At 71.9% G+C, this 92143-nt stretch carries 89 protein-coding genes, 1 pseudogene and 3 riboswitches; of the genes and pseudogenes, 40 read left to right on the forward strand and 50 right to left on the reverse strand.

Annotated features, from left to right (window positions below; genetic code table 11):
* The first annotated feature begins 475 nt into the window (after positions 1 to 475).
* The 4 genes from ABEA93_RS07545 (at position 476) to ABEA93_RS07560 (ending at position 5605) form a co-directional block, all read left to right on the forward strand.
* Complete coding sequence (locus tag ABEA93_RS07545) at positions 476 to 673, forward strand: hypothetical protein (protein WP_345674524.1); 198 nt, start codon at positions 476 to 478, stop codon at positions 671 to 673.
* On the forward strand, positions 670 to 2532 hold the full coding sequence (locus ABEA93_RS07550; protein ID WP_345674525.1) for an LAGLIDADG family homing endonuclease: 1863 nt from the start codon (positions 670 to 672) through the stop codon (positions 2530 to 2532). Before ABEA93_RS07545 ends, ABEA93_RS07550 begins: the two co-directional genes overlap by 4 nt.
* Positions 2533 to 2600: 68 nt before the next feature.
* Entirely contained in the window at positions 2601 to 4049 is a 1449-nt protein-coding gene (locus ABEA93_RS07555) for a M1 family metallopeptidase (protein ID WP_345674526.1), read from the forward strand.
* Positions 4050 to 4150: 101 nt separating this feature from the next.
* Positions 4151 to 5605: a phytoene desaturase family protein gene (locus tag ABEA93_RS07560; RefSeq protein WP_345674527.1), complete on the forward strand. Its 1455-nt coding sequence runs from the start codon at positions 4151 to 4153 to the stop codon at positions 5603 to 5605.
* Between the two features lie 29 nt (positions 5606 to 5634).
* On the opposite strand, the gene ABEA93_RS07565 is transcribed toward ABEA93_RS07560, so the two are convergent.
* Positions 5635 to 6732, reverse strand: a complete 1098-nt coding sequence (locus ABEA93_RS07565; protein WP_345674528.1) for a hypothetical protein — start codon at positions 6730 to 6732, stop codon at positions 5635 to 5637.
* A gap of 162 nt (positions 6733 to 6894) precedes the next feature.
* On the opposite strand from ABEA93_RS07565, the gene ABEA93_RS07570 reads away from it, so the two are divergent.
* On the forward strand, positions 6895 to 7314 hold the full coding sequence (locus ABEA93_RS07570) for a hypothetical protein (protein WP_345674529.1): 420 nt from the start codon (positions 6895 to 6897) through the stop codon (positions 7312 to 7314).
* On the opposite strand, the gene metF is transcribed toward ABEA93_RS07570, so the two are convergent.
* Positions 7241 to 8164, reverse strand: coding sequence for a methylenetetrahydrofolate reductase [NAD(P)H] (metF, locus tag ABEA93_RS07575; RefSeq protein ID WP_345674530.1), 924 nt, complete (start codon positions 8162 to 8164; stop codon positions 7241 to 7243). The genes ABEA93_RS07570 and metF overlap by 74 nt on opposite strands.
* A gap of 261 nt (positions 8165 to 8425) precedes the next feature.
* On the opposite strand from metF, the gene ABEA93_RS07580 reads away from it, so the two are divergent.
* Positions 8426 to 9535: a polyprenyl synthetase family protein gene (locus ABEA93_RS07580; RefSeq protein ID WP_345674531.1), complete on the forward strand. Its 1110-nt coding sequence runs from the start codon at positions 8426 to 8428 to the stop codon at positions 9533 to 9535.
* Here ABEA93_RS07580 and ABEA93_RS07585 read toward each other — a convergent pair.
* From ABEA93_RS07585 to ABEA93_RS07610, 6 genes are all read right to left on the reverse strand, one after another.
* Positions 9471 to 10565, reverse strand: a complete 1095-nt coding sequence (locus ABEA93_RS07585) for a hypothetical protein (protein ID WP_345674532.1) — start codon at positions 10563 to 10565, stop codon at positions 9471 to 9473. The two genes, ABEA93_RS07580 and ABEA93_RS07585, sit on opposite strands and share 65 nt — an antisense overlap.
* A gap of 200 nt (positions 10566 to 10765) precedes the next feature.
* The gene (locus tag ABEA93_RS07590; RefSeq protein WP_345674533.1) at positions 10766 to 11209 is read right to left on the reverse strand and encodes a barstar family protein; all 444 of its coding nucleotides are present in this window, start codon (positions 11207 to 11209) and stop codon (positions 10766 to 10768) included.
* The gene (locus ABEA93_RS07595; protein WP_345674534.1) at positions 11206 to 11709 is read right to left on the reverse strand and encodes a guanyl-specific ribonuclease; all 504 of its coding nucleotides are present in this window, start codon (positions 11707 to 11709) and stop codon (positions 11206 to 11208) included. Before ABEA93_RS07595 ends, ABEA93_RS07590 begins: the two co-directional genes overlap by 4 nt.
* A 132-nt stretch (positions 11710 to 11841) precedes the next feature.
* Positions 11842 to 12489 (reverse strand): thiamine phosphate synthase, encoded by a 648-nt coding sequence (gene thiE, locus ABEA93_RS07600; protein ID WP_345674535.1) that lies wholly within the window; start codon positions 12487 to 12489, stop codon positions 11842 to 11844.
* Positions 12486 to 12851, reverse strand: a complete 366-nt coding sequence (locus ABEA93_RS07605; protein WP_345674536.1) for an Rv2175c family DNA-binding protein — start codon at positions 12849 to 12851, stop codon at positions 12486 to 12488. Before ABEA93_RS07605 ends, thiE begins: the two co-directional genes overlap by 4 nt.
* Positions 12852 to 12924: 73 nt before the next feature.
* Positions 12925 to 14130: an NAD(P)/FAD-dependent oxidoreductase gene (locus ABEA93_RS07610; protein WP_345674537.1), complete on the reverse strand. Its 1206-nt coding sequence runs from the start codon at positions 14128 to 14130 to the stop codon at positions 12925 to 12927.
* Between the two features lie 123 nt (positions 14131 to 14253).
* Positions 14254 to 14366: riboswitch (TPP riboswitch) on the forward strand.
* Between ABEA93_RS07610 and thiO the strand changes: the two genes are divergently transcribed.
* The 4 genes from thiO to pknB all read left to right on the forward strand — a co-directional run bounded on the left by thiO (position 14365) and on the right by pknB (position 18809).
* Positions 14365 to 15552 (forward strand): glycine oxidase ThiO, encoded by a 1188-nt coding sequence (gene thiO, locus ABEA93_RS07615; RefSeq protein WP_345674538.1) that lies wholly within the window; start codon positions 14365 to 14367, stop codon positions 15550 to 15552. (Overlaps the previous riboswitch by 2 nt.)
* The gene (thiS, locus tag ABEA93_RS07620) at positions 15549 to 15767 is read left to right on the forward strand and encodes a sulfur carrier protein ThiS (RefSeq protein ID WP_345674539.1); all 219 of its coding nucleotides are present in this window, start codon (positions 15549 to 15551) and stop codon (positions 15765 to 15767) included. The genes thiO and thiS overlap by 4 nt, the downstream gene beginning before the upstream one ends.
* 50 nt (positions 15768 to 15817) lie before the next feature.
* The gene (locus ABEA93_RS07625) at positions 15818 to 16612 is read left to right on the forward strand and encodes a thiazole synthase (protein ID WP_345674540.1); all 795 of its coding nucleotides are present in this window, start codon (positions 15818 to 15820) and stop codon (positions 16610 to 16612) included.
* A 130-nt stretch (positions 16613 to 16742) separates the two neighbouring features.
* Positions 16743 to 18809 (forward strand): Stk1 family PASTA domain-containing Ser/Thr kinase, encoded by a 2067-nt coding sequence (gene pknB / locus ABEA93_RS07630; RefSeq protein ID WP_345674625.1) that lies wholly within the window; start codon positions 16743 to 16745, stop codon positions 18807 to 18809.
* Between the two features lie 46 nt (positions 18810 to 18855).
* Here the strand turns inward: pknB and ABEA93_RS07635 are convergent, their stop codons facing one another.
* Positions 18856 to 19461 (reverse strand): sulfite oxidase-like oxidoreductase, encoded by a 606-nt coding sequence (locus ABEA93_RS07635; protein WP_345674541.1) that lies wholly within the window; start codon positions 19459 to 19461, stop codon positions 18856 to 18858.
* A gap of 131 nt (positions 19462 to 19592) precedes the next feature.
* Here ABEA93_RS07635 and bfr point away from each other — a divergent pair, with 131 nt between their 5' ends.
* Together bfr and ABEA93_RS07645 are read left to right on the forward strand one after the other, a co-directional pair.
* A complete protein-coding gene (bfr, locus tag ABEA93_RS07640; RefSeq protein WP_345674542.1) occupies positions 19593 to 20072 on the forward strand; it encodes a bacterioferritin in 480 nt (159 codons plus the stop codon).
* A gap of 123 nt (positions 20073 to 20195) precedes the next feature.
* Positions 20196 to 20516, forward strand: a complete 321-nt coding sequence (locus ABEA93_RS07645; RefSeq protein ID WP_345674543.1) for a (2Fe-2S)-binding protein — start codon at positions 20196 to 20198, stop codon at positions 20514 to 20516.
* Here the strand turns inward: ABEA93_RS07645 and ABEA93_RS07650 are convergent.
* The 3 genes from ABEA93_RS07650 to ABEA93_RS07660 form a co-directional block, all read right to left on the reverse strand.
* Positions 20513 to 21502: a polysaccharide deacetylase family protein gene (locus tag ABEA93_RS07650; protein WP_345674544.1), complete on the reverse strand. Its 990-nt coding sequence runs from the start codon at positions 21500 to 21502 to the stop codon at positions 20513 to 20515. The two genes, ABEA93_RS07645 and ABEA93_RS07650, sit on opposite strands and share 4 nt — an antisense overlap.
* On the reverse strand, positions 21499 to 22518 hold the full coding sequence (locus ABEA93_RS07655) for a threonine aldolase family protein (RefSeq protein WP_345674545.1): 1020 nt from the start codon (positions 22516 to 22518) through the stop codon (positions 21499 to 21501). The genes ABEA93_RS07650 and ABEA93_RS07655 overlap by 4 nt, the downstream gene beginning before the upstream one ends.
* A gap of 94 nt (positions 22519 to 22612) precedes the next feature.
* Positions 22613 to 23977, reverse strand: coding sequence for a class II 3-deoxy-7-phosphoheptulonate synthase (locus ABEA93_RS07660; RefSeq protein WP_423531416.1), 1365 nt, complete (start codon positions 23975 to 23977; stop codon positions 22613 to 22615).
* A gap of 415 nt (positions 23978 to 24392) precedes the next feature.
* Between ABEA93_RS07660 and ABEA93_RS07665 the strand changes: the two genes are divergently transcribed.
* Positions 24393 to 26291: an anthranilate synthase family protein gene (locus ABEA93_RS07665; protein WP_345674547.1), complete on the forward strand. Its 1899-nt coding sequence runs from the start codon at positions 24393 to 24395 to the stop codon at positions 26289 to 26291.
* Between the two features lie 76 nt (positions 26292 to 26367).
* Here the strand turns inward: ABEA93_RS07665 and ABEA93_RS07670 are convergent, their stop codons facing one another.
* Entirely contained in the window at positions 26368 to 26931 is a 564-nt protein-coding gene (locus ABEA93_RS07670; RefSeq protein ID WP_345674548.1) for a TIGR03086 family metal-binding protein, read from the reverse strand.
* On the reverse strand, positions 26931 to 27956 hold the full coding sequence (locus ABEA93_RS07675; protein ID WP_345674549.1) for a 6-phosphofructokinase: 1026 nt from the start codon (positions 27954 to 27956) through the stop codon (positions 26931 to 26933). Before ABEA93_RS07675 ends, ABEA93_RS07670 begins: the two co-directional genes overlap by 1 nt.
* Before the next feature lie 198 nt (positions 27957 to 28154).
* On the opposite strand from ABEA93_RS07675, the gene glpK reads away from it, so the two are divergent.
* A complete protein-coding gene (gene glpK, locus ABEA93_RS07680) occupies positions 28155 to 29627 on the forward strand; it encodes a glycerol kinase GlpK (protein WP_345674550.1) in 1473 nt (490 codons plus the stop codon).
* A 9-nt stretch (positions 29628 to 29636) separates the two neighbouring features.
* Here glpK and ABEA93_RS07685 read toward each other — a convergent pair whose 3' ends face one another.
* The 4 genes from ABEA93_RS07685 to ABEA93_RS07700 all read right to left on the reverse strand — a co-directional run bounded on the left by ABEA93_RS07685 (position 29637) and on the right by ABEA93_RS07700 (position 33412).
* Positions 29637 to 30302: a Uma2 family endonuclease gene (locus ABEA93_RS07685; RefSeq protein ID WP_345674551.1), complete on the reverse strand. Its 666-nt coding sequence runs from the start codon at positions 30300 to 30302 to the stop codon at positions 29637 to 29639.
* Between the two features lie 157 nt (positions 30303 to 30459).
* Complete coding sequence (locus ABEA93_RS07690) at positions 30460 to 31140, reverse strand: response regulator (protein ID WP_345674552.1); 681 nt, start codon at positions 31138 to 31140, stop codon at positions 30460 to 30462.
* Positions 31141 to 31266: 126 nt separating this feature from the next.
* Complete coding sequence (gene macS / locus ABEA93_RS07695) at positions 31267 to 32421, reverse strand: MacS family sensor histidine kinase (protein ID WP_345674553.1); 1155 nt, start codon at positions 32419 to 32421, stop codon at positions 31267 to 31269.
* Between the two features lie 118 nt (positions 32422 to 32539).
* On the reverse strand, positions 32540 to 33412 hold the full coding sequence (locus ABEA93_RS07700) for a lysophospholipid acyltransferase family protein (RefSeq protein WP_345674626.1): 873 nt from the start codon (positions 33410 to 33412) through the stop codon (positions 32540 to 32542).
* A 211-nt stretch (positions 33413 to 33623) separates the two neighbouring features.
* Between ABEA93_RS07700 and ABEA93_RS07705 the strand changes: the two genes are divergently transcribed.
* The gene (locus ABEA93_RS07705; RefSeq protein WP_345674554.1) at positions 33624 to 34505 is read left to right on the forward strand and encodes an alpha/beta hydrolase; all 882 of its coding nucleotides are present in this window, start codon (positions 33624 to 33626) and stop codon (positions 34503 to 34505) included.
* A gap of 2 nt (positions 34506 to 34507) precedes the next feature.
* Positions 34508 to 35401 (forward strand): hypothetical protein, encoded by an 894-nt coding sequence (locus ABEA93_RS07710; protein WP_345674555.1) that lies wholly within the window; start codon positions 34508 to 34510, stop codon positions 35399 to 35401.
* A 30-nt stretch (positions 35402 to 35431) separates the two neighbouring features.
* On the opposite strand, the gene ABEA93_RS07715 is transcribed toward ABEA93_RS07710, so the two are convergent.
* From ABEA93_RS07715 to ABEA93_RS07730, 4 genes are all read right to left on the reverse strand, one after another.
* Entirely contained in the window at positions 35432 to 36427 is a 996-nt protein-coding gene (locus tag ABEA93_RS07715; RefSeq protein ID WP_345674556.1) for a 2-hydroxyacid dehydrogenase, read from the reverse strand.
* A gap of 44 nt (positions 36428 to 36471) precedes the next feature.
* Positions 36472 to 37185: an endonuclease/exonuclease/phosphatase family protein gene (locus tag ABEA93_RS07720; RefSeq protein ID WP_345674557.1), complete on the reverse strand. Its 714-nt coding sequence runs from the start codon at positions 37183 to 37185 to the stop codon at positions 36472 to 36474.
* A gap of 190 nt (positions 37186 to 37375) precedes the next feature.
* On the reverse strand, positions 37376 to 37573 hold the full coding sequence (locus ABEA93_RS07725) for a DUF397 domain-containing protein (RefSeq protein ID WP_345674558.1): 198 nt from the start codon (positions 37571 to 37573) through the stop codon (positions 37376 to 37378).
* On the reverse strand, positions 37552 to 38400 hold the full coding sequence (locus ABEA93_RS07730; RefSeq protein WP_345674559.1) for a helix-turn-helix domain-containing protein: 849 nt from the start codon (positions 38398 to 38400) through the stop codon (positions 37552 to 37554). The genes ABEA93_RS07725 and ABEA93_RS07730 overlap by 22 nt, the downstream gene beginning before the upstream one ends.
* Positions 38401 to 38489: 89 nt before the next feature.
* Between ABEA93_RS07730 and ABEA93_RS07735 the strand changes: the two genes are divergently transcribed.
* On the forward strand, positions 38490 to 39002 hold the full coding sequence (locus tag ABEA93_RS07735; RefSeq protein WP_345674560.1) for a hypothetical protein: 513 nt from the start codon (positions 38490 to 38492) through the stop codon (positions 39000 to 39002).
* Between the two features lie 225 nt (positions 39003 to 39227).
* Here the strand turns inward: ABEA93_RS07735 and ABEA93_RS07740 are convergent, their stop codons facing one another.
* The 7 genes from ABEA93_RS07740 to ABEA93_RS07770 form a co-directional block, all read right to left on the reverse strand.
* The gene (locus tag ABEA93_RS07740; RefSeq protein ID WP_345674561.1) at positions 39228 to 39815 is read right to left on the reverse strand and encodes a TetR/AcrR family transcriptional regulator; all 588 of its coding nucleotides are present in this window, start codon (positions 39813 to 39815) and stop codon (positions 39228 to 39230) included.
* A 35-nt stretch (positions 39816 to 39850) separates the two neighbouring features.
* Entirely contained in the window at positions 39851 to 40636 is a 786-nt protein-coding gene (locus tag ABEA93_RS07745; protein ID WP_345674562.1) for a class I SAM-dependent methyltransferase, read from the reverse strand.
* A gap of 101 nt (positions 40637 to 40737) precedes the next feature.
* On the reverse strand, positions 40738 to 41676 hold the full coding sequence (locus ABEA93_RS07750) for an ROK family glucokinase (RefSeq protein ID WP_345674563.1): 939 nt from the start codon (positions 41674 to 41676) through the stop codon (positions 40738 to 40740).
* 89 nt (positions 41677 to 41765) lie between these two features.
* Entirely contained in the window at positions 41766 to 42341 is a 576-nt protein-coding gene (locus ABEA93_RS07755) for a DUF5304 family protein (RefSeq protein ID WP_345674564.1), read from the reverse strand.
* Between the two features lie 102 nt (positions 42342 to 42443).
* Positions 42444 to 43667 carry an ArsA family ATPase gene (locus tag ABEA93_RS07760; RefSeq protein WP_345674565.1) on the reverse strand — a complete coding sequence of 408 codons (1224 nt, stop codon included), beginning with the start codon at positions 43665 to 43667 and terminating at the stop codon, positions 42444 to 42446.
* Positions 43668 to 43692: 25 nt separating this feature from the next.
* Positions 43693 to 44178, reverse strand: a complete 486-nt coding sequence (locus ABEA93_RS07765; RefSeq protein WP_345674566.1) for an SRPBCC family protein — start codon at positions 44176 to 44178, stop codon at positions 43693 to 43695.
* 163 nt (positions 44179 to 44341) lie between these two features.
* Positions 44342 to 45112, reverse strand: coding sequence for a metallophosphoesterase family protein (locus tag ABEA93_RS07770; protein ID WP_345674567.1), 771 nt, complete (start codon positions 45110 to 45112; stop codon positions 44342 to 44344).
* 205 nt (positions 45113 to 45317) lie between these two features.
* On the opposite strand from ABEA93_RS07770, the gene ABEA93_RS07775 reads away from it, so the two are divergent.
* Complete coding sequence (locus ABEA93_RS07775) at positions 45318 to 47120, forward strand: AMP-dependent synthetase/ligase (RefSeq protein WP_345674568.1); 1803 nt, start codon at positions 45318 to 45320, stop codon at positions 47118 to 47120.
* Here ABEA93_RS07775 and ABEA93_RS07780 read toward each other — a convergent pair.
* Positions 47111 to 48307 carry a glycosyltransferase family 4 protein gene (locus ABEA93_RS07780; RefSeq protein ID WP_345674569.1) on the reverse strand — a complete coding sequence of 399 codons (1197 nt, stop codon included), beginning with the start codon at positions 48305 to 48307 and terminating at the stop codon, positions 47111 to 47113. The genes ABEA93_RS07775 and ABEA93_RS07780 overlap by 10 nt on opposite strands.
* Positions 48308 to 48341: 34 nt before the next feature.
* Between ABEA93_RS07780 and ABEA93_RS42095 the strand changes: the two genes are divergently transcribed.
* A complete protein-coding gene (locus ABEA93_RS42095) occupies positions 48342 to 49640 on the forward strand; it encodes a glycosyltransferase 87 family protein (protein WP_425584865.1) in 1299 nt (432 codons plus the stop codon).
* Here ABEA93_RS42095 and ABEA93_RS07790 read toward each other — a convergent pair.
* The 5 genes and pseudogenes from ABEA93_RS07790 to ABEA93_RS07810 form a co-directional block, all read right to left on the reverse strand.
* Positions 49621 to 50805: pseudogene (locus ABEA93_RS07790) on the reverse strand (M48 family metallopeptidase); the annotation flags it as partial. The gene ABEA93_RS42095 and the pseudogene ABEA93_RS07790 overlap by 20 nt on opposite strands.
* A gap of 105 nt (positions 50806 to 50910) precedes the next feature.
* Positions 50911 to 52314: a gluzincin family metallopeptidase gene (locus tag ABEA93_RS07795; RefSeq protein WP_345674571.1), complete on the reverse strand. Its 1404-nt coding sequence runs from the start codon at positions 52312 to 52314 to the stop codon at positions 50911 to 50913.
* 90 nt (positions 52315 to 52404) lie between these two features.
* Complete coding sequence (locus ABEA93_RS07800; protein WP_345674572.1) at positions 52405 to 53484, reverse strand: C40 family peptidase; 1080 nt, start codon at positions 53482 to 53484, stop codon at positions 52405 to 52407.
* An 11-nt stretch (positions 53485 to 53495) separates the two neighbouring features.
* Positions 53496 to 53653: riboswitch (cyclic di-AMP (ydaO/yuaA leader) on the reverse strand.
* 680 nt (positions 53654 to 54333) lie between these two features.
* Positions 54334 to 55785 carry an NYN domain-containing protein gene (locus ABEA93_RS07805; protein WP_425584872.1) on the reverse strand — a complete coding sequence of 484 codons (1452 nt, stop codon included), beginning with the start codon at positions 55783 to 55785 and terminating at the stop codon, positions 54334 to 54336.
* 401 nt (positions 55786 to 56186) lie between these two features.
* On the reverse strand, positions 56187 to 56432 hold the full coding sequence (locus ABEA93_RS07810) for a hypothetical protein (protein ID WP_345674574.1): 246 nt from the start codon (positions 56430 to 56432) through the stop codon (positions 56187 to 56189).
* Between the two features lie 137 nt (positions 56433 to 56569).
* On the opposite strand from ABEA93_RS07810, the gene ABEA93_RS07815 reads away from it, so the two are divergent.
* The 3 genes from ABEA93_RS07815 to ABEA93_RS07825 are packed head-to-tail and all read left to right on the forward strand — an operon-like array spanning position 56570 to position 58568.
* Positions 56570 to 57316 (forward strand): exonuclease domain-containing protein, encoded by a 747-nt coding sequence (locus ABEA93_RS07815; RefSeq protein ID WP_345674575.1) that lies wholly within the window; start codon positions 56570 to 56572, stop codon positions 57314 to 57316.
* A gap of 59 nt (positions 57317 to 57375) precedes the next feature.
* Entirely contained in the window at positions 57376 to 58242 is an 867-nt protein-coding gene (locus ABEA93_RS07820) for a rhomboid family intramembrane serine protease (RefSeq protein WP_345674576.1), read from the forward strand.
* A gap of 38 nt (positions 58243 to 58280) precedes the next feature.
* Positions 58281 to 58568 carry an Lrp/AsnC family transcriptional regulator gene (locus ABEA93_RS07825; protein WP_345674577.1) on the forward strand — a complete coding sequence of 96 codons (288 nt, stop codon included), beginning with the start codon at positions 58281 to 58283 and terminating at the stop codon, positions 58566 to 58568.
* A 53-nt stretch (positions 58569 to 58621) separates the two neighbouring features.
* Here ABEA93_RS07825 and ABEA93_RS07830 read toward each other — a convergent pair whose 3' ends face one another.
* From ABEA93_RS07830 to ABEA93_RS07845, 4 genes are all read right to left on the reverse strand, one after another.
* On the reverse strand, positions 58622 to 60034 hold the full coding sequence (locus ABEA93_RS07830) for an aminotransferase class V-fold PLP-dependent enzyme (RefSeq protein ID WP_345674578.1): 1413 nt from the start codon (positions 60032 to 60034) through the stop codon (positions 58622 to 58624).
* Positions 60035 to 60081: 47 nt separating this feature from the next.
* A riboswitch (SAM riboswitch) is annotated at positions 60082 to 60196 on the reverse strand.
* Between the two features lie 94 nt (positions 60197 to 60290).
* On the reverse strand, positions 60291 to 61373 hold the full coding sequence (gene trpD, locus ABEA93_RS07835) for an anthranilate phosphoribosyltransferase (RefSeq protein WP_345674579.1): 1083 nt from the start codon (positions 61371 to 61373) through the stop codon (positions 60291 to 60293).
* A gap of 126 nt (positions 61374 to 61499) precedes the next feature.
* On the reverse strand, positions 61500 to 61919 hold the full coding sequence (locus ABEA93_RS07840; protein ID WP_345674580.1) for a response regulator: 420 nt from the start codon (positions 61917 to 61919) through the stop codon (positions 61500 to 61502).
* Between the two features lie 195 nt (positions 61920 to 62114).
* A complete protein-coding gene (locus ABEA93_RS07845; RefSeq protein ID WP_345674581.1) occupies positions 62115 to 62522 on the reverse strand; it encodes a hypothetical protein in 408 nt (135 codons plus the stop codon).
* Between the two features lie 427 nt (positions 62523 to 62949).
* Here ABEA93_RS07845 and ctaE point away from each other — a divergent pair, with 427 nt between their 5' ends.
* From ctaE to ABEA93_RS07875, 6 genes are all read left to right on the forward strand, one after another.
* A complete protein-coding gene (gene ctaE / locus ABEA93_RS07850) occupies positions 62950 to 63570 on the forward strand; it encodes an aa3-type cytochrome oxidase subunit III (RefSeq protein ID WP_345674582.1) in 621 nt (206 codons plus the stop codon).
* Positions 63571 to 63634: 64 nt separating this feature from the next.
* Positions 63635 to 64438 carry a cytochrome bc1 complex diheme cytochrome c subunit gene (gene qcrC, locus ABEA93_RS07855; RefSeq protein WP_345674583.1) on the forward strand — a complete coding sequence of 268 codons (804 nt, stop codon included), beginning with the start codon at positions 63635 to 63637 and terminating at the stop codon, positions 64436 to 64438.
* Positions 64439 to 64452: 14 nt separating this feature from the next.
* Complete coding sequence (gene qcrA, locus ABEA93_RS07860) at positions 64453 to 65496, forward strand: cytochrome bc1 complex Rieske iron-sulfur subunit (protein ID WP_345674584.1); 1044 nt, start codon at positions 64453 to 64455, stop codon at positions 65494 to 65496.
* A complete protein-coding gene (gene qcrB, locus ABEA93_RS07865; protein ID WP_345674585.1) occupies positions 65496 to 67130 on the forward strand; it encodes a cytochrome bc1 complex cytochrome b subunit in 1635 nt (544 codons plus the stop codon). The genes qcrA and qcrB overlap by 1 nt, the downstream gene beginning before the upstream one ends.
* 145 nt (positions 67131 to 67275) lie before the next feature.
* Positions 67276 to 67854: an RNA polymerase sigma factor gene (locus tag ABEA93_RS07870; protein ID WP_345674586.1), complete on the forward strand. Its 579-nt coding sequence runs from the start codon at positions 67276 to 67278 to the stop codon at positions 67852 to 67854.
* A gap of 316 nt (positions 67855 to 68170) precedes the next feature.
* Entirely contained in the window at positions 68171 to 69157 is a 987-nt protein-coding gene (locus tag ABEA93_RS07875) for a hypothetical protein (protein WP_345674587.1), read from the forward strand.
* An 85-nt stretch (positions 69158 to 69242) separates the two neighbouring features.
* Here ABEA93_RS07875 and ABEA93_RS07880 read toward each other — a convergent pair whose 3' ends face one another.
* The 5 genes from ABEA93_RS07880 to ctaC form a co-directional block, all read right to left on the reverse strand.
* Positions 69243 to 70475 (reverse strand): L,D-transpeptidase, encoded by a 1233-nt coding sequence (locus tag ABEA93_RS07880; protein ID WP_345674588.1) that lies wholly within the window; start codon positions 70473 to 70475, stop codon positions 69243 to 69245.
* 232 nt (positions 70476 to 70707) lie between these two features.
* Entirely contained in the window at positions 70708 to 71994 is a 1287-nt protein-coding gene (locus ABEA93_RS07885) for a L,D-transpeptidase (RefSeq protein WP_345674589.1), read from the reverse strand.
* A gap of 308 nt (positions 71995 to 72302) precedes the next feature.
* On the reverse strand, positions 72303 to 72701 hold the full coding sequence (locus ABEA93_RS07890; RefSeq protein ID WP_345674590.1) for a cytochrome c oxidase subunit 4: 399 nt from the start codon (positions 72699 to 72701) through the stop codon (positions 72303 to 72305).
* A complete protein-coding gene (ctaD, locus tag ABEA93_RS07895) occupies positions 72698 to 74410 on the reverse strand; it encodes an aa3-type cytochrome oxidase subunit I (protein WP_345674591.1) in 1713 nt (570 codons plus the stop codon). The genes ABEA93_RS07890 and ctaD overlap by 4 nt, the downstream gene beginning before the upstream one ends.
* Entirely contained in the window at positions 74407 to 75294 is an 888-nt protein-coding gene (gene ctaC / locus ABEA93_RS07900) for an aa3-type cytochrome oxidase subunit II (RefSeq protein ID WP_345674592.1), read from the reverse strand. The genes ctaD and ctaC overlap by 4 nt, the downstream gene beginning before the upstream one ends.
* Before the next feature lie 234 nt (positions 75295 to 75528).
* Here ctaC and ABEA93_RS07905 point away from each other — a divergent pair, with 234 nt between their 5' ends.
* Entirely contained in the window at positions 75529 to 76941 is a 1413-nt protein-coding gene (locus ABEA93_RS07905) for a cysteine desulfurase/sulfurtransferase TusA family protein (RefSeq protein ID WP_345674593.1), read from the forward strand.
* 79 nt (positions 76942 to 77020) lie between these two features.
* Here ABEA93_RS07905 and ABEA93_RS07910 read toward each other — a convergent pair whose 3' ends face one another.
* The gene (locus ABEA93_RS07910; RefSeq protein ID WP_345674594.1) at positions 77021 to 78001 is read right to left on the reverse strand and encodes a carbohydrate kinase family protein; all 981 of its coding nucleotides are present in this window, start codon (positions 77999 to 78001) and stop codon (positions 77021 to 77023) included.
* A gap of 241 nt (positions 78002 to 78242) precedes the next feature.
* Here ABEA93_RS07910 and ABEA93_RS07915 point away from each other — a divergent pair, with 241 nt between their 5' ends.
* A complete protein-coding gene (locus ABEA93_RS07915; RefSeq protein WP_345674595.1) occupies positions 78243 to 78461 on the forward strand; it encodes a hypothetical protein in 219 nt (72 codons plus the stop codon).
* Between the two features lie 143 nt (positions 78462 to 78604).
* Here ABEA93_RS07915 and ABEA93_RS07920 read toward each other — a convergent pair whose 3' ends face one another.
* Positions 78605 to 78955, reverse strand: a complete 351-nt coding sequence (locus tag ABEA93_RS07920; protein WP_345674596.1) for a HesB/IscA family protein — start codon at positions 78953 to 78955, stop codon at positions 78605 to 78607.
* A 230-nt stretch (positions 78956 to 79185) separates the two neighbouring features.
* Here ABEA93_RS07920 and nadA point away from each other — a divergent pair, with 230 nt between their 5' ends.
* Positions 79186 to 80379, forward strand: a complete 1194-nt coding sequence (gene nadA, locus ABEA93_RS07925; protein WP_345674597.1) for a quinolinate synthase NadA — start codon at positions 79186 to 79188, stop codon at positions 80377 to 80379.
* Positions 80380 to 80471: 92 nt separating this feature from the next.
* Here the strand turns inward: nadA and pspAA are convergent, their stop codons facing one another.
* Both pspAA and ABEA93_RS07935 read right to left on the reverse strand, forming a co-directional pair.
* Positions 80472 to 80750: a PspA-associated protein PspAA gene (gene pspAA, locus ABEA93_RS07930; RefSeq protein ID WP_345674598.1), complete on the reverse strand. Its 279-nt coding sequence runs from the start codon at positions 80748 to 80750 to the stop codon at positions 80472 to 80474.
* A 2-nt stretch (positions 80751 to 80752) separates the two neighbouring features.
* Entirely contained in the window at positions 80753 to 81604 is an 852-nt protein-coding gene (locus ABEA93_RS07935; protein ID WP_345674599.1) for a PspA/IM30 family protein, read from the reverse strand.
* Between the two features lie 246 nt (positions 81605 to 81850).
* Here ABEA93_RS07935 and ABEA93_RS07940 point away from each other — a divergent pair, with 246 nt between their 5' ends.
* From ABEA93_RS07940 to ABEA93_RS07950, 3 genes are all read left to right on the forward strand, one after another.
* Complete coding sequence (locus tag ABEA93_RS07940; RefSeq protein WP_345674600.1) at positions 81851 to 82441, forward strand: DUF3043 domain-containing protein; 591 nt, start codon at positions 81851 to 81853, stop codon at positions 82439 to 82441.
* A gap of 63 nt (positions 82442 to 82504) precedes the next feature.
* A complete protein-coding gene (locus ABEA93_RS07945) occupies positions 82505 to 83284 on the forward strand; it encodes a class I SAM-dependent methyltransferase (protein WP_345674601.1) in 780 nt (259 codons plus the stop codon).
* Positions 83285 to 83314: 30 nt separating this feature from the next.
* Complete coding sequence (locus ABEA93_RS07950) at positions 83315 to 84313, forward strand: aldo/keto reductase family protein (protein WP_345674602.1); 999 nt, start codon at positions 83315 to 83317, stop codon at positions 84311 to 84313.
* A 125-nt stretch (positions 84314 to 84438) separates the two neighbouring features.
* Here the strand turns inward: ABEA93_RS07950 and ABEA93_RS07955 are convergent, their stop codons facing one another.
* Complete coding sequence (locus ABEA93_RS07955) at positions 84439 to 84642, reverse strand: hypothetical protein (protein WP_345674603.1); 204 nt, start codon at positions 84640 to 84642, stop codon at positions 84439 to 84441.
* Between the two features lie 185 nt (positions 84643 to 84827).
* Between ABEA93_RS07955 and ABEA93_RS07960 the strand changes: the two genes are divergently transcribed.
* The 4 genes from ABEA93_RS07960 to ABEA93_RS07975 all read left to right on the forward strand — a co-directional run bounded on the left by ABEA93_RS07960 (position 84828) and on the right by ABEA93_RS07975 (position 89747).
* Positions 84828 to 86138, forward strand: a complete 1311-nt coding sequence (locus ABEA93_RS07960; protein WP_345674604.1) for a bifunctional adenosylcobinamide kinase/adenosylcobinamide-phosphate guanylyltransferase — start codon at positions 84828 to 84830, stop codon at positions 86136 to 86138.
* Positions 86139 to 86160: 22 nt separating this feature from the next.
* Positions 86161 to 87288: a nicotinate-nucleotide--dimethylbenzimidazole phosphoribosyltransferase gene (gene cobT / locus ABEA93_RS07965; RefSeq protein WP_345674605.1), complete on the forward strand. Its 1128-nt coding sequence runs from the start codon at positions 86161 to 86163 to the stop codon at positions 87286 to 87288.
* The gene (locus tag ABEA93_RS07970) at positions 87285 to 88070 is read left to right on the forward strand and encodes an adenosylcobinamide-GDP ribazoletransferase (protein ID WP_345674606.1); all 786 of its coding nucleotides are present in this window, start codon (positions 87285 to 87287) and stop codon (positions 88068 to 88070) included. Before cobT ends, ABEA93_RS07970 begins: the two co-directional genes overlap by 4 nt.
* A gap of 168 nt (positions 88071 to 88238) precedes the next feature.
* Positions 88239 to 89747, forward strand: a complete 1509-nt coding sequence (locus tag ABEA93_RS07975) for a leucyl aminopeptidase (protein WP_345674607.1) — start codon at positions 88239 to 88241, stop codon at positions 89745 to 89747.
* 112 nt (positions 89748 to 89859) lie between these two features.
* On the opposite strand, the gene ABEA93_RS07980 is transcribed toward ABEA93_RS07975, so the two are convergent.
* Positions 89860 to 90189: a hypothetical protein gene (locus ABEA93_RS07980; RefSeq protein ID WP_345674608.1), complete on the reverse strand. Its 330-nt coding sequence runs from the start codon at positions 90187 to 90189 to the stop codon at positions 89860 to 89862.
* A gap of 204 nt (positions 90190 to 90393) precedes the next feature.
* Here ABEA93_RS07980 and lpdA point away from each other — a divergent pair, with 204 nt between their 5' ends.
* Positions 90394 to 91782 carry a dihydrolipoyl dehydrogenase gene (gene lpdA, locus ABEA93_RS07985; protein ID WP_345674627.1) on the forward strand — a complete coding sequence of 463 codons (1389 nt, stop codon included), beginning with the start codon at positions 90394 to 90396 and terminating at the stop codon, positions 91780 to 91782.
* 51 nt (positions 91783 to 91833) lie between these two features.
* Positions 91834 to 92143: biotin/lipoyl-containing protein (locus tag ABEA93_RS07990; RefSeq protein ID WP_345674609.1), on the forward strand; the 310-nt coding region annotated here is incomplete at its 3' end.

The following is a 92143-nucleotide window of genomic DNA, read 5'->3' on the forward strand; positions in this document are numbered from 1 at the left end:
CCCACTGGGGGGTGGGCCCGTGCAGCCGTGGGGAGCGGGCACGGGAAGGCGGGGCCCGAGCGCGGGGGGCGCGCTCGGGCCCCGAGCCTTTTTCCGCCGGAGTACCGGCGGTGCACCGAACAGGCATCCGGCGCAGGCGGTTTCCCACTGCCCTGGTGCGGCGACCGGAAACCCGGCAAGGCGGCACTCGATGCTCCGGGGATTTCTGTTACCGGCGGGAACATACCCCGAACGCCTGTCCGGTGGTGAATCGTTCGGCCACCGGTTTTCCGCGGCGGATCCGGGAAACCCCGCACGGCGCGGTTGGTCGGCGCCCTAAAATCCCGACAAGGCCGGTTTGGCCGAATAACGGTGCTGGTGACGCGAATTGACCGATCATGTCGGCAACAGGCCGACCATGACCCGAAGTCGCCCACCCGTGTTCGGTTCCGCACCGGCCGTCGTCCCCACACGGCGTCAGGAAGGACCTCCGGCCATGGAACCCGTGGACCACACCCCCGACGACCCGCACAACGGCGACCGCTACGCCGAAAGCGCCGGCAACCCCGGCGCCGCCGCCGAACTCCCGCCCAGCACCGGCCGATTCCCCGAAGCGGGCGAACCCGACGTGATCCTCGACGAGTCCCTGCTCACCGCCTCGACCTCCACCGACCCGGAAGGAGCGCAGCCGTGAGCAACCCGGACGACATCATCAACGTCGCCGAAGCCGAAGTCGGCTACCACGAAGGCCGCGACGCGGACGGCGACTGGAACAACATCCAGAAGTACAGCGAACAAGTCCCCGGCCTCGGCTGGTCCGACGGCCAACCCTGGTGCGCCACCTTCGTCTCCTGGTGCGCCCTCCAGGCCGGCGCCGCCGAGCTCTTCCCCCGCACCGCCTCCTGCGCCACCGGCCTCCAGTGGTTCCGCGACCGCGGCCGCTCCTCCGACTACCCCGCCATCGGCGCCCAGGTGTTCTACGGCCCGGGCGGCGGCTCCCACACCGGAATCGTCTACGCCTACGACAGCAACTACATCTTCAGCGTGGAGGGGAATGCCCAGTCGCTGGACTCGGCCGTCCTGACCCCCCGCGGATTCGTCCGTATGGGCGACATCCGAGTCGGCGACGCGGTGGTCGACCCGGATGGGCAACCGTCGGTCGTCACCGGGGTGTTCCCGAAGGGCGTGCGCCGGGTCTACCGGGTGACGCGCCAGGACGGGTCGACGGTCGAGGCGTGCGACGAGCACCTGTGGAAGGTGAAGGTCGATCAGCGCAAGCCGTGGATCGTCACGACTCTCGAATTGGCACGTCTCGTCGCCAACCCGCGGATGCGAGTGCGAGTGCCGCAGATTCAGCCGGTCGAGTACCTCGTAGACGACCTGCTGCCGATCCCTCCCTACCTGCTCGGCTTGCTCATCGGCGAGGGTGGCATGGCGGGCAGCGGCGGTCTGAGCTTCACCAATATCGATCCCGAGATCCTCGAATCGGTACGTGAGTTGCTCCCGGCCAGTCACGCTCTTGTTCCGCATGTCGCGAATGACACGTCGAAGCCCGGCAGCTGGCGGATCATCACCACGGACAGCAAAGCCGGTAACCAGGTGGTCAGATCCCTACGCGGGCTGGGCCTCTGGGGCAAGACCGCTCACAACAAGTTCATCCCCACCTCCTACAAACTCGCATCGGTGAAGGACCGCTTGGCGCTGCTCCGTGGCCTCATGGATTCCGACGGCCACATCGATGCCGTCGGCCGGGCCGAGTTCACCAGCTGCTCCCGACAACTGGCGCTCGACGTCCAGGAAATCGTGCGTTCGCTGGGCGGCCACGCGGCGCTCAACGTGAAGACGAACGTGTTCTCCACCTCGCCGAGCCAGAAGACGCCCAAGGCGGCGTCCCCTGCCTACCGCGTCCAGAACATCAACATGCCGTTCGACAACCCCTTCCACCTCCCCCGCAAAGCCGACCGGTTCCGGCCCCGCAACGGGGCTTGGCACCGCAGGATCGTCTCGGTCGAGTACCTCCGCGACGACGAGGTGCAGTGCATCGCGGTCTCGGCGCCCTCGCACCTCTACATCACCGACGGGTTCACGCCCACCCACAACACCAACGCCACCGGCTCAGCCGAAGGGGACGGGGTCTACTACAAGAAGCGGTCGCGGCGGGATTCGTACGTGTATGCGTACGGGTATCCGGCGTACTCGGGCGGCATCGTTTCGGCGGATCCCTCGTGGGGTGGGACCGGAAGCTCCGGGGGGCAGCCGCAGGTTGTGGTGGTGTCGTTGGCCCGGGTGCGGGAGGCCGCGCGGAAGGACGCGCCGGCGCCGGGGACGCCGATGGCGTACCGGGACGGGGTGTTGGCCGTGGAGCGCGCGTTGGCGGCCGAAGGGCTGTTGGATTCGCGGTACGTGGACGGGTCGTTCGGGACCAGGACGATCAGTGCGTACGCGGCCTGGCAGCGGCGGCTCGGGTACGGCGGGAGTGCCGCGGACGGGATCCCGGGGCACGACAGCCTCGCCCGGCTGGGCTCGGCGCACGGGTTCCGGGTAGGCGCCTGATCACCGGCGCCTGACGAAACGCCGCGACCCTGCCGTCGGAGGCGGGACGGCTGCGGGATCATCCCTGCATGCCGTCTCGTCTCCGCCGGTCCGCTGCCCGTGTCGCCGCGGGGTTGTTGCTCGTGGTCCCGGCCGCGGGCTGTACGTCGTCGCCCGGGCAGGGGAGCAACAGCGGGGCGATCGACCGGCCGCCGAGTACGGTGCCGGACGCCGGGTCGGCGGGGGTCGGCGACCCGTTGTTCCCGTCGCTGGGCAACGGCGGCTATCACGTCGAGCACTACGGGCTGACGTTCGACTGGGTGCCGGACGGCAACCGCCTCGCCGCGACGGCCGTGCTGACGGCGAAGTCCACGCAGCGGCTGACCGCGTTCAACCTCGACCTGCACGGTCTGGACGTGCGGGCGGTCACCGTCGACGGCGCCCCGGCCCGGTACACCCGCAAGGGTGACGAGCTGACCGTCACTCCCCCGGTGGAGATCGCGGACGGGCGCGCGTTCACCACGACGGTCGTCTACGACGGCGTTCCGGACACCATCGTCGACCCGGACGGTTCGCGCGAAGGCTGGATGACGACGCACGACGGCGCTGTCGCGCTGGGCGAACCGGCGGGTGGGCCGGGCTGGTTCCCGGGGAACCACACGCAGGCCGACAAGGCGGCGTACGACATCACCGTCACCGTCCCGGACGGCCTGGTCGCGGTGTCGAACGGGCGCCTGGTGGAGAAGACCGCCGCGCCCGAGGGCAAGACGGCGTTCCATTGGCGGGCCGACGAGCCGATGGCGAGCTATCTGGCGATGCTCGCGATCGGGCATTTCGACGTGTCGGAGGGGACGATCGCCGGCGTCCCGTCGTACATCGCGGTCGATCCGCAGGCCGCGTCCCCGGAGACCGAGGCGGTGCCGGAGATCCTCGGCACCATGATCCCCTGGGCGAGCGACCGGTTCGGCCCCTACCCGTTCGGGGCGACGGGCGCGGTCGTCGTCGACATGCCGGACCTCGAGTACTCGCTGGAGACGCAGACCCGGCCGTTCTTCGACGGGTCGCCCGGCGGCGAGACGGTGATCCACGAGATGGCGCACGAGTGGTTCGGCGACCTGGTGACGCCCGGGACGTGGCAGGACATGTGGCTCAACGAGGGCTTCGCCACCTACGCCGAGTGGCTGTGGGCGGAGGACCACGGCGGGCCGACGGCCGCCGAGGCCGCGGCGCAGACCTACGCCGAGTCCCCCGCCGAGGGCCAGGGCATGTGGGCGTTCCCGCCCGCCGACCCGGGCTCGCCGGAGAATGTGTCCCGGGCGCCGATGTACCAGCGGGGCGCGCTCGCCTTGCAGAAGGTCCGCGCGGCGGTCGGCGACGAGGTCTTCTTCACGATCCTGCGCACCTGGCTGAGCGAGCACCGCTACGGCACCGTCGCCACCGCCGACTTCACCGCCCTGTGCACCCGGCTGAGCGGGCAGAACCTGGGTCCGACGGTGTTCGAACCGTGGCTGTTCGAGGACGCCAAGCCCGAGTGGTGAGCCGGGCCCGGTCGGGAGCCGCGCCCGGCCGGTGGGCCCACGGGCTCGGCCGGTGAGCCACGGCCCCGGCCGCTCCGCGCGGTGGCGTACGCTCGGGCGACGTGGCTCGAATCGTTGTCGTCGGTGCAGGTATGGGCGGGCTCGCGGTGGCGGCGCGCCTCGCGGTGAAGCGTCACGAGGTGACGTTGTGCGAGCGTTCGGGCGGCCATGGCGGCATGCTCGGGTCGTTCCGCCGCGACGGGTTCACCTTCACGAGTGGCGCGACGGTCCTCACGCTGCCCGCGGTGTACCGGGACTTGTTCCTGAAGACCGGGGCGGCGTTGGAGGAGTGCGTCGACCTGGTCGGCGTGGATCCGACGACGCGGTGCTCGTTCGACCGCGGCGCGACGGTCGTGGATGTGCCGAACGCGACGCGGGCGGGTGCCGCGGCGGCGTTCGACGGCGCGTTCGGCTCGGGTGCGGGTGCGGACTGGAACCGGTTCATGGACCGTGGTGCGGCGATGTGGGGCGTGATGCGCACCGGGTTCTTCGAGGTGCCGTCGGAGCCGGCGAAGCCGCGGCGGGCGACGGGCGGGTTCAAGGACTTCCGGACCACGATGCCGTGGCGGACGCTGCGGCCGCTGGCCCGCTCGTACCTGCGGGACCCGCGGCTGCGGATGCATGCGGAACGGTTCGCGCTGGGTGCCGGGCTGGACCCGCGGCAGGCGCCCGCGACGGTCGCGGTGCTCCCCTATCTCGAACAGACCTTCGGGTTGTGGACGGTACGCGGCGGCCTGCATCTGATCGCGGATGCCCTGTTCGAACGCTGCCTCGAACGCGGCGTGAAGTTCCTGGCGCACACCGAGGTCGCCGAAGTGTCGGCGCCCGGCGGCACGGTCGACGGCGTGGTCCTCGCGGACGGGTCGCGGATCGACGCGGACGCCGTGGTCGCGGACGGCTGCGGTGACGCGCTTGCGGTCGGCGGCGTGGCCGCGCCGCGGGCGAAGAGCGGCACGGAGCGGGCGTCCGGGTACGCCGAGCTACACCTGGCGTTGCGTGGGCGGACGCCGGAACAGCCGTATCGCTCCTACCTGTTCCCGGACGATCCGGCGGCCGAGGCGGAGGCCCTGTTCGGTGCCGACGGCCGCCCGCCCGCGGATCCGACGCTGTGCGTCACCGCCCCGGGCGACGCCGGCAGTGCGCCGGACGGCGACGAGGCGTGGACGGTGCACGTCCGGGTCCCGCCGCACGGCGGCGGCGGCGAGCGCGGCACGGTGGATTGGGACGCGCCGGGCGTGCGGGAGAAGTACACCGCGACGGTCGTCGACGCCCTGGCCCGCCGCGGCCTCCCGGTGGCCGACCGGCTGCGCTGGTCCGAACTCCGCACGCCTGCCGACCTGGAGCGCGCGACGGGCGTGCCGGGCGGGAGGGTGGCGGCGTCCCCGGTGTCCGGCGGGCGGCCCAACCGTTCGAAGACGGCCGGGTTGTACGAGGTCGGCGCGGGCGCGCACCCGGGCGGCGGGCTGATCGGGGTGGGGATGGGTGCGGCGCTGGTGGCGGAGTTGATCGGGCGGTAGCCCGCCTCGCCTCGGCGGAGGATCCGGGGTCAGGCCTGGGGCGCCGTCGGCGGGTGGTGGGGGACCGGGGGGAGTCCCGGGGGCGGCGGATACGCGGGCGGGTACGCCGGGGCGGCCGGGTCGGGGACGGCGTAACCGCCGGTGCCCGGAGCGGCGTAGCCGCCGGTCGCCGGGTCGGCGGGGAAGCCGGGGGCCTGCGCGGGGTAGCCGCCGGTCGCGGGGACGATGTAGGTGCCCTCGGGGGTGCTGTAGCCGCCGGTGTCCTGGAGTGCGTAGCCGCCGGTGTCTTGGACTGCGTAGCCCCCGGTGTCATGGGCCGCGTAGCCGCCGGTGTCCGGAACGGCGTAGCCGCCGGTCGCGGGGACGGCGTAGCCGCCGGTGTCGTGGGCCGGGTAGCCGGGGAGTTGGCCGGTGGCGTAGGCGTTGGTGTCGTAGCCGGGGTTGTAGTCGGGGGCGGCCGGGTCGGTGCCGTAGGCCGGGGCGGCGGCGTAGCCGGGGGTGAACTCGGGGGCTTGGTCGGCATATCCGGGGAAGGCGCCGGCTGTGGTGGGGTCGCCGTAGGCGGGGGCGTAGTCCGTGCCGTAGGCGGCGGGCGGGTTGGCGTAGTCGTCCTGGCCGTAGTTGGGCAGGTAGACGCCTTCGAAGGCGCCCTCGAACTGGGCGTCGAACCCCTTGTCGAAGCCGACTCGGCCGAGCGCGTGTGCGCCGGTGTCGGGCCCGCCGTCCGCGGGGTGCTGGGCGAACGCGTCGACCGGGGCCATGCCGTCGACGAACGTCTCGGCCTCGGTCGCGCCGGCGGCGGCCCCGGTGGCCGCTGCGGGCTGGGTCTCCGGACGGCGGCGGCCGCGGCGCGGCGCCGGCTTGCGCCCGAATCCGACCGTCCAGCCGATCGGCTGACCCTTGCGCACCTGGCGTGTGACCAGGAACTGCCCGGCCAGGAAGCACAATCCGCCGCCTCCGGCGATGATGCCGTTGCCGAGCGCGACACCCGCCACGACCCCGACGAAACCGAGCAGGGCGAGCACGCGGTACCGGAACGGCGCTCCCTGCTGCCACAGCGCCTCGCTGACCAACCACAGGCCGACCGGGACGAAGAGGACGTACAGCACGAGCATGCCCATCTGCACCGGCGCGCCCTTCAGTCGAACGGATGACGGTGCTTCACCCTAATTCGTTGTGCGCGTTTCCGGGAACCGCCCCCGGGGCAAGCAACGCAACGGCCCCCGCGCAGCCTGCTCTGCGGGTATCCCGCGCTGTCGGACGCCGGGCAAGGCCTGCAAGGAGGCACCGTGGCGGAGTCGCTCGACGGATGGGTCATGGCGGACAATCTCCGCCCGTTCCTGGAACTGCTCGCGCGGTATGCCGAGTACGCCTTCGACGACACCGACTGGGACACCGTCGCGCTGGGGCTCGAGCACACCGACGACGACGATCCCGGGGCGTGGTACGCATATCCGCTCGCGGGCGCCCGTGCCCGATTGGACGTCGACGTGGCGGTCGCCGTCGGCGCGGACGTCGTGTCGGTGCGCGTCACGGGGCTTGTCGAGCGCGAACTGCGGCTGCGGGCCGCGACGTTGCTGGACGCCTACGGTCGGAGCCGCCGCGGCGCCCCTGTCCCGCCCCGTCCGGCCGGTGTCAGTCCCGCGGGCGCTCGTGGAGGCCCAGGTTCCGGTAGATCTCCAGCGTCGCGGTCGACCGGTTCAGGGTGATGAAGTGCAGGCCGGGGGCGCCTTCGGCGAGGAGGCGCTCGCTCATCGCCGTGCCGTACTCGATGCCGACCGCCTGGACGGCGGCGGGGTCGTCGGCGACGGCGCGGACGCGGTCGGCCAGCTCCGCCGGGAAGTCGGCGTTGCTGAGCTGGGCGAAGCGTTCGATCTGGCCGACGTTCGTGACCGGCATGATCTCCGGGATGATGGGCACGTCGCAGCCCGCCGCCGCGACGCGGTCGCGCAGCCGCAGGTAGTCGTCGACGTGGAAGAACATCTGGGTGATGGCGTAGTCCGCGCCGGACTGGCACTTGCGGACGAAGTGCCGGATGTCGTCGTCCCAGTTGGTCGACCGCGGGTGCATCTCGGGGAACGCCGCGACGCCCACGCAGAAGTCGCCGGACTCCTTGAGCAGCCGGACCAGTTCCTCCGCGTAGGTGAACCCCTGCGGGTGCGCCACCCACTCGCCCTGCGGATTGCCCGGCGGGTCGCCGCGCAGCGCCAGCACGTTGTGGACGCCCGCGTCGGCGTACTGCCCGATGATGTTGCGCAGCTCGGCGAGGGAGTGTCCGACGGCGGTGAAGTGGCCGACCGGGGTCAGCGTCGTCTCGGTGGCGATGCGCTCGGTGATGTTGACCGTGCGGTCGCGGTTCGACCCGCCCGCGCCGTACGTCACCGACACGAACGACGGGCCGAGCGCCTCGACCCGGCGCAGTGCGTCCCACAGGTGCCGTTCGCCGACGTCGGTCTTCGGCGGGAAGAATTCGAACGAAAACGTCTGCTTGCCGCTCGCGAGCAGATCGCGGATGGCGGGCGCGCGACCGTTGCGGGGCGAGGCGACTTCGACGGACATAAGCCGAGGTTAGCCGCCGGAGGCGCGGCTGAGGAGCCGCTGTCCGGGTCGCGAGACGGTGTCGGGGGCCGGTCGGGGACGGGCCTCGGACCGGGTCCGGGCAGGTCAGGCCTGTGCCGGGGCAGAACGGCCCGCGGGAATGGCCCGCCACCGCCCTCTCCGCGCGCGTATACGCGTGTACCGCCGTCTGTCGCAGCCCCACTGCCCGGTTAGGCTGCTTGGGCCCGACTCTGATCCGGTCTGATCTGGAAGACGACCCCCGTGACTCGCTCGCAGCATCCGATACCCGGCGCAGTGCACCCGCTCGACCGGGACGGCCTGCGTGGCCGGGTCAACGACGCCTTGGCGGCGTTCATGGACCGGCAGTCGGCGGTGCTCGCCGATGTCGGCGAGGGGATGGCGCCGGTCGCGGAGGCACTTCGGGATTTCCTGGTGGACGGCGGCAAGCGGCTGCGCCCCGGCTTCTGCTATTGGGGCTGGCGCGGCGCGGGCGGCGTGGACGCGGGGCCGGCGGGCGACGCCGCGGTCCGGGCGGCGACGTCGCTGGAGTTGCTGCAGGCCAGCGCGCTGATCCACGACGACCTGATGGACAGCAGCGACACGCGGCGCGGCAAGCCCGCCGTGCACCGGCGGTTCGAGGCGCTGCACCGGGCGTCGGGGTGGTGCAGCAACGCGGCGGGCTTCGGCGAGGCGGCCGCGGTGCTGCTGGGCGACCTGTGCCTGTCGTGGTCGGACGAGATGTTCTCCGGCAGCGGGGTGGACCCGGCCGCGCTGGCCGCCGCGAAGCCGCTGTTCGACGTGATGCGGACCGAGGTGATGGCCGGGCAGTACCTGGACGTCCTCGAGCAGGCCATGGGCGGCGGGTCGGTGGAGCGGTCGCGGCGGGTGATCCGGTTCAAGTCGGCGAAGTACACGATCGAGCGGCCGCTGCATGTCGGCGCGGCGCTGGCGGGGGCGGGGCCGGAGCTGCTGGTGGCGTACTCGGCGTACGGGCTGCCGCTCGGCGAGGCGTTCCAGCTGCGCGACGACGTGCTCGGGGTGTTCGGCGACCCGGCCGAGACCGGCAAGCCGGCGGGGGACGACCTGCGCGAAGGCAAGCGCACGGTGCTGCTCGCGCTGGCCGCCGAGCGCGGCACGGCGGCGCAGCGCCGGATCGTCGACGAGCTGCTCGGCGACCCGGCGCTGGACGATGCCGGGGTCAAGGACCTCCAGGGCGTCATCGCCGGCACCGGCGCGCTGGCCGAGGTCGAGGCGATGATCGGCACGCTCACCGAGCGGGCGCTGGCGGCCCTCGACAGCGCGGCGGTCACGGCCGATGCGCGGACGGTGCTGCACGAGTTGGCCGAGGCGGCGACGGTTCGGCGGGTGTGAGCCGACCGGGCGCGACCCGCACGACGGTGGTGGACGAGGCGGCCGTGTTTGCCACGACCAGCCGCGTGCCGTCCGCGGATCCGCGGAGGATCACCGTGTGACCGGCGGTCCGGCTGCGGACGGTCCAGGTGGGGCACCCGTTGCGGTCCTCGGCCTCGGTCGGCCCCGCGGGCCGGGTCGGCGGAACCTGCGGCGCGCTCTGCCCGGGCTTCTCCGCCGCCGTGCCGTGTCCCGGCGTCGACCGGTTCGGGGTGCCCGCGCCGGCCCTGGTCCCCGACGGATCGTTGCTGCCCTTTCGCGACGGCGACCCTGAATCCGGCACCCGTGCCGGGGACGTCGCCGTTCCGGTCCTGCCGGGCGTGTTCGCCCGGCCGTCGCCGCCGGCCCTGTCTCCCGTGCTCCGTCCGCCCGTGGTGCCCGTCGGCTGCCCGGATCCGGTGCGCGGTCCCGCTGCGGCTCCGCCGTCGCGTCCGCGGTCGCCGGCGTCCGGCCCCGTTCCCGGAGTGGTCGTCGGCGCACCGCCGTTCCCCGGCGCCGCCGCGCTCGCCTCGGCGCCGGCCGCCGTCGGCGGCGCCGCCATCCGGACCGGCTCCGCGGGTTCCGTGGCCGCCGTCCGCAGCATCTCCGGCGGGAAGCGGCCGATCAGGAAGATCACTCCGAGGCAGATCCCCAGCGCGAGCAGCGGCGCCATCAGCCCGCCGCGTTCGCCCTCGCCCCGAGCCCCGCCCGCCCCCGCGTCCATACCCGTGCCCCCGCCCGATTCCGGAATCCGCTCCCCTGTCCCCGCACCGGCCCCGCCGCCGTCCCTGGGTGGCGGAACGATCGGTCTCGGCGGTAAGGCACCCGGCGCGTCGTCGGCCGCGCCGTCTTCTTCCGCGGTCGGCCCGGTCGCCGGGGCCTCGCCGAGCGGGACGGCCACCAGGCGCGGGGACGGGACGACGGTGTCGCCGAGGCGGGACGGCGAGGTCGACGCGAGCAGGATGCTGTCGTACGCCGAACCCGCCCGGCGTCGGTCAGTCGAGCTGTTCATGCGCGAAGTCTGGCCACTTCGGAAGCGTGATCACAGGGGTATCGCGCATGCCGCGCGCCCATTCACCCTCGGGTCCACCCGGATGGCGCACGTTTTCTGTCGTTTGCCGCTCGATTGCGGCACGATTCGGGTTCGCTTGGCCGTCGGTTGCGGGTCCGAACGGGATCACCCGCGGCGCCGGAGGAATGCCCCGGGCCCGGTCACCACCGCACCAGCACTACCATCGGCGTGCGCGTCCCGGCCCAGTACTCGGCCGCGTCGCGCAGCAGCTCCCGGATGCGGTCCCAGTCGTCCGTGTTCCGGTCGGCAAAGGTGCGCCACCGGTCGACGACGATCACGCGCCGTGCGGGTTCGGGCAGGAGTGTGTCGTCGGTGAGGCAGTCCCACAGGGCGTCCCAGTTGCGGCCGAAATACGCGGGTAGCGACAGTCCGGCGGCGAACGCGTCCATCGCCCCGGCTTTGTCCCGCGCGTCGCGCAGGTCGACGACGGCGCTCGACCACCCGTGGGTGCGGGCCGACGCGGTGAGGACGTCGACCGGGGCGGCGTCGTGGACGTCGGCGAGGTCCGGGGGCAGGAGTCCGGACGTCCATGCGGTCGCGTTGCGCAGCTCGTGCCACGCGTTGACGTCGCGCCAGGGGGTCACGGCACGATCACCCGGAACGTGGCGTAGTGGTCGGACGTGTAGTAGCGCTCCCCCGCGTTCCCGGCGATGATCCGCCGGGCGCCGCGGTCGTCCGACCCGGGGGTGTCGACGGTGTATTCGCGGTAATAGCCGCTCTTCTCCTTCGGCAGGCGCCCTTCGCGGTTGCCGAAGACCGTGCCGTCCTTGGTGTACGGGAACGGCCCGCCGGCTTCGATCCGCCGCAGCGTGGTCTGGGCTTCGGGGGGCAGTTGGGCCGCCGCCACGGTGGTCATACCCGGCGGCACGGACACCGGGCGCGACGTGCTCGGCCCGAACGGGCTCGGTGAATGCGTCGCGTCCCGCGGCGCGGTACTCGGCGCGGCCGCCGATGCCGGCGTCCCGCTCGTCGCCCCGGGGCTGTTGGCCTCGCTGCCGCCCCGGGTGAGCCCGATGACCAGCGCGATCGCCGCCACCGCCGCGAGCAGCGCGGCGGCGAGGACCATGCGGGGCTTGCCCGACATTCGTGACATCCCGTTCATGACGGGGATGGTGGCACGCACCGGGGCAGCGGGGGTGGATGGGACACGCGGGGAGAAGCGCGGTCTGAGGGCGGGCCGGGCCTCGGTATCGCCCGGCCGCCCTCGCGCCGTCGTCTACTCCCCCGCCAACCGCCGCACGAACTCCCGGGTCGCGGCTCCCGGGTCCTCGGCCTCGGTGATCGCGCGGACCACGACGACCCGGCGGGCCCCCGCGGCGAGGACCTCGTCGAGGTTGCCCAGGTCGATGCCGCCGATGGCGAACCACGGCCGGGCCGGCCGGAGCGACGCCGTGTAGCGGACCAGGTCCAGGCCCGGTGCCGGGCGCCCCGGTTTGGTCGGGGTCGGCCAGACCGGGCCGGTGCAGAAGTAGTCGACACCGGGCTCGGCGAGCGCGGCGTCGACCTCGGCTTCGGCGTGTGTGGACCGCCCGACGACCACCTCGTCGCCGAGGATCGCGCGGGCGTGCGGCACGGGCAGGTCGTCCTGGCCGAGGTGGAGGACGTCGGAGCCCGCCGCGTGCGCGACGTCCGCGCGGTCGTTGACGGCGAGGAGCCGGCCGTGCCGCCGCGCGGCGTCCGCGAAGACTTCCAGGTGGGCCAGTTCCTGCTTGGCCTCCAGGCCGGTCTTCTGCCGCAGCTGGACGATGTCCACGCCCGCGGCCAGCACGGCGTCCAGGAACTCGGGCAGGTCGCCCTGCTTCTCCCGGGCGTCCGTGCACAGGTACAGGCGGGCCGCGTCGAGGCGGCCGCGGATGTCCGTCATACCGCGAGGGCCTGGGCGCGGCGGCGTACCTCGGTCTTGCGGTTGCCGCGGAGCGCGTCGATGGGGGTGCCGGGCAGCGACTCGTCCGGCGTGAAGAGCCATTCGAGGATCTCGCGGTCGGAGAAGCCCGCGTCCTCCAGCACCGTGAAGGTCCCGGTGAGGCCCTTGACGGTGGCGTTGTTCTGGATGAACGCGGCGGGCACCTGGAGGCTGTTGTTCTCCCCGCGGCGGACGGCGAGGATCTGCCGGTCCTTGAGGAGCTGCCGGATCCGGGTCACCTCGACGCCGAAGATCTCGGCGAGGTCCGGGAGGGTCAGCCAGTCGGCGATGAGTTTTTCGATGGTCGTGTCGGTCTCGCTCACGGCTCCAGAATAGGGCCCTGCGACGTACGGGAATCCCGTGCTTTCCGACGAGATCCCCGCGCGTCGCGGCGGCTCAGGCCGTGCCGTCGGCCCGCTGGACGTCCTTGAGCGCGGTGCCGATGTCGGCGAACTTGGCCTTGTCGACCGCGGCGCCGGTCTGCACGAGCTTGCGGCCCTGGGCCAGGTCGCGCGGCCGGGCGACGGTGATCAGTGCGACGAGGGTGTCGCCGGCGAACCAGCCGGCGCTCCACTTGCCGTCCTCGCCGGGGCCGCGGACCACGAGTTCGTCGTCGGGGCCGTGGTGGCCGACGTACTGGATCATGCGGCCGAACTGGTCGGACCAGAAGTACGGCACCGGGTCGTACGCCGCGTCGCCGCCGGCCAGGTTCGCGGCGACGGTGCGGGGCCCGTGCAGGGCGTTGTCCCAGTGCTCGACGCGCAGGCGGGCGCCGTAGCGGGCGGACGGGAAGACGACGCAGTCGCCGACCGCGTAGACGTCGGGGTGCGACGTGCGCAGGTGGTCGTCGACGACGACGGCGCCGCGCGGGTCGAGGTCCAGGCCGGAGCCGGCGAGCCACCCGGTGTCGGGGCGGACGCCGATGCCGACCACGACGGCGTCGGCGGGGAGCCGGGTGCCGTCGGCGAGGTGGACCGCGCCGGGTTCGAGGCGGTCGACGCGGGCGTTGAGGAGGAGTTCGACGCCGGCCTCGGCGTACCACGGGACGAAGCGCGTGCCGATGTCGTCGGGGAAGGCACCCGCGAGCGGCGCGTGCAGCGCTTCGACGACGGTGGTGCGGCAGCCGAGCGCGGCCGCGGAGGTGGCGACTTCGGCGCCGATCCAGCCCGCGCCGACGACCACCACGTGCGCGCCGGGGGTGAGGGCGGCGCGGAGGCGGCGCGCGTCGTCGAGGGTGCGCAGGGTGTGGACGCCGTCGACGTCGGCCGCGCCGGGCAGGTTGACGACCTGCGAACCGGTCGCGATCACGAGCCGGTCGTAGGCGAGCGGGCCCGCGTCGGTGTCGACCTCGCGGTCGGCCGGGCGGAGCCCGGTGGCGGCGCGGCCCAGGAGCAGCTCGACGCCCAGGGCGTCCCAGTCCGCTTCGAAGGTGGAGTCGTCGGTCTTGCCGCCGAGGACCTCCTTGGACAGGGGCGGGCGGTCGTACGGCTTGTGCGGCTCGGCCCCGAGCAGGGTGATCCGGCCGGTGTAGCCCTGTTCGCGCAACCCCACGACAGTCTGCAGGCCGGCCATGCCGGCACCCACGACAAGCACGTTCTCCATGCGGGGAACCTTAGGGGTCGACACGTGTACGGCCGACGACGAAGAGTTTGATTGAGGCAAGGATCACGTACCGGGACCTCCGCACCCAGTCCGACAATCCGACGATTCCGGCCGGAGGTAGGGTTGAGTCCTCACGGGAGCCCGGTGGGACCGGGCTGAGAGGGGGGCTGCGAGCCCCCGACCGTCCGAACCTGATCCGGGTCATGCCGGCGCAAGGGAGTGTGTCCACCAGCCATGGCTTCTGCGAGCCCGAGCCCCTCGGCCTCCCCCGATGTCCTCGTCGTCGGCGCCGGCGTCATCGGCCTCTCGATCGCCTGGCGCGCCGCCCGCCGCGGCCTCACCGTCGTCCTCGCCGACCCGCAGCCCGGCCGCGGCGCCTCGCACGCCGCCGCGGGCATGCTCACCCCGGTCTCCGAACTCCAGTACGGCGAAGAGTCCCTGCTCCGCCTCAACATGGACTCCGCGGCCCGGTACCCCGCCTTCGCCGCCGAACTCGAGGAGGCCTCCGGACTCCCCTCCGGCTACCGCGCCTGCGGCACCCTCGCCGTCGCCCTCGACGCCGACGACCGTGCCGTCCTCAAGGACCTCCACGCGTTCCAGTCCCGCCTCGGCCTCGCCTCCACCTGGCTGACCAGCCGCGAATGCCGCCGCTTCGAACCGATGCTCTCCCCCGCCGTCGCGGGCGGCCTGCACGTCGAAGGCGACCACCAGATCGACAACCGCCGCCTCGTCGCCGCGCTCCTCGCCGCCTGCGAACGCGAACCCGGCGTCACCCTGCGGCCCGCCCGCGCCACCGCTCTCCTCACCGCCGGCGACCGCGCGACCGGCGCCCGCCTCGACGACGGCACCGACGTGTCCGCCGGCCAGGTCGTCCTCGCGGCCGGCTGCTGGTCCAACGCCGTCGAAGGCCTGCCGCCCGGCCTGCTGCCGCCCATCCGCCCGGTCAAGGGCGAGATCCTGCGCCTGCACGTCCCGGACGCCTACCGGCCGTTCCTCAGCCACAACGTCCGCGGCGTCGTCAAGGGCGGCAGCATGTACCTGGTGCCGCGCGCCGACGGCGAACTCGTGATCGGCGCCACCGAGAACGACCTCGGCTACGACACCGAGGTCACCGCCGGCGGCGTCTACGAACTCCTCCGCGACGCCCGCGAACTCGTCCCCGGCGTCACCGAACTCCCGCTCGTGGAAACGCACGCGGGCCTGCGCCCCGGCACCCCGGACAACGCGCCGCTGATCGGCCGCACCGGCCTCGACGGCCTGATCGCCGCCACCGGCCACTACCGGCACGGCATCCTGCTGACCCCCGTCACCGCCGACGCCGTCGCCGAACTCCTCGCCGACGGCACCGTCCCCGACGTCGTCCGCCCCTGGGGGCCCGCGCGCTTCACCGCCACCACCGGCAAGGAGCTGTCCTACGCATGACCGTCGAGCCCGCCCACACGATCTCCGTCAACGGCGAACCCCGCCCGCTCGCCGCCGGCACCACCGTCGCCGCGCTCATCGCGACCATGACCTCGGCCACCAAGGGCGTCGCCGTCGCGGTCAACGAGGACGTCGTGCCGCGCAGCAAATGGGCGTCCACGCTGCTCGACGCCGGCGACCGCGTCGAGGTCCTCACCGCCGTCCAGGGCGGCTGACCCCCCGACCACCCCGAACACCCCACCCCCACACGCCAAGGAGGACGGCAATGACGCACGCGACCGCGGACGACAAGCTCCAGCTCGGCGGCGAGGTCTTCTCCTCCCGGCTGATCACCGGCACCGGCGGCGCGCCGAGCCTGGACATCCTGGAAGCCGCGCTGGTCGCGTCCGGCACCGAGATGACCACGGTCGCGATGCGCCGGCTCAACCCGCGCACCACCGGCTCCGTCCTCGACCTGCTGCGCAAGCTCGGCATCCGGCCCCTGCCGAACACCGCCGGCTGCTACACCGCCGGCGAAGCCGTGCTGACCGCCCGCCTCGCGCGCGAAGCGCTGGAGACCGACTGGGTGAAAGTGGAGGTCGTCGCCGACGAGCGGACCCTGCTGCCGGACACCGTGGAACTCGTGGACGCCGCCGAACGGCTCGTCGACGACGGCTTCGTCGTCCTCGCCTACACGAACGACGACCCGGTCGTCGCCCGCCGCCTGGAACAGGTCGGCTGCGCCGCGGTCATGCCGCTCGGCTCGCCGATCGGCTCCGGCCTGGGCATCCGCAACCCGCACAACATCCGGCTGATCACCGAGCAGGCGACCGTGCCGGTCGTCCTCGACGCGGGCATCGGCACCGCGTCCGACGCCGCCCTCGCCATGGAACTGGGCTGCGACGCCGTCATGCTGGCGTCCGCGGTGACGCGCGCCCAGGAACCGGCGCTGATGGCCGCGGCGATGCGCAGCGCCGTCGACGGCGGGCGGCTCGCCTACCGGGCCGGGCGGATCCCGATGCGGCACTACGCGGAAGCGTCGTCGCCGACCGACGGCCTCGCCGAAATCCCGGCATTCTGACCCCGACACCCCGGCTCTCCGACGCAGGCTGCGGCCGCCGCGGCATGGCGAGGCCCACGTTCCGTGACCGGAACCGGACGGTCCTGCCACTCGTCGGGGACTACGTGACCGTAAAATCCCTGGCGTGGACATGACGAATGACGACCCGATCGTCGGGCGCGTGCTCGACGGCCGTTACCGGGTCCGGGCCCGGATCGCGGCGGGCGGCATGGCCACCGTCTACCGTGCCGAGGACATGCGTCTGGACCGCACGGTCGCGGTGAAGGTGATGCACCCGGCGATGGCCGCGGACGCGTCCTTCACCGACCGGTTCATCCGCGAGGCCAAGGCCGCCGCGCGCCTGGCGCACCCCAACGTGGTCGGCGTGTTCGACCAAGGACACGACGGCGACGTGGTGTTCCTCGCGATGGAGTACGTCGAAGGCCGCACGCTGCGTGAACTCCTCCAGGACCTCGGCACGCTGACCCCGCGCGAAGCGTTCGGCGTACTCGAACCGACGCTGGCCGCGCTCGGCGCGGCGCACCGCGCCGGCTTCGTGCACCGCGACGTGAAGCCGGAGAACGTGCTGATCTCCGACGACGGCGGCATCAAGGTCGCCGACTTCGGACTGGCGCGTGCGACCGCGACGGCGGCATCCGCGGCGACCGGCAAGGTCCTGGTCGGGACGGTGGCATATCTGGCGCCGGAGCAGATCGAACGCGGCGCGGCATCGCCGACGTCGGACGTGTATGCCGCGGGCATCCTCCTCTACGAGATGCTGACGGGCCGTCAGCCGTATCAGGGGCGCTCCGCGGTCGAGATCATCTACAAGCACGTGCACGAGGACGTCCCGCCGCCGTCGATAGCGGTGCCGGGCCTGCCGCCCGCACTGGACGGGCTGGTCGCCGCGGCCACCGACCGGGACCCCCGGCACCGTCCCGCGGACGCCGACGAGTTCCTCGCGCTGGTGCGCCGCACCCGGCAGCACGCGATGACCGAGACCGAACTCGACTTCGGCGCGGCCGAGCGCGTCCTGCCGCCGCCCCCGCCGAACACGTACGCGCCGGAGCCCGAGCCGGTCGCCCTCCACCAGCCCGCCTACACGCCGGGCCCGCCCGCGGGCCCGGAACCCGAGCCGGCCGACGCGAACCTCACCCGGCAGGTGGAGATCCCGCTGGACTTGGGACCGTTGGGCCTGTCGACCGAGTCGATCCTGGACGAGCACCCGTACGGCGGCCATCACGGCTACGACGACGACGGCTACGCCACCCCGCCCGACGGCACCCCCGACGCCTACGACGCCAAGGGCGGCGCTCCCGGCCGCAGGCGCCGCCGCGGGCCCGGCCGCGGCGTGATCGCGCTGCTGGTCGTCCTGGCGGTCGCCGCGACGATCGGCGTCGTGGCGTGGAAGCTCGGCGCCGGGCAGTCGGCGAAGGTGCCCGCGGTGGTGAACGAACAGGCCGCGGACGCGCAGCGCAAGCTCAAGAACAGCGGCCTCAAGTTCCGCGTCGAGGAGGAGTTCAGCGAGACGGTCGCGTCGGGTGCGGTCATCGCGACCGATCCGCAGGCGGGCCGGTCGGTGGACAAGGGCTCGACGGTGCTGCTGCGCGTTTCGCGCGGGCCGGAGCGCTATGCGGTGCCGCAGGTCGACGGGCAGACCGTCGACCAGGCGCGGCAGGCCGTCACCGACGCCAAGCTCGTGGTCGGGAAGATCGTGCAGCAGGACGACGCGCGGCCTCCCGGACAGGTCGTCTCCGCGTCGCCCGGCTTCGGCACGCTGGTGTCGCCGGGGACGACGGTGGACCTGACGGTCAGCCGCGGCCTGCCGGTGGCGCTGCCGGTGCTGACCGGGCGTACCGAGCAGGAGGCCCGCGACGCGCTGACGCCGAGCGGCATCCAGCTGGTCGTCGACCCGAACCAGGTGTTCTCGAACGACGTGCCGGCCGGGCGCATCGCGTCGCAGACGCCGCCGCAGGGCAGCCCCGTCTATCCGGGGGCGACCGTGACCGTGCAGATCTCCAAGGGCCAGGACATGGTCCTGGTGCCGAAGGTCGACGGGATGAGCGAGGACGAAGCCAAGGCCGCGCTGACCGCGGCCGGGTTCCAGGTCGAGTCCAACACGGTGTTCCCGCTGGGCCCGAAGAAGGTCACCAGCATGAGCCCGGGCGGCAACAACATGGCGCCGCGCGGATCGAAGGTCACCATCAACATCTTCTGACGCGCGGGCGACCGCGCGCCGTGTACCGCCGGGGGCGGCGGGCCCGTCAGAGTTCGGGTCCGTCGCCTTCGCGTTCCTGGTAGGAGTAGCGCTGCTCCTGCCACGGGTCGCCGATGTTGTGGTAGCCGCGTTCCTCCCAGAACCCGCGCTTGTCGACCACCATGTACTCGATGCCGCGGACCCACTTGGGGCCCTTCCAGGCATACAGGTGCGGCACGATCAGCCGGACCGGGAAGCCGTGTTCGGCGGTCAGCGGCTCGCCGTCGTGGTGCGTGGCGAACATGGCGCGCTCGGTGGCGACGTCGGTGATGCGCAGGTTGGAGCTGAATCCGTATTCGGCCCACACCATCACGTGCGTGACTTCGGGGGCGGGCGGGGCTATCTCGAGGAAGGTTTCGGCGGCGACACCGCCCCACTCGTTGCCGAGCATGCTGAACTTGGTGACACAGTGGAAGTCCGCGACCACGGTGGTGCGCGGCAGCGCGGAGAACTCCTCGTAGTTCCAGCAGTGCTTGTCGCCCGACGCGGTGGCGCCGAACACCCGGAAATCCCAGGTGTCGGGCTTGAAGCGGGGCACCGGGCCGTAGTGCAGGACCGGCCAACCCCGCTGGAGGCGCTGGCCGGGGGGCAGTCGGGGGTCCATGGCGTCCATGCTCCCAGACCGCCCGCCCCGCCCACGACGCGGGCTGATGGAAGGCAAGCCTTCCCTTCGTGGAATCAAAGCCGCATGGGGTGACAGGATTCACATAAACCCCATTCGTTTCCGTCGGAAGGTGACTTGCGATGCACGGCGACCCGCAGATCCTCGAACTGCTCAACGAGCAGTTGACCGCCGAGCTGACCGCCATCAACCAGTACTTCCTGCACGCGAAACTCCAGGAGCACTGGGGCTACACCAAGCTCGCGCAGTGGACCCGGCACGAGTCCTTCGACGAGATGAAGCACGCCGAGAAGATCACCGACCGGATCCTCTTCCTGGAGGGCCTGCCGAACTACCAGCGGCTGAACGCGCTGCGCATCGGCCAGACGCTGGAGGAGATGTTCCGCGCCGACCTCGCCGTCGAGATGGAGGCGATCGAGCGCCTGCGCTCCGGCATCCTCGTGATGCGCGAGAAGGGCGACGCGACCTCGGCGAACATCTTCGAGGACATCCTCGCCGACGAGGAAGAGCACGTGGACTACCTGGAGACCCAGCTCGACCTGCTGAAGAAGCTCGGCGAGCCGCTCTACATCGCGCAGCTCATCGAGCAGCCCGAAAGCTGATCCGGCCGCGTCCCGGACCCGCGCCGCGAGGCGTCCGCGGGGACGTGACGCACACCTCTCTTCACCTGCCGCCGGGGGTGAGGTTACCCTTACCTTAGTAACCTCACCCTTGGGGGACGGCCCGTGTACGTGTGCATCTGCTTCGGCGTGACCGACAGCCAGGTCAGCGCCCAGATAGACGACGGCGCCCGCAGCATGCGCGAGATCGCCGCGTCCTGCCGCGCCGGCACCGACTGCGGCCGCTGCGTGAAGACGATCTGCTCGATGATCCCCCGCGACGAGAGCCGCTCCTGCGGCGGCTGCACCCCGCGCTGCGGCAAGGTGTGCCGCGCCGAGAAGCCCGGACACGCCGCCGCCGACGCAGCCGACCGCACCAGCGTAAGCCTCCCGATCCCGGTCGTCCCCGTTCCGCTGACGATTGTGGCGACCGACACCGCTGCCTAGCCGGCCGCCGTCTGACCGGCCGCCGCACCCACCAGGTCCGACACCAGGACGATCTCGAAGCCCTTCGCCCGCAGCCCCGCCACGATCTTCGGCAGCGCGTCCGCGGTGTGCGCGGCCGGGCCCAGCGAGTTGTGCATCACCACGACCGACCCGTTCTTCACCTTCGCCAGCACCGTCGCGGCGATCTTGTCGCCGGTCGCGCCGTCCGCGTCGCCGCTGACGACGTCCCACTGCACCGGCATGACCCCCGTCGACGCGATCGCCCTCAGCGCCGCCTTGTCGTAACAGCCGCCCGGGAAACGGAAGTACGGCACGGTCCGCGCCCCCGGAACCGCCTTCAGCCGCTCGAACGGCGCCCGCACCTCCGCCGCCATCTCGTTCTCCGGCACGTGCCCGAGCCCGTAGCACTGCCCCGCGAACCCGCGGTGCGTCAGCGAATGGCTCGCCACCTCGAACAGCGGATCGGTCGCGATCCCCTTGGCCTCCTGCGGATAGGTGTCGATCCACAGCCCGGTCATGAAGAACGTCGCCGGGACCTTCAACCGCCGCAGATCCGCCAGCAGCGCCGTGTTGTCGTACGACGCGGTCTTGCCGGTCCGCAGCCGCTCCTGCATCCCCGCCGTCATGTCGCTGTCGAACGTCAGCGCCACCCGCGGCTTGGCCCGCGGACCGTTGTCGAACACCGCCGGCAGCCCGTCCGGGCCGAGCGGCAGCGTCTTCGCCCCCGGGATCCCGCCCGCCCCGGCCGGCACGACCGGGACCGGGCTGCCGGACGCCGGAGCGCTGCCCGGCGCACCGGGCGCCCCGCGCGCACCCGGCCCGTCCGGCGCCGGACTCGACGCCGCGGCCTTCGGCGTGCCCGCACCACCGCCGGAACACCCGGCCAACGCGACGAGCAGTGCTGCGGCGAGTAACGCCGCGAAGCCGGTCCCCCGGCTCCCCCGTCCCCCGAGACTCCCCCGAAAGCGCCCCCGTGTGTGCGTCACGCGGCGGCCTCCACGACCGCTTCGGCAGCCTTCGCGGCCGCGGACGCGTCGACGTCCAGGTGCGTGACGATGCGGATCAGACGCGGGCCGAACACGCTGACCAGCACACCCGCGGCCCGGCAGCGCTCCGCCACCGTCGCGGCGTCCGGCCGCGGCTCGGACAGCCGCACCAGCACCAGATTGGTCTCCGGGGCGACGACGTCCAGACCCGCGTCGCCCAGCGCGTCCGCGATCAGGCGCGCATGCACGTGGTCGTCGGCGAGCCGGGCGATGTGGTGGTCGAGCGCATACAGGCCGCCCGCGGCGAGGATGCCCGCCTGCCGCATCGCCCCGCCCATGCGGTGCCGCATCCGGCGCGCCTCCGCCATCCGGTCGGCGGGCAGCAGCACCACCGACCCGGCCGGGGCGCCGAGGCCCTTCGACAGGCAGACGGCCAGGGTGTCGAAGAGTTCGCCGTACGCGGGCAGCGGCGTGCCGGTGGCGACGTGCGCGTGCCAGATGCGGGCCCCGTCGCAGTGCAACGCGACACCGGCGTCCGCGGTCAGCTCGCGGATCGCCCGCAGCTGCTCGATCGGGTACACCGAGCCGCCGCCGCGGTTGTGGGTCTGCTCGACGGCCACCGCGCGCGTGCCGACGGTGTGCGCGTCGCCCGGGCGCAGCAGTCTGCCGACGTCCGCCGGTTCCAGCAGGCCGCGCGGACTCAGCGCGGTCCGGGTCTGGATGCCGCCGTGCCACGCCGCCGCGCCGTCCTCGTGCGCCACGATGTGCGCGTCCGCATCCAGGACCAGTTCCTCGCCCGGGGCGACGGACAGCCGCACCGCGATCTGGTTGGCCATCACGCCGGTCGGCGTGAACAGGCCGGCGTGGCGGCCCCCGAACAGGGCCGCGACGCGGTTCTCCAGGGCACGGACGGTGGGGTCCTCGCCGTAGACGTCGTCGCCGACCTCGGCATCCGCCATGGCGGCGCGCATCGCGGGGGCGGGCCGGGTGACGGTGTCGCTGCGCAGATCAATCACAGGGGCCAGCCTGCCATCCGGACACGGCGAAGGGGCGCCCGCGCGACCGCGGACACCCCTTCGCCGGAACTCTCCGGCACTTCGCCGATGCGGCTCAGTGGCCGCGGTACATCTCCGCCACCAGGAACGCCAGGTCGAGCGACTGGCTGCGGTTGAGCCGCGGGTCGCACGCCGTCTCGTAGCGCTGGTGCAGGTCGTCGACGAAGATCTCGTCGCCGCCGCCCACGCACTCGGTGACGTCGTCGCCGGTCAGCTCGACGTGGATGCCGCCCGGGTGGGTGCCGAGGCCGCGGTGCACCTCGAAGAAGCCCTTGACCTCGTCGAGGACGTCGTCGAAGCGACGGGTCTTGTGGCCGCTCGACGCCTCGAACGTGTTCCCGTGCATCGGGTCGCACACCCACGCGACCTGCGCGCCGGACGCGGTGACCTTCTCCACGAGCGTCGGCAGCACGTCGCGGACCTTGCCCGCGCCCATACGGACGATGAACGTCAGCCGGCCGGGCTCACGCTCCGGGTCGACCTTGTCGATCAGCGCGAGGGCGTCTTCCGGCGTGGTCGTCGGGCCCAGCTTGACGCCGATCGGGTTGCGGATCCGGGACGCGAACTCGACGTGCGCGCCGTCCAGTTGCCGGGTGCGCTCGCCGATCCACACCATGTGGCCGGACACGTCGTACAGGTCGCCGGTGCGCGAGTCGACGCGGGTCAGCGCCGACTCGTAGTCGAGGATCAGCGCCTCGTGCGACGCGAAGAACTCGACGGTGCGGAACTCCTCCGGGTCGACGCCGCACGCGTGCATGAAGCGCAGCGCGCCGTCGATCTCCGCCGCCAGTCGCTCGTAGCGCTCGCCGGACGGGGACAGGGCCACGAAGTCCTGGTTCCAGGCGTGCACCTGGCGCAGGTCGGCGTAGCCGCCGGTGGTGAACGCGCGCACCAGGTTCAGCGTCGCGGACGACGCGTGGTACATGCGCTTGAGCCGCTCCGGGTCCGGGACGCGGGCCGTTTCGGTGAACGCCAGGTCGTTGACCGCGTCGCCGCGGTACGTCGGCAGCGTGACGCCGTCGCGCGTCTCGATCGGCTGCGAGCGGGGCTTGGAGTACTGCCCCGCCATACGGCCGACCTTGACGACCGGCACGGATGCCGCGTAAGTGAGGACGACGGCCATCTGCAGCAGGGTCTTGAGCTTGTTGCGGATCGCGTCGGCGGTGTTGCCCGCGAACGTCTCGGCGCAGTCGCCGCCCTGGAGCAGGAACGCCTCGCCGCGCGCGACCGCGGCCAGCCGGCCGCGCAGCTGGTCGCACTCGCCCGCGAACACCAGCGGCGGATAGGACTCGAGGTCCGCGAGCGCAGCACGCAGGGCCTCGGTGTCCGGCCACTCGGGCTGCTGCGCAGCCGGGAGGGTCCGCCAGGTCTGGATCTCGTTCGCAGTCACCCACCCAAGATAAACAATCGGGCAAGGCATTTAGGACCTTGCCCGACAGGCGAGACGCAGGTCACTGACCAGGAGTTTCGGGACGGGGGGCGGGCAGCGGCGGGGCCACCCGGGCGAATGCCGGGGCCACGTGGCACGGACGTCGCGGGCCGATGCGGCGTGACCTGCGGATCCTTTCCCGCACCGCGGCCGCCCGCCGCGGCGCGCGGCCTGTCGGCGCCGCGGTACTTCTCCCCTGCCCGCTCTCCCCGCTACAGTGCTCCCGTGATCTCGCCCCGACTCAGTTCCTGGTGGTGGCCCCGCACTGCGGCGGCCACTGTCCTGCGCGATCGCTGAAGCTTCGATCCGACGGCCGCCCGCAAGGGCGGCCGTCGGCGTTTCCGGACCTGGTCCGGGGGGTGCGGCGGGGCCCGGCGGGCGGCCCCGCCTCTCGGGAGTACCCGCTGTGACGTCCCCCTCCGCCGCCGCCCTGCTCGCCCCGCTCTTCGCCGCCGCGCCGCCGCCCTTCGCGCTGATCCGCCGCGAGGGCTCCGACACCGTCGACCTGCTGCTCGGCGACGTGGTCGAGGCGCCGTCGCTCGACGCGATCCCGCTGCCGGACGGCGCGCCCGCGCACGGGCCGCGGCACGACGTGCTCGCCCTGATCCCGTACCGGCAGATCCGCGAGCGCGGCTTCGAAGCCGACGACGACGGCACCCCGCTGCTGTGCCTGCGCATCGCCGAGCAGCACGCGCTGGCCTACAACGACGTCCTCGCCGCCCTCCCCGACACCCCGGTGGCCCTGGCCGGCGGCGGCTTCGACGTGGACGACGCGACGTACGCGGGGATCGTCGAACGCGTCATCGCCGACGAGATCGGCCGCGGCGAAGGCGCGAACTTCGTCATCCGCCGCGACTACCGCGACCGCATCGCCGACTACTCGCCCGCCACCCCCGGCACGCTGCTGCGCCGGCTGCTGACCCGCGAGTCCGGCGCGTACTGGACGTATCTGATCCACACCGGCACCGGCGGCGTCACGCTGGTCGGCGCCAGCCCCGAGCGGCACGTGAGCGCCATCGGCGGCGACGTCGTCATGAACCCGATCAGCGGCACCTACCGCTATCCGGCCGCCGGGCCGGACAAGGACGGCCTGCTGGCGTTCCTGCGCGACGGCAAGGAGGTCGACGAGCTGTTCATGGTCGTCGACGAAGAGCTGAAGATGATGAGCGAGGTGTGCGACCTCGGCGGCCGGGTGCTCGGCCCGTACCTGAAGGAGATGGGCCACCTCGCGCACACCGAGTACGTGCTGCGCGGCCGCAGTTCGCTGGACGTGCGGGCGGTGCTCCGCGGCACGATGTTCGCGCCCACGGTCACCGGCTCGCCGCTGGAGAACGCGTGCCGGGTGATCCGCCGCCACGAGCCGACCGGCCGCGGCTACTACTCGGGCGTCGTCGCGCTGATCGGCCGCGACGCCGAAGGCCGCCAGACCCTCGATGCGCCGATCCTCATCCGCACCGTCTACCTGGCGCCCGACGGCTCGCTGCGCGTCCCGGCCGGGGCGACGCTGGTGCGGCACTCGGACCCCGCCAACGAGGTCGCCGAGACGCACGCCAAGGCGGCCGGGGTGCTGGCCGCGCTGGGCGTCGTCCCCGCCTCGCGGCGCCCGGCCGCCGACGGCGCGCCGGTGCGGTTCGCCGACGACCCCGAGATCGCCCGGCTGCTGGCCGCCCGCAATGCCGGGCTGGCCCCGTTCTGGCTCACGGCGCGCGACGACGACGCGCTGCGGGCCCCGGAGCTGGCCGGGCGCCGGGTCCTGGTGATCGACGGCGAGGACACCTTCACCGCGATGCTCGCGCACCTGCTCCGCACGCTCGGGCTGCGGGTGGACCTGATGCCGTACGACGAGGTGTCCGCGCGCCGCGTCACCGAAGCCGAACTGCTGCTCGTCGGCCCCGGCCCGGGCGACCCGCGGCACGTCCTGGACCGCAAGATGCGCACGATGGGCGCCGCGGTGCGGCGGCGCCTGGACGCGGGCGGGCCGATGCTGGGCGTGTGCCTCGGCCACCAGCTGATCGCCGCCGAACTGGGCCTGGAGCTGGTGCGCAAGCACACGCCCTACCAGGGCAAGCAGGTGGGGATCGACTTCTTCGGCCGGAACGAGAAGGTCGGTTTCTACAACACGTTCAGCGCGGTGGAGCCGCGGCGCGCGCCCTACGGGCTGGAGTTCGCCGCCGACCCGGAGTCCGGGCAGATCCACGCCATGCGAGCGAAGGGGCTGCGAGTCGCCGGTGTGCAGTTCCACCCCGAATCGGTGCTCACCGCGAACGGGATCACCATCGTGCGGGAGGTGCTGGGCGCGCTGTGACGTGCCGAGACGGCCGTGTCCCCGGATCCCGCGAGGGGATCCGGGGACACCGGGGACTGCCGTGCCGCCGGCCGGGCTAGGGGCGCCGGCCGAGCAGTCCGACCAGGCGGTCCTGCACCGGCGCGTCGTCCGGTACCGGCACGGGCGGGGCGAAGACGCCGTAGCCCTGCCAGGAGGCGACGTGCGGGGACATCGCGTCGTAGACGGCCTGGGCGAGGTCCGGGTCGACGCCGTCGTCGGCGCCGATGCCGCGAGCCAAGTCCCAGGCGTGCACGGTCAGATCGCTGATCATCTGCCAGGCGTACTCGGGTGCCGGGGTCAGTCCGGCGCTGGTGTGCACCGCGCGGTCGAGCGCCCCGTCGGCGTGGAACGCCGCACGGGATTCCTCCGCGGCGCGCTCCCAGGTGCGGACCGGGTTGTCGCCGAGCACGTCGCCGTCGAAGCGGTCGCCGACCTCGGCGAGCGACTTGCCGGCGAACAGCTCGGGGGCCCACAGGTGTTCGGCTGTCACGTGGTTGACGAGGTCGCGCACGGACCAGTCCGTGCACGGCGTGTCCGCGCCCCACTGGTCGGGGCCGACCTGGTGGACGCGCGAGTCGAACTCGCGCATGGCCCGGTCGAAAGCGTCGAGGATGTCCATCAGCCGAACAGCGTCTTCGCTTCGTCGTACAGCGACGGCGGCACGGTCTTCAGCTCCCGCGTCGCCTCCTGCAGCGGCACGGTGACCACGTCGACGCCGCGCAGCGCGACCATCTGCCCCCATGCGCCGTCGTGCACGGCGTCGATGGCGTGGAAGCCGAACCGGGTGGCGAGCCAGCGGTCGAACGCGGTCGGGGTGCCGCCTCGCTGCACGTGGCCGAGGACGGTGGTGCGGGCTTCGTGGCCGGTGCGGCGTTCGATCTCGGCGGCCAGCCAGTCGCCGATGCCGGACAGCTTGACGTGCCCGAACGCGTCGAGGCTCTGGTCCTTGGTGACCATCTGCCCGTCCAGCGGGACGGCGCCTTCGGCGACCACGACGATCGGCGCGTAGTTGGTGCGGAACCGGCTCTCCACCCAGCCGCACACCTGCTCGATGTCGAACTGCTGCTCGGGGATGAGGATGACGTTCGCGCCTCCCGCCATGCCCGAGTGGATGGCGATCCAGCCCGCGTGCCGGCCCATGACCTCGACGATGAGCACCCGGCGGTGCGATTCGGCGGTGGTGTGCAGGCGGTCGATGGCCTCGGTGGCGATGTTGACCGCCGTGTCGAAGCCGAACGTGTAGTCGGTCGCGCCGAGGTCGTTGTCGATCGTCTTGGGCACGCCGACGACCTGCACGCCGTGCTCGTGCAGCCGGGTCGCGACGCCGAGGGTGTCCTCGCCGCCGATCGCGACCAGCGCGTCGACCTCCAGCTTGGCGAGGTTCTCCCGGATCTTCTCGACGCCGCCCTCGATCTTCATCGGGTTGGTGCGCGACGAGCCGAGGATGGTGCCGCCGCGCGGCAGGATTCCGCGGACCGCGGGGATGTCGAGGGTCTGGGTGTCGGCTTCGAGGGGGCCGCGCCAGCCGTCCCGGAAGCCCACGAAGTCGTAGCCGTAATCCGTGACGCCCTTGCGGACCACCGCCCGGATCACCGCGTTGAGGCCGGGGCAGTCGCCCCCACCGGTGAGAACGCCGACGCGCATACAGCTCCCCTTCGCCTTGCCGAGGACGGAACGGGCACGCCCGGACACAAGCCCGAAACGGCCACCACCCCCAACCTACCGCGTGACACACGCCACACCGGGCCGCCGCGATCCCGTTCGGGCCCACTCGAAAGGGGTGTCTTCGGGGCGCCTTGCGGCGGGCTGTGCCGGGGGCCCGGCACCCCTAAGGTGCTCGTCATGACTGTGCTTGCGATCGATGCCGGAACCACCGGGGTGACGGCCCTGGTGGTGGCCGAGGACGGCGGGGTTCTGGCACGCGGGTACCAGGAGTTCCAGCAGCACTTCCCCGAGCCGGGCCGGGTCGAGCACCAGCCGGAGGAGATCTGGCAGGCCGCGCTCCAGGCGTGCCGTGAAGCGCTCGCGGGCGCGGGGCGGCGGCCGACCGCGGTCGGCATCACCAACCAGCGCGAGACCGCGGTGCTGTGGAACCGGCGCACCCTGGCGTCGCCGCGGCGGGCGATCGTGTGGCAGGACCGGCGGTCGGCGGAGGTGTGCCGCACACTGGCCGGGCAGGGGCACGAGCCGCGGGTCGCGGAGCTGACCGGGCTGCGGCTGGACCCGTACTTCACCGCGACGAAGCTGGCCTGGCTGGCCGAGCACGATCCGGCGGTGTGGCGGGAGGTCGAGGCCGGGCGGGTCGCGGTCGGCACCGTCGACTCCTACCTGGTGGCGCGGATGACGGCGGGCCGCGAGCACGTCACCGACGCGTCGAACGCCTCGCGGACGCTGCTGTTCGACATCACCGCGGGCGCGTGGTCCGAGGAACTGTGCGCGCTGTTCGGCGTGCCGATGGCGGCGCTGCCGCGCGTGGTGCCGTCGTACGGGACCGTCGCCCGGACCGACCCGGACACGTTCCTCGGCCTCGACCTGCCGATCGCGGGCATCGCGGGCGACCAGCAGGCGGCGCTGTTCGGGCAGGCGTGCCATGCCCCCGGCGATGTGAAGTGCACCTACGGCACGGGCTCGTTCGTGCTCATCAACACCGGCGCGGAGCCGGTGCGTTCATCGGCCGGGCTGCTGACCACGGTGGCGTGGGGCGCACCCGACGGGAAGCTCACCTATGCCCTCGAAGGCTCGATCTTCGTGACGGGCGCGGCCGTCCAGTGGCTGCGCGACGGCCTGGGCATCATCGGCAAGGCCGCCGAGACCGAGCCGATCGCGCGCACCGTCCCCGACTCCGGCGGAGTCGTCTTCGTCCCGGCGCTCACCGGCCTGGGCGCGCCCGACTGGGATCCGACCGCCCGCGGCACCATCCTCGGCATCACCCGCGGCACCACCCGCGCCCACCTGGTCCGCGCGACCCTCGAAGCCATCGCCTTCGAGGTCCGCGACGTCGTCGACGTCATGACCTCCGACGCGGGCCTCGACCTGCGGTGCCTCAAGGTCGACGGCGGCGCCTCCGAGAACGACCTCCTGTGCCGCATGCAAGCCGACCAGCTCGGCGCCGTGGTGGCCCGGCCCAAGGTCCGCGAAACCACTGCCCTCGGCGCCGCCTTCCTCGCCGGCCTCGGCACGGGCCTCTGGTCCACTCCCGAAGAAATCGCCACCACCTGGCAACTCGACGCCGAATTCACCCCGGGCCACCGCGACGACCACGCCTACGACAAGTGGCGCCTGGCGGTGGAGAAGGCGAAGGGCTGGGCGGTCTAGGTCGATCCGTCAGTCGAGGCCCAGGAGCGCAGGCACGTCGACCTGCACGACGAAGTGCTCGCCGACCGGGATCTCAGCAGTCCCCGATACCCGGCCTGTCTCCTTGTAGGCGCCGCCCGCAAGCGTGTGCACGATCAACTCCGGGGTTGCGGTCGCAGGCTCCAAACGCCAGTAGTGCTCTAGGCCGAGTTCGGCATAGGCACCAGGCTTCAGGTGCCTATCGACCATGGCGTTGCTCGGCGAGACGATCTCCACGATGAGCAACACGTCTTCCATGGACACGGCCACCGGCCCATTGCGCACGGCTTCGGCGTCCGCCACCACGATGTCGGGGATGAAGAGTTCGTCGGCCGTCCGCACGTTGACCGCTTCGGCGATCCCGAACGGCGATTTCGCGGCGCGGATACCGGACTTGATCTGCACAGTCAGCTCGAACGAAGCAACCTGGTGCAGCCACGACGGCGAAGGAGACACGATGAGGGCACCGCCTACCAGCTCGATGCGGGAGCGCCTGTCGTGCTGGTTGCGGTCGAGAAGCTCGTCGACGGTCCACGAACCCAGGTGGCCTTCGAGACGACCACCCGGCGGACCCACGCGGTCGTCGATCAACGGACCATCGTGGTATTCGAGGGTCTCTCCGCGGGCTTCGGCATCGCTTGCCTTGCTTGCGGTCATGACACTCACCTGCACCCTCCGATCCGGGTTTCCAGCATCGCATGCGCTTCGGACGAGGCAGACGATTCCGCAGATCTACACCCCGGACGGCGCCTTTGCGTGACCGTCACACTACAGAGTGCATCACAGTTCGATAACACGCGCGTTCGAAGAACAACTAGTCGTCCAGTCCGCGCTCGATCGCATAGCGCACCAGCTCCACGCGGTTGTGGAGCTGGAGCTTGTTCAGGGTGTTCTGGACGTGGTTCTGGACCGTGCGGTGGGACAGGACCAGGCGCTCCGCGATCTGCTTGTAGGACAGGCCCTTGGCGACCAGGCGGAGGACTTCGGTTTCGCGGTCGGTGAGGCGCGGGGCGGCGGGTTCGCGGGTGCCGGCCGGGGCGGGGTTGGTGGCGATGCGGCGGAATTCGCCGAGGACGAGGCCGGCGAGGCCGGGGGTGAAGACCGCGTCGCCTTGGGCGGTGCGGGCCACGGCGTCGAGGAGTTCCGCGGCGCTGGCGGACTTGACGAGGTAGCCGGTCGCGCCGGCCTTGACGGCTTCGAGGACGTCTTCCTGCTCGCCGCTCGCGGACAGCACGAGGATCCGCACCGACGGGTCGTTCTTGACGAGTTCGCGCGCCACCTCGTCGCCGCTGAGCTTGGGCAGATTGAGGTCGAGGACGACGACGTTGGGCGCGGTCGCCTTGGCGCGGCGGACCGCCTCGGGCCCGTCGCCCGCGGTGGCGACGACGTCGTATCCGGCCGCGGCGAGGTCGCGGGCCACCGAGTCGCGCCACATCGGGTGGTCGTCGACCACGAGCACCCGGATCGGGGGCTTGTCCGGTGCGGTCTCGGTCATCGCGGGACACCTCGCGGGATGCGTTGCGGTCGGCACGGCCGCCGACCGGTCGGAAGTCTTCTCACAGCGACGGATGCTGACGCATCGTCAAGGCAGTTGGGCCCGCGACGAACCTAGCGGAACCGGCTACCGTACGGCGGCCGCCGGGCGCGGCAGCCGCAGTTCGACCTCGGTGCCCTGTCCGGGGACCGAGGTCAGGAACGCCGTCCCGCCGACATCGCGCAACCGGCCTTCGATGGACTGCGAGACGCCCAACCGCCCGGCGGTGCGTGCTTCTTCGAGCCGTCCGGCGGGGATGCCCGGCCCGTCGTCGCGCACGCTGACGATGATCTCGTCGGGCTCGTCCTCCAGCAGGATCCACGCCCGCGCCTCGTCGCCCGCGTGCCGCCACACGTTGTCGAGCGCCGCCGACGTCGCCGCCGCGATCTCCCGCGCCACCGGCATGGGCAGCAGCACCGGGGTCCCGGGCGACGCCACGGTGACCCGGGCGCCCGCGAACCGGCCGATCAGCGTGCGCAGGTCGGCGCGCGCCGCCTCGCCGCCTGCGCCGGAGCCCGGCAGGTCGACGTCTTCGAGTTCGGCCGGCGCGTCGGAGATGAGCTGCCGCAGGGCGACTTCCTGCTCGCCGGCGAGCCGCCCCAGTTCGGCCGCCTCGCCGCCGATTTCCGCGCCGCGCCGCTGCACGAGGGCGAGCACCTGCAGCACGCTGTCGTGGATGTCGCGGGCGAGGCGTTCGCGTTCGCGGGTGGCGGCTTCGAGCTGGAGGGCCCGGGCGAGGGCGCGTTCGCTGGCGCGGGCGAGTTCGACGACGTAGCCGATCGCGGTGGCGGCGAGCATCATCAGCACGATGTTGTGGGCGTTGCTCTGCGCTATGGCACCGCGCTCCGCGATGTTCGCGGCGCCGGTGGCCAGCGCCGCGATCGCCCCCGTCGGCCAGCCGCCCTTGACCGCCCATGCGAGGACGGGCGCCGACGACCACACCGTCGGCAGGGTCAGCGCGCCTTCGTGGACGCGCGCTATGTCGTCGAGCCACCGGGTGGCCAGCACGCTGCCGACGGCCAGTGCGAGGTCGACGCCGAGGATCGGCCAGCCGCGCATCTCGGGCTTTTCGAAGGCGTAGGCGGTGAAGGCCGTCCACAGCAGCAGCACGATGAGGACCGCCCAGCCGCCGAGCGGGTAGCGGTATTGGCCGGAGACGCCGATGAACTGCGCGAAGGCGTATCCGAGCGCGAGGAACCGGAACACCGACAACGCGCGCCACAACGGCTGTTCGATCGACACTGCGTACCTCCCCCGGCCTGTCCGGCGCGTCGATGGTACGAGGCAGCGGCGCGGTCGGGCAGAGGCGTCTCAGGCCGGGACATCGGCCCGGGTCGAACCCGTCTCAGTCGGAGCCGTCTCAGTCGGAGCCGTCGCTGCGGCGGCGGCGCAGCTTGGCGAAGATCCCGCGGCGCGCGGGCTCGGCGTCCTCCGTCGGCTCTTCCTCCGCGGCCTGCGCTTCCTGCGCGGCCTTCTCCGCCGCGATCTCCGCCTCTATGCGCTGGACTTCGGCGCGTTCGGCCTTCTCTTCGGCGCGTTCGGCCTTCTCCGCGGCGGCGACCTGCTTGCGGGCTTCCGTGGCGGCCTTCTTGGCGTCGGCCGCGTACACGTCGACGTACTCCTGGCCGGACAGCTCCATCAGCGCGTAGACGATCTCGTCGGTGATCGAGCGCAGGATGAACCGGTCGTCCTCCATGCCCTCGTAGCGCGAGAAGTCGAGCGGCTCACCGATCTTGATGCCGACGCGCATGATCTTCGGGATGACCTTGCCGGGCGGCTGGATCTTCTCGGTGTCGATCATGACGACCGGGACGACCGGGGCGCCGGACTCCAGCGCCATCCGCGCGATACCGGTCTTGCCGCGGTACAGCCGCCCGTCGGGCGAGCGCGTGCCCTCCGGGTAGATGCCCAGCAGGTGCCCCTGCCCGAGCACCTTCAGTCCGGCGTTCAGCGCGGCCTCGCTCGCCGAGCCGCCGGTGCGGTCCACGGGCAGCTGGCCGACGCCCTTGAAGAACGCCGCGGTCAGCCGTCCCTTGACGCCGCGCCCGGTGAAGTAGTCCATCTTCGCGAGGAAGGTGACCCGGCGCGGCAGCATCGCGGGCAGGAAGAAGGAGTCCGAGAAGGACAGGTGGTTGCTCGCCAGGATCGCCGGCCCGCGCTCCGGTACGTTCTCGCGCCCCTGGACGTCGGGGCGGAAGAAAATCCGCAGCAGGGGGCCGATGATGGCCTTCATCAGCCGGTAGAACAACCGTGACCTCCTCGGGAACCGAGTCGAACCCTAAGGCACTCCCCGGTCGTGCGTCGCCTGGCCGGGCGTACGCGGCTGTACGGTGTGCGCACGCGCGTGGGACCATGCCCGTGGGCCCGGCCCTGATGAGCACGTCCCCAACACGTCCACGAACCGTCCGGTGGGAAGTCCCGTGGGAAGCGGAAGGAGCCGCCCGGTGTCGATCCTGCCTGGCGCCGAGCCGTATCGGCACGACGGAGGCCGTATCGGCTTCCTGTTGAGCCACGGCTTCACCGGGACGCCGCAGTCGATGCGTCCGTGGGCCGAGCACCTCGCGGAGGCCGGCCTGACCGTGTCGGTGCCGCTGCTCCCCGGGCACGGCACGCGCTGGCAGGACATGCAGCTGACCACGTGGCCGGACTGGTACGCGGAACTCGACCGCGCGTTCGACGCCCTGCGCGCCCGCTGCGACCACGTGTTCGTCGGCGGCCTGTCGATGGGCGGCACGCTCGCGCTGCGGCTGGCCGAGCAGCGCGGTGCGGACATCGCCGGGCTGGTGCTGGTGAACCCGTCCGTGCACGCGGACGATCCGCGGTTGAAGGCACTGCCGGTGCTCAAGCACCTGGTGGCGTCGCTGCCCGGCATCGGGTCGGACATCCGCAAGGAAGGCGCCACCGAGCTGGCGTACGCGCGGATGCCGCTCAAGCCGCTGCACTCGCTGGCGAAGCTGTGGCCGCTGGTGCTGGCCGGGCTCCCGCAGGTGACGCAGCCGGTGCTGCTGTTCCGCAGCCCGCAGGACCACGTCGTGGCGCCGGCCAACGCGGAGACCGTGCTGGCGCGCATATCGTCCACGGATGTGACGACCGAGGTGCTGGCGGACAGCTACCACGTGGCCACGCTGGACAACGACGCCGAGCGGATCTTCTCGGGCAGCCTGGAATTCGTCCGCCGTCTCACCGCGTTGGACAGCTCGGACGGCAAAGCCGGCGCGGAGGACACCGACGCCCCGGACGCCCCGGACGACGCCGGGCATTCCGGTGCGCCGGAACCGTCCGGCACGGCCACCGCAGGCGACGGCAGGGACGACGCGAAGGACTGAGAGTGCCAGGACGCGGCAACGGGCTCGACGCGGAGTCGTACAAGCCCCTGACCGACCTCTCGCCGGAGTTCGCCGAGGACATGCTCGGCGCGTTGCGGGCCGAGGGCGTCGCGGCGTACGTCACGCCGCTCGACGACGAGCCGGAGCTCCTGCGGCTCTGGGTCGACGCGGCGGCGACGTCGCGGGCGCGCGCGCTGCTGCGGGCCCGCCGCGAGGCCGCGGAGCTGGAGGAGGCGGCCGGGGCCGCGGGCGCCGCAAGCGCGGCCAGTGCCTCGGGCGGCTCCGGTGTTTCCGGTACGCCGGGCGCGTCCGGTCCGTCCCGGACCGACGGCGACGACACGGCGGACGGCGAGGCCAAAGCGGCCGAGACGGCTCCCGACGACGCCCCCTCCCCCGACGCCGGTCCCGACGAGGACGAACTCTGGGCGCAGATCGTCGCCGGATTCGACACCGAGGTCGCCGATCCGGTGCCGCGCTGGCCGGTGGCCGAGGACGTCGACCCGGGCGACACCGGCCGCAAGCAGAGCAAGGTGACGCGCGGCGGCGACGGCTCGTTCCGGGTCGGCCTGGCGACGCCCGGCCCGCGCGACTGGTCCCCGGCCGACGAGAAGCCCGAGGACGCCGAACCGGAGGAACTCGACGAAGACCCGGAAGACCACTTCGTCCCCCCGCCCCCGCCGCCGCTGCCCAAGACCGACTTGGCGACCAAGGTCGCGTGGGTCGCGCTGCTCGGCGGGCCGCTGTTCCTGATCGCGGTGGTCATGCTCGGCCGGCCGATCGGCGAGTGGACGACGTTCCTGGCCATCGCCACCTGCGGCGCGGGCTTCATCGCCCTGGTCTCGCGGCTGCGCCGGGACCACGACGAGGACGACCCGGACGACGGCGCGGTGGTGTGAGAGCCGGGGGGCTCGGACGGCGGGGCTCGGTCAGCGGGGCTCGGTCAGCGTGTTCTCGGTGGTCTTCCCCGCGAGGTAGTCGTCGACGTTGCGCACGGTGGTGCCCAGGATCTGGTCGACCGCTTCACGGGTGAAGAACGCCTGGTGCGACGTGACCAGCACGTTCGGGTAGGTCATCAGCCGGGCAAGCACGTCGTCGGTGACGACCCGGTCGGACAGGTCGCGGTAGAAGAAGTGCTCTTCCTCCTCGTAGACGTCCAGCGCGACCCCGCCGAGCAGCCCGCGGCGCAGCGCGGCGACCAGCGCGAAGCTGTCGATCAGGCCGCCGCGGCTGGTGTTGACCAGCAGGGCTTCCTCGCGCATGAGGTCGAGTGCGGCGCCGTCGACGAGGTGGTGGGTGTCGGGGGTGAGCGGGACGTGCAGGCTGACCACGTCGGACTGCGCCAGCAGGTCCGGGAGGTCGACGTACTCCATGCCGAGCGCGCGGCAGGCGGGGTTCTCGGCGATGTCCCAGCCGACGAGGCGGCAGCCGTGGCCGTGCGCGATCCGCGTGAAGACCTCGCCGATCTTGCCGGTGCCGACGACGCCGACGGTCTTGCCGTGCATGTCGCGGCCGAGGAGCCCGTCGAGCCGGAAGTCGAAGTCGCGGGTGCGGATGACGGCGCGCGGGATGCGGCGGTTGACGGCTTGGGCGAGCGCCCAGGCGAACTCGGCGACGGAGTGCGGCGAGTAGCGCGCGACGCGCATGACGGTGATGCCGCGGCGGGCGGCGGCGTCGAGGTCGATGTTGTTGAAGCCGGTGGAGCGCTGGGTGACGAGCTTGGTGCCGCCGTCCGCGATCCGGCGCAGGACGTCGGCGTCGACGCGGGAGTTGACGTTGGTGGAGACGATCTCGTAGCCGTCGGCGAGGACGGCGGTGTCGGCGTCGAGGTCGACGTCGAGGCACCGCAGGTCGTGCCGGCCGTCGAACGCCTTGGCGAGCAGGGGACGCTCGTAGCTGGCGACACCGTAGGCGAGGATCTCCATGCGGCGGGCCTTTCGGTGGTTTTGTCCGGTCCGCCTATGGTCGGTTATCCGGCGGGGAGGCGCAGGACGGCGAGTACGGGGCGGTGGTCGGTGGCGGCCTCGTACTCCGCGTCGGTGAAGGCGTCCGGGACGCCGCACCGCACCACCTCGATCTCCGACGACACGAAGATGCCGTCGATCCGCCGCCACGGATTCCGGTGCGGCGAGGTGAACTCGCGGCCCCAGGGGGCGGCGGCGTAGGCGTCGTCGAGCCGGGCGGCCAGGTGGTCCCAGGCCGGGTGGCCGGGGTGCTCGTTCATGTCCCCGGCGAGGATGCGGTGCTCCTCCCCGAGATCGGCCAGATGAGTGAGGACCAAGTCGGCCTGCCTCCGCCGCTCGTCCCCGTCGAGGCTGAGATGCGTGCTTCCCACGGCGAACCGCACCCCGTCGACCTGCAGCCGGGCCAGCGCGATCCCACGCTGGTGGTAGCCGGGTGTGCGCGGCAGCAGCACGTTCCGCGTCTCGAGCACCTTCACCCCGAGCGTCGCCAGGATCAGCGGTCCGGTCGCGGCGGCCCCGCCGCCGACCACATGCAGCCCGCAGGCCCGCGCCAGCCACGCCGCCTGCGTCTTCGGCAGCAGAAACCGCGGCGCCTCCTGGAGCAGCACCACATCCGCCGCACACCACCGCACGATGCGCGCCACCAACCTCCGGTCGTCCCGCAGCGACCTGACGTTGTAGGAGAGGACCCGCAACTCGACGGAGGGTGGGGTGGCCATGCAGCCATGGTGCCGCGCGAGGGACGGAAGGAGACCGGGGACGCGCGGAAGGAGGACGGGAATCGGCAGGCGGGCTCGACCACGCCCGGGAGACCGCCTCGGCGCCCGATCGCTGCCGGTGAAGCGAGTAGATCCAACGTGTTGCGCGGCGCCGCCGACGGGCGGCGCCGCGCTCGGCAAAGGGTCGGTGTCAGTGCTTGAGCGCGGCGGTGAGTGCCGTCCACGACGACAACGGGACGGTCAGGCAGCCGCGCTGCACGTCTTTGCTGTCACGCACCGGGACTGCGCCGGGAACACCGTCGGCGACCTCGACGCAGTCGCCGCCCTGGGCGTTGCTATACGTGCTGCGGCGCCATGCTGCGCCGTTCACGTGGGGGGCGTTTCGCATGCTTCGTACTCCTCTTGAGCCGCGCGGATCATGGCCGCCGACGCATCCCGCGTCAGCGCGCTGGCGCGCAGCAGATCGTACGACAGCTCGTAGTCGGCCACCGTGCTTACATCTTCGATGAGTTGCCCGGTGTGACTGCCTTCGAGATAGGCGTACTGCCTGTTGTCGTCCATCGTGAGGAGTGTCATGGATCCGCCCATGATTCCGTGCGCACCGTGGCTGAACGGGACCACTTGCACAAGGACTCGTGGGCTCTTGCCGACGGTCAACAGGTGGGCAAGTTGCTTCGCCATCACGCGGGCACCACCCACGGGCCGCCGCAGCACTGCCTCGTCCAGCAAGATCAACAGGTGCGGCGGCAACTGCCTTGCCAGCACGATCTGTCGACGCATCCGCGCGTCAAGGTCCTCGTTGATCTTCTCGTCAGTGGCGTTGATCTGCCCGGCGCGCAGCAGCGCAAGGGCGTACTCCCGCGTTTGCAGGAGACCCGGAACGGTTGCCGCTTCGTACTTCCGCATCCGAACGGCCTTGGCTTCAAGGTCCATGAACCGGCGGACGAAGTCCGGGAAGACGTCGTTCTTGACCAGCTCGTACAGCATCACGAAAAGTCCGCCGGTGCCGAACGCCGCGTCCAGCTTGGGCGGCAGGTCCGGCGGAATGCTGCGCTGTGCGGTCTCCAGGCGCGATACCTGCACGCGGCTGTAGCCGATGATGTCGCCGAGCGCCGCCGGGGACATGTTCGCGGCTTCCCGATGCAGTCGGATCATCGCGCCGTAGGCGTGGCGCGGCGAAAGCCCTGGGGTTAACGCGCTTGCCTGGAAATGCACTTGATCGCCTCCGTCATTACCAAGGCCCCCTGGTACAGGTGCGTCACTCCCAAGAGTAGGGCCATCCGGTCAGTGTGTGAGTACGGAACGTGACCAACCGACTCGCAGGGGAAGGCACCGGCGTGGCAGCAACAACGAGCAGCGGCCCGGCAACACAGGTCTCGGCGGCCGAACCGGCGCCGCTCGTAAGGCCGTACATCGACCTGACCCCCGTCGTGGACGCGGGCGTCCACCCGGCCGACCCCCACGGCATCGGCTATGCCGTCAAAGTACGCATCGTCGCGTGGGGAGTCGACGCCCGGCACGCCGGCACCGCCTTGCAGCGCGCCGACGACTACGCACGGAACTTCGGCTTCATCGTGCTCGCCCGACTGGCCAGCTACGGAACGGTCCTGTCCGCCGCACCCCTCGTCGACACGGCACGACGTCGCTGCGCCCGGCGGGAGGTCGACTACGGACAAGCCTGGTGGATCGTCCCGCACTTCGCCATTTCACCCGATGACTTCGAACGCGCCGCCAACGCCGTCCGCGCGCGGTGGGCAGCGGAAGCCGCGGCGCACCGCGAGCTGCGCACCGACGGCGCCGGTGACGACGAACCCTGATCTCCAACGCTTCCGGGCAGAGCCGGAGAATGTGGTCGCGGCGTCCGCGCTCCACCCGCGCTGAATCGCTTTCCGCAAAGTGAATCCTGGGAGACAACGTCGGCCCCGACGACCGACGGAAGCAAGGCTGCGCCCAGGCTTGGGAGGCGGGTCCACTCACGCGCCGATCCGCATAGGACGTGACGACGCTCGTGGCCGCGCCACCGCCGGCTCGGCCCGACCACGTCAGGTGCGCAGCGTCGGTCCGATGGTGGCGCTCACGAACTTGTGGATGGCGGCCGGTGATGGGTCCGGTGCGGAGGCCAGCAGGAGGTGCCCTCCGCCGACCAACGACAGCGTGAGCGAGTCGATGTCCGTATCGGGAGCGATACGGCCGGCGGAGCGTTCGTCGGCGAGGTAGGCGGTGATCGCGGTGGTCGCCTGGCCGAGGATCGCCATGCCGCCGCCCGGGGTCGATGCGCGGAGCCTGGTGCGGAGTTCGTCACGGAAGGTGATCAGCGGGATGATCGCGAGCGGCACGGGGCCGAAGAGGCCGGTGAGGGCGTCGGCGAGGTTGTCCGCCACGGTCCCGGTGCCGACCGCGGCGCGGAGCTCTGCCGCCTGGGTGTCGAGTCCGGCAGCGCGGTCGAGGACGAGTGCGGCCAGGAAGTCGTCGAAGTCGGCGAAGTGGCGGTGCAGGACGCCCTTCGCGCAGCCTGCCTCGTCGGTGACCGCGCGGCTGGTCAGCCCCTTCGGGCCGTCGCGCAGCAGGACGCGCTCGGCGGCGTCGAACAACTGCTGCCGCGCGTCGCGGAGATGCACTCCAGTCGGCACCCGCTCGTCCTTTCGTACGGTCGGCCCCCCATTGTTCAGGTCGCCCACAGCGCGGTGGTGGCAAGGGTGGTGTGTTCGAGCGTGAAGCACCCGCCCAGGGAGTCGATGGCGGCGCCGACGGCGGCCAGGATCCCGGCGAGCACGGCAGGCGCGAGCCCGGTGAGCCCGCCCGTGGTCGGCAGCAGGTTCAGCCATTGGTCGCGGGTGTAGGTCCGTTCCCAGTCGAACCGCCACTGCTCGGGCGCCGCGAACCCTCCGGCGGCGGCGATGCCGTCGCCGAACGCGGCGTACGCCGCCTCGTAGGCCTCGATCGGGCGACGGGCCGGCTGGCCGGCGAACGGAGAGTCGGGCACCGCGCGCAGGTAGGCCGCCGCGAACGCTTCGGCGATCGGCTCGGGTGGTTCGTACACGTGCCCGAAGACCGCCAGCCGACCGCCGGGCCGCAGCACCCGGGCCGCCTTCGCCGCGCCGACCGCGGGGTCCACCCAGTGCCACGACTGAGCCGCGATCACCACGTCGAACGTCCGCCCGGCCGGATCCCACGCCTCGAACGTGCCCACCTCGACGGGCAGCCCGCGACCTTGCGCGAACTCGGCCATCCGCACGTCGGGATCCACCCCGAGCACCGCGCACCCGGCCGCCTGAAACTGCCGCGCCGCGATCCCGGTCCCACAGCCGATGTCGAGCACGTCGGCCGCGGCACCGACACCGGCACCGGCACCGGCACCGGCACCGGCAAGGATCCGCTCCACCAGCGCGTCGGGATACGCGGGCCGAGCCTCGTCGTAGCGGCACGCGTCGGCGCCGAACGACTCGGCCATCCGCCGAGCGTGGTGTGATTCCGGGCGCGAGGAAGGAGTGGGCATCCGCCCACCTTAGTGGGCAGCCGCCCACTCGACCACCCCGAGCCGTACGGGGTGCTCTACCGCCGTGCCAGGTCGGCCGCCCCGACCAGTCCCGCCTCCGGACCGAGGGTCGCCACCAGGATGTCCGCCGCCGGGCGGTGCCCCCGCGTCAGGACGCGGTGGTAGGCCGTCAACGTCGGCCGCAGCAGCAACTCCCCGGCCTCGGACACCCCGCCGCCCAGCACGAACGCGCTCGGGTCGAGCATCGCGGCCAGGTCGGCCATGCCTTGGCCGAGCCATTCGCCGACGTCGGTGAACGCGGCCAACGCCACCGGGTCGCCGAGCCGCGCGGCCTGGGTGACGTGCGGGCCGCGGATGCCGTCCGCGGTGCCGTCGCCGAGAGCGAGGAGCTTCTCGGCGGCCTCCGGCTCGCCCGCGGCGCGTTCGCGCGCATAGCGGGTGAGCGCGTTGCCGCTCGCGTACTGCTCCCAGCAGCCGTTGTTGCCGCACCCGCACGGCAGGCCGTCCGGGACGACCCTCATGTGGCCGGGCTCCCCCGCGATCCCGTGGCGGCCGCGGACCAGGTTGCCGCCCTGCACGATCGCGCCGCCGATCCCGGTGCCGACCGTCAGGCACACCACGTCCTCGTGCCCGGACGCGGCACCGAACCGGACCTCCGCCCACGCCGCGGTGTTGGCGTCGTTCTCCACCACGACCGGCAGGCCCGCGAGCGCCTCGATGCGGTCGCGCAGCGGCTCGTTCACCCACGCGGCGACGTTCGCGGAGAAGATCACCGTGGCCCGGTCCGCATGGATGAACCCGGCCGCGCCGATGCCGACCGCGGTCACGTCGTGCTGGTCGCGGAGTCGGCGGATGACACCGCCGATCGCCTCGGCCATCGCGTCGGGGTCGCCCGGTGTCGGCACCTTGACCTGGTCCAGGACGATGCCGCCCATGTCGACGACGCCCGCGAGGATCTTGGTACCGCCGATGTCGATGCCGATCGTCAATGCCATGTGCTGCTCGTCCTCGGGGGAGTGGTCGGAGAGGGAAAGGAAGAAGAAAGGGGCCCGGCCGGAGCCGGCGTGCGTGCCCCCGCGCCCGGTCAGTCGTCCAGGTCGACGCGCTGCGTCGGCGCCGGACGGGATGCCCAGCGGCGTTCCTTGTCGGTCACGAACGCCCGGTACGCGGCCAGCAGTTCCGACCCCGCCGCGGACAGGTGCGCGGCCGCCTCCGGGTGCCGTTCGAGCAGCGGATCGACGACGCGCTGCCGCACACCGCCCAGCTTCCCGGCCACGGCTTCGGCGAACCGCCGCGCCTCCTCGGCCAGCCGCTCGGCGGAGTCGGCACGGTCGGCATGGTCGGATTGGTCGGACCGGTCGGACTCCCCTGCGGCGTCCGCGTCGGGACCCGGGGCCGCGCCGCCGCCGGAGTCGTCACCCGCTGCGGCCTCGTCGCGCTCACCCGCGGCGCCGGGGGCCTTCACCCCCGCGTCGCCACCGTCGGCCGCGTCGCCCGGCGCCGGCCCCCCGGCCTGCGGGCCGAGCGGGTCCGCGACCGCATCGGCCACGTCCGCCCACACGTCGGCACCGCCCACCGACACACCCGGGGTCTCACGCGCCTCGTCCGCCCCACGCCCCTCCGGGCCGGGGTCTCCGTCGTTTCCGTCCGGCGTCCTCATCGAAGGCTCCACCCGTCGTATTCTCCCGTGCCCGCCCCGGAAGGTCGAACACCGCAGGCGAGAGCCCCGCAAACGGCCGCAGACAGCCCCCGCCGCGGCACCCTACGACCGCATCCACACGGCCGGATCCGGCAGGAACCGCACCCGCAGCGTCCCGCCGCGCAGCCCCGCCCCCTGCACCGTGCAGCGCCGCAGCGCCGACGGCAGCGGAATGAGCCGCCGGACCGCGCCCACCGTGACCACCAGTTCGTCGCCGCGCCGCAGCAGGTCGAGGTCACCGCGTTCGGCACCCGGCAGCGGCACCACCAGGACGAAGTACTCGCCGTCCGTCTCCACCTCGAACACGTCGCGGACCGCGCCGGGCGGCAGGTCGTCCGCGCCCGGCTCGGCGACCGTCCGCACTCCCGGCACGCCGAGTCCGGCCAGCCGCCCAGGGCCGATCGGCTCGTCGGCCGATGCGGCCAAGCTGTGCACGGCGGCTTCGGGGTACAGCTCGCGCAACGCCGTCACACGCTCGCCCGGCGACGAGGCGGACCCCGCCGAGCCGCCGCCGTCTGCCGCTTCCCGCACGCCGTTCACGACCACGTCTTCCACCCGCCGCCCGAACAGCGCCAGCGCCGCCGCCGCGCGCCGGTCGGACGCCGCGGCCACCGCACCCGCCCGGGTGACGAACCGGATCCCGGTCCCCGGCGCGTCCAACAGCGCCCGGACCGCGTCGAGTTCCGCCACCACCCGGCGGGCGGTCGCGTACACCCAGTCGTCGGGCATCGGCACGCCCGCCACCGCGGCCAGCATCGGCCGCAGGGCCCGCGCGGCCTGGCGTTCCACCGGCAGCAGCCGGTCGACGTAGCGGGACAGGGCCTCCGGCAACGCGAGCGCGACCGCCGCACGGTCCACCGGCGGCAGGTCGACGACGATGGTGTCCCACGCATCGGATTCCGCATGCCGGGCCAGCACCCGCAGGGCGAGCGCGTCGACCGCGCCCGGCACCGCGACGATCTCCTCCGGGTCGAGCGGATCGACGCCGATAAGGCCGAGCAGGCCGCCCACGGTGTCCTGCACGGCGAGGAACTCGCGCTGGAATTCGTCCTGGACGTCCACGCGTGCGGCGAAAAGCCCCGATGCCGCCTCGGGTTCGCCGTCCAGGGCGATCTCCCGCGGCACGTCGCCGAGTCCGGTGCCGAGCACCGTGTCGGCGTCCGCGGTGCCGTCCGCGGCCAGCAGCAGCACGCGGGCGCCGGACCGCGCCGCGGCGAGGGCGGTGGCCGCGGCCACCGTCGTCCGGCCGGCGCCGCCGAGGCCGGTCACCAGCACTACGCGGGTCATACCGCCCACACCCCCGACCGCTCCGTCAGAGCGTCTTGCCCGACGCGTTGCCCGAACCCGACCCCGCCGCCGGCGGCACCTGCTCCACGCGCTTCTTCAGCCCGGACAAGGCCCGGTCGATGATGACCTTCTCGGCCTTGCGCTTGATCATGCCGAGCATCGGGATCTTGACGTCGACGCGGAGCTCGTAGGTGACCTCGGTGCCGGTGCCGTGCGGGGCGAGCGCGTAGCAGCCGTCCAGGGACGTGAGCATCTGGCTGGTCACCAGCGTCCAGCGCACCTCGCGGTCGCCGTCCCATGTGTAGGCGAGCACGTGCTCGTCCTTGATCGGGCCGGCGTCGAGGAGGAAGCGGACGCGGGTGCCGCGGCCGATCGCGTCGTCCTTCTCCAGGACTTCCGCCTTCTTGACCTCGCCGGTCCAGTCCGGGTACTCGGCGAAGCCCGCGATGACGGCCATGACCTCGGCCGGGGTGGCGTCGATCGTGATCGTCGATCTGGTCCGTTCCGCCATCGTCAGCAGCCCTCCGGGAAGCCTTCAACCCTGCGCGCCGCTCCGGGTGGGGACGCTGCGGTTTCCGTCCGCAGCCTACTGCGCCGAGCTTGTCCCGTGGCGGCGACCGCCCGCGCGGCGCGAGGCCGGGGATACCCGGGATACGCAGCGGCCCCCCGCGGCGTCAGTCCCAGGTGAGCGCGAACGGCCGCCCGGTGGCCTGGAAGTGCCCCACATTGATGCACTCGGTCTTCCCGATCCGCATCCGGCGGGCCAGCGGCTGGTGCACGTGTCCGAACAGCATGTAGTCCGGCTGGGTCGCCCGGATGGCCTCCAGGACGGCTTCGCTGCCGCGTTCGAAACGGCGCGCGACCACGTCGTACGTCAGTTCCGGCACGGCCGGCGGAATGTGGCAGCAGAGCACGTCGACCTCGCCGAGCGCGGCGACCTTGGCCGCGTAGTCCTCGTCGGAGATCTCGTACGGCGTGTGCATCGGCGTGCGCAGCCCGCCGCCGACGAAGCCGAAGCGGCGTCCGCCGATGTCCGCGGTCTGCCCGTCGAGGACGGTGACGCCGTCCCGCACGTAGTCCTTCCACAGCCCGGGGAGGTCGACATTGCCGTACGTCAGATAGGTGGGATCGGGGAACGCCGCGAACAGGTCGCTGTACTGGCGGCGCACCGCGCGCTCGATCGCCTCCTGCGGGTCGCTGTCGAGCGACGCCCACAGCGCGCGGGAGAAGGTCCGGGCCTCGTCGAAGCGCCGCGCGGTGCGCAGACCGACCAAGTGCTCGGCGTTGTCGCGGCCGAACAGCTCGGGGAAGATGCCCTGGGTCAGGTCGTGGTAGTCGATGAACAGGATGAGGTCGCCCAGGCACACGAGCGCGTCGGCGCCGTCCCCCGCCCGGGCGAGTGCTTCGGCCTCGCCGTGTACGTCGCTCACCACATGGACCCGCATCCTCGCAGCGTACCGGCGGGCGCCGGACGGCCGGGACGCGCGTCGGGTGCCCTACTCTCGGGAGCACGGAAAGACGAAACGCACGGCAAGGCCGGGACCACCGGGGTGACACACCGCACAGGATCGGAAAGACCCCTGTCACTCCGACCCTACTTGCCAGTAACGTCTGCCCGACCACCGGCAACCCGCCAACAAGGAGCAGTCCGTGCGCGAGTTCAGCGTCCCCGCCCTGGCCGACGTACCCGCCGACGGCAACCTGACCGACATCCTCCGGACGAACGCAGCCGAGGCCCCGCAGGCCGCGGTGCTCGCCCGCAAGGTGGACGGCCGGTGGCAGGACGTCACGTCGGTGGAGTTCCTCGCGCAGGTGTACGCGGCGGCGAAGGGCCTCATCGCGTCCGGCATCGAGCCCGGCGACCGGGTGGCCCTGATGTCGCGGACCCGCTACGAGTGGTGCCTGTTCGACTTCGCGATCTGGTGCGCGGGCGCGATCACCGTGCCGATCTACGAGACGTCGTCCGCCGAGCAGGTCGAGTGGATCCTCGCCGACTCGGGCGCGGTCGGCTGCATCGTCGAGTCGGCGCAGCACGAGGCGACGGTCGCGTCGGTGCGCGAGCGGGTGCCGGACCTCGCGCACGTGTGGCGGATGGACGAGGGCGACGGCCCGGCGGCCGAGGCCGCGCTGGCGGCGGCGGGCGTGGAGCTGCCGGATTCCGCGGTGGAGGACCGCTGCGCGACGCTGACCGGCGAGTCGCCGGCCACGCTGATCTACACGTCGGGCACGACCGGGCGCCCCAAGGGCTGCATCCTGACGCACCGCAACTTCTACGGCGCGTCCACCAACCTGATCGCGCTGCTGGACGACCTGTTCAGCGTCCAGGACCCGTCGTGCCTGCTGTTCCTGCCGCTGGCCCACGTGCTCGGCCGCGAACTGCACGTCATCTGCATGCAGGCCCGGGTACGCACCGGGCACTGTCCGGACATCCGCCAGCTCACCGGCGAACTGGCCGAGTTCAAGCCGACGTTCGTGCTGGCCGTGCCGCGCGTGTTCGAGAAGGTCTACAACACCGCGACGGCGAAGGCCGAGGCGGACGGCAAGGGCAAGATCTTCCACAAGGCCGTGGACACCGCGATCGCGTACAGCGAGTCGCTCGACAAGAGCGGCCCGGGTTTCGGCCTGCGCGTCAAGCACGCGATGTTCGACAAGCTCGTCTACGGCAAGCTCCGCGCCGCGCTCGGCGGCCGCTGCGAGTTCTCGGTGTCCGGCGGCGCGCCGCTGGGTGCCCGGCTCGGCCACTTCTACCGCGGCATCGGCCTGACCATCCTGGAGGGCTACGGCCTCACCGAGTCGACCGCGGCCACCACGCTCAACCCGACCACCGCGGTGCGGGTCGGCTCGGTCGGCATCCCGATCCCGGACTCCGCGGTGAAGATCGCCGACGACGGCGAGATCCTGCTGAAGGGCGTCAACGTCTTCGGCGGCTACTGGCACAACGAGGCGGCCTCGGCGGACGCGTTCGAGGACGGCTGGTTCCGCACCGGCGACCTCGGGCAGCTCGACGACGACGGCTACCTGACGGTCACCGGCCGCAAGAAGGAGATCCTGGTGACCGCGGGCGGCAAGAACGTCGCCCCGGCGGTCATCGAGGACCGCATCCGCGCGCACTCGCTGATCAGCGAGGCCATGGTGGTCGGCGACGCCCGCCCGTTCGTCGCCGCGCTGGTGACGATCGACCCGGAGACCTTCCCCCGCTGGAAGGAACTCCACGGCAAGCCCGCCGGCGCGACCGTCGCCGAACTGGCCGACGACCCGGACCTGATCGCCTCGGTGCAGGAAGCGGTCGACGAGGGCAACAAGGCCGTGTCGCGTGCCGAGGGCGTCAAGAAGTTCCGCATCCTCGCGATCAACTTCACCGAGGAGAGCGGCCACCTGACGCCGTCGCTCAAGCTCAAGCGCAACCTGGTCATGAAGGACTTCGCGGACGACGTCGAAGGTATCTACAGCTGAGTCCGCGCCGTGCCGGGGAGCTGCTCCGGATATCCCAGGAGCCCGCGCAGCCGCCCGGCCAGCAGGTCCCACCGCCACGCCTCCTCGACCCACCGGCGGCCGCGTTCGCCCATCGCTTTCGCGGCCACCGGGTCGAGCAGCAGCTCGCTCACCCGGCGGGCCACCTGTGCCGGGGAGCGTCCGTCCACGACGTACCCGGTCTCGCCGTCCAGCACCGCGTCCGGCGCGCCGCCGGAACGCCCGGCGACCACCGGGCGGCCGGTCGCGGACGCCTCCAGGTAGACGATGCCGAGGCCTTCGACGTCCAACCCGCCGCGGCGGGTCCGGCACGGCATCGCGAACACGTCGCCGGCCTCGTGGTGCGCGGGCAGCTCCGACCAGGGCACCGGGCCGGTGAACGTCACCGCCTTGCGCACCCCGACCCGGTCGACCAGCTTCTCCAGGTCGCCGCGGTACGGCCCGTCCCCCACGATCAGCAGCGCCGCGTCCGGCACCGCGCGCAGGATCTCCGGCATGGCCTGGACGAGCACGTCCTGGCCTTTGCGCTTGACCAGCCGCGACACGCACACCACGACCGGACGGCCGGCCAGCCCGAGGCGTTCCCGTACCTCGGCCCCGCCCACGCCGGGCCGGAACACCGTCTCGTCGACACCGGGCGGCAACTGCACCATGCGCGCGGCCGCGTCCGGCGCCAGCACCGGGGCGATCTTCGACCGCGTGTAGTCGCCGAGGTACGTGAGCGTGTCCACGCTGTCGCCGATCCGGCGCAGCAGCCCCCGCGCCACCGGCAGTTGCGCCCACCCGGCTTCGTGCCCGTGCGTGGTCGCCACCAGCCGCGCGGCCCCTGCCGCACGGAGCCCGACACCCATCAGCCCGAGCGGCGCCGCGGCGCCGAACCATACGGCGTCGCACTTTTCCGCGCGTGCGATGTCCTTTGCGCGACGGAACACCCGAGGATTGGGCACCATCATGTGCGTGGCGTCGCGCACCACGGGGAACGGCTGGGCGGCGTCGAACACCCGGACTTCCCGGTTGTCTTTCCAGGACGACGTGTAGACCACCACACTGTCCCGCGGCAGTCGCAACGCCATCGAATGGACGAACGACTGGATGCCGCCCGGACGCGGCGGGAAGTCGTTCGTGACGATCAGGGTCCGGGTGGTGCGCACAGTTTCCGTCAGTTCCATCAGGACCCGATGATTTCACGCGACCGAGGAGAGCATGGCCCGCGAGATGGCCCGCGAGATCAAGTGGAGCATCGTCGCCGCTTGGGCGGTGTCGCGCGCCTGGCTGCTGCTGGTCACGCTCGGCGTGCTCTACAACCCGTATCCGATCGTCACGCAGGACGTGTCGATCACCTACTTCTCGTGGTTCGAAGTCCTCAAGACCGGCACGTTCCCGGTCGACGACACGATGTGGCAGTACCCGCCGGGCGCGGCGGGCGTGCTGATGCTGCCGGGGCTGATGTCCTGGTGGTCGTACACGCAGGCGTTCTTCGTGCTGATGGTCGTCGCCGACGCGGTCGCGTTCGCGTTCCTCCTGCGCGGCAAGTCCGCGTACGGCGCCATGCTGTGGGTCGTCGGCGTGCCGCTGCTGGGGCCGACGATCCTGTCGCGGTACGACCTGTTCGTCACCGCCCTCGCGGTCGCCGCGCTCATGCTGCTGACCACACGCACCCGCACCGCGGGGGTGCTCGCCGGCGTCGCCGCGGCGGTGAAGGTGTGGCCGGTCCTGCTGCTGCTGGGCACGCCGCGCGGCCGCCGCACCCGTGACGCGGTGGTCTGGACGCTGTTCGGCGGTGCCGTCGTGGTGTTCGGCTTCGCCGCGGCGATGCCCGGGGCGTTCGACTTCCTCACCGCGCAGCGCGACCGCGGCATCGAGATCGAGTCGGTGTTCGCGATGCCGCTGCAGATCGCGCGGTCGCACGGCTGGTCCGGCCGGGTCGAGTTCAACTACGGGTCGATCGAGTTCCTCGGCCCGTACGTCGGCCTGCTCTCCACGCTCAGCCTGATCGCGAGCGCGCTGTCGTTCGCGTGGCTGCTGCTGTGGCGGGTCAAGGCACGCAGGTGGACCGAGGCGACGCCGTACGATGCGGCGCTCACCGCGGTCCTGCTGTTCGTGGTGACCAGCCGGGTCCTCAGCCCGCAGTACATGGTGTGGCTGGTCGGCCTGGCCGCGGTGTGCCTGACCCGCCGGGAGACCACGCAGCGGCCGGTGGCCGCGCTGATCCTGCTCGCGGTGCCGTTCACCACGTGGGAGTTCCCGATGTGGTTCGGCTGGGTGATGGCGGGCGAGCCGGAAGCGGTCGCGGTGCTGATGCTGCGGAACTTCCTGCTGGTCGTCGCCGCCGTGTGGTCGGCGATGCGGCTGTGGCGCGCGGCCCGGCCGGCGGGGTTCAGCGCGGCGGCGTGGCCCCCTCCGGGACCCCGTGCAGCTTTGCCCAGTCCCGCGCCAGCGCGATCCGCTCAGCCGTCGCCGGATGCGACCCGAACAGGATCTGCAGAACCGGATTCGGTGTGAGGTTGGAACGGTTCGCCAGCGCGAGCCGCTTCTGCATCGCGATGAAGCCGTCGGGGTCACGGGTCAGGTCGAGCGCGTGCACGTCGGCGCGGGCTTCCATGCGGCGGCTGACCAGCATCTGCACCGGCCCGGACAGCGTCGCGACCACCGCCACCACGGCCAGCAGCAGCGCGAGCGCCCGCGGGTCGGCGGCCGCGTCCGCGCCGGCCCGGCGCAGCAGCGGACGCCAGCCCATGAGCAGCCCGGTCAGGCACAGGCCCGCGGCGGCGCCCGCGGCGCCGATGAGGGTGCCGTACAGGACGTCGTGGCGTTTGGCGTGCCCGAGTTCGTGTGCGGCGACGAGTTCGATCTCGCGCGGCGTGGCGGACCGCAGCGTCGTGTCGTAGACCACGATGCGCCGGGTCGAACCGAAGCCGGAGACGTAGGCGTTCAGCGCGGTCGTGCGGCGGGAGGCGTCGGCGACCAGGACGTCCTGCACCGGCACGCCGTCCTTCTCCGCCAGTTGCAGGAGCGAGGTGCGCAGTTCGCCGTCGGGCATGGAGTGGAAGCGGTTGAACGCGGGCTCGACGAGCAGCGGGTACAGGAACGACATCGCCACCACGAGCAGCGCACCCGCCCCGGCAGCGATCGGCCACGCGGCGCGCGGCCAGTGCCGCAGCAGCGCGAACAGCGCCACCAGCACGGCCAGTACGACGCCGGCCGACATCGCGAAGCCCTTCGCGGCGTCGAGCCACCACCCGCCCCACGCCTGCACCGACAGCCCGTGGCGGCGGCGCACGGATTCCAGGCGCAGGTCGAACGGCAGCGCCACCGCCCGGCCGATCAGCAGCAGCACGAGCCCGCCGACCACGACCTGCCACACCCATCCGCCGCCGAAGGGGCGGGCCACGCCCGTGACGATCCGGGCGCCGAGCGGGGTCAGCCCGAGCAGCAGCGTGACCACCAGCGACGCGGCCATCGACAGGTACGCGGGCGGCCGCGCCTCGCGTGCCAACGCCTGTCCGCGGGCGATCTCCGCCGCGGAGAAGTCCCGCGCCGCGTCGGGATGCACCGCGCCGCCCGGCACGCTCGGCAGCGGCCGCCACGGCGTGGTGACGACGAGCGCCACCAGCAGCACCGCCGCGGTGACGGCAAGGCAGACCACCAGGATCCGCTGCCCGCTCATCGCTTCCCTCCCCCGGGCATCCTCACGTCAGGGTCACTCCGCAGGTCGCCGAGCAGGTCGCCGAGCAGGTCGCCGCACCGGTGTCGGCACCGGTCGCTCGGCACGTCACTTCAGCTGCATCCGCACGTACTGCACCCACGTCTTGGTGAACTCGTCCGGGCCCATGCCCAGCACCGACACCATCGCGCCGGACAGGCGGCTGTCCTGGTCGACTTTCGCGCCGTCCGGCGCGGGCTCGCCGACCGCGCGGTAGAACGCGACCAGTTTGTCCTGGCCCCACCGCTCGGCGATCATGCGGCACGCCAGCCAGCCCATCTCGTAAGCCTGCGGCAACTCGTCCTGCGTGGTCTCGAACTGCTCGTCGGTCGGCAGCCCGGTCGGGATCTTGCCGTCCCGCACGTCGCGCCGCAGCTCCGGCGCGGCGTTCCGGACCGGCTGACCGGAGTCCAGGTAGCCGATGTAGTCGGCGAAGCCCTCGGACAGCCACGTCGGCGTCCAGTTCCGGGTGTACGCCCGGCTGGCCACGTGGGTGATCTCGTGCGTCATGACGACGCGCCGCTCCACCGCGCCCAGCTCGCGGAACGCCTCCGGATTGACGATGACCCGGTCCGCGGGCGCCGCACCCGCCGCCGCGCCGCGCTCGCCGGTGGTCACCGCGGCAATACGCGCGTACTTCTGCGGCTCGGCCCCCAGCAGGCGCGCCATCTGCGCCTCGTCCGCGGGCACCACGACGACGGAGTTGCTCGCCCAGGAGCTGCCCCAGACCTTGGTCACGTCGGGCACCGCGGTCTCGATGTCGTGCTGGTAGGCCTTGAGGTCGTTCTTGTTGCCGATGCCGAGCACGACCCCCGCGCTGCTCTTGAGCACCGTCACCGGGCCCAGGTCCCACAGGTTGACGCCCGAGGTGAGGTCGGCCGTGGCGCCGTCGGTGTCGGCCGCGACGTACCAGGCGTTGTCGCGCTTGACGAAGGTCTGGTACTGCGGGCTGCGCATCGGCGTGCCGTCCAGGTCCGCGATGCGGTACGTCAGATCGACCTGTGCGGCGTACGTCTGGTCGCCGCCCAGCTCCGCCTGCCGCGCCGGGGTCAGTGTGAACACGTCGGGCGCCACGACCTGGTAATCCCACGACGCCAGCGGCACCTGTGCCAGATTGTCGAAGAGGGCCGCCTGGCGGTCCCGGAACGGTGTGGCGCGCGGATCGACCGTGGCCAGGAACGCGGCGCGGTCGTGCGCGCGTATCGCGGCGGCCCGGCGGTCGAGCAGATGCCCGACGTCGTTCCGGCGGGCGTCGGCCCGTTCCTCCTGCCCGGCCGGGTGCCCCGCACCGCGGGCTTCGGCCTGGGCCGACACGCTCGGCGCGGCCGGCGCGGCGGGCGGGTGAGCCGTTCCGCGGCCCGGGCCCATGCCGACGAGTCCCAGGGTGACGCCTATCAGGATCGCGGCGGTCACCGCCACGAGTACCAGGAGCCACCGCGGGATTCGTCGCAGCCACAGGCTCCGGTCGTCCACGGACCGATCGTACGAGACCAACGGGGGCCGCACCTGCCGAGTCCGGCGGACGAGGGAACGGCCGACCGGCGAACCGGTCGGCCGCACGGGTCAGGAGGGGCGGACGATCTTGGTGATCTGCATCGAGTCCCACGGCGCGACGCGCACGTTGGTGCCCGGCTTCGGCGCGTGGATGATCTGCCCGTTGCCGATGTAGATCGCGACGTGCGAGTAGCCGCTGTAGTAGATGATCAGGTCGCCCGGCTGCACCTGGCTCTTCGGGATGTTCGGGCCGATCCCGGCCTGGCCCTGCGAGGTGCGCGGCAGCGAGACGCCGGCCTGGCGCCAGGCCCAGCCGGTGAGGCCCGAGCAGTCGAAGGAACTGGGGCCGGTGGCGCCGTACACGTACGGCTTGCCGAGCTGCGCCCGGGCTGCGGCGATCGCCGCGCCGGCCCGGCCGCTGACCGCCGGGATGTCGACCGGCGGCGTCTCCTTCTGCGTCGCCTTGGCCGTCGGCGTGCTCGGTGAGCGGGAGTCGTCGCGCGACGCGCGGGCGTCGTCGCCGTGGCCGTCGTCCGCGAGCATCGCGGCGCGCTCGGCCTCGCTCAGCGTGTTGAGGAGCTGCTGCGCCTTCTGCAGCTTCTCCTCGACCTCGGACTTCTTGGTCGTGAGGTTCTTGCGGGTCTGCTCCAGCTCGCCGAGCTTCTGCGACGCCTCGCTGCGCTCCTGGTCGAGCGAGCGCTTCTTGGCCTGGATCGCCTGGATCGAGTCGGCCTGGTGCGCGGTGATCTGGTCGAGCTGCGACGCCTTGCGCAGGTAGTCGTCGGGCTTCTCGGACAGCAGCAGCGCGATCGTCGGGTCGATGCCCGCGTTCTTGTACTGCGCGCTGGCGACCGCGCCCATGCTGTCCTGCAGCGAGATGAGGTCCGACTGCTCCTGGGCGATGCGCTCCTGGATCTGCCCGACCTGGCCCTGCAGTTGCTCGGTCTTCTCCTGGAAACCGTTCAGCTCCTCGGTGGCGATCTCCGCCTGGTGCTGAAGGTCGTTGATCTGCGCCTTGACCTGGTCCTTGGACGGTGCCGGGTCGGCGTGGCTCATTCCCGGGGACAGGGCTACCGCGGTCGCGGCGGCGGCGGTGATGACGCCGACGCGCGCTTTGCCAGGTTTCTTGGGCCGTCGGTGGGACGCCACGAGGGGCGGACTCCTTCTTCCGTCGCCGCCTACCGGGTGAGCTGACGGGTTCGGGCCGGAAGCGGGCCCTACAGCGCGGCGGACCGCGCCGATTCACCCCAGGGAACGGTGGTTCCCCGGCTCCGGGTCGGTCCGGAAGAGACCTCGCCGGATTCGGCGGGGGTGTCCGCTGCCCGCCCCGGTCAAGGCGGACGACTCGGCGGTCACCCAGCCCGAGACATTAGTGACTGCGCAAGCCCGTATTCAAATCAATCCGCAAAGTTTTACCGGATCTCCCGGGATTAACTCGGCGAGATCCACGGATGGTGATCACAGGGCGACCATCTGTTCATATTTTCCGGACGCATTCGGGCGTGTTCCGGAAGGCCCGGAAACCCCGGTCCCGGACTCTCCGCGAGCCCCCGAAACACCGTCGGACGTGCGGTTTTCTCGACTGCCGGAGCGTCGTTTCGGGCGGCGGTCCCGGTACCGGAGCGGAGGGCTCAGGCCCGCGTCGGCGAGCACCGCGAGGGCGTCGAGGGATTCTTCGTCAAGGTCGACACACCGGTCGAAACCGGATGTATTTCCGCGCGGCGGGCGCGGGCAGCCGCCGCCGGATTCCGAAGAAACGTGCGAAAAGTCCGACTTTTCCTCGGGCGTGCGAAGAAATGTCGATATAACGCATTCTCCGCACGCCGGTCCGCGGGCACGGCACGTACGGCAGCAGATCCGCATGGTCGGCCACCCCTCCCGTTGCGTTCCGAAAAGCACCTTCCGCACCCACGGTAGGGAGGGTGACCGACACAACGTCACAGGTCGACCACGTTCGGGCGGCAATCCGCGGGCGAAGGGGCGCCCGCGGGGGCGGGGTCAGCCGCGGGCGAGCCGGCGCAGCAGCATCGTCGAGGGCACCGGCCGCGCGCCCGCCCGGCGCACGCCGTCCGCGACCTCGCGGTCGGACGACACCACGACCACCGGGCGGCCCGGCGGCTCGGCGCGGACCAGGCGGCGGATCAATTCGTCCGCCGTCTCGCCGGCCTTGCTGAACCGCACCCGGACGCCGCGCGGCGGGGCGAGCAGCACCGGCGCGTCGAGCTGTGCGCCGTCGAAAACGCAGGTGATCTCGCAGCCGGTCTGCGCGGCGATCACCGCGAGTCCGCCGAGCAGCCGCACCCGCTGCTCGGACAATGCGAGCGAGGGATAACCGGTCTTGGTCACGTTGTAGCCGTCGATGACCAAATGTGCCTGCGGCAATGCAAGAAGTTGATCAAGAAGTGCCGGGTCGTCGCCTTCCAAAGCGCGCTGGGCAATGTCTTTCGTGCCGGATGCCTCGGGCTCGACCGCGTCGACGGTGTCCGCGGGCCGGATGCCGACCGGCGGCAGCGCGAGTTCGCGCCGCAGCCCCTGGGCGGCTTCGAGCACGGTGTCGAGGAGCAGGCGGACCCGGGTGTCCTCCATGCTGCGGCCTTCACGCGCGGCGCGGCGGCTGGCTTCCAGCGCCGACTCGGCCTCGGACACCCGGCCGCGCAGCCGCCGGGCCTCCTTGTCCGCGGCGGCCACCGAGGCCTGGGCTTCGGCGCGCACCGCGTCCAGTTCGGACTTGGCGTGCTTGGCCTCTTTCTCGGCGTGCTTCGCGGCGCCTTGCAGGCCCCGGACTTGGCGGCGCAGCTGCTCGGTCTCCTTGCGGGCCTCGTCGAGTTCGGCGCGGACCTTGTCGTGCTCGGACTTCGTGGAGGCGCGCAGGGCGGCCAGTTCGGATTCCAGACGCGCGACGACGGCGGCCTGTTCGGCGCCGGCCCGGTCGTGTGCGGCCTTCTCGGCGGCTTGGCCGGCGGTGTCGAGCAGGGTGACCCAGCCGGGCGGCCGCAGCAGGTACGCGGCGGCGGCGACGTCGAGCGGGTCGGCGGCGGCCGGGGGCCGCCCGGATTCCAGCGCGGCGGCGAGGTCGGGCAGCGCGCGGCGCAGGCGTTCCGCTATCCGCTGCCGGAAGACGGGGTCGTTCTCGAGCACGCCCGCCAGCGGCGTGGCGGCCAGCTTGGCGCGCCGGCTGGGGGTGAACCGCGCGAACTGCCGCAGCGGGACGGGGATCTCGTCGGGCGGCATGGCCCCGAGTCCGTCCGCGGCCAACGCGATGACCCGCTGCCGGACACCGTCGGGAAGGGGGCCGTGGGGGGCTTCCGCCTCGGAACGCGACCCGCGAGAGCCGTCGGGGCCCGGACCGCCGGAAGCCGTGGCAGCGGACCGGGGCGCCGGGCCACCGCTCTCGGCCGCGTCGGCGGCGCGAGCCGCATCGGGAATCGGGGTGGGCTCCGCACCTTGCACACCGGAACGCCCGTGCCGGGGACCGCGGTCGTGGCCGCCGGCGGCTGCCTCGGCAGCCGCGCGGCCTCCGCTCGCGTGCCCCGGAGCCTCGGCCGACGGCGCGGCGGCATGCGGCGGCCGGGCTGCGCCGTTGGGTGCGGAGTGCATGCCCCCACCGTGGCCCGGCGGGGTGACATCGGCAGCGGGCCAGGGCTCGGCGGAGGGGCGGGCTGTGTAGTCCGCGCGTGTGTCCGACTCGCCCACTGGTCCTCCGGTTGCGTCTCCGCCCGGTCTCCCCGCCCCGGGTCGGCTCGAACGTGCTCCTGATCATGGCGTGCCCGCCATCGCGGGCGGACACGCCTCCCCGTGCCGATGCCGAACCGATGCACAAGCCGGAGCGCCCGGCACCGGTCCGGTCGGGATCAGCTCTTCTCGTCGGTTCCCGGCCGCGGGACCAGCTGCACGGAGTCGGTGGCGTTGCACCACCGGCAGCGCACCGACTCGATCGTGTCCTCGAGCACCTCGCGCTCGTCGACCCGGGGCTCACCCGCGAGGTCGAGGTGGACGAATTCCACCGCCCGGGTCGTCCGGGTCACGTCGAACCTCGTCAGGTTGCCGCACAGCGAGCAGCGCCACCGGGTCGCCTCGGTGGGGGCCGGGACCGACATGCACGTTCCTCTCAGATCTGAATCGGGTCTGATCCCAATCGGGGTCTCGCACACCATCATCCCGCGCGGCCGGACCGGCGCGCCGTCCGGGAGGGGTGCCTGCGCCCGTGTCAGGGCGGATCCGTACCGTCCGAGGCATGAGCAGCCAGGTGCCCGACCCCTTCGTGCCGCAGTCCGTGTCGCTGCCCGGGTCGCGTGATGCGGCGCCGCCGTGGTCCGGCGGGCCCGCGCGGGACGTTACCGTTCCGGCGCGCCCGGCGCGAAAAACGTCCGCCGGGTGGGATCCCGACGCGCCCCTCGAACGCCAGGTGTTCGTGGTGGTGGACCTGGAGACGACGGGGCTGGACCCGGAGTCGGACCGGATCACCGAGATCGCCGCGGTGCGGCTGCGCGGCGGGGACGTGCTGGCCGAGTTCGCGACGCTGGTCGCGCCGGGTGTGCCGGTCCCGGCGTTCATCACGTCGCTGACCGGGATATCGGACGCGATGGTCACCGGGGCCCCGCCGCTGAAGCACGTGCTGCCCGCGTTCCGGGAGTTCGCCCGTGACGCGGTGCTGGTCGCCCACAACGCGCCGTTCGACGTGGGCTTCCTGAGGGCGGCCTGCGCGTCGTGCGGGGAGCCGTGGCCGCATCTGGTCGTGGTGGACACCCTGGAGCTGGCCCGCACGCTGGTGTCGCGCGGCGAAGTGGGCAGCTACAAACTCGGCACGCTGGCACGCCTCTTCGAGGCTCCGGCGCCCGCCGACCACCGGGCAATAGGCGACGCTCGCGCGACGGCGCACATCCTGCGGGCGCTGATCGACCGGTTGCGGCGCGCGGGCGTGCACGATCTTTCGGGTCTGCTCCAATGCACCGGCCATCCGGGTGAACCTGGCCTGGTCTGAGCCCCTTCCCCCGCCGGGGCATAACAGGGCAATACCTATCAATACCTGACGATAGGCTCATGCTCATCCCCGTGCACGACCAGCTTCCGGCCCGCCGGACCCCGGTGGTCACCTACGCGCTGATCGCACTGAACGCCCTGATCTTCCTCATGAGCCCGCTGTCCGGGTTCGGCGGCGCCCGGTTCGGCAGCCCCGAGGCGCAGGTGTGTGCGGAGAGCCGCTACTACTACGAGTACGGCGCGGTGCCGAGCGAACTCGTCGGCGACGGCCGCATCGTCGCCCCGCCCGCGACCGTCCCCACCGACCACGGCCCGATCACCTGCCGGGACCGCGCGGATCCGGACAAGATCCCCGCACTGACGGTGCTGTTCGCGATGTTCATGCACGGCGGCTGGGTGCACCTCATCGGCAACATGCTCTATCTCTACGTCTTCGGCAACAACGTCGAAGACCGGATGGGGCGCGCGCACTTCGCGATCTTCTTTTTGGTGGCCGGATATCTCGCCACCTACGGCTTCGCGTTACTCAATCCCGGCTCGCACCAGCCGCTGGTGGGCGCGTCCGGCGCGGTGTCCGCGGTGCTCGGCGCCTACCTCTATCTCTATCCGAAGGCGCGCGTGACGAGCCTGGTGCCGCTGCTCCTCTTCCTTCCGCTGCGGTTCCCGGCGTGGCTCGTGCTGGGCTTCTACTTCGTGCTGCAGTGGCTGTACTTCCGGGGCATCGGTGTCAACGGCGAAGCCAACGTCGCCTATGCCGCGCACCTGGTCGGCTTCGCCGCGGGCTTCTGCTACGCGTGGGCGCTGTACCACCGCGACCGGCACCCCGACCGCGGCAAACGCGTCCCGGTCGTGCACGAAAGCTCGTTCGCGGGGGCGCCCACCCTGCCTGCCGCGCCGGTCATCCAGCCGGGTGATCCGCCCCGGTAGGCTCGTACTCCCGTTCCGTCCCACGAGAGGCCGCCGCTGTGATCACCGCGATCGTGCACGTCAAGGCAGGCGTCGACCGCATTCCGGAGATCGCCGAGGCGATCGCCGCGATCGACGGCGTCAGTGAGGTGTACTCGGTGACCGGCGAGTTCGACCTGGTCGCCATGGTGCGGGTGCGCGAGCACGACGAACTGGCGGACGTCATCCCGGGGCGCCTGAACAAGGTGCCGGGCGTCGTGCACACCGAAACGCACATCGCGTTCCGCACCTACTCCAAGCACGACCTGGAAGCGGCCTTCGCCATCGGCCTCGACGACGGCTTCTAGACCGACCGGCCCAACCCGGCCTACCGGCCCGGCGGCCCGGCGGCGCCCGGATTTCAGCCCAGCGCCGCCGCGGACACCGGGCCCCGCGGGTCGGCCTCGGGCACGCAGCGCCCGCCGTCCGTGCGGTACGTCCACCGCGCCCCGCGTGCGACCAGTTCGCGCACCGCGGCGACGAACCGGTCGAGGTGCTCCTCGGGCGTACCCGCCCCGAAGCTCACCCGGATCGCGTTGAGGTTCTGCTCCCCCGCGGGCGCGTCCGGCGCACCGCACTCGGTGGGCGCGTCCGAGCGGCCGCCGAGGAGCTTGCGCACCAGCGGGTGCGCGCAGAACAGGCCGTCGCGGACGCCGATGCCGTACTCCGCGGACAGTGCGGCGGCGAACCGCGAGCTGTTCCACCCCTCCACCACGAACGACAGCACCGAGACGCGCGCCGACTCGGGACCGAACAGGTCGAGCGTGCGCACCTCGGGAATGTCCGCGAGCCCGGCGCGCAGCCGCGCCAGCAGCGCTCCCTCGCGCGCGGCGAGACCCTCCAGGCCGGCCTCGTCGAGCGCGCGGCACGCCGACGCGATCGCGTAGGCGCCGACGACGTTCGGCGAACCGGCCTCGTGCCGGGCCGAACCGTCGTTCCACTCCACGGCGTCCGCGGTCACGGTCTTGCTCGCGCCGCCGCCCGCCAGGTACGGCTCGGCCTCCGCGAGCCAGTCGCCGCGCCCGGCCAGCACGCCCGCGCCGAACGGCGCGTACAGCTTGTGGCCGGAGAAGGCGACCCAGTCCACGTCGAGCCCGGCGAGCGACACCTTGTGGTGCGGCGCGAGCTGCGCGGCGTCCAGCACGATGCGCGCGCCGTGCCGGTGCGCCGTGGCGGCGAGTTCGGCGACCGGGAACAGCTCGCCGGTGACGTTGGACGCGCCGGTCACGCACACCAGCCGCGGCGTGCCCGGGTCGCTCGCGGCGAGGGCGGCGTCGAGCGCGGCGACCGCTTCGGCGGGGCTGCCGGGCGCGGGCAGCTGGGTGACGTCGGCGGTGCGGCGCCACGGCAGCAGCGCCGCGTGGTGCTCGGTCTCGAACACGAACACCCGGGTGCCGGCCGGGAGCGCGGCGGCGAGCAGGTTGAGGGAGTCGGTGGTGCCGCGGGTGAACAGCACGACGTCGTCGGCGCGGGCGTCCAGGTAGCCGGCGACGGTGGCGCGGCTCTGCTCGTACAGGTCCGTGGACAGCTGCGACAGGTAGCCGGCGCCGCGGTGCACGCTGCCGTAGTACGGCAGGTACGCGGCCACGTCGTCCCACACCCGCTGGAGACACGGCGCGCTGGCCGCGTAGTCGAGGGCCGCGTATTCGGCGTCGCCGCCGGTGACCAGCGGGACCCGCACGTCGCGCCCGACGACCGGCAGCGGCGCGGGCAGCACACCGTCGGCCGAAGCGGAGAAAACGGAAGATTCGGTGACGAAAGCGACAGCGGACATGGCGAGCCTCCAGGGTCGAGGACCCCGGAATGCCAGTGCGTCGAGAGGGTCCGCGCTTGCCGGAGCGCTGTTGCGTCCGGCCTGGTCATCACCCGGGGCACCCCGCCGCGGAGGAGGGTTGCCGGACAGCAAGCCGGGGCCAAAACGCTGTCACTCGTGACCTGGGAGGATTATTACCCCATCAGCGGCGGCCGCTCAACACGGATATCGGCCGTCCCGCATCGCGAGACGGCCGATACCGGTGCGTGAAACGGGTTCAGCCGAAGGAGCGCGTGGTCTCGACCCACCGGTCGAGCGCCGCTTGGGCCTTGCCCGAATCGATGGCGTCCGCCGCGCGGGCGATGCCGTCCGCGAGCCGCTCGGCGAGCGGCGTGTCGTCGGCCGGGTGCAGGGAGGCCAGCGCCGCCGCGGAGTTGAGCAGCACGGCATCCCGGACGGGGCCGCGCTCACCCGCGAGCAGCTGCCGCACGACTCCGGCGTTGTGCGCCGCGTCGCCGCCGCGCAGCGCCTCGATCGGCACCTGCGCGATGCCGAAGTCGCGCGGGTCGACCCGGTCTTCGCGGACCTCGCCGTCCCGGGCGATCCACACCTTGGACGTGGTGGTGATGGTCAGCTCGTCGAGGCCGTCGTCGCCGCGGAACACCAGCGCCGACGCGCCGCGCCGGGCGAACACACCCGCCATCAGCGGCGCCATGCGCGGGTCCGCCACCCCGACCGCGGCGTGCGGCGCGCGCGCCGGATTGGTCAGCGGGCCGAGGATGTTGAACGTCGTCTGCACGCCGAGTTCGCTGCGGGCCTGCGCCGCGTGCCGCAGGGAAGGGTGGAAGCGCTGCGCGAAGCACAGCGTGACCCCGGCGTCGACGGCGGTGCGCACCACCTGCTCCGGCGTCAGATCCAGCCGCACGCCGAGGGCTTCGAGGACGTCGGCCGCGCCACTCGCGGAGGACGCCGACCGGTTGCCGTGCTTGACGACCGTGGCGCCGGTCCCGGCGACCACGATCGCGGACATCGTGGAGATGTTGACGGTGCGGGCCCGGTCGCCGCCGGTGCCGACGATGTCGACGATCGGACCGGGCACCTCGATGGTGACCGCGTGCCCGTACATCGCGTCGACGAGGCCGGTGACCTCTTCGACGGTCTCGCCCTTGGCGCGCAGCGCCACGACGAACCCGGCGATCTGCACCGGCGTCGCCTCGCCCGACATGATGCGGTCCATCGCCCACGCGGTGGTCGGCGCGTCGAGGTCCTCGCCGTGCATCAGCGCCGTGAGGACGTCCGGCCAGGACCGGCCCTGCCCGGGGTTGGTGCTCTTCACCGCTGCCGAGGCCGAGGCGCTCATGGTCCGCTCCCGCGTGACGTGTCCGATCAGGTCGGACTCAGCGTAGCCGCGCGCGGCAAGCGCATTCCGGCGTGTCCGCAGGATGGTCGGCGCGCGCCTCGGACACGCCCGAGGCGCGTCGGCCGGTCAGGAAGCGCGCGTGCGGGCCGCGGCACGGGTCCGCAGCAAGCCCGCCGCGGACGCCGCGAGGGTGACCGGGTCGAGCGGATGCGACACCACGGCGTCGGCGCGGCACCAGGTCGCCAGCCACGCGTCCTGCGGGCGGCCGACCAGCACGAGCACCGGCGGGCAGTTGTAGACCTCGTCCTTGAGCTGGCGGCAGATGCCCATCCCGCCGGCGGGCGCGGCCTCGCCGTCGAGGACCACCAAGTCGTAGCCGCCCTTGTCCATCCGGGCGATGACCGCGGGTTCGGTCGCGCACTCGTAGTACTCCAGCCGCGGCACGTCCGCCGCGGGGCGCCGGCCGAGCGCGAGCATGACCTTCTGCCGGGTGTTGCGGTCGTCGCTGTACACGAGGACGGTCATGGTGTCGCCGCTGTGCGCCATAGCCACCTGCCCTGGTCGTCGTCCGCCGGCGTCCGCCGCCCGGAGCCCGGATGCGGTCCCGCTGTGATCCGCGTTACAACACCGCGGATGCTACCCCTCGCGGATCACGGACTCCAAGCACGTGATCGACAAGCGAGCGCGGGCAAGAGCCAATGAACGGGACATATTTCCCGATTCGGACCGGGCGCCTCGCCCTCACTCCCTCCCCAGCAGCAGCCACCCCTCCGCGTCGCCCCCCAGCCGCTGCGCGAGTCCCGCCATGCGGCTGCGTTCGCGAGCGAGTTCGAGGGCGGTGACCTTCTGCTGCCGGTCGGCATGCGTGACGCCGTCGGGGCCGGGGGCGACCGTCCAGCCGTCCGGGGCCAGCAGCCGGGCCGCCTCGGCCGCCGCGGCGGCGTCCGGCAGCCGGAGGACGTGACGAAGGACCAGTTCGCGACCTTCGACCTGTACGCCCTTTTCGGCCAGGTCCGCGAGCACCGCCGAGTCCGCGCGCGCCGGGTCGAAGCTCTCGCCGACCACGACGAGCGTGCCGTCGTCGACGAGCGGGGGTGCGGCGTCCGCACTCCGGCGGCGGAAGAACCGCCCGATTCCTGCCATGGCCATGCCGCGACGCTACCCGCCCCTCCGCGGCGCGCTCCGCCTGCCCGTGTTTCCCGGCCGGGTTCGCCGCCGCCTCCCTCGTTCGGGCGAACCCTGGCGGTGCCGATACGGGATTCACCCGATCGAGATTCACCCAGCGTGACCGACGGATTTGCCGACGCCCTCGCACAGTCCGTCAACTCGACGCGCCGAATTGCCGGCGAACGATCTCGGAACGGATCAAGGAATTCCCGCGCGGACCCCCCGGACCTGCGGTTCCGGCGCCCACTGCCGGCCGGGACCGCGCCCGGCCAGGGGGCAACGTCCCTCTTATAGGGAGGGCTTCGCCACCCGTTCGGACGAATCTCGCCGCCCGGGAACAGCACCCGCCGTCAGACACGTTCAGCGAAGGATGCCCCCCGAAGCGCGGGCAGATCCGGCGACCGCAATAATGGCGGCCGTGGCGACAGCAACAGCAGTAGAAACCGGGCATGCGCCCCACGGGGCGGTCGACCGCCCCAACTTGGTCAGCATCGGCACGATCGTCTGGTTGGCGTCGGAGCTGATGTTCTTCGCGGCCCTGTTCGCGATGTACTTCACGATCCGGTCGGTCCAGGGACCCGAGGTATGGGATCAGAGCAGCTCGCTCTTGAACGTCCCGTTCTCGTCGGTGAACACCACGATCCTGGTGCTCTCCTCCCTGACCTGCCAGCTGGGCGTCTTCGCGGCCGAACGCGGCGATGTCAAGAAGCTGCGCATGTGGTTCGTGATCACGTTCATCATGGGCGCGATCTTCATCGGTGGACAGGTGTACGAGTACACCGAGCTGGTCAAGGAAGGCCTGACGCTCTCGTCGGCCGCCTACGGCTCGGTCTTCTACATGACGACCGGCTTCCACGGCATGCACGTGACCGGCGGCCTCATCGCGTTCCTGCTCGTTCTCGGGCGGACGTATGCGGCCAAGCGGTTCACGCACCAGCAGGCCACGAGCGCGATCGTCGTCTCGTACTACTGGCACTTCGTCGACGTGGTGTGGATCGGGCTGTTCGCCACGATCTACCTCATCAAGTAGACGTAGGCGTTTCCGGGCCCGCCGGTCCGACCGACTAGAACGACGAACCCAACCGAGGTTTTTGGTGAAGAAGCTCTCCGCACGACGGCGCCACCCCCTGGCGGCGATCGTCGTCCTACTCTTCGCGCTCGCGGCGACCGGGGGGCTGTACGCCGCGTTCGCGCCCGCCAAGTCGGCGCAGGCCGAGGACGCCCCTTCCTCGATCGCCGTCGAAGAGGGCAAGAAGCTGTACCTGAGCGGCTGTTCCAGCTGCCACGGCCTCAACGGCCAGGGCACGAGCGACGGCCCGTCCCTGGTGGGCGTGGGTGCGGCTTCGGTCGACTTCCAGGTCATGACCGGCCGCATGCCGCTGCAGCAGCAGGGCCCCCAGGCCGTCCGCAAGCCCACCGCGTACACCCAGGCCCAGTCCGACCAGATCGGCGCGTTCATCGCGTCGCTGGGCGCGGGCCCGGCGGTGCCGAAGCCGGAAGAGTACGCGCTCAACGGGAACGTCCCCGCGGGCGGCGAGCTTTTCCGCACCAACTGCTCGCAGTGCCACAACTTCTCCGGTGAGGGCGGCGCGCTGCCCGAGGGCAAGTTCGCTCCGCCGCTGAAGGACGTCGACCCCAAGCACATCTACGAGGCCATGCTGACCGGCCCGCAGAACATGCCGTCCTTCAACGACCAGATCATGCCGCCGGAGCAGAAGAAGGACATCGTCACCTACATCACCGGCGTGACGAAGGACGAGCCGAACCCGGGCGGTCTCGGTCTCGGCCGCCTCGGCCCGGTCTCCGAAGGTCTGTTCGTGTGGACGTTCGGGCTCGGCATCGTGATCGCCGCCGCCATCTGGATCGCCGCCCGTACCCCCAAGGCCAGGAACAAGTGAGTAGCCACCAGGACATGTCAGAGGACAAGCTGCCGGAGGCCGCGCACGCCTCGGCCGCGGCTCTCGACCCGTTCGCCGACCCGGGCCTCCCGGCGCACGAGCCGCGGCGCACCGACATCGACGAGAAGGCCGCCAAGCGCGCCGAGCGCCAGGTGTCGTTGCTGTTCGTGATCTCGATGCTGGCCACTGCGGGCTTCATCGCCTCGTACGTGAGCATCGACAAGTACAAGATCATCGACATCTTCTTCTTCGGGAAGGTGGGCGCCCTCAACCTGGCCCTGGGCTGCACGCTCGGTGTCGCGTTGTTCTGCATCGGCGCCGGCGCGATCCACTGGGCGCGCACGCTGATGACGGACGAGGAGATCGTCCAGGAGCGCCACGAGCTCAAGTCCTCCCCGGAGGACCGCGAGGCGGCCATCCGCGAGTTCCAGCAGGGTGCCGCGGACTCGGTCATCGGCCGTCGGCCGCTGATCCGCCGGACGATGATCGGCGCCATGGCGCTGGTCCCGCTGTCCGGCGTGGTGCTGCTGCGCGACCTCGGCCCGCTGCCGGGCGTGGCGCTGCGCCACACCTTCTGGGGCCGGCACGGCAAGAACGGCCTCACGACGATCATCAACGAGAACACCGGCAAGCCGCTCCGTCCGGAGCACATCACCAAGGGCTCGCTCGTCATGGGCAAGCCGGAGGGTCTCGACCAGGACAACCACGAGTACCTGGAGGAGATGGGCAAGGCCGCCATCCTCCTGGTGCGCCTCGAGCCGGACGAGATCAAGTCCAAGAAGCAGCTCGAGTGGTCGTACAACGGCATCGTGGCGTACTCGAAGATCTGCACCCACGTGGGCTGCCCGATCGGCTTGTACGAGCAGCAGACGCACCACCTGCTCTGCCCGTGCCACCAGTCGACCTTCGACCTCGCCGACGACGGTGCGGTGGTCTTCGGCCCGGCCGCGCGTTCGCTGCCGCAGCTGAAGATCACGGTCAACGAGCGCACCGGCTTCCTCGAAGCCGTCGGTGACTTCGCCGAGCCGGTCGGCCCGAGCTTCTGGGAGCGTGGCTGATGGCTGTGCACGCAAGCAGCGCGGCGTCCGAGGAGATCCCGGACAACGCCGCCACCAAGACCGTGGACTACTTCGACGAGCGCCTGGGCATCTACGGCGCCGCGAAGAAGAACCTGCGCAAGGTCTTCCCGGACCACTGGTCCTTCATGCTGGGTGAGGTTGCGCTCTACAGCTTCATCATCCTGCTGCTGACCGGCGTCTGGCTGACGCTGTTCTTCAAGCCCAGCATGGAAGAGGTCGTCTACGCCGGGTCGTACGTCCCGCTGCAGGGCATCCACATGTCCGAGGCGTACGCGTCGACTCTGGACATCAGCTTCGACATCCGGGGTGGTCTGGCGATCCGCCAGATCCACCACTGGGCGGCGCTGATCTTCGTGTCGGCCCTCTTCGTCCACATGTTCCGCATCTTCTTCACCGGCGCGTTCCGCAAGCCGCGTGAAATGAACTGGCTGTTCGGCTTCCTGCTGCTGGTTCTCGCGATGGTGAACGGCTTCACCGGCTACTCGCTCCCGGACGACCTGCTGTCCGGTACGGGTCTGCGCATCGCGGAAGGCGTGGTCCTGGCGATCCCGCTGGTCGGCACCTACCTGCAGTTCTTCCTGTTCGGCGGGCAGTTCCCCGGCCACGACATCGTGCCGCGGCTGTTCACCATCCACGTGCTGCTGGTCCCGGCCATCATGGTCGGCCTGGTGACGGTCCACCTGATCCTGGTCTTCTACCAGAAGCACACGCAGTTCCCGGGTGCCGGCCGCACCAACAAGAACGTGGTCGGCCTGCCGCTGCTGCCGGTCTACACCGCGAAGGCGGGCGGCTTCTTCTTCGTGGTCTTCGGCATCACGGCGCTGCTCGGCGGCCTGGTGCAGATCAACCCGATCTGGTCGTACGGCCCGTACAACCCGGGGCAGATCACCGCGGGCTCCCAGCCCGACTGGTATATCGGCTTCCTCGAAGGCTCCCTGCGCATCATGCCGAACTGGGAGACCAACCTCTGGGGCCACACGATCAGCTGGAACGTCCTGATCCCGTCCCTCGTGGTACCGGGTGTGATGTTCACGTTCATCGCCGCCTACCCGTGGCTGGAAGCCTGGGTGACCGGCGACAAGCGCGAGCACCACATCCTCGACCGGCCGCGCAACGTGCCGGTGCGCACCGGCCTCGGTGCGGCGTGGATCGCGATGTACGCGGTGCTGTGGATCGGTGGTGGCAACGACATCATCGCCACGCACTTCCACCTGTCGATCAACTCGATCACGTGGACGATGCGCGTGCTGTTCTTCGTCGCCCCGGTCGTCGCCTTCGTGGTGGCGCGCCGGATCGCGATGGCGCTCCAGCGCCGGGACCGCGACAAGGTGCTGCACGGCCGCGAGACCGGTGTCATCAAGAAGCTGCCGCACGGCGAGTTCATCGAGGTCCACGAGCCGCTCGACGCGGAGAAGCTGCACGTGCTCACCGCGCACGAGCAGCACACCCCCGCGGAGCTGCCGCCGGCCGTCGACGAGAACGGCGTTGCGCGCAAGCTCAAGGTCGGCGAGAAGCTGCGGGTGCGCCTGTCGCGCTGGTACTTCTCGGAGCAGATCGAGAAGCCGACCGCCGAGGAGTACCGGGAGATCACCAGCGGCCACGGCCATCACTGAGTAACCCCGCCACGCTGACGCCACATCAGCAGCCCCGAGGGCCCCGCCGGAATCCGGCGGGGCCCTCGGGCTTTCGGCGTGTAACACTCCCCCTCCCCCGCACGTGCATACGACGACAACGGATCGCCGAGGGGGCAGGGACCGCATGCAGGAGCACGCCGACGGCGCCGGATCGGCCCCGCCGCCGCGGGAACGCGACGACCCGCAGGCCGATTTCGACGCCTTCTACGCGGCGACGGCCCGCCGCTTGGTGGCGGTGGTGTACGCGCTGACCGGCAACCTGGCGGACGCCGAGGACGCCGTGCACGAGGCGTACGCGCGAGCGTGGGCGAAGTGGCCGTCGGTGGTGGCGGGCGGCGACCCGGCCGCGTGGGTCCGGGTGGTCGCCCAGCGCCTCGCGGTCAGCGCGTGGCGCAAGGCCCGCAACCGCCTGCGGGCCCACCGCCGCCACGGCGCACCCGACGCCGCCCCGGAACTCGGCCCCGACCACGTCGCCTTGGTCGGCGCCCTCCAGAAGCTCCCCAAGGACCAACGCCGCGCGCTCGTCCTGTTCCACCTGTACGACCTCCCCGCCGAAACCGTCGCCCGCGAACTCGGCTGCACTCCCGGCGCCCTCCGCACCCGCCTCACCCGCGCCCGCAAGGCCCTCGCCGAACAGCTGGCGGACACCGCCCCGCCCCCGGTGGCCGCGGGGCCGCGCGGCGGCACCAGGACGGCGCTGTGAGGCCGCCACAGGACGCCGCGCGCAGAAGCCTCACCCCGAGGCGCCCACCGCCGTTCCTCGTCTGAGAGCCCTCACGAACTGCCGCGCCGACTCGCCGCTGCGGCCCAGAGCGCGCATGTCGGGGCGCGGGCCCGCCCCTCGCGGCTCTCGTCAGGTGGCTCGTGCATGAGGTTCCGGCGTGGGACGGGGGCTTCGCGCGAGTTCGCCTACGCACCCACCGACAGCCGACACCTCCGCCCGGCCCACACCGCACCCGCACCCAACCAGCCGCGCCCCGCCCCGCCCCGCCCCGCCGCCCGATTCTCCGGAGGCCACGATGCCCGATGACCACCTTGACCGCCGTCTGCGCGACCTCGTCGACGAACTCGACCAGGCCGTCGTCCTCTCCCCCGCCCACGAAGCGCGTGCCCGCGGCGCCCGGTTGCGGCACCGGACCCGGATCGCGGTCGGCACGGCCGTGGTGGCCGGCGCGGCCGTGACCGCGGCGAGCATCACGTGGGCGGCAGGCCCCGAGCGCGGGGCCACGCAGGCGGGCCCGGCAAGCCCGTCCGCGTCCGCATCCTGCGGTGCGGCCCCAACGCCACCGACCGCTTCCGCCGCCACCCCGTTCCCCACGGAGCCGAAGCCCACGATCACGCCGTCATCGATCCCACCGCCTTCCCTGCCGCCGACCCCGCCGACCGCGGCCGCCACCGCGACGAAGGCCGCTCCGCCCACCATGGCCTCGCTTCCGCCGGGCAGCCCGCTCGCTTCCCCCGTTGTGACCTGTCCGCAAATCTCCGTGCGCTTCCCGGCCGATCCCCGGGCGCTCACCACGGCCGACCTGCCCGTCGTCCCCGGCGGCACGTGGATCCCCCCGCGCATCTCCTGGGAAATCACGCGCACCGACGCCGTCGGCGCGCCCGGAGTGTTCTGCCTGCCCCGGGCGGGAGCCGCACAGGCAACCCCGACGACCGAAACCAGCTACGCACTCGGCGGGAACCCGCCCCCGGCCACCTTCGTCGAGACCATCGCCGACTTCGCCACCGAGCAGGACGCCCGAGCCGCCATGGACACCCTCGCTGCGGCCCTGCGCGACTGCCCCACCACGCAACCGGGCGCCTCGGTCAGCCGCGTCTCCGGCCCCGACGACGCCCAACTGTGGAAGGCGGACAACGGGTCCGGCACGCACGGCTTCCAAGCCCTCGCCCGCAGCGGCAAGACCGTCGTGACCCTCGCCTACCTGCAAAGCGGCGACTTCCACGACGCCTTGTCCCCCGACCTGCTTGCCACCGCGCTCACCCGCGCGGCCGGGAACCGCTGAAGCCGGCCCGAACCGCCGCACCGCCCCGCGCGGACGTCGGCCCCGTCCCGCTTCCGAGGGACGGGGCCGACGTGTCACCACCTGCTCATGCGTCCGCCGGGAGCGCTCCCGTCGTTACGGTGCCGACGGTGCTGGTCTTGAGCCACTCGTCCCACGAGTAGTTCCACTCGCCGTAGCCGTTGCCGCTCAGTTCCATCGTCTTGTCGCTGCCGGTGTTGACGACCTTGACCACGTCGCCGACGTTCGAGATCCCGAAGAACCACTTCGCGTTGTCGGTGCTCATGCCCACGCAGCCGTGGCTCACGTTCTCGCTGCCCTGCGAGGAGACCGACCACGGCGCCGCGTGCAGGTACTCGCCGCTCCACGTCACCCGGGTGGCCCAGTACACGTCCAAGCGGTACGCGTCCGAGCTGCCTTCGGCGATGCCGACGGTCGTGCCGTCCATCAGCACGTGCTCTTCCTTGCCGAGGATCACCTTGGTCCCGGCCCGTGTGGTGAAGCCGGGCTTGCCGGTGGTCACCGGCACCGTGCGCACGACTTCGCCGTCCTTCACGACGGTCATCTCGTGCGCCGCGGAGTCCACCGTGGCGACGAGCGCCGAGCCGACGGTGAAGTCGGTGGTGGTCCCGGCCGCGCCGTAGGCGCCGTTGCCGAACGACACGCCGTACAGGTTCCCGGACACGCTCACCTTGGTCCCGGCCGGCCAGTAGTCCTTGGGCCGGAAGCGGACGGTCTTGGCGTCCACCCACCCCCACGCGCCCTCGATCGGCACCGACGCGCTGACGCTGAGACGCCGTTCGACGGCCGCGCGGACCGCGGGGTCGTCGACGGCGTGGTCCAGTTCGATGCTGATCGGCATGCCGACGCCGACCGTGTCGCCCTTGCCGGGGGTGACCTTGGAGGCCGCTACCAGGCTCTGCGGGGTGAGGGTCGTGAAGGTCTCGGTGCCGCGGCTCGGCAGCCCGTGGGCGTCCACGCCGGTGGCCTGGACCGTGTACTTGGTGCCGTACTTGAGCGGCGCCGTCGTGGTCCAGGTGGCTCCGCCGGGCTGGTAGGCGCCGGTCACCGTCGAGCCGTCCTCGGCGGTGACCGTGGCAGTCGCCACGATGCCGCCGGCCACCGTGATCGTGACGGGCTTGTCCGGGGCGACCGCGTCGGCGCCGTCCCCGGGGGTCATGCCGACGCGGGCGGTGCTGACGGTCGGCTTGGGCGCAGGCTCGTCGCCCGACCCGCACGAGGCGAGCACCAGGGCCGCGGCCGCGGCAAGTGCGGTGGCGGCTATCGCGTGGGCGGGTGGGCCGCCCTTCGTCCTGCGCATCGTGGACCTCCCACGGGGGGTTTGCTGCGCGGTCGTTGACCCGACCAGCTTCACCCCGGGGCGCCGCGCGTGAGCGTCCGATGCGCCCGTCCGGGCGGAAAAATCACACTATTGCGCGGGAGCGTTTGCGTCGGGCGCGGAAAACCGGCATACCCGGAACAAGCGGAAGGGGCCGCTCCCCGAAGGGAACGGCCCCGCCCTCGAGCCCCGTCCACGGGACCCGGCTGCTGCCTTACTGAGCGGCCGGCGCCGCGCTGGGCGCGCCCGCCGGGCCCGCGGCGTTCAGCGCGCTGCCCTTGACCCAGGTGTCCCAGTCCACGCTCCAGCCGCCGAAGCCGTTGCCGGCCTTGACCTTCTTCTCGGTGCCGTTGATGACCTCGACGACGTCGCCGAACCCGACGGCCTTGAAGAACTTGCCGGCGTCCTCGGTACTCATGCCGACGCAGCCGTGGCTGCCGTTGACCTTGCCGAACTTGCCGTCGTTCCACGGCGCGGCGTGTGTGTAGGTGCCGGACGTGGTGAGGTGCACGGCGTACCGGACGGCCTTCATGTTGTAGGCGGTGCCCAGCCCGACGGTCTCGGAGTTCATGTCGATGCCGTCGACCTTGTCCATGACGACCATGGTGCCGGTCCACGTCGGGTTCTCGCTGCTGCCCGCGGAGATCGGGAGGTCGTACAGCACCTCGCCGTTCTTCTTGACCGCCATGTGCTTGTCGGCCAGGTCCGCGGTGGCGACGATCGAGTCGCCGATGGTGAACTCGCCGCCGCGGTTCTGCGTGCCGTACGTGCCGTCACCGGACTTGGCGCCGTCCAGGTCCGCGCGCCACGTCACCTTGGTGCCCGGCTTCCAGTACTCCTTCGGCCGGTAGTCGACGCGCATGCTGCCGTCGAGGTCCTCGAGCCAGCTCCACGAGCCCTCGACCGCGGGCTCGGCGGTGACGCTCAAGTGCTTCTCGACCGCGGCCTTGTCCTTGATGGCCTTGTTGAACTTGATCGAGATGATCGTGCCGACGCCGAGCTTGCCGCCGTCGTCCGTGTCCGGCCGGTACGAGTACTCGAAGGTCTTGTCCGCCGAGATCGTGGTGAAGCTGCTGTTGGCGGTGACCTCGGCCCCGTCGGCGTTGGCCGCCTTGGCCGCGACGCTGTACTTGGTGGCGTTCTCCAGCGGGATCTTCGGCGTCCACTTGGTGCCGTCGGGCGACGTGGCACCCTCGATCGCCTTGCCCTTCGGGTCGGTGACCGTCACGGACGTCACCTTGCCCGCGGTCGCCGAGACGGTCAGCGCGCCGTCGGTCTCGACCGCCTTGGCGCCGTCCGCCGGGGCGATGCTCAGCGCCGCCGGCGCCGCCTTCCCGCCCTTGCCGTCACCGCCCGAGCCCCCGGTCGTGCCGCCCCCGCCCGACGAACCCCCGTTGCCGCCCCCGGACGAACATCCGGTGAGCAGAACCAGAGGCACGACCAGCAGTCCTGCGGCCCATTTGGCGGCCCCTGTACGCGATGCTCCAGTGATGCGGGGCACGCGATCCCTCCCTCTTCCCCGTGCGCAGACCTGCTGCGTTCCCTATGCACTCTCTCTGACGTCGCGTCAGCGAGAGAGGTTGCAGGAATCCCTCCGCAGTCACAGAACAGTGACACCAGGCTGCATCGTCTGTGACCTGCGCGGGAACTCCCGCGGGCACACCGCCTTCCGGCCGGGCGGCAGCCCGGCGGCAAGGTCCGATGTGTCCAAGAGTGACCCGAACGCCGAAGGCCGGCCACCCAGATGGGTGACCGGCCTTCGCCGACCTGCTGCGGCGTCCCGCACCGTGCGGTGCGGGACCCGCGGAGTCACTGGTTCTGGTTCTCGCCCCGGTAGTACTCGAAGACCCAGGCGAAGAGCCCGATGGCCACGAGCGGCGCGGCGAAGAAGCAGAGCCACCAGCCGAAGATGATGCCCAGGAAGAACAGCGAGCCGCCGACCGCGAGCTGCAGCGGAGCCCAGCTGTGCGGGCTGAAGAAGCCCAGTTCCCCGGCGTCGTCCGCGACGTCGCCGTCCTCGTTGTCCTGCGGGAGCAGATCACTGCGCCGCGCGGTGAACCAGAGGTAGTAGCCGATCATGATCGACAGACCGAACGCCAGCGCCAGCGCGGTCGTTCCGGTCGGGTCTTCCGACAGCACCCAGTAGATGATGGTCACCGGGAGGAGGAAGAGCGCGACCAGCGTCATCAGTGCACCGGTGAACTTCACCGCTCACTCTCCTTGCCCGCCTGGACGGCGGCCTGCGGCTCGGCACCCAGGTAGTCCAGGGCCGCGATCTCCGGGTGGTGGAGGTCGAACGCCGGGGATTCCGAACGGATGCGCGGCATCGAGGTGAAGTTGTGCCGCGGCGGCGGGCAGGACGTCGCCCATTCGAGCGAACGGCCGTAGCCCCACGGGTCGTCCACCGTGACCTTCTTGCCGTACTTGTGCGTCTTCCACACGTTGTACAGGAAGGGCAGGATCGACAGGCCGAGCAGGAACGAGCCGATCGTCGAGACCATGTTCAGCGACGTGAAGCCGTCCGACGCGAGGTAGTCGGCGTAGCGGCGCGGCATGCCCTCGGCACCCAGCCAGTGCTGGACGAGGAACGTCGTGTGGAAGCCGATGAACAGCGTCCAGAACGTGATCTTGCCGAGGCGCTCGTCGAGCATCTTGCCGGTGAACTTCGGCCACCAGAAGTGGAAGCCGGCGAACATCGCGAACACGACGGTGCCGAACACCACGTAGTGGAAGTGCGCCACCACGAAGTACGAGTCGGACACGTGGAAGTCGAGCGGCGGCGACGCGAGGATGACGCCGGTCAGACCACCGAAGACGAAGGTGACCAGGAAGCCGATCGTCCAGAGCATCGGCGTCTCGAAGGACAGCGACCCTCGCCACATCGTGCCGATCCAGTTGAAGAACTTCACACCGGTGGGCACCGCGATGAGGAACGTCATGAACGAGAAGAACGGCAGCATCACCGAACCGGTCACGAACATGTGGTGCGCCCACACCGTCACCGAGAGACCGGCGATCGCGATCGTCGCGCCGATCAGGCCCTTGTAGCCGAACATCGGCTTGCGGGCGAAGACCGGGATGACTTCCGAGACGATGCCGAAGAACGGCAGGGCGATGATGTACACCTCTGGATGGCCGAAGAACCAGAAGAGGTGCTGCCACAAAATCGGTCCGCCGTTTGCCGGATCGAAGATATGGGTGCCGAACTTCCGGTCCGCCTCCAGGGCGAACAGCGCGGCCGCGAGGACCGGGAACGCCATGAGGACCAGGATCGAGGTCAGCAGGACGTTCCAGCAGAAGATCGACATGCGGAACATCGTCAGGCCGGGCGCCCGCATCGCGATGATCGTCGTGATGAAGTTGACCGCACCGAGGATGGTGCCGAAGCCCGACATCGCCAGGCCCATGATCCACATGTCGGCGCCGATGCCCGGCGAGCGGACCGAGTCCGACAGCGGGGCGTACGCGAACCAGCCGAAGTCCGCCGCACCCTGCGGGGTGAGGAAGCCGGCGACCGCGATGATCGAGCCGAACAGGTAGAGCCAGTAGGCGAACATGTTCAGCCGCGGGAACGCCACGTCGGGCGCGCCGATCTGCAGCGGCATGATCCAGTTCGTGAAACCGGCGAACAGCGGCGTCGCGAACATCAGCAGCATGATCGTGCCGTGCATCGTGAACGCCTGGTTGAACTGCTCGTTCGACATGATCTGCGTGCCCGGACGGGCCAGCTCGGCGCGCATGAAGAGCGCCAGCACACCGCCGATGCAGAAGAAGACGAACGACGTGATGAGGTACAGGCTGCCGATGGTCTTGTGGTCGGTGGTCGTCATCCACTTGACCACGGCGTTGCCGGGGGACTTGCGACGCACCCCTGCTGTGCCGACCGCCGCAGCCTGCGGCTCGTTGAGGATGGTCACTTCTCACTTCCCGGGGTGTGCTCGGGGATGGCAGGCATGTTGATCTTGCTGCGCACCGCCCCGTCCTGACCGGCCACCTTCAGCTCGGCCAGGTGCTTCTGGTACTCCTCCGGCGTCACGATCTTCACCTTGAAGAGCATCCGGGAGTGGTCGGCGCCGCACAGTTCCGCGCACTTGCCGTCGTACTCGCCGAGGACCTCCGGCGTGATCTCGAACTTGTTCGTCTTGCCGGGGATGATGTCCTGCTTGTAGAGGAACGCCGGCACCCAGAACGAGTGGATCACGTCGGGCGAGTTCAGTTCGAACTGAACCTTCTGGCCCTGCGGAAGCCAGAGCGTGGGAATGTTCTTGGTCGAACCGATGTCGTAGACCGCGCCGGTCTTGTTCATCGGGCCGTCCTTGTAGTTGAACGCCCACTGCCACTGGTAACCGACGACCTCGATGACGTTGACCTGCGTGTACGCCGGGTCCGTCTTCTTCGTCGTCTCTTGCAGCTTGGTCTCGTCACGCGCGGTGAAGTAGAAGAAGACCGCGATGATGATGCCGGGGATCACCGTGTACAGGACCTCCAGGGGGAGGTTGTACCGGGTCTGCGGCGGGATCTCCTGCTTGGTGCGACTGCGACGGTGGAACACGACGCTCCACAGGATGAGCCCCCACACCACAGCGCCGACAGCCAGTGCTGCGATCCACGAGCCCTGCCAGAGGGAGAGAACCCGGTGTCCCTGCTCGGTGGCAGGCGACGGCAGACCCAGTCTGGGCAGATCCTTGGAGTCGACGGAGCAGCCGGTGGCGGTCGCGGTGACGAGGCCCAGAGCCAGCAGCAGCGGCACCCTGCGCCGCATCCAGCGCCGCGGCGAGCGGTCGGAGCCGTAGGGACTCACGTAGCGCCTTCCCGAATGTCTCGCCCATAAGGCGGTCACTGCGGGGGAACTTCGCCCCGATGCCGACCGTCGTACAGGCACGTTTGGATGTTTCTGCGGGGCAACCCTACTGGAGCGGTATTCGGGTCGCGCGCCGAGGTCGGGTGTCGCGGAGAACGGGAATGTGACACACCGTCCGAACGGGTGAAGGCGCCGGTGCTCGGCACCATGCCGCGGCGCATTAACGTCGCTTGTGTGAGCTACTTCGACGCCGCTTCCGCCGAGCCTCTGCACCCCGCCGCACGTGCGGCTTTCCTCAGCGCGATGGACGAAGGCTGGGCCGATCCGGCGCGGCTGTACCACGACGGGCGCCGCGCGGGCGTGCTTCTGGACGCCGCCCGGGAGACCGTGGCGAGCGTGCTGGGGGTTCGCCCGGACGAGGTGTCGTTCACCGGATCGGGTACCCAGGCCGCTCAGTTGGCACTGCTCGGCACGCTCGGCGGCCGGCGCCGGGTCGGCGCGCACGCGGTGGTGAGCGCGGTCGAGCACTCGTCGGTGCTGCACGCCGCGGAACTCCACGAGGCGAAGGGCGGCGAGGTCACCCGGACGCCGGTCGACCGCACGGGCCGGGTCGACGTCGAGGCGCTCGCCGCGGCGTTGCGGCCCGACACCGCGGCCGTCGCGGCGCAGAGCGCCAACCACGAAGTCGGCACGCTGCAGCCGCTGTCCGAGGTCGCGGAGCGGTGTGCCGCGGCGGGGATCCCGCTGGTCGTGGACGCCGCCCAGTCGGTCGGGCGTGTCGCGGTGCCGGACGGGTGGTCGGTACTGGCCGCGAGCGCGCACAAGTGGGGCGGGCCGGCCGGCGTCGGCCTGCTGGTGGTGCGCAAGGGCACCCGGTATGTGTCGCCGCTGCCGTACGACGAGCGCGAGGCGCGCCGGGTGCCGGGCTTCGTGAACGTCCCCGCGATCGTCGCCGCGGCGGTCGCGCTGGGTGCGGTGGCCACCGGCGACGACACGGAGAACCGGCGGCTGTCCGCGCTGGTCGACAAGATCCGCACGCGGGTCCCGGAGACGGTGCCGGACGTCGAGGTGGTCGGCGACCCGGTGCACCGGCTGCCGCACATCGTCACGTTTTCCTGCTTGTACGTGGACGGCGAGGCACTGCTGCACGCGCTGGACCGCGCGGGTTTCGCGGTGTCGTCCGGCTCTTCGTGCACGTCGTCGACTCTGACGCCCAGTCATGTCCTGGCGGCGATGGGGGTGTTGACGCAGGGCAACATCCGGGTGTCGCTGCCGCAGGGGACGCCGGATGCGGAGGTCGACCGGTTCCTCGCGGTGCTGCCGGGGATCGTCGCCGACCTGCGCGCGGTGACCGGGGTGCCGTCGGCGGCCCCGGGCGGTCACGCGGCGGCGGAAGGGGTGCACGACGAGGCGGCGGGCGAGCCGGATCTGGTGCTGGACACCCTGGGGCGCCGCTGCCCGATCCCGGTCATCGAACTGGCCAAGCACATCGGCGAGGTGCCCGAGGGCGGCGTGGTCGCGGTGCTGTCCGACGACGAGGCGGCCCGGCTGGACGTGCCGGCGTGGTGCGAGATGACCGGGAACACCTACCTGGGCGAGCGCCCGGGCGGGCCCGGCGGAGTCGCGTACCTCGTCCGCCGGGCCTGACCCGGGGCGCCCGCCCCGGTCTTCTCTGCCGTTCTGCCGTTCCGCCGTTCCGCCGTTCTGGCGTTCCGCCGTTCTGGCGTCAGGCGACCTTGAGGTGCGCCCCGACCTCTTCCGCGGCCTCGAAGCCGTAGGCCTTCGCGAAACGCTCCAGGAAGGGGTCGCGGCGCAGCGCGTACTCCTGGGTGCCGACCGTCTCGATGACCAGGGTGGCGAGCATGCAGCCCACCTGCGCGGCGCGCTCGAGGCCGAGGTCCCAGGTGAGGCCGGCGAGGAAGCCGGCCCGGAACGCGTCGCCGACGCCGGTCGGGTCGGCCTTGCGGTACTCCTCGCAGCTGGCGACCCGGATCGTCTCCTCGCCGCGGCGGTCGATGCGGACGCCGTCGGCGCCGAGCGTGGTGACCCGGATGCCGACCCGGTCGAGGATCTCCTCGTTGGACCAGCCGGTCTTCTCCTCGATGAGGGCGGCTTCGTACTCGTTGGTGAAGAGGTACGCGGCGCCGTCGACGAGGCCGCGGATGTCGTGCTTGCCCATCCGGGCGAGCTGCTGCGAGGGGTCCGCGGCGAAGGTGTAGCCGCGCTCGCGGCACTCTTCGCTGTGCCGGATCATCGCCTCGGGGTCGTTGGCCGCGATGACCACCAGGTCGAGGCCGCCGATGCGCTCCGCGACCGGGCGCAGTTCGATCTCGCGGGCTTCGCTCATCGCGCCGGTGTAGAAGGACGCGATCTGGTTGTGGTCCTCGTCGGTGGTGCAGAGGAACCGCGCGGTGTGGTGCGTCTCGGAGATGTGCACCGAGTGGGTGTCGACGCGGTGCCGGTCGAGCCAGGACCGGTAGTCGGTGAAGTCCGCGCCGGCCGCGCCGACGAGGATCGGGCGCAGGCCGAGCACGCCCATGCCGAAGCAGATGTTGGGCGCGCATCCGCCGCGGCGGATGTCGAGCGTGTCCACGAGGAACGACAGCGAGACCCGGTGCAGCTCTTCGGGGAGGAGCTGGTCCGCGAAGCGGCCGGGGAAGGTCATCAGGTGGTCGGTGGCAATCGACCCCGTCACGGCGATGCGCACGGCGTGGGCTCCTGGGGTGAGCGGTGGTGCCGCACGGGCGGCCGCGAGGCGGCCGGCGCACGGCATGTCTGTCGGTATTCGTTGTACTCGATGGCAGTACCCGGTGCTTGTACCCGCCCCGCGCGGGGCGGGACACCGGGGGCCGGAAACTACCGATGGGTAGATGCTGCCGTCACCCTGCGTACGTCCTAGGGTGGGGACCAGAAGCCCGGAACAACCGAATCGTCCCGAGGAGTCCGACGTGTCCGCAGACCCCGTGCGCTCGTTCCTGCCGCCCCGGAGCGAGGCCGAGTCGATGGCCGAACTCCGCGGCGACTGCACGCACATCGACGTGTCGTGGACGACCCCGCATGTGACCAAGCCGCTGCCGACGACGCCGTTCTCGACCACCGCCCCCGCGGTCGTGGTCCCGGCGCGCGGTGCCGCGCTGGTCGCGGGCCTCGCCGAATTCGGCGACTGACCCGGCCGTCGGACCGGCGCACGCACGCCGCCCGAGCACACCGGACGCACACACGCCGATGCGGCGGCGACTCTCTCGAGTCGCCGCCGCATCGGCGTTCGCGTCGGCCGCCGGAGCGGCGCGCGGGCCCGGTGGGACCGGGCTCAGCTGAAGGAGTCGCCGCAGGCGCAGGAGCCGGCCGCGTTCGGGTTGTCGATCGTGAAGCCCTGCTTCTCGATGGTGTCCACGAAGTCGATGGTGGCGCCGCCCAGGTACGGAACGCTCATGCGGTCGGTCACGACACGCACGCCGCCGAACTCCTGGACGCTGTCGCCGTCGAGCGACCGCTCGTCGAAGTACAGCTGGTAGCGCATGCCGGAACAGCCGCCCGGCTGCACCTGGACGCGCAGCGCGAGGTCGTCGCGCCCCTCCTGCTCAAGCAGGGCCTTGACCTTGCCCGCGGCCTCATCGGTGAGGATGACGCCAGTGGTCGCGGTCTCGTCCTTGACCGTCATCTGGAAGCTCCCACGTGGTGGTTCGGTGCTGGATACGGCTGTCACCGTCCGCAACGAACGGTGTCCTGGTTTCTATTCCAGGCCCGATTCGTTCATGGTCGCATACCGCAGGACGTATCGGGACGGGCCGTCGGGGCGATCCGTTGTGACCCGCGTCGCGTACCCGACCCCCACTCTCGTCAATCCGACGCAATGAAGGTAGGATCCATAACGTCAGATAGACGAAAAGGATGTGCGACGTGACCGCGACCAACGACCTCGACCTCCCTCCGGGCGTCGAAGCGACCCCGCTCGCCCTGCTGCTGCTCGGCCGCGGATCCGACCCGTACAGCGAGCGCGGCGTGGAATGTCCCGGCGACCTGCCGAGCCCGGCGGACCCGACGCTCGTCGCGCGCGCCCGCGCGGCCAAGGAGAAGCTCGGCGACTCGGTCTTCATCCTGGGCCACCACTACCAGCGGGATGAGGTCATCCAGTTCGCCGACGTGACCGGCGACTCGTTCAAGCTGGCCCGCGAGGCCGCGGCCCGGCCGGACGCGCCCTACATCGTCTTCTGCGGCGTGCACTTCATGGCGGAGAGCGCGGACATCCTCACCGCGGAGCACCAGCAGGTGATCCTGCCGGACCTGGCCGCGGGCTGCTCGATGGCCGACATGGCGACGTACGACCAGGTCGAAGAGTGCTGGGACGTGCTGGCCGACGCGGGCGTCGCCGACGTGACCGTGCCCGTGTCGTACATGAACTCGTCCGCCGACATCAAGGCGTTCACCGGCCGCCACAACGGCACCATATGCACCTCCTCCAACGCCAAGCGCGCCCTGGAGTGGGCCTTCGAGCAGGGCGAGAAGGTCCTGTTCATGCCCGACCAGCACCTCGGCCGCAACACCGCCGTGCTGGAGATGGGCTTCTCGCTCGACGACTGCGTCGTCTACAACCCGCACAAGCCGAACGGCGGGGTCACCGCGGAGCAGCTGCGCGCCGCGAAGATGATCCTGTGGCGCGGCCACTGCTCGGTGCACGGCCGCTTCGACCTGGCCTCGGTCGAGGACGTCCGCAACCGCATCCCGGGCGTCAACGTGCTCGTGCACCCCGAGTGCCGGCACGAGGTGGTCACCGCGGCCGACTACGTCGGGTCGACGGAGTACATCATCAAGGCCCTCGACGCCGCCGAGCCCGGCTCCGCGTGGGCGATCGGCACCGAGCTGAACCTGGTCCGCCGGCTCGCCAAGGCGCACCCGGACAAGCAGATCGTCTTCCTCGACAAGACCGTGTGCTTCTGCTCGACGATGAACCGCATCGACCTGCCGCACCTGGTGTGGGCGCTGGAGTCGCTGGTGGACGGCACGGTCGTCAACCGCATCCAGGTCGACGCGGACACCGAGAAGTACGCGAAGCAGGCGCTCGACCAGATGCTCGCGCTGCCGTAACCGCGCCCCCGAAAACCCGGAGAGCCCGGAAGACCCCGGAGAAAGCCGACAGCCCGCGTGGATACGCGGGCTGTTCGCTTTGCCGACCGGGGTCAGCCCGGGATCAGTCCCCCGTCCCCCAGCAGCTCGCGCACTTCGTCCACGTCGGCGCCCGGGCGCGGCAGGATGAGCTGCGACGGTTCGATCACGTCGTCCGGCACCGCGGCGCCCGACGCCCGGACGGCGTCGAGCAGTGCGGCCAAGGCGTCCCGGAACGCGCTCTCGTCGTCCGCGGCGATCGCGGCCTCGATGCGGTCGTCGTACCTGTTCAGCTCGGCGACCTGCTCGTCCGCGACCTCGTACTGCCCCTCCCCCATGATCCGGACAATCATGGTTACTCCCCGTGCTTCTCGAATCGCGGGTGGTACTGGGGGTCGGCCTGCTGCTGCCCGGGGTCGGGCACCTGCCCCGACTGGCCGGGACCGAGCGCCTGCTGCCCGCCCGGGGTCTGCTGTGCTCCGCCGATCGCCTGCGGCGCCGGGCCTTGGCCCAGCTCCTGCTTCATGCGCATGAGTTCCAGCTCGACGTCCGACCCGCTGGACAGCCGCTCCAGCTCCGCGGTGATGTCGTCCTTGGTCATGCCCGTCGGGTCGTCCAGCGCCCCGGAGGCGAGCAGCTCGTCGATCGCGCCCGCCCGCGCCTGCATCTGCGCGGTCTTGTCCTCCGCGCGCTGCATGGCGAGGCCGACGTCGGACATCTCCTCGGAGATGCCCGCGATCGCGCCGCCGATGTTGGCCTGTGCCTCGGACGCCGTGTAGGTCGCCTTGATGGTCTCCTTGCGGATCCGGAACGCGTCCACCCGGGCCTGGAGCCGCTGCGACGCGAGCGTCAGCTTCTCCTCTTCCGACTGGAGCTGCTCGTACTGCGCCCGCAGGTCGGTGATCTGCTGCTGGATGCCGCTGCGCCGGGTCAGCGCCTCGCGGGCCAGGTCCTCGCGGCCGAGGGAGAGCGCCTTGCGGCCCTGGTCCTCGTGCTTGGCCGCCTGTCGCTCCAGTTGCTGGAGCTGCAGCTCCAGCCGCTTGCGGGAGGTGGCGACGTCGGCGACACCGCGGCGCACCTTCTGCAGCAGCTCGAGCTGCTTCGTGTACGAGTAATCCAGCATCTCGCGCGGATCCTCGTATTTGTCGAGCGTTTTGTTGGCTTTTGCGCGGAAGATCATCGCCATCCGCTTCATAACGCCGGTCATGACCCTGCGCGCCCCCTTCGTAGGCAAGCCAATGCGCTGTAGCCAGCCTAAATGGCCAAAGGACCTTCCGGCAGGAGGGCAGTCCATCACCTGCCGTGCCCGCTTCTCCGTCGGAGAACGAACGAGACCCTCGGAAGGTGCCGCCGGACCCGCCGCCGTCCCGCCTCCGCACCCCCGGAAGACCGGCCCGGCCGCACAGGGCCGGGGCCGGTCCGGGCCGCTTGCCCCAGCACGTAGGCTGGAGGCGTGTTCAGACGTCGTTCCCAGGCAGAGTCCGCACCCGAAGAGACGGCCGAGGCCGTCGAGGATGTCCGCGGACCCGAGGCCCCGAAGGGCCGCCCCACGCCCAAGCGCAGCGAGGCCCAGGCCAACCGCAAAACGCGCGTCACCCCGCCGAAGGACCGCAAGGAGGCCACCCGGGTCGCCCGTCAGCGGGCCCGCGAGGACCGCGAGGCGCAGCGCCAGGCGCTGGTCACCGGCGACGAGAAGGGCCTGCCGCTGCGCGACAAGGGCCCGCTGCGCCGGTTCTGCCGCGACTTCGTCGACTCGCGGTTCACCGCCGCCGAGTTCTTCCTGCCGTCGGCCGTGCTGATCCTGATCCTGAGCATCATGCCGAGCACGACGCTGAAGAACGTGTCGCTGCTCGGGTGGGCCGCGGCGATCGCGCTGATCATCCTGGACTCGGTCCGGCTGAACTACACGCTCAAGAAGCAGCTGCGCGAGCGCTTCCCGGACGCGAACCTGAAGGGCTGCACGCCGTACGCGCTGATGCGGTCGCTGCAGATGCGCCGCCTGCGCCTGCCCAAGCCGCAGGTGGCCCGGGGCGAGAAGCCCTGACGCGCAGCCGCGCCGGTCCCGCGCGGCTCCGCTGTGTCCCCCGTCCCCCGACAACGGAGCAGCATGTCCACCGCCCTGCACGAGGCGACCACCTGGCCTATGGATCTGCACACCCAGGTGCAGCGCGAGATCGCCTCGCGGCAGCTCGCCGAGCACCTGGTCCGGCTGCGTGAGCGCGGCCCGCTGAAGGTCCTCGACGTGGGCTGCGGGCCCGCCACGCCGTCGCTGCTGCTGGCGCGTGCGGGACACCTGGTGACCGCGGTCAGCACGGACACCTTGCAGCTGACCGCGCTGCACGACGAGATGGCCGCGGACTCCGACGACGTCCGGGCGCGGCTGCGGCTCGTCGAAGGCGACGGCAGCGAGGCCGGCCGGCACTTCCCGCCGGGGAGCTTCGACCTGGCGCTGTGCCACGGCGTGCTGGACGGGCTGGCCGAGCCGGACGGGATGCTCGCGGCGCTCGCCCGCATCCTGAACCCGGGCGGGCTGCTGTCGGTGACCGCGTCGAACGGCGCCGCCGCGCCGATGCGGCCGGGCAGCGCGGGCGAGTGGACGGCGACCCGCAAGGCGCTGGCCGCGCGCACCGTCGCGGCGAACGCGGAAGGCAACCGCACGGACAGCGTCGAGGGCCTGTCCACGATGCTCGCCGACCTCGGCGCGCCGGTGCTGGCGTGGTACGGCGTCGGCGTGTTCAGCGCGCTGCGTCCGGACGACCCGGCGCCGCCGCGCAAGGGCAAGGCGTGGCAGAACCTGATCGCGGTCGAGGAAGAGGCCGGCCGCACGGACCCGTACCGGGCGATCGCGGGCGTCCTGCACGTCGTGGGCGAGAAGACCGTGCGCTGAACTCCGGCCCGCCCGGCATAGGGTGGGCGCATGGAATTCCGACACCTCGGCCGCAGCGGTCTGGTCATCAGCGAGATCGCGTACGGCAACTGGCTGACCCACGGCTCCCAGGTCGAGGAGGAGGCCGCGCTCGCGTGCGTGCGTGCCGCCCTCGACGCGGGCATCACGACTTTCGACACCGCCGACGTGTACGCGGAGACGCGTGCCGAGTCGGTGATGGGCCGGGCGCTGAAGGGCGAGCGGCGCGAGGGCCTGGAGATCTTCACGAAGGTCTACTGGCCGACCGGGCCGGGCCGCAACGACCGGGGTCTGTCGCGCAAGCACATCATGGAGTCGATCGACGGGTCGCTGCGCCGGCTGGGCACCGACTACGTGGACCTGTACCAGGCGCACCGGTTCGACCACTCGACGCCGATCGAGGAGACCATGCTGGCGTTCGCCGACGTGGTGCGGTCGGGCAAGGCGCTGTACATCGGTGTGTCGGAGTGGAACGCGGAGCAGATCCGGGCGGGTGCCGACCTGGCGCGCGAGCTGCGGATCCCGTTCATCTCGAACCAGCCGCAGTACTCGATGCTGTGGCGGGTCATCGAGGCCGAGGTCGTGCCGGCGTCGGAGGAGCTCGGGCTGGGGCAGATCGTGTGGTCGCCGATCGCGCAGGGCGTGCTGTCCGGCAAGTACCGTCCGGGGCACCCGCCGCCGGCCGGTTCGCGGGCCACGGACGCCAAGGGCGGCCAGGACTTCATCTCCCGGATGATGAGCGACGACCTGCTGACGGCGGTGCAGTCGCTGCGTCCGCTGGCCGACGACGCGGGCCTGACCATGGCGCAGTTGGCGGTCGCGTGGGTGCTGCAGAACCCGAACGTGTCGGCGGCGATCATCGGCGCGTCGCGGCCGGAGCAGGTCGCGGAGAACGTGAAGGCGGCGGGCGTGAAGCTGGAGGAGGAGCTGCTGTCCAAGATCGACGTGATCCTGGAGCCGTTCGTCCAGCGCGACCCGGCGCGGACGGTCAGCCCGGCGGAGCGGCCGTAGGCTCGCGCGGCCCGGCGATCCGCAAGGTCCGCGTGCGGTGGGGGCGGTCCGGAATCCCGGGCCGCCCCCGTCCGCGCGGCGGGGGCCGCGATGTGCATCCCGCGGCCTGGTGGTCCTCGCGGGGGTCAGAGCGCGGCGCGCAGGCTCATGCCGGCGTAGACGACGTTGTCGCCTTCCAGGAGGCTGACTTGTTCGACGCCCGCGTCGAGCAGATCGCGCCAGTTCTCGCCGAGCCAGCTCTCCGCGTCGGACTGGTTCGAGAACTCCTCGGATTGGGGGCCGGGGACCGGGGTGCCGTCCGCGTTCTCGTACCGCCACTGCCACATCATCGTCGGCTCCCTCAGTCAGTTCCCGCCGGGTTCGTGCGGACCCGATCGGATGCGTTCAAAGCGGATCACCGCGCACCGCACCGTCGCGACGGTCCGCACAGTAGCCGACAACTGACGACGCCGAGGGGCCAAACAGACCCTCCGGACATTCAAACGCAACACGCTCGGGAGTAGCGCAGCACACCATGGAATTGACGTTCCTCGGCACGGCCGGCCCGCGGGGCTGGCCCCAGCCGTTCTGTACTTGTGCGTCCTGTCTGGGCTGCACCGGTTCCGCGGTGCGCGAGCCCAGTTCCGTGCTGGTCGACGGATCGCTGCTGATCGACTGCGGGCCGGCTCCGGCGCATGCCGCGGCGCGGGCGGCGCGGCCGCTGACCGGCGTTCGCCACCTGCTGCTGACCGGGCCCGCGGAATCGGCTCCGCTGGCGTGGCTGCCCGCCGCGGGGCTGGAGGCGGTCGCCGCGCCGTCGGGTCCGCCGCCCGGGCTGCCCGCGCCGACCGCGGGCGGGCCGCCGTGGCAAACCGTGGCGGCGGGCGAGGAGTTCACCCTCGGCGCGCACCATGTGCGGGTGCTGCCCGGCGGTTCGCCGGGGCGGGTGGCGTACGCCGTGACGGGGCCGGAAGGCGCCCGGCTGCTCTACATACCTTCGGCACTGGTCCCCGAGGCCGCCGCGGCGCAGGCGTGGGCGGACGGACGCCCGTACGACGCCGTGCTGTTGGACGTGGTCACCTGGCCCGAACGCCTGGCCGCGCTGCGCCGCGAGGGCGCGGTGACCGAGGCCACCGACGTCCTGGCCGTGCACCTGTCGCACGACGCGCCGCCCGGCGAAGAGCTGCAGCGCCGTCTCGCCGCGTGGGGCGCGCGGGCCGTCGCGGACGGCGGCGTCGTGCGCCTTGGCGCCGACAGCGACCGGCAGCCGCCGCGCCCGCACCGGACGCTGGTCCTCGGCGGCGCCCGCTCGGGCAAGTCCGCCGAAGCCGAACGGCGTTTGGCGACCGCCCCGGACGTCGTCTACGTGGCGACCGGCGGCACCCGCGAGGGCGACGCCGAATGGGCCGACCGCGTCACGACGCACCGCGAGCGGCGCCCCGCGGGCTGGACGACCGTCGAGTCGACGGACCTGCCCGGCGTGCTGGCCGCCGCGGAATCCCCGATCCTGGTCGACTGCCTGTCGCTGTGGCTGACCGCGGCGATGGACGAGTGCGGCGCGTGGGACGACGACGCCTGGGCGAACGGCGCCCGGGACGCGGTCCGCAAACGCGTCGACGAGCTGGCCGACGCGTGGCGCGGCTGCCGCATGCCGCTGGTCGCGGTGAGCAACGAGGTCGGCAGCGGCGTGGTCCCGGCGACCGCGTCGGGCCGCCGGTACCGCGACGAACTGGGCCGGTTGAACGCGGCGATCGCGCAGGAGTCCGACGAGGTGCTGCTGGTGGTCGCGGGCCAGGTGCTGACCTTGCGCGGACTTCCCCGCAAGGCGCGGCACGCCCGCAGTTGAGCACGCACTACGCTGGCCCGCGATGACTCTCGACCTCGACTCCCTGTCCGCGCTCGTCGAACGACCCGACGACGAGGCGCGTGCCCGGCTCAAGGCCCGGCTGCCGCAGCAGACCGGCGCGGCCGGGGCCCTCGGGCGGCTGGAAGACGTCGCCGTGTGGCTGGCGGGCGTCCAGGGCGGCGAGACCGTGCGCGCGATCGCACGGCCGCGCGTCGTGGTGTTCGCGGGCGACCACGGGGTGGCCGCGCGCGAGGTCTCGGTGCACCCGTACGGGCACACCGCCGAGGCGGTGCGCGACGCCGCGGCCGGCGGCGGCGCGGTCGGGCTGCTCGCCGAGCAGTTCGGCGCGGGCGTGCGCGTGGTCGACATGGCCGTCGACGCCGACGCCGCAACGCTGCCCGACGCGGTCGCCAAGCACCGGGTCCGGGAAGCCGGCGGCAGCATCGACCGGCAGGACGCGCTCACCCCGGCGGAGGCCGAACAGGCGTTCCGCACCGGCATGGAGATCGCCGACGCGGAGATCGACGGCGGCGCCGACCTGCTGCTCCTCGGCGACATCGGGGTCGGCAACACGACCGTCGCCGCGGTGCTCGTCGGCGCGCTGACCGGTACCGACGCGGCGGCCGCGATCGGCCGCGGGTCGGGCATCGACGACGCGACGTGGATCCGCAAGTGCGCGGCCATCCGCGACGCGCTGCGTCGGGCCCGGCCGGTGCTCGGCGACCCGCTGCGGCTGCTCGCGGTGTCCGGCGGCGCGGACTTCGCCGCCATGAGCGGCTTCCTCCTCCAGGCCGCGATCCGGCGCACCCCCGTGGTGCTGGACGGCGTCGCGAGTGCGGCGGCCGGCCTGGTCGTGCAGCGCGTGGCGTACCGGACGCCGGACTGGTGGCTGGCCGGGCATGTCACGCCCGAGCCGTCGCACGCCAAGGCCCTCGACCGGATGGCCCTCGAACCGCTGCTGGACTACAAGCTGCGCTACGGCGAGGGCACCGGCGCACTGCTCGCCCTGCCGATCGTCCAGGCCGCGGCCCGGCTCGCCGCCGAACTGCCGGTGACCGAACCGGTGGCGGACGAGCCCAAGCCCGCCGACGAGGCTCCGGCCGCGGACGAACTCCCGGCCGCCGCACCGGACATCTCCCTGGAGAAATGACCTCCCGCGAGGCCGGGCCGGGCGACGCGCTGCGTTTGGCGTTCGGCACCCTGTCCGTCCTGCCCGTCCGGTTCCCGCATGTGGACCGGCGGGTGGCCGGCCGGGCGATGGCCGCGGCACCGCTCGTGGGCGCCGTGCTGGCCGGACTCGCCGCGGGCGTCCAGGCCTTGGCGCTGTGGGCGGGCACCGGCGCGCTGCTCGCCGCGGTGCTCGCGCTCGGGTCGCTCGCGCTCCTCACCCGCGGCCTGCACCTCGACGGGCTCGCCGACGTCGCCGACGGACTCGGCTCGGGCAAGCCCGCGCCGGACGCGCTGCGCATCATGAAGGCCTCGGACATCGGCCCGTTCGGCGTGCTGGCCTTGGTGTTCACCCTGCTCGTGCAGGCCGCCGCACTCACCCGAGCGGCCGGGCACGGCCAAGCCGAAGCCGCCGCGGCACTCGCAATCGCGGTGGTCACCGGACGGGCGGCGATCGGGATCGGCTGCCTGCGCGCGGTGCCGAGCGCCCGCCCCGACGGGCTCGGCGCGATGGTCGCCGGGACGCTGCCGCCGGCCGCGGCAGCGGGCACCGCCGTCCTGCTGACCGGAGCCGCCGCCGGGCTCGGCGCCGCCACCGATCTCGGCGCGCTGCGCGGCGCACTCGCCGTCACGGTCGGGCTCCTCGCAGCAACGGCCTTGCTGCGCCACACCGTTCGCCGGTTCGGCGGCATCACCGGCGATGTGCTCGGCGCGCTCGCGGAGACGGCCGCGGCGGCTGCGCTCGTCGTCCTGTCCACGGGTTGAGACAAGGCAAACCCGCCCATGTAATGCTGGGGGCACACACCGGGACGTACAGCGTCCCCTGACGGTGCCTCAGCGCGCCTGCGACACCCGGCAGGACCGCAGTTCCGGACAGGCAATTCCGCCGAGAACATCGACGCGAATTTACGACGAGAACAGAACAGGACACTTGTGACCACACTGAGCCTGAGCACCAGCTCGGCGGCGACGCTCCGCGCCGACGCCATCGTCATCGGTCTGGCCAAGGGCGCCGACGGCCCGGTCGTCGCCGCGGGCGGCGACGGCGTCGAGGCCGCGTTCGACGGCTCGCTGGCCTCGGTCCTCACCGCGCTGGGCGCGACCGGCGCGGAGGGCGAGACGACCCGGATTCCCGCGGCCGGCGCGGCCGTCAAGGCGCCGCTGGTCATCGCGCTCGGCCTGGGCGAGGAGCCCGAGGAGGGCTTCGGCGCCGAGACGCTGCGCAAGGCGGGCGGCAACGCGGCCCGTGTGGCGGCCGGTCTGAAGAAGGTCGCGCTCGCGCTGCCGTACGCCGGTCCGCAGGACGTCGAGGCCGTCGCCCAAGGCGCGCTGCTCGGCGCGTACACCTTCGAGGCGTACCGCGTGAACTCACGCGAGGGCCGCAAGGACCCGGTCAAGGACCTCGTGCTGGTCGGCGCGAAGGCCCGCGACAAGGCCGTGAAGGCCGCGTTCGAGCGCGGCCAGGTCGTCGCGGAGAGCGTCAACAAGACCCGCGACCTGGTCAACACCCCCTCCAACGACCTCGACCCGAAGACCTTCGCGGCGATCGCGGTCGACGCCGGCAAGAACTTCGGCTTCAAGGTCGAGGTGACCGACGAGAAGGCCCTCGCCAAGGGCGCCTACGGCGGCATCCTCGGCGTCGGCCAGGGCTCCGCGAAGCCCCCGCGCCTGGTGCGCCTCGGCTACACGCACCCGAAGGCCAAGCGCAGCATCGCGCTGGTCGGCAAGGGCATCACCTACGACTCGGGCGGCATCTCGCTCAAGCCGGCGGGCGCCAACGAGACCATGAAGATGGACATGGCCGGCGCGGGCGCGGTCCTCGGCGCGATGATCGCGATCGCCCGCCTGGGCCTCCAGGTCAACGTCACCGGCTGGCTGGCGCTGGCGGAGAACATGCCGTCGGGCACCGCCACCCGTCCCGGCGACGTGCTGCGCATGTACGGCGGCCGCACCGTCGAGGTCCTCAACACCGACGCGGAAGGCCGCCTGGTCCTCGCCGACGCGATCACCCGCGCGTGCGAGGAGGGCCCGGAGAAGCTGATCGACGTCGCGACGCTGACCGGCGCGATGATGGTCGCCCTCGGCAACAAGACCTTCGGCATCGTCGCCAACGACGACGAGTTCCGTTCCGCGGTGCACGCCGCCGCCGAGCGCACCGGCGAGCCGTCGTGGCCGATGCCGACCCCGGCCGAACTGCGCCGCACGTTGGACTCGCCGATCGCCGACCTGAAGAACATCGGCGAGCGCATGGGCGGTGCCCTGTCGGCGGGCGTGTTCCTGCGCGAGTTCGTCGCCGAGGGTGTCTCGTGGGCGCACCTGGACATCGCGGGCCCGGCGTACAACGAGGGCGAGGTGTCCGGCTACACCGCGAAGGGCGGCACCGGCTGCGCGGTGCGCACGCTCGTGCAGGTCGCCGCGGACGTGGCGGACGGCACCATCTGAGCCGTCCCGGCTGTCCGAGCCGTCGTGGTCGTCCCGGTCGTCCGGGCCGCCCGCTCGGCCGGACTGACGGTATGCGCGGGCCGGGGGTGCGTTTTGCGCACCCCCGGCCCGGTCATTTTCCGCTGCGGTTCTTCTGCGTCCACTCGCGCATCCGTTGCGGGTAGCCGACGATCCCGGCCTCGTACAGCGGTATCCCGAGCTTGCGGGCCAGCGACGCCCCGGCCGCGGCGTCGGCGATCCGGCGCCGGGTCCATTCGCCGGTGTCCGCGACGAGCACGACCGTGGTGCCGCTGACCGTGGTGGTGGGCTCCAGGTACGCCTCGACGCCCCGGCGGCTGCGGGCGAACTCCGCGAGGTGGTCGGCGGCCGCCGCCGCCTCGCCGCGCGCGCCCCGTCGGCCCCCGGCTCCGCCTCCGCGCGAGATGCGTCGGAACAATCCCACGTACGGTCCCCTATCTGTTTCGCCGGCGGGCATGTGGCGCAGTCGACACAGCAGACCAACGTGCCGTGCGTACCCGAGGTGCCCGCCTCCCGACAACAAGTGGGAGGATGTTGTACCGGCACTTGGAACCTTCCACAAGAAGGGGGTGCTACCCGGCAGTACCCGTCGGGTGAGCACACGCAGATCCAGCAGGAGGACGTGACAGTGGCGAACGACGCCGGAGCCGTTTTCGACGTAGTGATCCTCGGAGGCGGAAGCGGCGGCTATGCCTGCGCCCTCCGAGCCGCCGAACTCGGCATGCGGGTGGCGCTGATCGAGAAGGGCAAGCTGGGCGGGACTTGCCTCCATCAGGGCTGTATCCCGACCAAGGCCCTCCTGCACGCCGGCGAGGTGGCCGACCAGACCCGCGAAAGCGCCCAGTTCGGCGTGAAGTCGGTCTTCGAGGGCATCGACATCGCGGCCGTGCACAAGTACAAGGACGGCGTGGTCTCGCGCCTGTTCAAGGGCCTGACCGGGCTCATCGCGAGCCGCGGCATCACCGTGGTCGAGGGCGACGGCCGGCTGGTCTCGCCGACCGCGGTCGAGGTGGGCGGCGTCCGCTACGAAGGCCGGCACGTGGTCCTGGCCACCGGCTCGGTGCCCAAGTCGCTGCCCGGCCTGCAGATCGACGGCAACCGGATCATCAGCAGCGAGCACGCGCTGGTCCTGGACCGCGTGCCGGCCTCCGCGGTGATCCTCGGCGGCGGCGTCATCGGCGTCGAGTTCGCCAGCGCCTGGAAGTCGTTCGGTGTCGACGTGACCATCGTCGAGGCCCTGCCGCACCTGGTCCCGGTCGAGGACGAGAGCAGCAGCAAGCTGCTGGAGCGCGCGTTCCGCAAGCGCGGCATCAAGTTCGAGCTGGGCTCGCGGTTCAGCGGCGTCGAGTACACCGACGCCGGCGTCCGGGTCTCGCTGGAGAACGGCAAGCAGGTCGAGGCGGAGCTGCTGCTCGTCGCGGTCGGCCGCGGACCGGTCTCGGCCGGGCTCGGCTACGAAGAGGCCGGCGTCGCGATGGACCGCGGCTACGTCCTGGTCGACGAGTACTGCCAGACCAATGTGCCCACCATCTCGGCGGTCGGCGACCTCATCCCGACCCTGCAGCTCGCGCACGTCGGCTTCGGCGAGGGCATCCTCGTCGCCGAGCGCCTCGCGGGCCTGCGGGTCGCGCCGATCGACTACGCGGGCGTGCCGCGCGTGACGTACTGCGACCCCGAGGTCGCGTCCGTGGGTCTGACCCAGGCGCAGGCCGTCGAGCGGTACGGCTCCGACAAGGTCGCCCTGATCGACTACAACCTCGGCGGCAACGGCAAGTCGCAGATCCTCAAGACGGCGGGCTCCGTCAAGGTGGTGTCGGTCAAGGACGGCCCGGTCGTGGGCATCCACATGGTCGGCGCCCGCATGGGCGAGCTGGTCGCCGAAGCCCAGCTGATCTACAACTGGGAAGCGCTGCCGTCCGAGGTCGCGCAGCTCATCCACCCCCACCCGTCCCAGTCCGAGGCGATCGGCGAAGCGCATCTGGCGCTCGCCGGCAAGCCGTTGCACGTGCACGACTGACGCGCCCCTGCTGTCACTTGCCCGGAAGCGTACGAAGGAGTCACTGACCCCATGCCGGTCTCTGTAACACTGCCCGCGCTCGGCGAGAGCGTGCAGGAGGGCATCATCACCCGCTGGCTCAAGCGGGAGGGTGAGCGCGTCGAGATGGACGAGCCGCTCCTCGAGGTCTCGACCGACAAGGTCGACACCGAGATCCCCGCGCCGGCCTCCGGCATCCTCGTGTCGATCAAGGCGGCCGAGGACGACACCGTCGAGGTGGGCGCCGAACTCGCGATCATCGACGACGGCACCGGTGCCGCACCGGCCGCGGAGGCGCCCGCGGCGGCCGCGGCCGCGGCACCCGCGCCGGCCGCGACCCCGG

Source organism: Yinghuangia aomiensis (genome assembly GCF_039542225.1).
GTDB classification, from domain to species: domain Bacteria; phylum Actinomycetota; class Actinomycetes; order Streptomycetales; family Streptomycetaceae; genus Yinghuangia; species Yinghuangia aomiensis.

Bases quoted from the DNA above. Each gene is read 5' to 3' on its own strand.
- ABEA93_RS07545 (WP_345674524.1), top strand. From the start codon at position 476: ATGGAACCCGTGGACCACACCCCCGACGACCCGCACAACGGCGACCGC.
- ABEA93_RS07555 (WP_345674526.1), top strand. From the start codon at position 2,601: ATGCCGTCTCGTCTCCGCCGGTCCGCTGCCCGTGTCGCCGCGGGGTTG.
- metF (WP_345674530.1), bottom strand. From the start codon at position 8,164: ATGTCCGTCGAAGTCGCCTCGCCCCGCAACGGTCGCGCGCCCGCCATC.
- ABEA93_RS07585 (WP_345674532.1), bottom strand. From the start codon at position 10,565: ATGAACAGCTCGACTGACCGACGCCGGGCGGGTTCGGCGTACGACAGC.
- ABEA93_RS07595 (WP_345674534.1), bottom strand. From the start codon at position 11,709: ATGTCGGGCAAGCCCCGCATGGTCCTCGCCGCCGCGCTGCTCGCGGCG.
- thiE (WP_345674535.1), bottom strand. From the start codon at position 12,489: ATGACGGACATCCGCGGCCGCCTCGACGCGGCCCGCCTGTACCTGTGC.
- ABEA93_RS07610 (WP_345674537.1), bottom strand. From the start codon at position 14,130: ATGGAGAACGTGCTTGTCGTGGGTGCCGGCATGGCCGGCCTGCAGACT.
- thiO (WP_345674538.1), top strand. From the start codon at position 14,365: ATGGCTTCTGCGAGCCCGAGCCCCTCGGCCTCCCCCGATGTCCTCGTC.
- thiS (WP_345674539.1), top strand. From the start codon at position 15,549: ATGACCGTCGAGCCCGCCCACACGATCTCCGTCAACGGCGAACCCCGC.
- ABEA93_RS07625 (WP_345674540.1), top strand. From the start codon at position 15,818: ATGACGCACGCGACCGCGGACGACAAGCTCCAGCTCGGCGGCGAGGTC.
- pknB (WP_345674625.1), top strand. From the start codon at position 16,743: ATGACGAATGACGACCCGATCGTCGGGCGCGTGCTCGACGGCCGTTAC.
- ABEA93_RS07635 (WP_345674541.1), bottom strand. From the start codon at position 19,461: ATGGACGCCATGGACCCCCGACTGCCCCCCGGCCAGCGCCTCCAGCGG.
- bfr (WP_345674542.1), top strand. From the start codon at position 19,593: ATGCACGGCGACCCGCAGATCCTCGAACTGCTCAACGAGCAGTTGACC.
- ABEA93_RS07660 (WP_423531416.1), bottom strand. From the start codon at position 23,977: ATGCCTTGCCCGATTGTTTATCTTGGGTGGGTGACTGCGAACGAGATC.
- ABEA93_RS07670 (WP_345674548.1), bottom strand. From the start codon at position 26,931: ATGGACATCCTCGACGCTTTCGACCGGGCCATGCGCGAGTTCGACTCG.
- ABEA93_RS07675 (WP_345674549.1), bottom strand. From the start codon at position 27,956: ATGCGCGTCGGCGTTCTCACCGGTGGGGGCGACTGCCCCGGCCTCAAC.
- glpK (WP_345674550.1), top strand. From the start codon at position 28,155: ATGACTGTGCTTGCGATCGATGCCGGAACCACCGGGGTGACGGCCCTG.
- ABEA93_RS07685 (WP_345674551.1), bottom strand. From the start codon at position 30,302: ATGACCGCAAGCAAGGCAAGCGATGCCGAAGCCCGCGGAGAGACCCTC.
- ABEA93_RS07690 (WP_345674552.1), bottom strand. From the start codon at position 31,140: ATGACCGAGACCGCACCGGACAAGCCCCCGATCCGGGTGCTCGTGGTC.
- ABEA93_RS07700 (WP_345674626.1), bottom strand. From the start codon at position 33,412: ATGAAGGCCATCATCGGCCCCCTGCTGCGGATTTTCTTCCGCCCCGAC.
- ABEA93_RS07715 (WP_345674556.1), bottom strand. From the start codon at position 36,427: ATGGAGATCCTCGCCTACGGTGTCGCCAGCTACGAGCGTCCCCTGCTC.
- ABEA93_RS07720 (WP_345674557.1), bottom strand. From the start codon at position 37,185: ATGGCCACCCCACCCTCCGTCGAGTTGCGGGTCCTCTCCTACAACGTC.
- ABEA93_RS07725 (WP_345674558.1), bottom strand. From the start codon at position 37,573: ATGCGAAACGCCCCCCACGTGAACGGCGCAGCATGGCGCCGCAGCACG.
- ABEA93_RS07745 (WP_345674562.1), bottom strand. From the start codon at position 40,636: ATGGCCGAGTCGTTCGGCGCCGACGCGTGCCGCTACGACGAGGCTCGG.
- ABEA93_RS07750 (WP_345674563.1), bottom strand. From the start codon at position 41,676: ATGGCATTGACGATCGGCATCGACATCGGCGGTACCAAGATCCTCGCG.
- ABEA93_RS07755 (WP_345674564.1), bottom strand. From the start codon at position 42,341: ATGAGGACGCCGGACGGAAACGACGGAGACCCCGGCCCGGAGGGGCGT.
- ABEA93_RS07760 (WP_345674565.1), bottom strand. From the start codon at position 43,667: ATGACCCGCGTAGTGCTGGTGACCGGCCTCGGCGGCGCCGGCCGGACG.
- ABEA93_RS07765 (WP_345674566.1), bottom strand. From the start codon at position 44,178: ATGGCGGAACGGACCAGATCGACGATCACGATCGACGCCACCCCGGCC.
- ABEA93_RS07770 (WP_345674567.1), bottom strand. From the start codon at position 45,112: ATGCGGGTCCATGTGGTGAGCGACGTACACGGCGAGGCCGAAGCACTC.
- ABEA93_RS07780 (WP_345674569.1), bottom strand. From the start codon at position 48,307: ATGGAACTGACGGAAACTGTGCGCACCACCCGGACCCTGATCGTCACG.
- ABEA93_RS42095 (WP_425584865.1), top strand. From the start codon at position 48,342: ATGGCCCGCGAGATGGCCCGCGAGATCAAGTGGAGCATCGTCGCCGCT.
- ABEA93_RS07810 (WP_345674574.1), bottom strand. From the start codon at position 56,432: ATGTCGGTCCCGGCCCCCACCGAGGCGACCCGGTGGCGCTGCTCGCTG.
- ABEA93_RS07815 (WP_345674575.1), top strand. From the start codon at position 56,570: ATGAGCAGCCAGGTGCCCGACCCCTTCGTGCCGCAGTCCGTGTCGCTG.
- ABEA93_RS07820 (WP_345674576.1), top strand. From the start codon at position 57,376: ATGCTCATCCCCGTGCACGACCAGCTTCCGGCCCGCCGGACCCCGGTG.
- ABEA93_RS07830 (WP_345674578.1), bottom strand. From the start codon at position 60,034: ATGTCCGCTGTCGCTTTCGTCACCGAATCTTCCGTTTTCTCCGCTTCG.
- trpD (WP_345674579.1), bottom strand. From the start codon at position 61,373: ATGAGCGCCTCGGCCTCGGCAGCGGTGAAGAGCACCAACCCCGGGCAG.
- ABEA93_RS07840 (WP_345674580.1), bottom strand. From the start codon at position 61,919: ATGGCGCACAGCGGCGACACCATGACCGTCCTCGTGTACAGCGACGAC.
- ABEA93_RS07845 (WP_345674581.1), bottom strand. From the start codon at position 62,522: ATGGCCATGGCAGGAATCGGGCGGTTCTTCCGCCGCCGGAGTGCGGAC.
- ctaE (WP_345674582.1), top strand. From the start codon at position 62,950: ATGGCGGCCGTGGCGACAGCAACAGCAGTAGAAACCGGGCATGCGCCC.
- qcrA (WP_345674584.1), top strand. From the start codon at position 64,453: ATGTCAGAGGACAAGCTGCCGGAGGCCGCGCACGCCTCGGCCGCGGCT.
- qcrB (WP_345674585.1), top strand. From the start codon at position 65,496: ATGGCTGTGCACGCAAGCAGCGCGGCGTCCGAGGAGATCCCGGACAAC.
- ABEA93_RS07870 (WP_345674586.1), top strand. From the start codon at position 67,276: ATGCAGGAGCACGCCGACGGCGCCGGATCGGCCCCGCCGCCGCGGGAA.
- ABEA93_RS07875 (WP_345674587.1), top strand. From the start codon at position 68,171: ATGCCCGATGACCACCTTGACCGCCGTCTGCGCGACCTCGTCGACGAA.
- ABEA93_RS07880 (WP_345674588.1), bottom strand. From the start codon at position 70,475: ATGCGCAGGACGAAGGGCGGCCCACCCGCCCACGCGATAGCCGCCACC.
- ABEA93_RS07920 (WP_345674596.1), bottom strand. From the start codon at position 78,955: ATGACGGTCAAGGACGAGACCGCGACCACTGGCGTCATCCTCACCGAT.
- nadA (WP_345674597.1), top strand. From the start codon at position 79,186: ATGTGCGACGTGACCGCGACCAACGACCTCGACCTCCCTCCGGGCGTC.
- pspAA (WP_345674598.1), bottom strand. From the start codon at position 80,750: ATGATTGTCCGGATCATGGGGGAGGGGCAGTACGAGGTCGCGGACGAG.
- ABEA93_RS07935 (WP_345674599.1), bottom strand. From the start codon at position 81,604: ATGACCGGCGTTATGAAGCGGATGGCGATGATCTTCCGCGCAAAAGCC.
- ABEA93_RS07945 (WP_345674601.1), top strand. From the start codon at position 82,505: ATGTCCACCGCCCTGCACGAGGCGACCACCTGGCCTATGGATCTGCAC.
- ABEA93_RS07950 (WP_345674602.1), top strand. From the start codon at position 83,315: ATGGAATTCCGACACCTCGGCCGCAGCGGTCTGGTCATCAGCGAGATC.
- ABEA93_RS07955 (WP_345674603.1), bottom strand. From the start codon at position 84,642: ATGATGTGGCAGTGGCGGTACGAGAACGCGGACGGCACCCCGGTCCCC.
- ABEA93_RS07960 (WP_345674604.1), top strand. From the start codon at position 84,828: ATGGAATTGACGTTCCTCGGCACGGCCGGCCCGCGGGGCTGGCCCCAG.
- cobT (WP_345674605.1), top strand. From the start codon at position 86,161: ATGACTCTCGACCTCGACTCCCTGTCCGCGCTCGTCGAACGACCCGAC.
- ABEA93_RS07970 (WP_345674606.1), top strand. From the start codon at position 87,285: ATGACCTCCCGCGAGGCCGGGCCGGGCGACGCGCTGCGTTTGGCGTTC.